Genomic DNA, 113102 nt, shown 5'->3' with positions numbered 1-113102 from the left:
GTGTTGAGCGTTGCCTGCTGCCAGCCGCTGGCGGTCTCGCCCGAGAACGTCACCGATGCGAGCAGCGTGCCGGTCGAGGTCCAGAGATAGCCGGTATGGGGGCCGGTATTGTCGGCGGCCTTGTAGAAGCGGATATCCGTGATCGAGCCGGAAACATCGGCCTGGAACTTCATGCCGAGATTGACCGAATTGGTATCGGCAGCCGAAATGATGGTCGGCGTGCTGTTCGCGGCGAAGACGCTTTGCGGGCTGCCCTGCCCCTGCGGCAGGACGGACAGGGAGACGTCTGCCGACGCTGTTCCGCTATGCCCATCGGAGATCGCATAGGAGAAGCTGGCGGCGCCGGTATAGCCGGCCGTGGGCGTGAAGGTGATGGTGTTCGACTGAGCGTTGAAAACCGCATTGCCATGGCTGGAATTGCTGACGCCTGTGATCGTCAGCGCGTCGCCATTGGCATCGCTGTCATTGGCAAGCAGCGCCGAGGCCTGGATCGTCAGCGCCGTATCGCTCGGCGTCGTGAGGCCGCTGTCATTGACCGCGACCGGCGCCAGATTGCCGACGGACGGCTGATAGATCACGTCGACCCAGTAGTTTGTCGAATTGTAGCTCTGGTTCGGGAACTCGTTGCCGGAGCCATAGGCGTAGACACCGTTGCCGCCGCTCGACGCACTGGACGGCGCCGTCAGTGGGCCGCTGGTATGGCTGCCGGAGAAGTAGTTTGCCGTCACAGCATAGCTGCCATTCGACTGATAACTGGCGACGTAGGTCGTTCCGGCCGCAATCGTGACCGGCTGCGAAAGCGTCGCTGTCTGCCAGCCACTCGCGGTCTCGTTCTGGAAGGTGACGGTGGCGAGCAGCGTGCCGGTGCTGGACCAGAGCGACCCGGTATGCGTGCCGGTATCCTGCGCGCTCTTGTAGTAGCGCAGGCCGGTGATCACGCCGGCGGCGGAGGCAACGAATTTGACACCGAGCTCGACCGGGCTGCCGTCATTGACGGACGTCACCGCCGGCGTATCACCGGCGCCATAGAGGCTCGACGTGGTGCTCGGCGCGGTGACCGTCATCGACGCACTGGCCGAGGCGCTGCCGCCCTGGCCGTCCGAGACCGTGTAGGTGAAGCTTGCCGCCCCGGCATAGCCCGTGGTCGGGGTGAAGGTGATCGTCGCGGCCTGCTGATCGATCGAGACCGTCCCGTTGCTCGGGCTGCTCACCGCCGTGATCGTGAGCGGGTCGCCGTTGGCGTCGGTGTCGTTGGCGAGCAATTCCGAGAATGCGAAGACACGGGGCGTGTTCTGCACGGCGCTGAGGCCGTTATCGTTGACCGCGACGGGCGCAATATTGGCCCCTGCATGGTTGAAGACGACATCGACCCAGTAATTGCTGGAATTAAAGCTGTTGGTCGGGAAGACGTTGGACGAGGAATAGGCATAAAGCCCGTTGCCGCCAGACGATGCCGAAGACGGTGCCGTCAGACCGCTGCCGCCATGGCTGGTGGAGAAGTAGTTGCCTGTCGCCACATAGGTGCCGGTCGTATGATACGAGGCGACATAGGTCGTGCCCGCGGTGATCTGCACCGGGTTCGACAACACAGCCGTCTGCCAGCCACTGGCGGTCTCGTTGACGAATGTCACAGTGGCGAGGAGCGTGCCCGTAGCGCTCCACAGCGAGCCGGTATGGCTGCCGGTATCGCCCGCGGCCTTGTAGAACCGGAGGCCGCTGATGGTGCCGTCTGCCGAGGAGACAAACTTCATGCCGAGCTCGACCGACTGGCCGCCGGCAACGCCGCCGCCGCTCGGACCCTCGCCCTGCTGAAACACCGAGACGCTGACGGCAGCACTGTCGATCGAAAGATTGACACTGGCCTGGTCGGTACCGCCACGCCCATCCGAGATCGTGTAGCTGAATCCGCCGGCGCCGGTATAGCCGGCCGTCGGCGTGAAGGTGATTGTGCCGGCGGCCTGGTTCAGGCTGACGATACCGTTCAGAGCCTGCCCGACCGACGTGATCTTCAGCGCGTCGTTGTTCGGGTCGTTGTCGTTGGCGAGAAGCGACGCAATCGCGAACGTTCGCGCGATGTCCTTTTCGACGACGAGGCCGCTGTCGTCCGTCGCCGTGGGGGCCGTGTTCGGGCCTGAATTGAGGATCACATCGACCCAGTAGTTGGCGCCGCTGGCAGTGCCGGTCGGAACATTGGTCGGGAAGGTGCCGGCTGCGCCATAGGCGAACACGCCGCCACCCGGCTGCACCGTCACCTGGCCATTCGAGTAGGTCGTATTGAAATAGCCATCGTCGACGGAATAGAAGCCGTCGCTGTGATAGGACGCGACATAGGTCGTCCCGGCCTGGATCGCGACGGGGCTCGAGAAAGTGACGGTCTGCCAGCCGGACAGCGATTCACCGGTCGCGACGCCGGTCGCCAGCAGCGTGCCGTCCGCCGTCCACAGGCTCACCTGATGGGCGCCGATATTGTAGAAGCCCTTGTAGAAGCGGATCCCCTCGACAAGCCCGCCATTCGTCGTCTGGAATCGGACGCCGAGTTCCACGCCGTCGCGATCACGCGCGGTCTCAACCGTAGGCGTCGATGCCGCCGTCCAGAGGCCGGACGTTGCTGGCAGGGTGACGGAAACCTGTCGACCCGCGGAAGGAATTTCGAGATTGAGGCTGTCGTCGACCGCGCGCGAGAGGATCGTATAATTGCCGCTCGCCTGGACGACCCAGTCGAAGCTCCAGGTCTCGCGGCCTGTCGCCTTGAACCAGTGTGCGCCGCCATCGGTCGAGATCTCGACGCCGGCGATGACGCCGCCACCATTGTCCTGCGCCGTGCCGGTGATGGTGACGTGCTGGCCTTCGAGGAACACGCTGCCGAGATTGGGTGAGGTGATCGCCGATGTCGGTTTTGTGAAGTCGGTCGAGGCCGAAGCGAGGATCAGGCTCGCATCGAGCGTCGACGGCTGGATGCCCATGTCGGCGAACATGTTGACCATGGCCTGCTGGACATTTGGATCGGTCTCAGTCGTCGGACCTTCATGGTCGGCGTTGAGGCCCCATGACCAGAACACGGTGCCGGCGCTGAACACGAGCGCGCCGCTTTCGGCATCGCGGTACATCGTCAGGCTGTGTGTCGCATCGGCCGGACCGATGGATGTTCCGTAGTCGCGCAGATAGGTGTCGACTGAAACCGTGGTCAGCGACAGGTTGATGAGGCCGGCGGGCCGAAAGCCGTTCTCGACATCGGAATTCCATTCATAGCCGAGGATATTCTTCGAAAGTTCGAGCGACTCGCCCGGCTGGAGGTCAGCGACATCCGTGTTGCGCCAGAAGCGAAGATTCGAGTAATCGGAGCCGACTGTGATCGCGTCCTGGCGGTAGGCGTCGACCTGGAACATCGTCCCGATCAACGCATTCTCCGGCTCCTGTCCCGGCGCCGCATTGTTCGGGTCGCGCCAGGTGCCCGTTGCCGTGCCGCTTGGATCAGTGCTTGTTCCCCACGTGTCCTTGTAGCTGACCATCGTGCGATACGGCGTTCCATTGCCGTCGATGCTGGTCTCCCACCGGACCTTCCAATACATGTCGTTGCCGCCCCAGAAGGCGAGATCGACACCGGCGTCACGCGCCGCCTCGACATTGTCCCGCTGGTCTGCAGACCAGTATTCGTCGTGGCCGACGGACAGAAACGCTTCGTGATTGAGCAGCGATGCGCCCGAGCGCGCTGTATCAACGCCGGAGATATAGGAGACGTCGTAGCCGTTCTGCTCCAGCCACTCGATGGCGGACTGCTCGACCCCGAAGACGTAGTCATGCGTGCCGCCGACCGGGCTGGTGTTCGTGACGATCGGGCGGTTGTAGCTGACCGCCGAAGCGCGTCCGATCGCGGTGATGCCGCAGGAACAGTTCGGCGGCAGATAACCGATCATGTCCGCCGGATCGACCGGCACTTCGCCGAAATAAAGGCTGGCGCCACCCCAGGCATTATAGGCCTGCCAGGTCGTGTCCGAAGTCTGGAACACGATGTCGCTGGTGGAGGCGTCGTCGCGGACGATGAAGGGCACGATACTGGCGCCCTCGGTGCCATCCTCGCGCACGAGCTTGGCGAAATAGACGCCGGAAACAGCGTCGTCCGGGATATCCCAGCTTGCCGATACCGACCAGTTGCCCGCGTCGATCAGGCCGAGGCTCATGTCGACGATCGGATGCGGCTGGATCTGCGCCGTGGTCAGCGACTGGTCGATCGTCGCGACCTTGCGCGCGCCGTCGCCATTGTAATAGCCCATGCGATAGATATCGAGCCGGTAATGCGTCGAGTCCGTCGCGATCTTGAAGTCGACGGTGCCGCCGATATTGGTGCTGATCTGGGTGGCGAAGCCCTGGATATTGGCGTCGCCGTCGCCGTCGATGCCCCATTCACTGCGCGGATTGCCCTGCTTGGCATTCTCGATCGTGATCTTGTTCGGCGCGCCGGTCTGGACCGTCGCGACCGGATCGGACTGAATGACCTCGTTGTCGACGCCGGGCGTCAGCGGCACCACGGGTCCCGAGGGTATCTCGCTCGAGATCGAATCGACATGCACCACCGGCGGCGGTCCGTCGACGAGCGCGGTCACGACGGCATCAGCGGCGACGAGCGTATTGGCGACGGGCTCAGCCATGAGCGCGGTGGGGACCATTGATGTATCGGCAGCGACGGCGGGCGCCGCCAGTGGCTCGGCCGCGGCCGCCGTCACCGGGGTGGCAAGGGCCAGCTTCTGCGAGACGGGATCGACCGTCGGCGCGGTCGGATCCGCTGTCGATGACGACTCGGCAGTGGCGTCGAGCGAGAACGTTGTCGACGCTGCAGGCGCAATCAGGCTGGCCGATGGCGCGCAGTCGGCGGGATCCGTGGACACCGCCGGGCTTGCCGCGGCAACGGCAGTTGGCGCCGCCGGGAAAAGGCCGCCTGGCGATGGGGTCAGTTCGCTCAGCCATGCAGGCCGCGACGGCTGCCCCTCGCCGCGCGACCAGTCCTTTGCGAACAGCGCATGCCCATCGGGCCCCCGCAGCCGATGCCTGAATCCTGGCGCGTGCTCGGCGCCATGATGGTCAGAGGCGGTGTCGGCGGCCGCTTCCTGTTCGGCCGGGACATGCCTCATCGGCCCGAAAGGCGGATCGAACGATGCACCCGGGCGGGCGGACGGGTGGGAGGACTGCGCCGAGCCACCCGCGTCATCCCCGGCAACCCAAGGGAACGCGTGCTCGTGGTGCCCGGACTCGCCGTCCTCAGCCGGGACGGAACCCATTCCGGGTGAACGGGCGCCTGCGCGGTAGCTCGCGACGAGATTGCTCCATCCGTCACCAGTGCTCGCGTGATCAGCGGCGTCCCCGACCGGCCGCTCCGGCCGGAAGCTGATGGCGGGCGCCGCGGCGATGGAACCCGGCCCGCATGGAAAGATCTGCGCCGGCGAACTCGACAGGCTCACAAAGTCATGTTTCGCGGGATTGAAGCGGATCATCTGGTGCGTTCCGAAATCGCCGATCCGAGGATTGGATCAGGCCTGGCTCGCCACAGACTTTGCCAGCCTTCGCGATCGGTTGAACGCTGCCAAACCGGATGCGGGCATCCCCTAAACGGCGGGTCGATCGCCGCCCGGCTCCTCCATTCAGATGAGGCCGGCGCAGACAGAACGCCGGACGGGCGCGCCACCCGCAATCAAAGGCACGCGGCCACGGCGATTATGGTGTCAGGCGGCTAGGAAGCTTGCGCTTGCGCGCGGCCATCCGCTTTGGCCGCATAGAGGCCGCGATCCGCGCGAGTCAACCAGGAGACGTGATCTTCGTCGCTGCGCAATGTCGCAAAACCGATGCTGGTCGTGACCACCTTGCGCACGGGATGCGGGAGCGCGATGGCATCCAGCGAGCGGATGATCGCATCCGCGACCTTGGCAGCACCAGGCTCATCGGACCCTGCCAGAATCAATGCGAATTCCTCGCCGCCGACGCGCGCCGCAAGATCGTCGGGCCGTCCGGCGAAGGACGACAGAAATCGCCCGAAGGTAGCAAGAACCTGGTCACCGGCCTGATGCCCCGCCGTATCGTTGACTTCCTTGAAATGGTCGAGGTCCAGCAACAGCAGCGATGTCGACACGCCGGTCCGGCGCGAGCGACGCCAGCTCCGATGAAACTCCTGATCGAACATCCGCCGATTGGGAAGGCCGGTCAGCGCATCGGTATTCGACAGCTGGTGCAGTTCGTTGTTCCGGCGCGCCAAGCTGAGTTCGTGACTGGATATTTCGGCAAGATCGCGCAGGACATCGATGTCGAACGCCGGCGGCATGCCCGGCGCCTCGCGCAGGATGCAAAGCGTTCCGATGACGCTGCCTTCTTCGCCGCGCAGGGGCACACCGGCGTAAAAGCGCCAGGGGATGTCGCGCGCCGTGGGGTGGCCCTCCAGTTCCGGGGCGTGGCGCATATCCTCGATAACGAGTTCGGAACCAGATGAGACGACCATCGTGCAGATGCTGCGGTCGCGATCGATATGGTCATGGAGAGCGTCTGATGTCTTGGACTTCATCCATTGCTGGTCGGCATCCATGAAGCTCAGGAAGGCGACATCGGCACCATAGACCCGCGCCGCAATGCGCGTGATGCGATCGAACCGCTCGTCCCGTGACGTATCGAGCATCTGATAACGAGAGAGATCGGCAAGACGAAGCGCTTCAGTCTCCGGCGGCGGTGGGGGTGTCCAGGCCAAACTTCTCATCCGGGATTGATGTAGGTCAGCCTTACGATGTCAGAGCATCGACGTCCTGTGAAGCAGCATCAACACAGACCCGGCCGAGCCCGGACTGACCAACCCAGCCCGACGCCGATACAGGCCGCCACGACGCACAATCTATGATTATTCTGAAGAATGGTGCTGCAAGAGAGGATTGAACTCTCGACCTCTCCCTTACCAAGGGAGTGCTCTACCACTGAGCTACTGCAGCGTCGCGGCGCTGGTGGCGCGGACGGCGGCCTTACTGCCACAGTGGGGCGGGCGGATCAAGCGGCGTCAGGCCGAGGCGTGCGCTTTCCTCGCGCCTGTGGATGGCCGGTGGTTTTCCGGCCGGCGATTCCGGGCTAGGCTCATCGACCATGACCGAGAAGATCGACCCGCCCGAGAAGGCGCGACCTGGCGACAACACACAGGGCCAGCGCGAGAAGGATGCCCGCGCCGCGCGGCTTGCGGCGGCATTGCGCGCCAATCTCGGCAAGCGCAAGGCTGCCGCACGCGCCGCCACCGCCGCAGCGCCGGCGAAGATAGAGCCGGACGCGGACGCCTCCTGACGCCGCCGCGTCTTGGGCGCGCGCTGGCGCAGGATCGCCGCGCCGAACGGCCGGCCAATCTTGAGTCGGCCCCAATCCTCCTGTAATCAGGCCCGCTTCAAGCTTCGGCGGCTTTCCGCCTTGCCGGTGATTCGAACACGGGGCCCCTTCATGGACAAGATTCGCATCGTCGGCGGCGCGCGCCTCAATGGCACGATCCCGATCTCCGGCGCCAAGAACGCCGCACTGCCGCTGATGATCGCGAGCCTCTTGACGGATGAGACGCTGACGCTGGCCAATCTGCCGCGCCTTGCCGATGTCGCGCTGTTGAAGCGCATTCTCGGCAATCACGGCGTCGACATGACGATCTCCGGCAAGCGCATTGGCGAGGCCGAGCTTTCCGGCGAGACCGCGCATTTCACGGCGCGCACCATCGTCGACACCACGGCGCCCTATGAGCTGGTCTCGAAGATGCGCGCCAGCTTCTGGGTCATCGGACCGCTGCTGGCCCGCGAGCGCTTCGCCAAGGTCTCGCTGCCCGGCGGCTGCGCCATCGGCACGCGGCCGGTCGATCTCTTCCTCGAGGCGCTGACGAGTCTTGGCGCCTCGATCGAGATCGAGGCGGGCTATGTCATCGCGCGCGCGCCGGACGGGCTGAAGGGCGGACGGGTCGTGTTCCCGAAAGTCACCGTCGGCGCGACGCATGTGACGATGATGGCGGCGACGCTCGCTGAGGGCGAGACGATCATCGAGAACGCCGCCCGCGAGCCGGAGATCGTCGATCTCGCCGATTGCCTGATCAAGATGGGCGCGAAGATCACCGGCGCGGGAACCGCGACGATCCGCATCGAGGGCGTCGATCGCCTGCATGGCGCCCGCCATGCCGTGATGCCGGACCGCATCGAGGCCGGCACCTATGCCATGGCCGTGGCGATGGCCGGCGGCGACGTGCTGCTCGAAGGCGCCCGTCACGACACGTTGGTGAAGCCGCTCGAGGTTTTGTCGGAGGTCGGCGCCGAGGTCACGGTCACCAATACCGGCATCCGCATCTATCGCAACGGCGCCGATCTGCAGCCGGTCGATGTCGTGACGGAGCCCTTCCCCGGCTTCCCGACCGATCTGCAGGCGCAGCTGATGGCGCTGGTCTGCCGCGCCAAGGGCACCTCGCATATCCGCGAGACGATCTTCGAAAACCGCTTCATGCATGTGCAGGAGCTCGCCCGCCTCGGCGCGGAGATTCATCTCGACGGTCAGAACGCGACCATTGTCGGCGTGCCTGTGCTGAAGGGCGCGCCTGTGATGGCGACCGATCTGCGCGCCTCGGTCTCGCTCGTCATTGCCGGGCTCGTCGCCGAGGGCGAGACGATGGTCAATCGCGTCTATCATCTCGATCGCGGCTTCGAGCGGCTCGAGGACAAGCTTTCGCGCTGCGGCGCCACGATCGAGCGCATCAGCGGTTAGCCCCTTTCACGGAAAAGCTTGCGCTTTTCGCAGGCCGTTCCCACCTTCTGGCCAGAACATTGGCTGTGCCAAGGGGTGCGTGATGATGGATAGACTGAAGCTCGTTGCTTTCGATCAGGACGATCTCGCCGTCGTTTCGGCGCATGTCCAGGATGCGGTGTTGAAGGTCAAGGACATGACCTTCCTGCCCAAGGAAGGCCGCTTCGCCGCCGTCATCAACCGCTTCGTCTGGGAAAAGCCGGCCGAAGGTACGGTTCGCAAGAGCTGGGAGCGCCGCCGCGCCGGTTTCCATTTCGACCGCGTCTCGGCCGTCCGCTCGATCGGCATCGACCGAAGCAACCCCGACGCCGTGCTCGATCTGCTCGCCATCGCCTTCGACGTCGCCGAGCAACCTGCAGGCACCGTGACGTTGATCTTCGCCGGTGGCGGCGCCATAGCGCTCGATGTCGAATGTATTGAAGCCTCGATCTCGGATTTCGGCCCCGCCTGGGCGACGGCCTGCTGCCCGCAGCATGATGTCGATGCAGCCGAGGCCAAGGCGCCGGCCACGATGAAGGCCTGAGCGGAAACTGCCTAGCCAATAGCCTTCCGCCCGCGGTCCAACCGCGCTAGACACGTCGCGCCATAAGAAGGAGCCGTGTCTTGGCCATTCGCCTTTCACAGTCCGAACCCGATTTCGAGCAGCGCTTCGTCGCGCTGCTCTCCGCCAAGCGCGAGGTTTCCGAGGATGTCGACGCGACCGTGCGCGCGATCCTCGCCGATGTGCGGGCGCGCGGCGACGCGGCGGTGCTGGATTACACGGCGCGCTTCGACCGCCTGCCGCTGACGGCCGAGCGGCTGCGGGTCAGCGAGGCCGAATTCGAGGATGCAGCGCTTGCCGTCGAGGACAAGACGCTCGCCGCGCTGACATTCGCTCGCGACCGCATTCGCGCCCACCACGCGCGGCAGAAGCCGGTGGACGATCGCTATGTCGATGCGCTCGGCGTAGAACTCGGCTCGCGCTGGACGGCCATCGAGGCGGTCGGGCTCTATGTGCCGGGCGGCACCGCTTCCTATCCAAGCTCCGTGCTGATGAACGCCGTTCCGGCCAAGGTGGCGGGCGTCGATCGCGTCGTCATGGTCGTCCCCTCGCCGGATGGGATCATCAATCCGCTGGTCCTGGTGGCCGCCAAGCTGGCCGGCGTCGACGAACTCTACCGGATTGGCGGCGCACAGGCGATCGGTGCGCTCGCCTATGGCACGCAGTCGATCCCGCCGGTCTACAAGATTGTGGGACCTGGCAACGCCTTCGTGGCCGCCGCCAAGCGGCAGGTTTTCGGAACGGTCGGCATCGACATGATCGCGGGCCCATCCGAAGTGCTGGTCATTGCCGATGGCGATAATGATCCCGACTGGATCGCCGCCGACCTTCTGGCACAGGCCGAGCATGACACGGCGGCACAGTCGATCCTTATCACCGACGACGCGGCCTTTGCCGCAGCGGTCGAGGCCGCCGTCGAACGGCAGCTCCGAACCCTGCCGCGCGGCGAGACGGCCGCCGCGAGCTGGCGCGATTATGGCGCGGTGATCCTCGTTGCCGCGCTCGCCGACGCGGTGCCGCTCGCCAACCGCATCGCGCCGGAGCATCTCGAGATCGCGGTCGCCGATGCCGAGCCTTATCTCGATGGCGTGCGCAATGCCGGCGCGATCTTCATCGGCCGTTCGACGCCTGAGGTGATCGGCGATTATGTCGGCGGCTCGAACCACGTCCTGCCGACCGCGCGCTCGGCCCGCTTCTCCTCGGGCCTGTCGGTGCTCGATTTCATGAAGCGAACCTCGCTGTTGAAGACAGGCCCCGAGCAGCTGCGGGCGCTCGGTCCGGCGGCGATCACGCTGGCTGAGGCGGAGGGGCTCGGCGCCCATGCCCGCTCGGTGGCCATCCGGCTCAATCTGTAGCAGGATCACCGGCGGAAACGCGCCAAAGCCGGACCGGAGAACAATGACGGACGGGAGCGAGGACGAGGCAGGACGGCTGGTCGCGGTCGAGCTGGACGGCGCCTCGATCGGGCGCTCGACGCCGGATGTCGAGCATGAGCGGCGGATCGCGATCTACGACCTGATCGAAGACAACCGCTTCGTGCTGCCCGGCCATCCGACCGGCGCCTACCGGCTGCATCTGGCCGTGCGCGACAGCCGCCTCATCTTCGATGTCCGCGATGCCGATGACGCGCCGCTGGTGCTGCATATCCTGTCGCTGACACCGCTCAGGAAAATCGTGCGCGATTATTTCACCATCTGCGACAGCTATTACGCGGCGATCCGCACCGCGACGCCGAGCCAGATCGAGACCATCGACATGGGACGGCGCGGTGTGCATGACGAGGGATCGCAATTGCTGATGCAGCGCCTCGCCGGCAAGATTATCGTCGATTTCGAGACGGCGCGGCGGCTGTTCACCCTCGTCTGCGCGCTGCACTGGAAAGGCTGAGCGCTTGGGCGCGGGGATCGATGGCGCCGTGGCTCCGCCGGATCAACCGGCGCCGGCCCGCCCGCCGCGTTCCGTTCTCTTCGTCTGCGGCATGAACAGCGTGCGCTCACCGATCGGCGCCGCCATCGCGCGGCGGCTGTTTCCGCGCGGGCTCTATGTCGCCTCGGCCGGCGTGCGCAAGGGCGAGCCGGACCCCTTCACCACCGCGGTCATGGAGGAGCAGGGCATCGATCTCGGGCGTCACCGCCCGCAAACGATCGAAGACCTCGAGGACACTAATTTCGACGTCGTCATCACGCTGGCGCCGGAAGCGCATCATCGCGCGCTCGAACTGACGCGCACCATGGCAGTCTCGGTCGAATATTGGCCGATCGCCGATCCGACGCTGACGAACGGCACGCGCGAACAGATCCTCGACGCCTATCGCGCGGTGCGCGACCAGCTCGCCGAGCGGATCAAGGCGCGCTTCGGCTGGATGCCGACGGGCAGTTGATACGTGCCGCAGGCGCTATGCCTTCCTGAGCGAAATGAACTAGTGTCCGCCGCGTGATTGCTCCTCATTCCGGATTGCCGATGACCGATACGCCGAAGCTCCTGCTCGCCTCCGCCAGTCCGCGGCGCCTGCAGCTCCTTGCCCAGGCGGGGATCGAGCCGGATGGGCTGATGCCGACCTCGCTCGACGAGACCCCGCTGAAGAACGAGCTGCCGCGCAGCCTCGCGAAGCGCCTCGCGCGAGCCAAGGCGGAGGCGGCGCTGGCGCTTTCGGCGCGCAATCCCGAGCAGGCCGGAGCCTATATCCTCGCCGCCGACACCGTGGTCGCCGTCGGACGACGCATCCTGCCGAAAGCCGACTTCCAGGAAGAAGCGTCGGAATGCCTGCTGCTGCTTTCGGGCCGGTCGCACCATGTCTACACGGCCATCGCGCTCGCGACGCCCAAAGGCACGATCCGCCAGAGGCTCGTGGAGACGAAAGTTCGCTTCAAGCGTCTTTCGCGGCTGGAGATGGAAACCTATCTTGCGTCGGGAGAGTGGCGCGGCAAGGCTGGCGGCTATGCGATCCAGGGCCTCGCCGGCAGCTTCGTCGTGAAGCTCGTCGGCTCCTACCCCTCTGTCGTCGGCCTGCCGCTCTATGAGACCATCACCATGCTGGAGGGCGAAGGCTATCCAGCCAAGAAAGGCTGGCTTGAGCCGGCCTGACGGACCAGAGACATGACCGACGACAAGACGATACCAGCCCGGGCGGCCGATATCCTGCCGCTGCGCCCGCGCCGACCCTGCCCGATCTGCGGCAAGGATTCGCAACGCGAGGCCTACCCCTTCTGTTCGAAGCGCTGCAAGGACATCGACCTCAATTCATGGCTATCCGGCCGCTACGCCATTCCCGCCGTCGAAAGCGAGGAGAGCGACCCTGTTGTCGACGACGACGGCGAGGATCGGTGAGCGGACGAACCATCCACAGCCTGCTTTTCGAGGCTCTGGACAGGTTCCGCGCGCTCCCCTATAAGGCCGCAGTCTTCGCAGCGCCAAGCGCGCCGCGCGTGGGCCTGGGTAGCTCAGTTGGTAGAGCAGCGGATTGAAAATCCGCGTGTCGGTGGTTCGATTCCGCCCCCAGGCACCATTTGCCCCCTGTCAGATCCTGTCAGCTCCGTTCCTGTTGTATCAAACAGGCTTGGGCTGACGCGGCTTTCTGCAGTTCTGGCCTCTCACGTTCTGTCAGAAGCTGTCGGCTCCCTTTTAGACATCGCACGAAAATCTTGGCCTTGCTGTTGGCTTCAGCGTGCCGTTTTGGCTTTGCGAGGCCGACAATCGGGCTCTGAAACGGGCACTTTCAGACACCGCCTGCCGCACTGCTAGAGGCAAGGGCCGTGACTACAAGTTCTCTGACGGTGGCGGCCGCTTCGACCGTGACGAAACGTCGTTGGATGCTCGTCGATCTCGCCGGCCCGACACTTGGATCGCGACCGAAGATCCGCCGGGTGCATGAAGTGCCTATGCCGCGTCAGGCGCTCGGTGTGCTCGGTGTGCTCGCCGAGACGCGCCATGTGGAGCGGCAGAGGCACCACCCACGGATTCGAGCACGATACCGAATGCGCGGTCCCCTTGCGTCGACACGACGTACTTGCTCGCCGTGTTGAGATTCACCTGGCCGCCATTGGCGCTCTTCCAAGGTTGCGCCAGGCTCGCCGTGCTGAAGCCGAAGGGGAGTGGTCCAGCCGAGGTGACGACGACGTCCGGCACGTTGTTGCCGGTCTGACCTCCCTCCGAACGCACCCAGAGGCCGGTAAAATTATCGCCCTGCGTCGCAATGCTTGCGTCCAGGACTGCCGATATCCCTCCGGCGGAGCCGCCACGGCCCAACCCTGCCTGCCCAACCCCGCCCCATCCGCCGATCGAATAGACGGAGACGAGCGATGTCGACCTCGCCTGTACGCCCGATCCTGAAGCGGGCGCAAGCTGCTGGAAGGATACCGTGCCGGCGTTGCCTCCGGCCTTGCCCACGCCGCCGGGCTCACCACGCTGGCCATTGCCCCCGCGCGAGCCCACTTCGACCGCCGTCGTGGAGGCCCCTTCGATAATTGTCGAGTTCACGAACGAGACGTCCCCGGCCGCCTGTCCCGCACTAGAGGGCGCTGCGATGCTGCCGAAGTACGACACCCACGCAATCAGCGCACAGCGCCACTAGCAGTCTGGCGGCTGACGGCCCCAAGCCGGCCGTACGTGATAACCGCATCGAATTTGCGCTTCTGGCGCGAAGACGACGACCTATCAGGCGAGTCCATCGAGATGGTTATAGCCAGAAAGCAGGCGAGCGATGCGGGCGCGCGCCGCTTCGCGCATCTCTGGCTGGGGGTGGTGTGCGTGAAGAGCGAGTTCACCGTACATGTCGTAGAAGTTCAAGCGCTCCCGCAGATGCTCGCGCGCGAACAGCTCCGGATACGCGCCGCGCAGCCATGCGGGGATTTCTGCGAGCGTGGTCTCGTCGAGGCCTTTTTCATCGGGTCGGGGCGGGAACTCGCTCGCTCTCGCGCACCAGCGCAGGATGGTATCGAGCTCCACATCCGCTGGCTGAGCGACCGCCTCGGCGAAGTCGACAAGACCGGTGACGTGTCCCTGGTCGACGATCACATTGGAGCCATGAAGATCGCCATGGACGAGGACGTGTTCGTCGTTGGCGAACAACGACAGCCGCTCCTCGATCCACTCGGCGGCCTCCGCGAGTAAGCCGGGGTCGTGACCGGGACGCAGCCGGGCGGCGCCAGCCTGCTGAAGCGCCGCACTCACGATCGGTGGGTGGTATGCCGGCCATGGCGCACCGTCGAGCGCGTCGGCCAGCCAGGGCGGCAGCAGACCAGTCGGAACAGGAACGCGATGCAGAGCCCGCAACGCAGCGCCAAGGCTTTCGATGATCGCTTGGCGCGTGGAAGAATCCGCTGCCGGCCATGCGTCACTGAGGCTGCGGCCCGGCAGGCGTTCTGAGACATACCACGGCCCGTCTGGGCCGTCGCCGTGGGCGACGTGCCGGGCGTGCGGGACCTCGCTGCCGATGAGCAGACTGACGACCGCGGCTTCGTGGCGATATGCGCCACTGAACCGCGGGTCCTTGTTCAATCGAACAACATATTCATCACCCACCCAGACACGGCTGACCCAACCGGATGTTTGAAGAAAGCGTCCGGTCGCAGGCAAACCGGCGGCCGTCAGCGTTCTTAGCAGCGCCGGATGGGTCGCCGGCTCGGCGATGAACGATGTGGATGGGTCGGTCACCTTTCGGGCCCCGCAGACATTCGGCCACCGTCTTGATCCACTACGACCGTCAGATCAAACACGTTTCGAGGCTGGCCGTGATCTCGTTGTCGGCACACAGGTTCAGGTGTTCTTAATTCCGCCAACAGATCGCTCTTGCGAAAGAAACCAGCGAAACGTCTGTTTCAAAAGTCGCACGTTAAGCTCGCCATGGCGACGGGCGAGAGCTGACGGTTGCCACTGTCTCCCCGATGCCTGCTGAGCTGCAGCTCAGGCGAGAGCTTTGCCGCGACTGGCCTTCACCAGCTCGGCGATGACGGTCTCAATGGTGATGGTCCCCTTCCGCGCCCCACGGCCGTGATCGGCAAAGTCGATCCAGCCTTCGTTGAAGCCGTCGATCATGCGGATCCGGGGCGTGGGGTTTTGCGTACCCTGCGCGCGGAAGATGCCCTCCCATGCCTCGCGCGGCACGATCTCGACCGACACCGGATGCCCCAGCGCGGCGGCGAAGGCGCGGGCCATGTCGTTCGGGGAGACGCGCGTGGGTCCTTCCAGCTCTACAAACCGCGTTCCGTCCCAGTCCTCGCGCAGCAGGCGGGCGGCGGTGTGGCCGACATCCTCAGTCGCGATCATCGGGAACGGCTTGTCGGCCGGCTGGAGGAAACTGCGCAGCACGCCTTCATCGCGCGCGGCAGGAATGTCCCACTGCGCATTCTCCATGAACCAGGCGGGCCGGAGGAATGTGACCGCAAGGCCGAGCCCGCCCAACGCTTCCTCCATCAGCGTGTGCTGATACAGCAGGTTCTCTTGTAGCGCGTCGGCACCGATGGTCGAGAGGGAGACGACCTTTGCCAGACGCGTTTCGCCGAGCGCTTCGGTCACGGCGTGGATGACGCGGCGAACTTCCGGAAAGCCTGGCTCCGGGTCGAACTGCGATGGCGGTAGAATGAAGACCCCGTCCGCATCCTTGAAGGCGGCGCCGAGGCTGACCGCATCATCCATCTCGGCGATGGCAATCTGGCAACCCCTGGCGCGCCACTCGGCCGCCTTGGTCTCGTCGCGCAGCACGGCCCGCACGGGCAGTTTCTCGGCCAGCAGGCTACGCGCCAGGGCGCCGCCGACCTTGCCGGTGATTCCGGTGATGGCATACATGGTGGTTCTCCTATGGATGTGGGAGTGCGCGGTCAGGTCAGACCGGCACAGAGTTCGCGCTCGACGGCGCCGTAGAGCGCGACCACGCGTTCGGCATGGAAGGGCACGCCCTGGACGTTCGTGGCCGACCCCCTTCCGCATCGAAGAAATTTCGATTGGGTCAGCACGCTTCACCGCGGTTCCGTGATGGAGATGTTGTACGGCGCGCCGGGGTGTGATTCACGCGCATTCGTATCAGTGCTATGTTGACTGAGATTCACTCTTGGTCAGAGCCGGAGCGCGAAGCATGGTGTTCGACACGCGATTGCTGACCGGAGTCGGCGTCATGGCTGCCGTCACCGAAGCGGGCAATTTTGCGCGCGCTGCCGAGATGCTTGGTCTGACGCCTTCGGGCGTGAGCCGAGCCGTCGCACGGCTGGAAGCGCGGGTCGGCGTTCGACTGTTCGACCGCGGCCCACGCGAGGTCAGCCTCACTGAAGAGGGACGCCGCTTCCACGCGCAGGTGATGCCGCTGCTCGCCGGCCTCGACGAGGCCGCGTCGGAGGCTGCCGGAGCGGCGGCGGTGGTGCGAGGCCGGCTGCGCGTGTCGGTGGACCCGTGGTTTGCGCGCATGGTGCTCGCTTCAAATCTGCAGCGGTTCCTGCAGCGCCACCCGTTGCTCTCAGTGGACGTCTTCACCAGCAATTACCGCGAGGAGATGATGTCCGGCGTCGACGTCGCGGTGCGGTTCGGTCCGCCGGATACGTCGTCCCTCATCGCCCGGAAACTGCTGGACACGCGCGTGGTGACGGTGGCCTCGCCCGGCTATCTGGATCGTCATGGGCAACCGCACTCGCCTCACGACCTCGTCCATCATGAGGCGCTGCTGTTCCGCGATCCGCAGACCGGATTGCCGTTTCCCTGGGAATTTCGACGCAACGGCGAGTCGATCGGAGTCAAGGTCTCGAGCCGCCTGATGCTGGACGATCCTTCCGTTGCGCTCTCCGCCTGCATAGCAGGCCAGGGGATCTTCCAGAGCCTCGCCGTGGGTCTTGCGCCCCTTCTGTCAGCGGGCGACCTCGTCCAGATCCTGCCGGAGTGGTCCGAGGAACTGTATCCGCTCTACGCCTATTATCCCTCGCGTCACCTGCCGCCGGCAAAGGTTCGGGCCTTTCTGGACTTCGTGCGGGAGATCGCAACGGACACAGGGGCGGCGTGAACCATGGGGTTACGAATGTCGGGGTTCCGGCGCGTGTCGAATGTCTGAAGTTGGCGCAGAGCCGGAGCACTTGCTAGGCTGAACGCCTTGTTGAGACGGGCATTGACGCTGCGACGCCGGCTCGGCAAGGCCGGTTGCCTTCACATCGTTCGTGCCAGTCGCCTCGAGGAGCGGACGCCGTTGTGCCGAATGCTTTGCAGCCTTATCTCACACTGTCCGTTAGTCGGGTTCGGATAGTCCCAGACAGGAGACCGGTCCATTGAGCGTGGCTTTTGTCAAAGAAGAAAGTGCCGAGGCCGCGTCCGAGACCATTCTGCCCGCTCGTCCGATCTCCGACCGCATCAACCTCGTCACGGAGGTTGGCCTCCATATGCTGCAAGATGAACTGGCCAAGGCGCGAGAGGCTTTTGAGGCCGCTGACGCGCTGGAGGATGTCAACGAAAGGCGGCGGCAGTCGGCGCTTCCCGTCCGGGATATGCGTTACTACGCCGAACGCGTTCGCACGGCCCAGGTGGTGCCGGCGCCAACCTCGAATGACGCGATTGCCTTCGGCCATACCGTCACCTTCGAGCGTGACGATGGTCGGCAGCAGACGTTCCGGATCGTCGGCGAGGACGAGGCCGACCCTTCCCGGGGTTCGATATCGCATGGTTCTCCGGTGGCGACGGCCTTGCTTGGGAAAAGCGTTGGCGACGTTGTCCAATTCGGGAACAGCGAACTCGAGATCCTCTCCGTTGGTTAAGAGGCCAGGACCTATCTCCGGCCATGTGACTTTCAACGATTTAAGCGCGTTCAGTTGAGGCCGGTCGCCGAACGGGACGTTCACAACGAACGATATGTTCCGCCTTTCCGTTGGCCTTCTCCCGAACCAAACTGGGGATTGCTGAGCATCTACAGTTTGATAACGCAACTCTGCGACGACGCCCGCAGCACCATTTGCCTTCTCTCCGTGCGGCCTCTCCTGTTCGACCCGTGCATGCCCTTGAGGCTTGCGCCCTTGGCTGATCCCTCGTAACCAACCGCCGTGACGCGGTGGCGGCGGCATGATGCGTGGTCAGCCCTGCCATGCCGGACGGAGCCTTGGATGACGCCTGAAACTTCTGCCTTTCCGCCGCATGCTCGTCCCGAGATCCGGGCGCTCGCCGCCTCGCGGATCCGCGTCATCGCCAATGCCGCCATGGGACGACGCGACATGGCGACGTTCTGGTTCGGCGAGAGCGACCAGCCGACGCCGGATTTCATTTCCGATGCCGCGATCGCCTCGCTGAAGCGGCAGGAAACCTTCTATTCGCAAAATCTCGGCCGTCCGGCGCTGCGCAGCGCCATCGCCCGCTACAGCAACGCCCTGCATGGCATCGCGCTCGACGAAGAGCGTATTGCCGTCGTCGGTTCGGGCGATTCCGGATTGATGCTGACGTCGCAGATGCTCGTCTCACCGGGAGACCGGGTCGTGGTCGTGACGCCGATCTGGCCGAACATTGCGGAAATGCCGCGGATCATGGGCGCTGACGTCGTCCGCCATGCACTGGTCATCGAGAACGGCCGCTGGCGTCTCGATGTCGAGCGGCTGATCGACGCGCTGACGCCGGAGACGCGCCTCCTCATCGTCAACTCGCCCAATAACCCGACGGGATGGACGATCGAGGCTGAGGACCAGGCGGCGCTCCTCGCGCATTGCCGGCACCATGGCATCTGGATTCTTTCCGACGATGTCTATGAGCGCCTCGTCTTCCGGCCTGGCGTCGAAACGGCGCCGTCGATGCTCGCCATCGCCGATGCCGAGGATCGGCTGATCGTCGTCAACAGCTTCTCCAAGGCGTGGCGCATGACCGGATGGCGCGCCGGCTGGATCACGGCGCCGCGTGCCATGATGAACGATCTCGCCAAGGTCATCGAGTTCAACACGTCCTGCCTGCCGGACTTCACCCAGCATGGCGCACTCGCCGCCGTTTCGGATGCGCGGAGCGAAGGCGAGGTCAGCCGGTTCCGCGCCGATCTCGCGCATTCGCGCTCGCTGCTCGTCGATGGGCTGAAATCGCTTGGCGGGGTCGAGATTCCGGAAGCGGACGGCGCGATGTATGCCTTCTTCCGCATCGAGGGCCGCCCCGACTGCATGGCCCTGGCCCGCGACCTCGTCGAGGAGGTTGGCCTTGGGCTCGCGCCCGGCAGCGCCTTCGGGCCGGAAGGCGAAGGCTGGCTGCGCTGGTGCTTCGCGGCCGCTCCCGAAAAGATCGAGGATGGGCTCGACCGGTTGCGCAGCTTCCTGCGCTGAGATCGATCAAACCAGCAGCGACTGGCCGCCATCGATCCAGATCGGGGTGCCTGTGATGTGGCGCGAGCGTTCGGACGCGAGAAAGAGTACGAGGTCGGCCACTTCGTCGCTGCTGCCGGGCGCGCCGTGCGTCAGCGGTACGGTCCCTTCAGGGAACTCCGCCGGGACAGGCGGCTCGGCCCCCTGTTTTTCGGTGTTGTCGTCGATCTCGGTCTCGATCGCGCCGGGGCAGATCACGTTGACGCGGATGCGGTAGCGCGCCAACTCCAGCGCCGCCATCTGGCCGAGCGCCAGTTGTCCAGCCTTGGTCGTGGCATAGGCCGATGCGCCTGGCGTGGTGAAGGTGCGTGTCCCGTTGATCGAGGAGGTGATGATGATCGAGCCGCCGGTCTCGAGCATCACCGGAACCGTGTAGCGCAGCGTCAGGAACGTGCCGCGCAGGTTGATGCGGCTGGTCGCGTCCCAATCCTCTGGCGAAAGCTCATGCAGCGGCGCCCAGACGCCATTGATGCCGGCATTCGCGAAGACGACATCGAGGCCGCCGAGTTCGGCAACGATACGTTCGACGGCCGCCTCCATCGCTTCGGCGTCGGCGATGTCGGCCGGAATCGCGATCGCGCGGCGGCCGCGTCGCTCGATCTCGGCGGCAACCTCGGCGATCTCGTCCGGCGAGCGGCTGATGACGGCGACGTCCGAGCCCGCATCGGCGAGCTTCAGCGCCGCGGCCCGGCCGATGCCGCTGCCCGCGCCCGTGACGAGCGAAACCTTGCCGTGAAGTTCCATGGGGTGCTCCTGAGCCGCCGATGGCCGCGCGGTCTGTGAAAGTCGCCGATTGAGGTTCGACGCGCATGATGCGCGCCGCGACATCGGCGACGGGCGGGGGCCAGGCCCCTCCCGCCCGTCGCCGGCGCCTAGCTCGATCAGGCAGCGGCCTTCTGGTTGAGCGCGGCCGTGCCGAGCTTCGAAAGGGCGGCATCGGTCGCCTTTTCCTCGCCCAGCGTCGCATCCAGGAGCGCAACCGCATCCTTCATGCCGAGCTGCTGGGCCCAGGCGCGCAACGTGCCATAGCGGGCCATCTCGTAATGCTCGACGGCCTGCGCGGCGGCGACGAGGCCGGGATCAAGCGCCGCCGTGCCGGCGAAATCCTCCATGATCTCCTTGCCTTCCTCGACGATGCCGAGGATGGCCTCGCAGGTCTTGCCACGCGCCGGCTTGCCAACCAGCTCGAAAACCTGCTCGAGGCGCTCGACATGGGTCTCGGTCTCGTCGCGGTGCTTCTCGAAAGCGGCGGTCAGCTCGGTCGACTGCGCGGCCTTGGCCATCTTCGGCAGGGCGCGGAGGATCTGCTTCTCGGCGAAATAGATATCCTTGAGCGTTTCAAGGAAAAGGTCGTTCAAGTCCTTGGGCTGCTTGGCCATGGGTGACTCTCCGTCAGTATGGGATGATGCCGGCACAGTCTTCGCAAGATGCGGTCGACGGCCGTCGAGTCTACAAGTCGCCGAAGCCGCCAGACGTTCCATCGCATCGTCATGATGAGCGCATCGACGGGTTTCGGAACATTCGGCGGCCGGTCGGATTGGACGGATAACGGCAGCTGCGCGACGCCCGCTTCATGCCGATCCATCATCGATCAGACGAGGAGACGAGAACCATGAACGCCTATCCGAGACCGCCTTTCCCGAAGCAGCCACAGCCGATGCCGGGCGCGACCGCGAGCATGGATCCCGTGCCTGATCATGGCGAAACGAGCTATAAGGGCTCCGGCCGCCTCAAGGGCATGAAGGCCGTCATCACCGGCGGCGACAGCGGCATCGGCCGTGCGGTTGCGATCGCCTATGCCCGCGAGGGCGCCGACGTGCTCATCGCCTATCTCAACGAGGACGCCGATGCCGAGGCGACCCGCAAGCTGATCGAAGCGGAAGGCCGCAAGGCCGTGCTGGTGGCAGGAGACATCCAGGATCCGGCGCATTGCCGGGCCATCATCGCCAAGGCCGTGGAGCAACTCGGCGGCATCGACATCCTCGTCAACAATGCCGCGCATCAGGCGAGCTTCAGTGCGATCGAGGATATCAGCGACGAGGAATGGGACCTGACCTTCCGGGTGAACATCCATGCGATGTTCTACCTGACCAAGGCAGCCGTCCCCCACATGAAGCCCGGGTCGTCGATCATCAACACGGCGTCGATCAATTCGGACAGTCCGAGCCCGCACCTCCTCGCCTATGCCACGACCAAGGGGGCGATCCAGAACTTCACGGCCGGACTGGCGCAGCTCCTCGCCGAGAAGGGGATTCGCGCCAACAGCGTCGCGCCGGGCCCGATCTGGACGCCGCTCATTCCCTCGACCATGCCTGAGGACAAGGTCACCAATTTCGGCAAGCAGGTTCCCATGCAGCGGCCGGGCCAGCCGGCCGAGCTCGCAACAGCTTATGTGATGCTGGCCGACCCGCTCTCGAGCTATGTTTCGGGCGCGACCATCGCTGTCACAGGCGGGAAGCCAATCCTCTAGGGTCGGCTGTCCGTCGGGGGAACCGGGCTCCCGGCCAGGCCGTTGTCAAGGTGACGCTGGGGAGCGCCTGCCGCCATGACGGCACCAGGGCTTTCCACCGCCGACCCGGTGCCCCAAACCATGAAGCTCGACAAGCTCTTCGCGACGTTCGCCAACCGGACCGCCCGGGCGACTGGCAGTCCTTTCGCCTTCCTCCTCTGCGTCGCGGGCGTCGTGATCTGGGCGGTCTCCGGACCGGTCTTCGGTTTCTCCGAGACGTGGCAGCTCGTCATCAACACCAGCACCACCATCATCACCTTCCTGATGGTTTTCCTGATCCAGAATACGCAGAACCGCGACGGCGCTGCCGTGCAGACCAAACTCGACGAGCTGATCCGCTCCTCCAATGCCGAGGATGAGTTCATGGGGATCGAGAAGCTCACGGATGAGGAGCTCGAGCGGCTGCATCTGCGCTGCGAGGATATGGCGCGCCGCACCAGTGTTGTGCTGGACCGTGCGAAACAAGAACGGCGCGCGCGGGGATACGCGGTCTAGCCCGCTACGTCAGGCCGACCTGCGACGCCGCCGCAGCCGGGCCATCACCGTCGCCGTCAGCTCGCCGAATTCATGCATGCCGAGCCGGCGCGCGAGGACGGCATAGATACCGACGCCGACACCGCAGAGGACGACCGCCCGCAGTATGGCGACGCCGACATGCAGGCCCGGCAGCCATTGCAGCAGAAAATGGCGGAGCAGCAGGCCGATGGCGATGGCGATCGCCGCGGCCAACCCCGAGCGCCATGCACCGTCGATCATGCCGGGAGCCGTGCTAAGCGTGAGCCCGCGCTCACGCGCCTCGCGCTCGAAGCGCCGCCGCTGCAGCCAGCCGAGCACGAGCACATAGACGATGATGGCGACCGAGCTGGCGATGGCGAGGCCGATCGCACCCCCCTGCTGGCGCAGCACGACATAGAGCGGGATCAGGAGGACGGTGACCGCCGTGCCGACAATGGTCGGCACCCAGGTGCTCCCGAGAGCGTAGAAGCCGCGGCTGATTAGCGTCTGGGCCGCCCAGCCGCAGAGGCCGAGGCTCATATAAGCCAGCACCGTGCCGGTCGCGACCGCATCTGCCGCGCTGAAGCGGCTCGCGAAGGCGCCCCAGACGAGATAGACGGCCTCGACGCCGGCAAGTGTCATGCACACCTCGGCCGCGAAGGTCGCGACCAGCATCAGCCGGACGGCATGGACGAGAACGCCATAAGCCTCGGGAATACTGCCGGCGGCGACCATGCGGCTCAGCGAGGGATAGGCCGCGACGCCGACGGCCATGCCGAAGACGCCGATCGGCACATTCATCAGCGTGCGCGCATATTGCAGATAGGAAAGCTCACCCGCCGCCAGATAGGAGGCCTGGTTCTTGATGATCCACTGGTCGACCAGCACGATCGAAAAGCCGATCATGATCGGCAGCGACAGGATGAGATAACGGCGCAGATCCGGATTGCGGAAGGACAGCATCGGATACCAGCGCATATGGCCCTTGAGGCAGCCATAGAGCGGCAAGCCGAACGGTCCGATGATCGAGCCGGCCAGAACGCCCCATGCAAAGCCGTCGGCACCCCAGCCGAGATAAGCGCCGACGAGACCGCCGGCGATGATCCCCACCGAATAGACGAGCGGCGCCATGGCGGGCAGGACATGGCGATCCTGCGCCTGCAGCGTCGCCGACAGCAGCCCGCCAATGACATGGAAGAACTGCGCCGGCAGGATGATCCGCATCAGGCGAACCAGCGTATCGACCTCGGCCGGATCGTTGAACCCCGGGGCGACGACGCCGGCCAGCGGGCGCGCGAACACCATCAGCAGCACGATACCGACCGTGCCCGCGAGAAGCATGAAATTCGCGATGACGCTGAACGCCTTCCAGCCGCCCTCCTCCTCGCCGCGCTGCACATGGGCGAGGAAGATCGGGATGAAGACGATCGAAAGCGCCCCGGCCGCGAGCAGGTAATTCAGGAAATCCGGCAGCGTGAAAGAAGCGAAATAGAGATCGGCCTGGCGGCTGGCGCCGAGCGTGCGCCCGACGATCTGCTCGCGCACGAGGCCGATGATGCGCGACAGGAAGATCGAACTCGCCCAGATCGCCGAGGCGATGCCGATGGTGCGAGCCCGGCTGGGCGCGGATTGTTCGGGCTGGATCTTGGCCACTCGAATGTTCCCGGCGCGCGATTCGGCGCCATCTGCCGGGACATTAGGTGAAAACAGCCGCGGGCGGCGAGCGTCATAAAGCCCCGCTCGCCGATGACCGGATTCAGCCCTTCATCAGGCGGCGGGAATTGGCGCGGACGCGGCGGCGATAGGATGCGACAACGTGATCGACCGCCTTGCCCGACATCAGGGCCATCGTGGCGTCCTCGGCCGCGGCCAGCTTTTCAGCCACCATCAGCCGCGCCTCCGCCTCGGCGCCTGGTCCGCCGGCCGCCATCTTCATGGTGCGCAGGAAGATGACCTGTTGCGATTCGAAGGCAAGGCTGGCGAGATTCTGAAAAAGCGAAAACATGCTGATACCCTTATGCAGCAGAACGCGCATCGATGGGTGCGGCGCTGCTGCCGGGCTCTCGATTGGTATCGTCGGCTTGAAGCCGTTCGTGTCGTTCAACGCGGCCCAAGCCAAAGCGTTGCCGCTGGTGGCGTGGACCTGATAAAAAACAGTATGGCACGTTTTCGGGCGCCGCCGAACCCTGTCAGCGGACGCCGGGTGGTTTGATCCTGGAAGGGACCCCGGCCGCACTCGGCCGGGGTCCTGCCATCAGTCGTTGGCCTTCATGAGACTGGCGTCGAGCTTCGCCTTCAGCCCCGCTTCCTGCTCGGGCGTGAGCTTCGGCGGGTCGAGCGTGATCCTGAGACTGTCGATCGTGCCTGTGAAATCGAACGGCACCTGATAATCGGCAGTAACGCCTGTCAACGTGTCGGCGCCGATGTCGAAGCTCTCGTCGAGGGGCAGCAGCAGCGGCACCGTGCGATCCATCTTCTGCTCGGCAACGACGGCACCATCGACCTTGAAGGTTCCCGTGCCGCCATGACCGATGCCCGAGGTGTCGTTGAAGGCGAGCGTGACGAAGCCGAGCCCGTCATAGGCGAAGTCGAATTCGAGGCTGTGCTTGCCCGCAGTGAGGGTAGCCGGCCCCTCCCAGCGCACCTCCTTGAGACCGAGCAGGTTCCAGACGAAGACCGGCTTGCCCTTGAGCAGATAGAGGCCATAGCCGCCGAAGCGGCCGCCGAGCGTGTTGATCATGCCTTCGGCACCGCCCTCCGGAACGGTAATGTCGGCCTTGATTGTATAGGACGTATTGAGAGGGTTCGGAGCCGCCGAGCGGGGAATGCCGGTCAAGCGACGGCCCGAATAATCGAATTCGGACCGGCCTGCCGTCACGCTTGGCCGCGGGCTGACGACGCGGGTTGCGAGCGACGAATCAAGCGGCAGCACCTGATGCGAGGCAAGCTCGGTCCAGAGCCTGTCCTGCATCTCGCGCAGCTTGGCCGGGTTGGCTGCGGCGACATCGTTCGCCTGCGTCCAGTCCTTGCTGGTGTCGTAGAGTTCCCATTTGAAGGCGCCGGCCGGGTCAGGAATGCCAGGGCCCGAAAGGTCCCAGGGCATGTTGAGCGGCGGCGTCGACAGCATCCAGCCGTCGTGCCAGAGCGCGCGCATGCCGAACATCTCGAAATACTGCGTGTGATGACGGGTCGGGACGCCGGCACTGGCCTTGTCGAAGGTATAGGCGAGGCTGGTGCCTTCGATCGGCTTTTGCGCCACGCCGTCGACGACGGCTGGCGCCGGAATGCCGGTCGCCTCGAGCAACGTCGGGACGATGTCGATCACATGGCTGAACTGGTTGCGGATGCCGCCCTTGTCGGTGATCACGGCCGGCCACGAGATCGCCATGCCCTGGCGGGTGCCGCCAAAATAGGACGCGATCTGCTTGGTCCATTTGAACGGCGTATCGAAGGCCCAGGCCCACGGAACTGCCATATGCGGATAGGTCTGGTCGCTGCCCCAGGCATCGTACCACTTCATCTGGACATCGACCGGCAGATCGACGCCGTTGAACGAAAGCCCCTCATTCGGCGTGCCGTTGAGCGTTCCCTCGGCCGAGGCGCCGTTATCGCCGCTGATATAGATGATCAGCGTGTTGTCGAGCTTGCCCATATCCTGGACCGCCTGGATCACGCGACCGATCTCATGATCGGTATAAGCGAGATAGGCGGCGTAGACCTCGGCCTGGCGGATGAAGAGCTTCCGGTCAGCGTCGTTCAGCTGGTCCCAGGACTTCAGCAGGCCGTCCGGCCAGGCCGTCAGCTGCGCCGACTGCGGGATGACGCCGAGCTTCTTCTGATTGGCGAAGATCGTGTCGCGCAGCTTGTTCCAGCCACCGTCGAAGAGATGCATGGCGTGGATCTTGTCGATCCATTCGGGCGTCGGATGATGCGGCGCATGCGTGCCGCCGGGGACGTAATAGAGGAAGAACGGCAGGCTGGGATCGATGGAATTCAGCTGATCCATCCAGTCGATGGCATCGTCAGCCATCGCCGTGATCAGGTTCCACTTCGGATTGCCCTGGAAGGGATAGATCTGCGTCGTGTTCAGGAAGAGGTTCGGCTGCCACTGGCTCGTGTCGCCGCCATTGAAGCCGTAATAATGCTCGAAACCCATGCCGTTCGGCCACTGGTCGAAGGGGCCGGCCTGTGTCTGGGCATAATCCGGCGTATTGTGGTTCTTGCCAATCCAGGCGGTGCGGTAGCCGTTCTCGATGAGGATGCGCCCGATCGTGGCGTTCTCAGGCCCGATCGTCGCGTTGTAGCCCGGAAAGCCGGTCGACTGCTCGGCAACGACGCCGAAGCCGACCGAATGATGGTTCTTGCCGGTGATCAGCGCGGCTCTTGTCGGCGAGCAGAGCGCGGTCGAGTGGAAATTGGTGTAGCGCAGGCCGGCATTGGCGATGCGATCGAGCGACGGCGTCGGGATCACGCCGCCAAAGGTCGACGGCGCGGCAAAGCCGACATCATCCGTCATGATCAGGAGGATGTTGGGCGCACCCTTCGGCGGCACGATGCGCGGCGCCCAGGCGGCGGCCGACTGCAGGGCATTGAGATCGATGCGCCCGGCAAATGGCGCCGGCGGATTGGGCAGCACGCGGCCATCCACCGTCGTGGTCGCATTCGGGGCGCCCGGCGTGCCGGTCGTCTGCAGGGCCTCAGGCCGCCCAGCCGGCAGGGTCGCCTGCTGCCCCCACGCCAGGGATATCGGCTCGAAGGCCAGCAGGGCCAAGGCGCCCGCCATCATCCGCAGTTTCAAAGCGCTCATGACATTCCCCCGAATCTCGAGACGCAGTCTGCAGTGTTGCGCCGCCCGGCCGGCCCCCGCCTTGACGAGAGTCAAAGGCGGCCGAGCCAAAGGCGCTGCATTCGAGGAGGTCTAGCAGTCGCGGAAGAATTGGGTTTGCCCTTTCCCGACACGGCAGACGCCGCAGGGCTACCGCTTTAGCGCAGCAGAAGCACCGAAAGGATGAGGAGGGACATCGCCGCCGACAGAACAAGCGCAATGGCAAATGCGGGGCTGGAGAAAGGGGAAGCGATGCGATCGAAGTCCCGCAGTCCGTCGCCAGCCGTTTCATCGAACCCGGCGGCGAGGCGAGGCTGGAAGCGGCGGGCCACAATGCGCTGAGCCTGCCCGGCATCCGCCGCGCAAAAGAGCGGCAAGAGCGCTGGACCTGCATCGATCGCTTTCGGCTCGCTCCAGGAACGGGCCGGGATCATCGACACCGCAAACTTCCCTGCTGCCAGCACAACCATCTCCTGCGCTCGCGGTGATCGGCCTGAGAGCGTGGCACCACATTCAATCGACACCCCTATAGTATGTGGGAAAATTTCCCACTTCAAGGGCTTTCATTCGATCGATGCGCACATCGTCCGTGTCGACGGGACGTCTGCCTTCGCCACCGGCGGTCGTATTGGCGGCTTTCGCTTCAAAAAGGGCCAAATCGGTACCGGTCGGCGCAAGAAAGTACAGGTCGAGGGAAGATTGATCGTGGCTTCCGCTGGAGGCCTTTCCTAGAGTCTGGTGATATCCCGGTTTGCCGCAGGGAGAGCGGTCCGGGAAGGGGTGGAGCCATGACGAGACTGGACAGAACGATGACCGCCGTGGTTTGCCACGGCCCCCGAGACTATCGCGTCGAGCGGGTCGGCAAACCGGAACCGGGACCGCGCGAGATCGTCGTGCGCATTGCCGCCTGCGGCATCTGCGCCGGCGACTGCAAATGCTGGGCCGGCGCGCCGATGTTCTGGGGCGGTGACAGCCCTTATGTGAAGCCGCCGGTCATCCCCGGCCATGAGTTCTTCGGCACGGTCGAAGCGCTCGGCGAGGGCGCTGGCGAGTATCACGGCATCAAGATCGGCGACATGGCGATCGCCGAGCAGATCGTGCCATGCGATCGCTGCCGTTTCTGCCGTTCAGGACAATACTGGATGTGCGAAGTGCACAACATCTTCGGCTTCCAGCGGCAGGTCGCCGATGGCGGCATCGCCGAATACATGCTTTATCCGGCGACATCGATCGTGCACAAGATTCCGGCCGACATGCCGCTCGAGGATGCTGCGATCATCGAGCCGCTTTCCTGTGCCATCCACACGGTCAATCGTGGCGATATCCAGCTCGACGATGTCGTGGTGATCGCGGGCGCCGGGCCGCTTGGCCTGCTCATGACGCAGGTCGCGCGGCTGAAGACGCCGAAGAAACTCATCGTCATCGACATGGTCGACGAACGCCTGGCGCTGGCGCGGCGCTATGGCGCCGATCTCGTCATCAATCCAGGCCGCGAGGATGCCGACGCGATCGTCCGCGGGCTGACAGGCGGTTACGGCTGCGACGTCTATATCGAAAACACTGGCCATCCGAGCGGCGTCACACAAGGCTTGAAGGTGATCCGCAAGCTCGGCCGGTTCGTCGAGTTCTCGGTGTTCGGCTCCGAGACGACTGCCGACTGGTCGATCATCGGCGACCGCAAGGAACTCGACATCCGCGGCGCGCATCTTGGTCCCTACTGCTATCCGATTGCCATCGACCTGCTGTCGCGCGGGCTCGTCACCTCGCAGGGCATCGTCACGCATTCCTATGCGCTCGAGGACTGGGACGAGGCGCTGAAGATGGCGGTTTCCCTCGATTCGATCAAAGTGCTGATGCGCCCCGGCTACCGGCCCAATACATGAGCGACAGCTACGACTACATCATCGCTGGCGGCGGTACGGCCGCCTGCGTGGCGGCGATGCGGCTGGTGCGCGATCATGGCTTTCGCGTGCTTCTGGTCGAGCGCGGGCCGGCGAAGACGGCCCGCGTGATGCGCATGCCGGCCGGCTACATGAAATATCTCGGCCGCGACGATTACCTCGAGATGCACAAAACCGTGGCGCAGCCCAGATTGGGCGGGCGCGCGCCGATCGTGCCGCAAGCGCGGGCACTCGGCGGCGGCAGCGCTGTCAACGCCATGGTCTATATGCGTGGCCAGCGCCAGGACTATGACGGCTGGGACGCCATGCTCGGCGGGGGCACCGGGTGGTCCTATGACGATCTCCTGCCGCATTTCCGAGCCCTTGAGCGCAATTCGAAATTCAACGACGCCTATCACGGCATCGATGGTGGTCTGCTCGTCTCCGATCCGGGGAGCCTCTGCGACACGACCCAGGACTATATCCTGACAGCCCAGGGCGCCGGCATTCCCTATAATCCCGATTTCAACGGCGCCCGGCAGGCCGGCGTCGGCGTGATGCAGCACACCATGGGCCTTCTGAACGGCCGCATGGAGCGCTGCGACGCCGTCACGGCGTTTCTTTCCGCCGTCAAGGGCGATCCGCGCCTCACTGTCATCACCGGCGCCCGCGTCGACAAGATTCTCTTCACAGGGAAACGGGCCACGGGCATCGCCTGGACTGGGGCGAGCGGCTCCGGTTCGGCCACGGCAACGCGCGAAGTGCTAGTCGCGGCCGGCACGTACAACACCGCCAAGCTGCTGATGCTCTCCGGCATCGGCCCCGCGGCGCATCTCAAGGAGCACGGCCTTGACGTCGTCGCCGATCTTCCGGTCGGCGCCATGCTGCAGGACCATCACGAGGTTCCCGTCATTGCCACCACCAAGGCGGCGAGCGGCTATTTCGGCCAGGACAAGGGCTGGAGCATGATCCGCAACGGCCTGCAATATCTTCTCTTCAACACCGGGCCCGTTACCACGACCGGCATCGAGTCCTGCCTGTTCTACGATCCCGACGGCGGCGAGCGGCCGACGATCCAGCTCTATTGCGCGCCGATCGTCTATCTCGATCGCGACGTGTCCTCGGCCGAGCCGACCCATGGCGTCACGCTCACATCATGCCTGCTGCGGCCGAAGGCGCGCGGCAGCGTCAAGCTGCGCTCCACCGATCCAGATGCGATGCCGCTGGTGGATGCGAACTTTTTCGGCGATGCGGACGACCTCCGCCTGACGATCGCTTCGCTGCGGTTCGCGCGAAAGCTGCTCGCGACCGCGCCGCTGGGCGAGAAGATCGGCACCGAATTGCTGCCGGGCGCGACGACCGTCGACGACGCGGCGCTCGCCGCCTATTGCGGCCAGACGGTCAAGACCAACTACCACCCCGTGGGCACGGCCCGAATGGGCCAAGACCGCGATCCGGACGCAGTGCTCGACACGCGGCTGCGCGTGCGCGGCGTCGAGGGCCTTCGGGTGATCGACTGCGCCGCGATGCCGGCGATTCCCTCCGGCAACACCAATGCGCCGGTCATGGCGCTGGCGAGCCGTGCTGTCGATTTCATAGCGGCAGACGCCGCCGCATCCGGACCGGCTGCCGCCATCGCATGACAAGCTGAGGGGCCCGGATTTTTTTCGGGTCCAGTAATGCGCAAATACCGCTAAAGTGTCTGTCCGCTGCAATGGCCTGCCAGAGCAACGGGCGAGGATTGGAGCACGCAGCTTGACAAGGCGCAAAGACAAGCGCTGCGGCCGCGGCTCGCCAGGGAGAGATGATCATGGGCTTCGAGCGTCGAATCGTGCCTGATTTCGAGGTGATCGTGTGCGCACCGGAAGAGTCTTTCCGGTGGAACGTGCACGAGTATCCGCACCATCTTGCCAAGTGGCACTACCACCCCGAATATGAATTGCACCTCATCCAGCATAGCGCCGGCGAGATGATGATCGGCGATTATGTCGGCGGATTCGAGGCCGGCAGCCTGGTGTTGACGGGTCCGGGCGTGCCGCACAACTGGGTCAGCCGCATCCAGCCCGGCGAGCGCGTCGTCAATCGCGACATGCTGATCCAGTTCAGCCAGAAATTCGCAGACAAGGTCGCGGGACTTTGTCCCGAATTCGATGCGGTGGGCGATCTCTTCGAGGACGCGGCCCGCGGCATCGAGTTTTCGGGCGCGACGGCGGACACCGGACGACGGCTGCTGCGATCGATCGGCAGCGCGCATGGTGCCGAGCGGCTGCTGCTGTTCCTTGAACTGATGACGATCCTTGCCCGCAATCCGCACGAGCGGCGCATCCTGTCACGCGCAGCGCCGGCCCCTGGCCAGCAGGTGCGCTCGTCCGAGAAGATCGAAACCGCCATCAACTTCATCCTGGAGCATTCGGCGCAGCCGATCCGCCTGACACAGCTCTCGGCGCTATGCGGCATGGAGGCGACTGCCTTTTCCCGCTTCTTCAAGAAGCAGACCGGCCATACCTTTGCCCGCTACGTCAATTGCATGCGCGTGCACGCCGCCTGCAATCTGCTTGCGAGTTCAGACATGCCGGTCACCGACATCTGCTTCGAGGTCGGCTTCAACAACATCGCCAATTTCAACCGACAGTTCGTCAAGATCTGCGGAAGGTCGCCCTCGGCCTATCGGCGCGATGCGCGCCGCATCGGACAGGCGCCACGGCCGGAGACCCTTGCCGAGGTCCGAGTCTAGTTTCTTGGCTCTCTTTGCTGCGTCTCGCAGCAAAATTGTATTGGTGCGGTTTCGAATGTGCGTAGCAAGGACACAGTCGCTCTCCTAGAGTCCAGGTCGAGCAGCCTCATCGGAACATGTCCGGGGCTTGGAGGAAGTCGGGCTGCTCGAATGCAAGGTTATTGGGGCGTTTTTCCCTGATCTCAGGGAATAGGGACAACAAGGGCAGGCTTTGCTTCGGACGGCGTGTTGATCGCCGCGTCCGTTGTCGCTGAACCTTTGCCAGTCGCGCTCGACATTCGAGGGAGGACAAGGGAATGTCAGGTTTGAAGCGTATGCTGCTCGGCGCGGCCGTAGCCGGGCTGATGGTCGGCGCCGGTCCGGCGCGGGCTGATTTCTGGTCGGATGCGGCCAAGGGCCTGGAAGGGACGACCATCCACGGCGTCTCCGAGAGCACGCCGCCTTCCAACTATGTCAAGGATGTGCTCGCGCCGGCCTTCACGAAGGCCACCGGCATCAAGGTCGAGTTCGAGGCGACGTCCTGGGACCAGATGTATGACAAGGCGATCAAGGACATGGAGGCCAATACCGGCATCTATGACTTCGTCTATATCGAGCAGGACATCGTCTATTCCTATCTGTCGCGCAACTTCCTGGTCGACATCACCCAGTCGCTCGCCGACAAGCCTAACCTGAAGGCTCCGGATTTCGATCCGGCGATGTTCACGACCTTCGTCAACTACTTCAAGGGCGACAAGGGCGACATCTTCGGCGTTCCGATGGAGGCCTTCATCAAGGTCTATCTCTACCGAAAAGACCTGTTCGACGATGCGAAGGCCAAGGACGCCTTCAAGGCGAAGTATGGCTATGACCTCGCCGTCGCGAAGACGCACCAGCAGTACAAGGACAATGCCGACTTCTTCACGGCCTGGGGCAAGGAAAACAATCTCGAGCTCTGGGGCTCGACCGTCCAGGCGCATACCGGCCATCCGGCCTCCTGGTATGAATTCTTCGAAAGCATCGCGCCGACCTTCGGCGTCTATAACTGGGGTATCGACGCTTCCAAGAACTATGCCGCGAGCGTCGCGAATGGCGGCACGATGAACAGTCCGGAATCCAAGAAGGCACTCGAATTCTGGTTGAGCCTTCTGCCGGATGCGCCGCCGGAATCCACCGCCAGCACCTGGGACGAAGTCGCGGCAACCTTCGCCGCCGGCCGCGCCGCGCAAGGCATGGTCTATGGCGAGAACGCCGCCTGGATTGCAACCAACGACACCAAGTCGAAGGTCGTCGGCAAGGTTGGCGTCGCTCTGCCGCCGCTTGAGCCGGGCGTGCTCGAAGCCGCCGAAAGCGGCAAGGGCTATATCGGCTACTATGATGGCGGCGCCTTCGGCATCCCGCACTCCTCGAAGAACAAGGACGCATCGCTGCTGTTCCTTGAATATATCGCCCAGCCTTCGGTCCAGGCTGATTGGGCGGTCGCCGGCTCGCGCATCACGCACCAGGCGACCTATGACGATCCGAAGGTCGTGGCTCAGGATGCCAAGACGGACGGCTACTACACGCTGATGAAGAATGACGGCCGCCTGTTCGCAGGCGCCCCGCCCTATCCGTTCCACGCTCAGGTTCGCGAGGCAACGGCGCCGATGTTCTATCAGGCGATCACCGGCGAACTCTCCGCTTCCGACGCCCTCGACCAGATGGCGGCAGCGGCCGAGAAGGAACTGACCAAGCTCGGCTATCGCAAGTAGGCCGGACTGTCCGGCGTGATCCCCAGGGATCGCGCCGGACCCCTCGCGCGGGCCGTCTCCCTGTCGGCTCGCGCCCTTTTCCGACCGGCCGTCTCAGGAGACCGTGCTCCATGCGCCCTCAATCCGTCGGTTGGCTGTTCCTGGCACCGACCCTGTTGATCCTCGCCGTGTTCGGCGTGCTGCCGTTCATCTATGTGCTGGTCGTCTCGTTCTTCGACTGGAATTCGTTCGCAGCCGATCCGACGATGCGCTTCAGCGGCGTGCAGAACTATCGCGACCTGGTGTTCGACACCGGCTTTCTGATGTCGCTCTGGAACACGCTGAAATTCGGCGTCTTCGCCGTGGCGAGCGAGATCGTGCTCGGCTATTTCCTGGCCCAGCTGTTCATGCGCAATTTCCCGCTGAAGGGCTTCTTCCGCACCATTCATACGCTGCCGCTGATGATCGCGCCCGTCGCGGTCGGCGCCACCTGGCGGCTGATGACGGTGCCCGGGCTCGGCCCGATCCCCTATTATCTCGACCGCTGGTTCGGCTACGACTACCTGATCAGCCGCTATGCCGGGCAAGCGTTCCTCACCACGGTGGTGATGGATGTCTGGCACTGGACGCCGCTCGTCACGCTGACGCTGCTCGCCGCGCTCTCCTCGATGCCGAAGGAGCCGTTCGAGCAGGCGCAGATCGACGGCGCCAACAAGCTGCAGACTTTCTGGTATGTGACGCTGCCGCTGCTGAAGCCCGCCATCCTTTCCGCGGTCTTCATCCGCCTGATGGACGCGATGCGGACCGTCGACGAAGTCTGGATGCTCACCGGCGGCGGACCTGCCGCGGCGACCCGCTATGTCGGCCTCTATATCTGGCGCGTCGTCTTCCCGAAGACCGATTATGGCTACGGGTCGGCGATGTCGCTGATCACCCTCTATCTCACCATCGTGCTGTGCTGGCTGCTCTATGCCGGTCTTGTCGCCCGCCGCGATCTGAGGAAACCCGAATGAAGCGCGACCGCAAAGGCCTCTCCCTTACATTCTGGCTCTTCTCGAGCCTGATCACGCTGTTCCCGATCTACTGGATGTTCTGCGTCTCGGCGAAGAGCCGCGTCGAGCTGTTCGGCGCGCCGACATTCCTGATCCGCAGCTTCTTCTCGGAGAACTACTGGGCGACGCTGACCAATACGAGTTTCCAGGGCTACATGTTCAATTCGATCGTCATCGCGACGTCGAATGCCCTCCTGGTGACGACGCTGTCGCTGTTCGCGACCTATGCCCTTTCCCGCTACAAGCTTTCGGGCAAGGAGAACATCTTCTTCTGGACGATCACCAATCGCATGGCGCCGCCGGCGGCCTTCCTGCTGCCGCTGTTCCTGCTCTACACGCAGGTCTTCGTGGTCGGCGACTGGAAGATGTTCGACACGCGCATCGGCCTGATCCTGCTCTATTGCGTCTTCAACCTGCCCTTCGCGATCTGGACCATGCGCGGCGTCGTCGACGCCATCCCGCAGGAGCTCGACGAGGCGGCCTTCGTCGATGGCGCCAGCACCTGGCAGGTGATCCTGCACGTCATCCTGCCGCTGGCGCGGCCGGGCCTTGCCGTCACGGCGATCCTCACCTGGGTGTTCGCCTGGAACGAATATCTCTTCGCCGCGACACTGACGAGCGTGCACGCCCGCACCATCACGACGGGCCTCGCCGAATTCGTCACGGTCACCGGCACGAACTGGGGCCAGATGGCGGCGACCGCCATGCTGACGCTGATCCCGGCGATCATTTTCCTGTCGCTGGTGCAGAAGCATATCGTCGCGGGCCTGACCTTCGGCGCCGTCAAGGGATGACCGCAATGAGTGACGACGTTCCCCTCCGCCGCGCAGCACCACACGGTTTTCTGCCGATCCACACCAATGCCTTCGACCGGGTCTTCATCTCGGTCGTGTGCTTCGTCGCCATCCATCTCTTCTGGATGCGCTTTCTCGAACAGGACATTTCGCTTTATGTGGCGACGGTGCTGTCCGTGATCGTCGGAGCCATCATCATCGCCCGCGGCTGACCGGCTCCCCCGGCGGCAGGCGCGGCGCGACAGAATCAACCGAAGCGGCTCGCGGGCGCTCCCGCGCCGCGCCAATTGGAGTGACGACCTTGCAGGCGCTCGTTCTCGAGGAAAAGAACCGCTTGTCGCTGCGCGACTTCCCGGTCGATGAAACGCTGGGTCCGCGCGATGTCCGCATCAAGCTGAAGACGGTCGGCATCTGCGGCAGCGACGTGCACTACTACACGCATGGCGCCATCGGCCCCTTCGTGGTGCGCGAGCCGATGATTCTCGGCCATGAGGCGTCCGGCATCATCGAGGAGGTCGGCGCCGACGTGACCGAACTCGCCGTCGGCGACCGCGTCTGCATGGAGCCCGGCATTCCGGACCCGGCGTCGCGCTCCACCCGGCTCGGCCTCTACAATCTCGATCCGGCGGTTCGTTTCTGGGCGACGCCGCCGATCCATGGGGTTCTCCGTCCCTCGGTGGTTCATCCGGCCGACTTCACCTTCAAGCTACCTGACAATGTCTCCTTCGCCGCTGGCGCGATGGTCGAGCCGCTCGCCGTTGGGGTGCACGGCGCAACCAAGGCGCAGGTGAAGCCGGGCGATATCGCCATCGTCATCGGCGCCGGCCCGATCGGCCTCGTCACCGTTCTGGCAGCGCTCGCCGCCGGCTGCGCCCGGGTCATCGTCAGCGATGTCGACGACACCAAGCTCGGCATCGCCGCGAAGCTCGGCGCCGTCACGCCCGTCAATGTGTCGCGAACCTCGCTGGTCGAGGCGACCAAGGCGGAGACCGCCGGCTGGGGCGCCGACATCGTGTTCGAGTGCTCCGGCAACGAGCGCGCCGCGGCAGCCGTGTTCGAGCCGCTCTGCCCCGGCGGCAAGGTGGTGTTCATCGGCATCCCGCTTGAGCCGATCCGCTACGATGTCTCCGGCGGGCAGATCAAGGAAGTCCGCGTCGAGCATGTGTTCCGCTATGCGCATGTCTATCCGCGCTGCGTTGCCATGCTCGCCTCCGGCGCGATCGACGTCTCACCGCTGATCACGCGCACATTCCCCTTCTCGGCGAGCGTCGCGGCATTCGAATATGCCGCGACTTCGCCTGCTGGCGAGGTCAAGATCCAGATCGAGATGCCGGACTGAACGGCACGGATCGCAGGGAGGAGGCGTTCATGTATCTCGAGAAGCTGCGGCTCGATGGCCGCGTCGCCGTCGTCACAGGCGGCGGCCGCGGCATCGGCCTTGCAATCAGCGAGGCGCTGGCGGAAGCCGGCGCCAGAGTGATCATCGCCGACAAGGATGCTGACGTCGCCGCCGCCGGACAGGCCAGCCTCCACGAAAAGGGCTTCTCGGCCGAAGTCGTCGAACTCGACGTCACCAGGCCGGCCGATGTCACCGCTGCCGCCGACGCGATCTTCGCCCGGCACGGCCGCATCGACATTCTCGTCGCCAATGCCGGCATCGCTCGCTCGGGTGTCGCCGCCGAGGATACGAGCGACGAGCACTGGCTCAACGTCATCGACGTCAATCTCAACGGCGTCTTCTGGTGCAACCGCGCCTTCGGCCGCCACATGCTGGCCGCCGGGCGCGGGTCGATCGTCAATATCGGCTCGATGTCGGGCTTCATCGTCAACCGGCCGCAGCAGCAATCCTATTACAATGCGTCGAAGGCGGCGGTGCATCACCTGACCAAGTCACTCGCGACCGAATGGGCCTCGCGCGGTGTCCGCGTCAACGCTGTCGCGCCGACCTATATCGAGACGCCGCTGATGACCTTCGCCTGGGAGGTACCCGGCATGGTCGAGGGGTGGCTCAAGGACACGCCGATGGGCCGGCTCGGGCAGCCGGACGAGATCGCGTCGGTCGTGCATTTCCTCGCCTCGGACGCGGCCAGCCTCATGACCGGGTCGATCGTTCAAGCCGATGCCGGCTTCACCTGCTGGTAGCTCCAGGGAGATTTCGAAGATGGAATTCAACGGCAAGAGCGTCATCGTGACAGGCGCCGGCAAGGGCATTGGCTACGCAACGGCGAAGATGTTGGCGGCGCGCGGCGCCGACGTCATTGCGCTGTCGCGCTCTGCGTCGGATCTCGAGAGTCTCGCCGGCGAGATCGGCTGCCGCACGGTCGCGGTCGACCTCGCCGATGCCGCGGCGACGCGTCGGGCCGCGCTCGAAGCGCTGCCGGCCGATCTTCTGGTCAACTGCGCCGGCACCACGGCTCTCGACCCGTTCCTCGACGTCACCGCCGAAACCTTCGACATGATCTATGCGGTCAACACTCGCGCACCGATGATCGTGGCGCAGGAATATGCCCGCGACCGGGTCGCCAAAGGCCTGCCGGGCGCCATCGTCAACGTCTCCTCGATGGCGTCGTTCTTCGGCATTCCCGACCACGCCGCCTATTGTGCTTCGAAGGGCGGGCTCGATGCCCTGACCCGCGTGATGGCCAACGAACTCGGCCGCCACGGCATCCGCGTCAACGCCGTCAACCCGACCGTGACGCTGACCCCGATGGCCGTCAAAGCCTGGAGCGATCCGGCCAAGGCCGGCGGCATGCTCGCCCGCATCCCGGTCGGCCATTTCGCCGATCCGGACGAAGTCGCCGAGGTCATACTCTTCCTTCTGACCGACCGCGCCTCGATGATGAACGGCGTGGCCATGCCGGTCGACGGCGGCTTCATGGTGACGTAGTCAGCCGAGGTTTTCGTCGGCCATCGATCCTCGACGCGCCAACGGACGGTTGGAACCGCTGCCGGGCTTGACCGTTCCTCCTCCAGACGGAGGCGCGTCAACCGGACGTGGCGGCAGGGGGAACAGGGTGATTTTTCCGGTTTCTTGCCCTGGCCAACGCATAGGCAGTCGAGCCCTTATCCCGCCCGCCTCCGTCAATTTTCCTTCTTGCACCCGGTTTGCAGGCTGGCCTCGCCCTTCAGGCGTGGTGGGTCGGCAGCGCCGTGTCGCTCTTCAGCGTCTCCATCGAAATATAGGCCGAGACGTCGTGCAGGCGGATGCGGTGGACGAGCTGCTTGTAGATGACGTCGTAATATTCGACGTTCGGCAGCACGATCTTCAATATGTAGTCGAAATTGCCGGTGAGCCGGTGAACCTCGACGATTTCGGGAATGTCGGCGGCGACCGCGCGGAGCCTTTCCAGCCAGTCTGCTGTGTGCTCGCTGGTGCGCAGGAGCACGAACATCGTCGTTGGGAGCCCCATGCGGCGCCGATCGACCTTGGCGGTGGTACGGACGATATACCCCTCATCGCGGAGGCGCATGATCCGACGCGAGCAGGCCGAGGCGGAGAGGTTGACCGAGTCGGCCAGTTTGGCGACGGGCGTTTCGGCATCCTGCTGCAGCAGGGACAGCAGCTTGCGATCGCGATCATCGAGCATCATCATCTCCCACGGAATTCAGATACGCAGCACGGTCATAGCGCAATGAGAATGCGTCAACGCGTCGATGGGCGCTTGTGGCGTGCGTGATTGGATTCGTCTGTTCGTCAAAACAGGCGCCAGTTGCGCGCGCGGCGCTCTAGTGTAGCCGTGGACAGGGAGATTTGACATGACGGTTATCGGCCTTATCGGCGGCCTGAGCTGGGAAAGCTCGCTCATCTATTACCGGCTGCTCAACGAGGGCGTGCGGACGCGTCATGGTGGGCAGCACTCGGCCGACATCCTGATGCGCTCGCTCGACTTCGAGAGCATCGTGGCCCTGCAGAAGGCCGATCGCTGGGACGAGGCCGGGGCCGTGCTGGCAAAGGAAGCGGCGGGCCTCGAGGCCGGCGGCGCCGGTTGCGTGCTGATCTGCAGCAACACGATGCATCTCGTCGCGCCAGCCGTGTCTGGGGCGGTGGCCGTGCCGCTGATAGATATCATCGCAGCGACCGGCGCCGCGGTGCGTGCCGCCGGCTTTGAGCGCCCTCTCCTTCTCTCGACGCGCTACACCGCCGAACACGGCTTCTATGCCGAGCGGATGCGGGCGACGACCGGGATCGAGGTCTTGACGCCTGCGACATCGGCGGCGCGCGGCCGTGTCCACGACATCATCTTTTCCGAGCTCTGCCTGGGCATCGTCAGCGACACATCGCGGGAGGAAATGCGCCGGATTGTCGCCGAAGGCGTCGCCGCCGGCGCTGACTGCGTCATCCTTGGCTGCACAGAACTCTGCCTGCTGATCGATGAACAGAGCCTCGGCTGCCCGGTCTTCGATTCAACCGCGATCCATGTCGAGGCCGCGCTGGCCTTCGCCGAAGGCGATCAGGCGGCATCGATCGCCAGCGCCGCCTGAACGACGCCTGTCCAGCGGAAGCCCGCGCCTGTTCGTCAGGTCCGGATCGTATAGTCCGCGGGCCGGCTCTGTGACAGCACCAGATCGACATTCGGCATGTCGTTGCCGTCGATCTTGGCGACCATCTCCTCGGGCGTCAGCTTGTAGTGGGTCCAGCGGTCGACGAGGCGTTGGCGCAGAATGTCGCGATCGGGAGCGATCATGACCGTGGCGTCGAAGGAGAGGCTTCGCCACGGCTCTCTGTCGAGCAGCAGGTAATTGCCCTCGGTGATGATGATCCTGGCGCTCTTCGGGACGATCCGCGCTCCGGCCCGGGCGATCTCGATGTCGCGATCGAAGACGGGAACGGCGATTTCGTCCTCGTCGTCGGACCGGAGACGAAGGAGCATATGGGCAAAGCCTGCGACGTCGAATGTCTCGGGTGCGCCCTTGCGCGGGCGCAGGCCGCGCGGAACCAGGACGAGGTCGTCATAATGGTAGCCGTCCATGGGCAGCGTGGCGGCGAGGCCCGGCGCGATCCCATTGATGCGATCCTCGAGCCTCGCGGCGGTGGTCGTCTTGCCCGCGCCGGGCGGGCCGGCCAAAGCCACGACCTGCCGCGCGCGGTGCGGGCCGGTCATCAGCCGTTCCACCAGTTCGTCGATCGTCACGGATTGCGTCATGAGGCCTCGCCGGTCGCCGCTCTTGCAGGTCCTTGATCGGGCGCGATCAGATCTCGCGCGCCAGCCACCGGACCATGTTGGTTATCAGGCGGTCATAACCCAGCCAGTCGAGAAATTCACGCGACAGCCAATGCGGCCCGATATCGGTCATCCAAGCCAGCGTCCGGCCGGCGCCATAGGTCCGCACCGAGAGCAGCGGCAGCGTGGCGCCGTGATGGCTGCCATGGATCAGCGTCTCAGCGATCGATGGCTCATGCGGGACGACGCGATTGAGGCCGAGAACATAGGGGATCGGACCGGTGATACCGTCCAGCACCGGATGATCGGGCGACGCCAGGACGGGATCGAAGCCTTCGGGCATTTCGAGCCCATCCGGGCCGGGAAGGCATTCGACAGGCAGGCAGGCCTCCACCGGCGTGCCATGGAACAGCGCCATGCCGTCCATGCCCTGGAAGCTCGTATAGCCGCCGGCCATCATCAGCGATCCGCCCGCCTCGACCCATTGGCGGAGCAACTCGAGCCGGTTGACGGAGCGGCGGCCGGCCCGTGTCTCGGGCGTATAGAGCAGCGACAGCGCGCCGACATCGGAGAGCACCACCACGGAATAAGCCGAAAGCGCGGCGAGGCTGGTCGGAAACTCGGCCTCGCAGCGCTCGCCACCGATCTGCGTCACCAGGATGCCGGCCCGGTCCATCGCCGCAAGATAGCGCTCGGCACCGTTGCTGTAGCGCGAGGATGCGCCGACCTCGTAGCCCTTGGCGGCTAAGGAGGTGATGTGAAAGGTCTCGCCGGCCAGCAGCACGGGTTTCATGAGATGATCCTTGGCGGGTTCGTCAGCATCCGACGACGGCGCCGCAGGAAGCGGCGCCGCCAGGGGTCAGCCTCTCAGCCGATCAGAACTTGAACTCTTCGACATTGGCCGGCGTCACGATGTCGGCCGGTCCGAGCAGGACTTCGCCGCCCTTGCCGACCTTGTAATCGCCGAGCCGGCCGGCCTTGAAGGTCTCGCCTTCCTTGCCCGTCAGTTTGCACTGCGCCACGGCCTGCGCCGCATAGTAGGTCAGGTAGCCGAGATCCTTGACGTTCCACCAGATGTCCTGGACCGAGCCATCCTGGATATATTTCTTGATCAGCGTCGCCGGGGCGAGACCAGTCAGCTTGATCTTGCCGAGCAGGCCGGCCTGCTCCATGGCGCGGGCGGCGGCGGGCAATCCAATGCCGGCCGGGATGATGATGCCCTTGAGATTCGGGAAGGCCTGCGCGAGACCCAGCGCCTGCTGCTGGTTGACCTGCTCGCTCTCCTGGCCATAGGCGACCTGGACGAGCTTCATCTTGGCGTATTTCGGCTCGGACGCCATCTTCGCCTTCATGAAGTCGATCCACGCGTTCTGGTTCGTCGCGGTCGGCGTCGAGGACAGAATGGCGAATTCACCGTCATAGTCGATGAGCTTGCCCATCGATTCCAGCATCATCTCGGCCAGGCTGTCGCCGGCAGCCTGGTTCAGGAAGACGGTGCGGGCGGCGGGCGCCACGTCGGAATCGTAGGAGACGATCTTGACGCCCTGCTGCATGGCGCGCTTCAGCGCCGGGGCAACGGCATTGGCATCGTTGGCCGAGATCGCGATGACGCCGACCTTCTGCGAGACGAGATTGTTGATGAACTCGATCTGCGCCTCAGCGGTCGCCTGCGACGGCGCCTGCTTGATGGCCTTGCCGCCGATCTCGCCGGCAGCTTCCTCGGCGCCGGTCTGGGCGACCTGGAAATAGGGATCGGTATCGAGCTTGGGCAGGAAGCCGACCGTCACAGGACCGGTCGCGCATTCCTCGGCATGGGCGACCGAAGCCACCGACGCGACGGCGATCAGGCTGCTGGCGAGCAGCAGGGATTTCAGCAGATGCGATGTCATGGGTGTCCTCCTCAAGACTTCCAATCCGGATGCATTTTCAAGCGGGCGAGGCTCCGGCAGCTACTCGCCGACCTTTCGTGAAGCGAGCCGGAACCGAACCCGGCCGAACAGACGCTCGGCCGCATTGCTGGCCAGAAGCGACAGGATGAGCAGCAAGCCGATGACGGTGCCCTGTGCGTCGCCACCGATCTGCATCAGGCCGAGCACATTGCGGATCGTGGCAACCAAGAGCAGCGCCCACAGCACGCCGGTGAGGCTGCCCTTGCCACCGAAGACGCTGATGCCGCCGAGCAAGGCGATGGTGATGACGTCGAGCTCGATGCCGAGCGCATTGTTGGCGCGGGCATTGGCGAGCCGGGCGGCATAGACCATGCCGGCAATGGCGCAGACCACGCCCGAGGTGACGAAGAGGCCGAATACCGTCCGCGCCAGTCGGATACCGGAATAGCGGGCGGCGTCTGGATTGCCGCCGATGGCATAGATGCGCCGGCCGAGCGGCATTTTCTGCTGCACGATGGCAAACAGCGGCGCCAGCACGAGAAACGGCACGATCGTCCATGGGATCGGGGTTGAGCCAACCATGTTGATGCCGAAGTCGAGGAAGCTGTCGGGAAAGCTGTTGACCGAGTCCGAGCCGAGCAGGATGTAGCCGATGCCTCGGAAGAGGGCCATCGTGCCGAGCGTGACGACCAGCGAGGGCAAGCCGAGCGCGGTCACAAGGATACCATTGAAGGCCCCGCACGCGGCGCCCGCGACGAGCGTCAACGGAATGGCGACAAGGAGCGGCGCGCCCGCCTGGATCATCAAGCCGAAGACCACGCTGGTGAGCGCCAGGATGCTGGCGACCGAGAGATCGATCTCGCGCGCGATGATCAAGAGCACCATCGGCAGCACGATCAGCGCCCGCTCGGAAACGCCGGCGATCGCTTGGGAGATATTGAACACCGAGGCGAAATTCGGCACGAAGACAAGCGCATAGGCGATGACCGCAATGGTCAGCGCGGCGAGGAAATTGTCCCAGTTGGCAAAGCGCGCGACGAAATCCGGCACCGGATCGGAACGCTCGGTCATGCGCGTGCTCCCTTGCGGCCGGCCGCACCCCGGCGCGCGACATAGGCGTCGATGCCGATGGCGGCGAGGATGACGAGGCCGTAGACGCCCTGCAGCCAGAGCGGATCGACGCGCACGAGCGTCAGGCCATTGTTGATGACGAGCAGCGTCAGGGCGCCGAGCGCGACGCCGAGCACCGTGCCCGAGCCGCCGCGCACCGCCACACCGCCGACGACGACCGCGGCGATCACGGTCAACTCGAAACCGTAGGCGACGCGTGCATCGACGGTCGCATAGCGCGACGCCCAGAGCGCGCCATCGAAGCCAGCGAGAAGCCCGCCGATGGCGAAGGCGAGCAGAATGCGGGCGCGGGCGGGAATGCCGATCAGGGCTGCGCCGGCCGGGTTGGAGCCGATGGCATAGAGTTCGCGGCCGATGACAGTCGAGCGCAGCGCGAAGGCGATGACGCCAAGCGTCGCCAGTGCGATCAGCAGCACGGCGGGAATGCCGAACAGATTGGCGCTGGTCATGTCGAGCCAGGCTTGCGGCACCTGATCGGCGCTGACTTGCTTGCCGCCGGCCCAGAGACTGTTGAGGCCACGGAAGATCGTCATCGTTCCGAGCGTGACGACGATGGCCGGCACCCTGCCCCAGGTGACCACGAAACCATTGACCAGCCCCGCGGCAAGGCCGATGCCGCAAGCGAGCAGAACCCCGCCGACGATGCCGATTTCGGGATGCACATGCAGCGTCGACGCGGCGCCATAGGCGGCGAGGCCGATCACTGCGGCGACAGAGAGATCAATGTTGCGCGTGATGAGGACCAGCATCTGGCCGACCGCGACTGTCATCAGAAGGCCGGCGTCCATGGCCAGCGCCGAGAGGTTGGCGCCGCTCAGCATGCGCGGATTGAGGATCGAGATCGGAATGACGACGGCGGCGATGGCCGCGACGAGGCCGAATTCGCGTCGGGCGAACAGACGGCGCCAGGATGGGCCGGGCGCTTCGGATGCGAGGGACAGCGGCTCGCCGTCAAGAGAGGGGCGCGTCCCGTCCCCCTCGACCTTGTCTGCGTCGGTCGCCGCGCTGATGACCTTTTCCTGCGTGGCGCTGTCGCGTTCGAATGTCGCGCTGATCTCGCCTTCGCGGAGCACGATCATGCGATCGCACATGCCGAGCAGTTCCGGCAGCTCCGACGAGATCAAGATGATCGCGAGACCCTGTGCCGCGAGATCGGCGATCATGGCATGGACATCGGCCTTGGCCTGCACGTCGATGCCTTGCGTCGGCTCGTCGAGGATCAGAACGCGTGGCCGGGTCGCCAGCCATTTGGACAGCACGACCTTCTGCTGGTTACCGCCCGAGAGCGTGCTGACCGGCTGATCATAAGAGCGGAACCGCAACCGAAGCCTGTCCAGGAAGGGCGTCGCGAGGGCGAGTTCCTTGGCGCGCGACACAAGGCCGGCGCGCGTCGTCTCGTCCAGCACGGTCAATGAGGCATTGGTCAGGATCGAGAAGTCCATCACCAGGCTTTGCCCGATGCGGTCTTCCGAGACATAGGCGATGCCGCGATCCATGGCGTCGCGCGCCGAGGCGAGATGGACCGGCGCGCCGTCGAGGCTGATCGTGCCGGCATCCGGCTGGTCGATGCCGAACAGCACGCGGGCGATCTCGGTGCGGCCCGACCCGACAAGGCCGCCGAAGCCGAGGATCTCGCCGGCGCGCAATTCGAACGACACGTCGTGAAACACACCGGCGCGCGACAGGCCGTCGGCGCGGAGAACGACATCGCCGGCGGGCGTTGCGTGATGCGGATAGAGGCCATCGAGAGAACGGCCGACCATCAGGCGGACCGCATGCTCGCGCGTCAGGTCGGCGGCGCGCTCTGTGCCGACGAGGCGGCCGTCCCGCAGCACAGCGATCCGGTCGGCGACGCGATAGATCTCATCCATGCGATGGCCGACGAACATCATGGCGACGCCATGACCGCGGAGATCATTGACCACAGAGAACAGTCGCTCGACCTCGCGCTGCGACAGCGCCGCCGTCGGCTCGTCCATGATCAGCACCCGGGCGTCGAGCGACAGGGCACGGGCGATCTCGACCAGTTGCTGCTCGGAGGTCCGAAGGCGCGATAGCGGCGCATCGATGTCGGCGTCAAGGCCGACCAGGCCGAGCAGCCGCCGCGCCTCGGTGCGGATGTGGCCGCGATCGATCAGCCACGATGCGCCTGCACCCGTCTGACCGATGAAAAGGTTCTCGCCGATGCTGAGATCCGGAAACAGGCCCGGATGCTGATGCATCACGGCGATGCCGGCGCGCTGCGCCTGAAGCGGCGAATGAAAGGTGACCGGATCGCCACCGATCAGCACATGGCCGGCGTCGGGCCGGTAGACACCGGCGAGCAGCTTGACGCAGGTGCTTTTGCCCGCGCCGTTCTCGCCGAGAAGCGCCAGCACCTCGCCGGCTCTGAGCGCGATCGACACATCGGCAATCGCGACGGTGCCACCAAAGACCTTGGTCGCGCCGTCGAGCGCCGCCACGATTGTGCCGTCGGACCCTGTCGCCGCCCCACCTGTCGAAGCCGTGCGCTCAAGCATGGCCGGTGCGTCCCCGTCGAAGCGCAACAATGCTCAGGGGGAGATGGAGCAGCAGCACGTGCATCGTTCCTCACCGCGTTCGAAGCGACCGGCGAAACCGCTCCATTCGTTGGTCCGGGCACCAGCACGAATGGTGGCCCATCCGGCGGTTCCCTCCTTCGAACAAGCGGCTCTTCTCCCACCGAAAAGCGCTTCCGTCATTACTTAAAGCAAATTACTATAAACAATGGTTCGGGCCGTCAAGATGGCTGTCGGCGTTGTTTTGGGGGAAACTCGGCGCGATGCTGCGCATCCGGCAGACCCGCAGCGGCGCTCGTCTCTTGATCGTCCAGGCTGGCAAGCGTCGGCATTTAGGGTACTAAAGCAATATGCTTGTACAAATCACGTCTGCATGGAGCGCCGATGGCCGGCAAAGGTAGCAATTCGGTACATTTGCGGCACTACAATGAGCGGGTGGTGCTCGACGCCATTCGCCGGTCCGGCCAGGCTTCAAAAGCCGAGGTGGCGCGGTTCGCCCACCTGACGCCACCGGCTGTCGCCGCCATCATCGACGCGCTTGTCGCCGGTGGCTACGTCATCGAGAACGGCAAGCGGTTCGGCGGCAAGGGTCAGCCCTCGGCCATGTACGGCCTCGATCCGCGAGGCGCCTATTCGATCGGCCTTCATATCGGGCGACGCGCCATGGACGCGATCCTGATCGATTTCGCCGGCCAGACCTCGGCCTTCGAGACGCACGATTACGACCATCCCGATCCCGAGACCATCAAGCGGATCGGAAGCGCCGCGATCGCCCGCTTTCGCGGCCAACTCGGTCCGGAAGCTGCGACGCGCCTCGTCGGGATGGGGATCTCGGCCCCTTATTTCATCGGCGGCTGGGACGAGGAACTCGGCTTTCCCGGACATGTCCAGGCGGCATGGCGCGCTATCGATCTCCGCTCGCATTTCGCTGGCACGGACGGCCTCCAGGTCATGATCGAGAACGACGCCTCGGCCGCGGCTGTGGCCGAGCTCGTCTATGGCGTCGGCAAGCAGTATTCCGACTTCCTGCACATCTCGCTGAGCACCTTTGTCGGCGGCGGGCTGGTGCTGAACGGGACCTTGCAGACCGGTCCGAACGGCAATACGGCGGCGCTCGGCCCGTTTCCGGTCACTTTTTCCTCTCTCGCCTCGGTGCCGAGGCCGGCCGGCAAGTTCGAGGTGCTGCTGCATCGGGCGTCGGTTTACACCCTGGTCGCCCATTTGAGGTTCAACGGCTTCAAGATCACGCGGGTGCGCGATCTCGAGCCGATGCCTGCGGGCGCCCGTGCGCTCGTCTCGGAATGGCAGCAGGACTGCGCCGACGCGCTGGCACAGGCGATCATCGGCAGCATCGCGCTGGTCGACCTCGAGGCGGTGGTCATCGACGGGTTGCTGCCGGCCTCCGTTCTCGTGGAGACCGTCACGCGCGTCCGGGCGTCCTTCGCCGAAATGCTGCCGCCAGGCTTGATCGCGCCGACGATCGTTGTCGGCTCAATCGGCGCCAGGGGATCGGCGCTCGGCGCCAGCCTGCTGCCGATCTACGCGATGTTCGGTCCCGACACCGACGTTCTGATGAAGAAAGGCAACGACAAGAAACCGCTGATGGTCGGATCGACTTGACGAGCCGTGACGCCCGCCGCGCAAAGCGCGGCCAGCAACGTCAATCAGGACGCATTGCTTGAGAAATTGGAGCGGGTGAAGGGAATCGAACCCTCGTCATCAGCTTGGGAAGCTGCTTCTCTACCATTGAGATACACCCGCATGCCAAGGCGTCGGAGCGAGTCCGAAACTCCCTGGGCGCCTCGATCATGCATGACGATCAAGGCAGATTCTCTTCTAGCCGCTTTGCCCCTGCCTGATCAAGCGTGCCAGTTGCGGGAAGGCGTCTGATGTGAGGTCGATCCGCAGCGTCCGCGCTTCGATCCACAGTCTAGACGAGCACCGGCTCAAGCGTCGGCAGCCATTCGGCTAATGCGATGACAAGGGCTGGCAGGCTCCAGGGCCGGCGTATGAAGCGGACGATCTTGGCGAGCCGCGGGTTCAGCGCGCGGCGACAGACCGCCATCTTCTGCACCGGCTGCCGCACGGTCCAGACCGATGTGCTGCCGGCCTGGAACAGCGCTACCGACCCTGCCTCGAGGACATCGGTTTGGCCATCCGCCGCGACGATCTCCACCACGCCACCGGTGATATAGACAGACTCCTCCCAGCCGAATGTCCAGCGGAAGCTGCCCTCGGTGCAGCGCCAGAGCGAGAGCGAGGAATAGCCGTCCTCGCCGACGCCGATCGGAATATAGTGGGCGACCGGATCGCCGGCGATGATCCAGGACGGATTGATCGGAGCCGGGCGCCAATCGGTGCGCGTCGCATGACCGACGGTGACAGTGCTCGAGGACCGGCCGGCATTACTGCCGAGAGCGCCAAACGCCGAGAAACTCACCTCCGACATCCCGCTTCTCCCATAGCCGGACTTCGCCGGCTTTCTGATCCCTCGTCCGGCGGCACGACTATCACGGTCGATGCGCCGCCGGCGACAACGGGACACAAACTTGCATAGATTTTTCTTTAATCGATCTCGGAAAATGCCGTCCGATCCATCGCGCGCTCGCCCGGCCTTCAGCGTGACGGCCAGCTCCAGTTGGCGATTTCGGGCATGTCCTCGCCATGCTCCCGAACATAGCGGCCATGTTCGATCAGCTTGTCGCGGAAGCGCTGGATGACCGGGGCCGCGCCGACCGCGAGGCCCGGAACACGCTCAATCGCCGATATGGAGAGATGAAAGCGGTCGAGTTCGTTCATCACCGTCATGTCGAAGGGCGTCGTCGTCGTGCCCTCCTCGATGAAGCCGCGCACATGCAGGCGGGCATGATTGGCACGGCGATAGGTCAGGCGGTGGATGAGCTGCGGATAGCCGTGATAGGCGAAGATCACCGGCTTGTCCTTGGTGAAGATCGTGTCGAACTGCCGGTCGGTGATGCCATGCGGATGCTGCTCGTTGGACTGCAGCGTCATCAGGTCGACGACATTGACGACGCGGATCCGCAATTCGGGCAGCGCCGTCCGCAGCAGGTCGACCGCTGCCAGCGTCTCCAGCGTTGGCACATCGCCGGCGCAGGCCATCACCACATCGGGCTCCTCGCCGCCGCGCTCCGTGCCGGCAAAGGTCCAGATGCCGATACCGGCCTCGCAATGCGGCACAGCCTCTTCCATCGTCAGCCATTGCGGCGCGGGCTGCTTGCCGGCGACGATGACGTTGATGCGGTCATACGTTCGGAGGCAATGGTCGGTCGTCCAGAGCAGCGTGTTGGCATCGGGCGGGAAATAGATGCGGACGATGTCGGCCTTCTTGTTGGCGACGAGATCGACGAAGCCTGGGTCCTGATGGCTGAAGCCGTTGTGATCCTGCCGCCAGACATGCGAAGTCAGCAGGTAGTTGAGCGAGGCGATCGGTCGCCGCCACGGCAGGCCGCGCGACACCTTCAGCCATTTCGCATGCTGGTTGAACATCGAATCGACGATGTGGATGAAGGCCTCGTAGCAGGAGAAGAAGCCGTGCCGGCCGGTGAGCAGATAACCCTCCAGCCAGCCCTGGCAGAGATGCTCCGATAGCACCTCCATGACGCGGCCATCCTCGGCCAAGTGATCGTCATAGCTCTCGATTTCCTCCATCCACACGCGATCGGTGGTGGCGAAGACGCCATCGAGACGGTTGGAAGCCGTCTCATCGGGGCCCATGAGACGGAAATTCTGCGTCTCCGCATTGAGCGCGAAGACCTCGCTCAGGAAATTGCCCATGACGCGGGTCGCTTCGGCGCTCACGGCGCCAGGCGCTGGAACGGCAACCGCGTATCTATGGAAATCCGGCAGCTTCAGTTCGCGCTTCAGCAAGCCGCCATTGGCATGCGGGTTGGCGCCCATGCGGCGTGCGCCGACCGGCACCAATGCCTGAAGCTCGGGCATGAGCCGACCCTGCGCGTCGAAGAGATCATCCGGCTCATAGGAGCGCATCCACGCATCGAGCAGCGCGAGATGACCGGCATTGTTGCGGACATTGGCGATCGGAACCTGATGGGCGCGCCAGAAACCCTCAACCTTCTTGCCGTCGACCTCCTTGGGACCGGTCCAGCCCTTCGGCGAGCGCAGGATGATCATCGGCCAGCGGGGCATCAGCGCCGGCCCGCCGCCCGACCGGGCCGCCGCCCGGATCGCGCCGATGCGTGCGATGATCGTGTCGAGCGTGCCGGCCATGGCCTGGTGCATGCGTTCCGGCTCGTGGCCTTCGACGAAGAAGGGCTCGTAGCCGAAGCCGGTGAAAAGATGGGTAAGGTCCTCGTCGCTCATCCGCCCGAGCACCGTCGGATTGGCGATCTTGTAGCCGTTCAGATGCAGGATCGGCAGCACCGCGCCGTCGCGCTTCGGATTGAGAAACTTGTTCGAGTGCCAGGACGCGGCGAGCGGCCCCGTCTCCGCCTCGCCGTCGCCGACGACGCAGGCGACGATGAGATCGGGATTGTCGAACGCCGCGCCGAAGGCATGCACCAGCGCATAGCCGAGTTCGCCGCCTTCATGGATCGAGCCGGGCGTATCGGCAGACGCGTGGCTGGGAATGCCGCCGGGGAACGAGAACTGGCGCACCAGCTTCCGAAGGCCGCCAAGATCGCGACTGATATCGGGATAGATCTCGCTGTAGGAACCCTCGAGATAGGTGTTGGCGACCATGCCCGGCCCGCCGTGCCCGGGGCCGCAGACATAGATCATGTCGAGGTCGCGGGCGCGAATGACGCGGTTCAGATGGGCATAGATGAAATTGAGGCCGGGCGTCGTGCCCCAATGGCCAAGCAGTCGCGGCTTGATATGCGCGTTGGTCAGGGGCTCGCGCAGCAGCGGATTGTCGAGCAGGTAGATCTGGCCGACGGAGAGAAAGTTAGCCGCCTTCCAATAGCGGTGGAGCAGGTCGAGCTCCTCGGCATTCAGCGGACCGTTTTCTGCCATGCTCGCCTCCTGTCACGTCGGCCGAAGCCGGCCGGCCTCTGTCGGCCGACGGCTCTTATGCAGGGCAAGGGTGCACCGGGCCTTGATCCCGATCAAGGGATAGCCGCGGCCGGGGGGGCTCAGTCGGCTTCGGCAGCCGCCTCGAATGCTTCCGCTGCTGCTTGCGTCAGCGGGTCCGCGAACAGCAGGCCCGCCACCTTGGGACTGATGGTGAACGTGTCGAGACCGCGCGCGGCGAGGCGTGCCAGATCATCGGCCGAGCGGAGGCTGGCGACGAGAATGCGCGTCGCGCTGCCGGACTTCGCCACCAAGTCGCGCATGGCGACGATCTCGCCCTCGCCGTCACGGTCTGCATCGTTCATCCGGCCGAAATAGGGAGCGACATAATCCGCGCCGAGCGCGGTGGCGGTCAGCGCCTGATGTGCTGCATAGACGGCTGTGACGGTGACCCGGATGCCGTCTGCCTTCAGCCGCATCGCCGCGACGGCGCCATCGAAGGTGACCGGCACCTTCACGACGATGCGCGGATCGAGGGCCGCAATGGCGCGGCCATTGCGCTCCAGAGCGTCGGCCGTGCGGCCGAATGTCTGGATCTGCATCTCGTTCGCGCCAAGGCTGAAGGCCGCGTCGACAAGCGCCGGGAACACCGCGAGGTTACAGGGAATACTGGCGGCGGCGAGGAGCGAGGGATTGGTGGTTACGCCGTAGAAAATGCCGGTCGGCAGCCATTCGCGCCACGCCGACTTCTCAGCCGTGTCGAGGAAGAGCCTCAGCCGTCCACGATTGTCGTCCGCCATCATCATTTTGATCCTGCAGCCCGTGCAGGAGCCATAGACGATCAGGCGAAAACTTGCACGCGGCGTGCTGTCTCAGGTGCGCCCGCTGGCTGTCAGATGGCGTCGCCGCCCTCGAAGCCGCCGAACAGCGCATCGAGCACACGCTTCTCGAGCGCCGCGAAAGCCGGCGTGCCGCGCCGGCGCGGCCGCGGCAGATCGACGTCGATATCGAGCGCGATGCGACCGCCATCGACGAGGATGACACGATCGGCGAGCGCAATCGCCTCCGAGACGTCATGAGTCACCAGGAGAGCGGTGAAGCGCTGATCGCGCCAGACCCGCTCGACAAGGCCCTGCATCGAAATGCGGGTCAGCGCATCGAGCGCCCCGAGGGGTTCATCGAGCGCGAGCAGGCGCGGCCGGCTGACGAGGGCACGCGCCAGTGCGACGCGCTGCTTCTGTCCGCCTGAGAGCACCGAGGGCCAGGCATCGCCACGCCCATCGAGGCCAACATCGGCAAGCGCCCTTGCCGCCTCTGCCCGCCGCGCCGCCCTCGAGCCGGTCCTGCCGAGCCCGACCGAGACATTGTCGACGACTTTCGCCCAGGGCAGCAGGCGTGGTTCCTGGAACACGAACCGTGCCGCCGCGCCCGCTGGCAGATCGATGCGGCCGGAGGTCGGCGTTTCCAGTCCGAGGATCAGCCGCAGCAGCGTGCTCTTGCCGCAGCCGCTCTTGCCGACGATGGCGACGAATGATCCCGGTGCGATATTGAGATCGATGCCGTCCAGCACCGGCGTCTCGCCAAAGCGCTTGGCGAGCTTCGAGACGGAAAGGCGCGCGCCACGGGACTGCGGGGCCAGATGATCGCCCAGAACCTCGAAAGGAACAGGTGGATCGCGCCTCAGATCATCCGGCGGAACGAAGCGCGCCGCCGTCTCGATCATCGCGAGGGCATCGGTGAACATCGGTCAAACTCCCTCGAAGGCGGGGTTCCAGGCGAGTGTCCGCCTTTCCAGTGCGCGCGCCACCGTATCGGCGAGCTTGCCGAGCAGCGCATAGATGAGGATCGACAGCACGACGACGTCTGTCATCATGAATTCGCGCGCCTGCATCGCCATGTAGCCGATGCCGGACGAGGCGGAGATTGTCTCGGCGACGATCAGCGTCAGCCACATGATGCCGAGGCCGAAGCGCAGCCCGACGAAGATTGACGGCAGCGCGCCCGGCAGGATGACCTGGCCGAAGAGTTCGAAGCCGTTCATGCCATAGGTCCTGCCCATCTCGACGAGCTGCGGATCGACGCTGCGGATGCCGTGCAGCGTGTTGATGTAGATCGGGAAGAACACGCCGAGCGCGACAAGGAACAGCTTCGCCTGTTCGCCGATGCCGAACCACAGGATGACCAGCGGGATCAGCGCGAGATGGGGCACGTTGCGCACCATCTGCAGCGTCGTGTCGGTGAACTCTTCGGAAAAGCGCGACAGGCCATTGGCGAGCCCGAAGGCAAAGCCGATCGCGCCGCCAATGAGAAACCCGATGCCGGCCCGCCAGGCGCTGACGCCCATATTGCGCGCCAGTTCCCCCGAAACGGCAACGCGCCACAGCGCGGCCGCAACCGCCGTCGGCGCCGGCAGGATATTCGCCGGGATCACGCCGAGCCGGGAGAGCGCCTCCCAGCCCAGCACGAGCGCGGCTGGCAGGATCCAGCCGATGAGGCCGCGAGCGCGCGTCATCGCGGGATCAGGACGCCGCAGCCACGAGACGCGGCGCGGCATTGCCGACCGAGAACTCGTTAGCGACGCTCGCGCGAAGCCGCCTGACGCCCGACCGGTCGATGCCGAGCACCGGGAACAGCAGTTCGGCGACACGATAGGCTTCTTCCAGATGCGGGTAGCCCGAGCCGATGACCGTATCGATGCCGAGCGCCTGATATTCGGCAAGCCGCTCGGCAATCTGCTCCGGCGTACCCACCAGTGCGGTGCCGGCGCCGCCCCGCACCAGGCCAACCCCCGCCCAGAGATTGGGCGACACGACCAGCCTGTCGCGGCGACCACCATGCAGGGCAGCCATGCGCCGCTGGCCGACGGAATCCATGTCCTTGGTGAAACGGACCTGCGCCGCCTCGATCTGCGCGTCGGAAATCCGGCTGATGAGTCGATCGGCGGCGCGCCAGGCCTCCTCCTCGGTTTCCCGCACGATGAAATGCAGGCGGATGCCGAACCGTAGCTTGCGGCCCCGCGCCTCAGCCCTTGCCCGCGCCCCCGCGATCTTCTCGGCAACGCCGGCCGGGGGCTCGCCCCAGGTCAGGTACAGCTCCGTCGAGGCCGCCGCGAGATCCTGGCCGGCATCCGACGACCCGCCGAAATACAGCGGCGGCCGTGGCGACTGCACCGGCGGGAAATCGAGCCGGGCCTTCTCGACGCGATAATGCTTGCCGGCAAAGTCGACCGTCTCGCCCGCCAAGAGCCGCGACCAGATCTCGAGGAATTCGCTCGCCTGCTCATAGCGCTCGTCATGCGGCAGGAAGACGCCGTCGCCGGCGAGCTCCGCCGGATTGCCGCCGACGACGACGTTGAGGAGCAATCGCCCGTTGGAAAGGCGATCGAGCGCCGCTGTCTGGCGCGCCGCAAAGCTCGGCGAGACCACGCCGGGCCGGAGGGCAACGAGGAACTTCAGCCGTTCGGTGACGGTGGCGAGCCCCGCCGCAGTGATCCAGCTGTCTTCGCAGGCCTGACCGGTGGGGAGCAGGACGCCGCCGAAGCCCAGGCGATCGACGGCTTGGGCGATTTCCTTGAAATAGGCGAATTCGGGCGGACGCTGCTGCGTCTCCGAGCCTAGATAGGCCCCATCGCCATGCGTCGGGATGAACCAGAAGAAGTTGAGCGGATCTGCGGCGGCCATGCATGTGTCTCCGGCGTTCAGGGGCGGTCAGGCCTTCGGGGCCGACCAGACGATGTCGCGGACCGTGATCGACTTCGGGATCAGGCCGAGCTTCTGGAAGCGGTCGGCCGTCACCTGCTGGCCGGCGATGATGTCGTCGCTGAGCGGCAGGATGTCGTAGACGGCGCGATCGACCGCAACGGTCTCGGGGCCGATCGGGACACCCGTGATTTCGGACAGGGCCTCGGCAACCTCGCCGCGATTGGCATTCGCCCACTCGGCTGTCTTGGCCAGCGCCGCGATGATGCCGCCGATCACCGCCGGATGCGCTTCGGCGAAGCTCTTGTTGGCGAGAAGGTATGTGTTGACCGCGAGCGTGTCCGCCGTCGTGGTCAATTGGCGCACGGGCGCGCGGCTCTCGGCCAGCGCCAGGAACGGGTCCCAGATCGCCCAGGCATCGACGCTGTCATTCGCGAAGGCCGCAGCGGCATCGGCGGGCGACAGATAGACCGGCGTGACATCAGCGAAGGCGATGCCGGCCTTCTCCAGCGCCGCGACCGTCAGATTATGCGCGCTGGAACCTTTGGTAACGGCGATCCTGCGGCCCTTCAACGCTGCGACGGAGGCGATCGGCGCGCCCTCCTTGACGATGATCGCCTCGCCTTTGCCATTGGATGGCGCCGCCGCGATATAGACCAGGTTAGCGCCGGCAGCCTGCGCGAAGATCGGCGGCGCGTCGCCCGTCCAGCCGATATCGACGGCGCCGGCATTCAGCGCCTCCAGCAATGGTGGACCGGACGCGAACTCGACCCAGGTGACAGATGTCCCCTCGGGAGCAAAGGCCTTCTCGAAGGCCTGCTGGCGCCGGGCGATCGCCAGGAGACCGGCCTTCTGGTAGCCGATCTTCAGCACGGACAGCGCCTCGGCGGCACCGGCCGGCGCACGGGCGGCAACTCCGAATGCGGCCCCGGCCAGCACCGTGCCGGCAAGGCGCCCGAAGGATCGACGGGTGATCGTCATGGCTGAGTCTCCGGCTTTGGCCGCTCGGGCGGCGTCGGTTGATGTGCCGGCTACCTCACCGGCCCGGCTCATGCCATTGAACGCATCACGACTAAATTGATCAAGAAAGACGTTATTGCCGGAGCGCTCTGTCGCGGAAACAAAATCCGCTTGAAGCGGCCGAGGCGCGCAGATCGGCCGCGGTCATGTGTCAGGCGTCACAGAAGCCGCGTGATGGCGGTCACATCGAAAGATCGCCATGCGTGATTGAAACCGCCGACGCGTTGCCGCGTTGAATGGTCACGAGAATGGCAGGGGGCCGCCGGTCGCAGGGCGGGTTGTACGATGATCAGCATCAATCGACGCAGTCTGGCAGGCGTGCTTGCAACAGCCACGCTGGTGGCCGTCGCAGTGACGGCATATGGCACGCAGGCGACCGGTCATGGCCGCGGCGTCAGTGATCCGACGTCCGTGATCAGCTATGAGCGGGCCGGCGTCGGCGGCCGCAAGGGCTGCGATGTCCAATCCTGGCCCTATATCGCGCCTGAATGCCTTGCCGCCTCGGATGGCGAGGCAGAGCAGGCCAAGGTGGTTCGCCGCCTTCTCTAGCCGCGTCAGTCGACAAAGCCAGCCGCCGCCTTGTGCAGCAGCGCGTGGCGGACCGCGATGGCGTCGATATCGGCGCCATAGCCGCCGCCGATGACGCCGGCAAGCGGTATGCCGCGGTCCCGCGCCGCCCCGATGACCATCCTGTCTCGTGAGAGAAGCCCTGCATCGCTGAGCGAGAGGCGGCCGAGCCTGTCGTCACGGTGCGGGTCGACTCCGGCATTATAGAAGATGATGTCGGGTGTCAGCCGGTCGATAAGGCCGGGCAACACACCGCTGAGCGCGGCGAGATAGTCCGCGTCGCCGAGGCCATCCGGCAAGCCGATATCGATCGATGACCTGCGCTTGCGCACCGGATAATTGCGCTCGGCGTGCAGCGACAGCGTCGTGACATTGGCCTCCCCATCGAAGATCTCAGCCGTTCCGTCGCCCTGATGCACGTCGCAGTCGACGACGAGCGCCGTCGCAATGCGACGCTCCGCAAGCAGGACACGGATCGCCACCGCGACATCGTTGAAGGTGCAGAAGCCCGCGCCCTGGTCACTGCGCGCATGATGGCTGCCACCGGCCGTATTGCAGGCCAGGCCGGTCTCGAGCGCCAGCCGGGCGGCAAGGATCGTACCGCCAGTCGCTGCCGCCGCGCGGCGGACGACGGTCTCGTTCATCGGCAGGCCGATCTCCCGCTCGATCGGCTTCGGCACCGTGAGGCCGAGGACGGCATCGACATAGGCGCGATCATGCGCGAGCGCGAGATCGTCGGCCGTGGCTGGTTCCGGCGTGACGAAGCCGCCCGGCACCAATCCCTCGGCTGAAAGGATTTCGGCCAGACGGCGATACTTCCCCATCGGAAACCGATGGTCGGCAGGAATCTCGGCGGTGAAGGCTGGGTGATGGACAATCGGCAAAGGCATGGGCGGAGAATAGCGCTCCAGCGAGACGAAGGAAGGCTGGGCATCGACGTTTCCCTGCTGGACGGCTAAGGCTGTCTCTCCCAGCGAATCTGTCATGTCCGACGCAGCCAGCGCCCAGCCCATCCGCCCCTTTCCCGTCACGCATCGCGGCATTCTCGCAATCGCCGTGCCGATGACTCTCGCCTATCTCTCGACCCCCATGCTCGGCATCGCCGACATGGCGGTGATCGGCCGACTCGGCGATGCGGCCCTGATCGGCGGCGTGGCGCTCGGCGCCGTCATCTTCGATTTCATCTTCGCGACCTTCAATTTCCTCAGAAGCGGAACGACGGGCCTGACGGCGCAAGCCTTCGGCGCGGGCAACAGGACCGAAACACAGGCAGTGCTCCTCCGCGCCCTTCTGCTGGCGGGGGTGATCGGCGTTGCGGTGATCGCGCTCGGCAGGCCGCTGCTCGCCTTGGCGCTTTTCGGGCTCGGTGGCAGTCCGGCCGTGCAGGCGGCAACGACCACCTATTACGATATCCGCATTCTCTCGACGCCGTTCGCGCTCGCCAATTACGTCTTGCTGGGTTGGCTGGTCGGACTTGGCCGGGCCGGCGCGGGCCTCATGCTGCAGACCGTCCTCAACGGTGCCAACATCGCCCTGACCGTCCTGTTCGTGCTCGGATTCGGCTGGGGCATGGCGGGCGCGGCCCTTGGCACTACGATCGGAGAGGCGATTACCGCCTGTCTTGGCCTCCTCATCGTGCTGCCCTCCCTCGATCGATCCGCGCGGCCTTCGCGGGCGACCATTCTCGATCGCGCGGCGCTGATCCGGATGGTCGCCGTCAACCGCGACATCATGATCCGCTCCTTCGCGCTGTTGTTCGCCTTCGGCTTCTTTGCCTCGCGAGGGGCGACGATGGGCGATGTCATCCTGGCGGCGAATGCGATCCTGATGAACTTCTTCCTGGTCGGCGGCTATTTCCTCGACGGCTTCGCAGCCGCGGCGGAGCAATATGCCGGCCGTGCCGTCGGAGCGCGCTATCGTCCGGCCTTCGTCCGCTCGGTAAAGCTGACGCTCGGCTGGGGCTATATGCTGGCGTTCCTCGCCGCCGCGGTCTTCGCGCTTGGCGGCCCGCTGGCGATCGACTTCATGACGGCGAATGCCGATGTGCGTGCCACGGCGCGGGAATTCCTCCCTTGGGCGGTACTGACACCGATCGCCGGCGTGCTCGCCTTCGAGATGGATGGCGTGTTCATCGGTGCCACCTGGTCGCGCGATATGCGCAACATGATGCTCGCCTCGCTCGGGCTCTATCTCGCCGTCTGGTGGTGGGCCGAGCCGGCACTCGGCGCGCACGGGCTCTGGCTGGCGCTGCTGGTGTTCCTGTCGGCGCGCGGCATCACGCTGGCCTGGCGCTGCCGCGCCCGCGTCAAGGCGACTTTCGGCTGAATCAGCCGCCCGCCGCCCAGCGTTCCCGCTCGATGCCAACCGCATCGGCAATCGAGGCGAGGCCGCGCCGGTCGAGAATGCGCTGAAGGCCCTCGATGATTTCCGCCGGCAGCGTCGGCCCACGATAGACGAGGCCCGTATAGAGCTGGACGAGATCGGCGCCCGCCGCGATCTTCGCGAAGGCGGTCTCCGCCGAATCGACGCCGCCGACGCCGATCAGCGGCAGGTCGGGCCCGACAAGGCCACGGAAGCGCGCCAGCATCATCGTGGACAGGTTGAAGAGCGGCTTGCCGGACAGGCCGCCTGTCTCGGTCGCCTGCGTCCGGTCGCGGAGGACCGGGCGGGAAATGGTCGTGTTGGAGATGATGACGCCGTCGAGACCGCGTGCCAGCACGACATCGGCGACGTCGGCAAGGCCCGCGTCATCCATGTCGGGCGCGATCTTCACCAGCATCGGCACGCGCCGCGGCTCGGCGTCGCGCGCCTCGACGACACGGGCCAGGAGCGTATCCAGCGCCGCCCGTCCCTGCAGATCGCGGAGGCCCGGCGTATTGGGCGACGACACATTCACCGTGAAATAGCTGGCAAGATCGGAAAAGGCGGAGATGCCGGCGACGTAATCCGCGATGCGGTCCGCCGCGTCCTTGTTGGCCCCGATGTTGACGCCGACGATGCCGCCCCGCTCCCGGCGCGCCAGAAGGTTCCGGCGCGCGGCCTCATAACCCTTGTTGTTGAAGCCGAGGCGGTTGATCACGGCGCCATCTTCAACGAGACGGAACATACGCGGGCGGGGATTGCCGTCCTGCGGCTTCGGGGTGACCGTGCCGACCTCGACGAAACCGAAGCCAAGCGCCAGCAGTCCGTCCGCAACTTCGGCATTCTTGTCGAGGCCGGCGGCGATGCCGAGAGGATTGCGAAAGTCGAGCCCGAGCAGACGGCGCGCCAGGCGAGGATCGTCAACGGCGCCCTGCGAACCGGACAATCCGGCGCCGATCACCTTCAGCGACAGGCCATGCGCGGTCTCCGGGTCGACGCGGAAGAGCGCGGGCCGAAGGAAGCTGTAGAGACTCACGGAATGTCGGCCGGGAACAAATGGAAACCGTGCGCACCGAGCAATAGCGGCCGCGCAAAGGCGATATCGGCGAGCGACAGCGGCGCATAAAGATGCGGAAACAGCGCGCCACCGCGCGACGGCTCCCATTTGAGGGCGTCGCCGAGGCGATCCGCGTCAATGCCGACCAGAACGAGATCATCCACGCCGCCGAAATAGCGGGCGGCGGTTTCGCGCACCTGATCGGCGCCGGATAGATGGATATAGCCGTCTTCAACGTCGATCAGCGCGCCTTCGAATGTGCCGCGCGCTTCCGCTTCACGCCAGAGTTCGCCCGGCGCGATCTTGTAGATCATGGTCATGGTCATTCCCGTTCGGTCACGAAAGCCTAGCCGGGCGGGCTTCCGGCGGCAAGCGGCGGAATTCCGGCGAAGAAAGCGCAGGCGGGCGCTGGACACGGTTCGTTCGCGGGGATAAATCCTGCGTTCAGGGGATTTTATTCCTTTTCGTGCGATCCGTTGTGCCGCGTTTCGAGGAGTCCACGCAGAACCGAGGTCATCGACGGCCCGGCTCATCTTCCGGAGGGTCCGGCCATGTTGTCACACGAGCGGATCTGGACCGCGATCGACGTCCTGGCGGAGCGCCATGATCTCAGCGTCTCCGGGCTTGCCCGGCGCGCCGGGCTCGACCCGACGACGTTCAACCGCTCCAAGCGGGTCGCCAATGACGGGCGGCCGCGCTGGCCTTCGACCGAGAGCATCTCGAAAATTCTGGAGGCGACCGGGGAGACGCTGGAGCGCTTTCTCGATTTGGGGGCGCCCGGCCCGGTGGGGCCCATCGGCGCGCCACCCGAGCTCGCCGAAATCGATCGGCCCTTCCGCCAGGTGCCGCTCATCGGCTTCGCCCAGGCCGGCGCCGGCGGCTTCTTCGATGATGGCGGCTTTCCGGCGGGTCAGGGCTGGGACGAGGTCGCCTTCCCGCAGACGCAGAAGGTGGAAGGCGTCTATGCGCTGGAGGTCTCTGGCGATTCGATGATGCCGCTCTATCGCGATGGCGACGTCATCATCGTCTCGCCGACATCGCCGAGCCGGGTCGGCGACCGTGTCGTCGTGCGCACGCGGCAGGGCGAGGTCATGGCCAAGGTGCTGGCGCGGCGCAATACACGGACGGTCGAACTTTCCTCGCTCAACCCCGATCACCCGAACCGCGTCCTCGCAGCCCGCGACATCGACTGGATCGCCAGGATCATCTGGGCAAGCCAATGAGACATGGCGTCATGGCCATTGCCGCCACTGCCGTGCTTGCGGTTGCGATCACCGCCGGATTGACGCTGCTGATGGATACCGGGCCATCGCCGCGCCCGGCAGTCGTCGTGGCGGATCAGCCTGTGCCAGGAACTCGCGCCGTAGCACCGCCCGCCCCGATCGCGCCGGCGCCGCTGGAGGCGCGTCGTCCGCTCGTCCCCCCCGATACGGTCACCAGTCCGCAGTCGGCGGAGGATTCCGTGGCTTCCGGGCCCGCGCCACGCATTGTCGGCGGGCCGGGCATCAGCCCCGGGCCGGTATCGCATGGACCGATGGAGCGCGAGGCGCCGCCGGCAACACGCGAAGTCGTCGACGACGGGCCCGCCTGGCAGGCCTTCACCCAGGTCGTGGTGATCGGTGCCGGGACGCTTAATCTTGGCGGACGCAAGGTGCAGCTCGCCGGCATCACGGTTCCGGAGAGCGGAACACGCTGCCGCACGACACCTGTTGCGGAGGCGTTCGACTGCGCCTTTCTCTCGATGCAGGCGCTGCGCCAGCGGCTGCGCGCACGCGGCGTCGAATGTCGCCTCTCGGCGCTCGAGACGATCGGCGTCGAGCCGGCGGCGTGCCGCATCGGCAGCACCGACCTCGGCGAATGGCTGGTCGAGCAGGGCTGGGCCGAACCGGCACCCGACGCGCCGGAAGACTATCGCACGGCTGAGGACACGGCACGCTGCGCGGCGGCCGGCATCTGGGCCGAGGCGCCGCGACCGGACAGTTGCCCGGTCCGGTAGATCAGGCGGTCGCCCGGCGAAGGCCGAGCGACAGAACGCCGGCGCCGATCAGCAACGAACCGCCGATCCGGTTGACAGCCAGCTGCACCCGCGGCTTGCGGATCGTCGTGCGCGCACCGGCAGCCAACAGCCCGTAGAGGGTAGCATTCAGCGTTGCGAGCACTAGGAACGTCGCCTCGAACACCACCATCTGCGGCAGCAGCGGCGCGCCCGCGACGAGGAACTGCGGCAGGAAGGCGACGAAAAAGACGATGCTCTTAGGGTTGAGTGCCGTCACGACATAGGCATGAGCGAAGATGCGCAGCGGCCGCGTCTCGGCCGCCTCGCCCGCGCCGGCGATGACCGGCTTCGCACGCCAGAGCTTGATGCCGAGATAGATGAGATAGGCAGCGCCGATCCATTTCAGCACGGTGAACAGCATCGCCGAGGCTGCGAGAAGCGCCCCGAGGCCAAGCATTGATGCTGTCATGGCCGTGAAATCACCAAGAGCGACGCCGGCGACGGTGGCGCGCGCCGCCTTGCGGCCATGGCCGAGCGCATAGCTGACGACCAGCAGTACGGTCGGGCCGGGGATTGCGAGCATCACGGCCGACGCCGCGGCAAAGGCAAGCCAGTGTTCGAAGGTCATCGGCGGCACTCCCTGTTGCCGCCGATCCATCCATAGCCGCCCGCAAGTTGCAAGAGGCTCGGTCGCGGGTGTCTCAGCGTCGCCTCACGCGTCGACAAGCGTCCCCGCCAGCGCGCGGGCGATGCGCTCGCGCGTCTCCGGAATGCCGTAGATCGCGACGAAGGACCCGAAGCGCGGCCCCTGGTCCTGGCCGAGGAGCACCTGATAGAGGCCCCGGAACCAGTCGAGCGAGACGCCCGGCGGATTGCCGTCCGGTCCCTTCTTGGCCGGGTCGGGAAAGAAGGTGCGGCCGACATCGAATACTACGGTCTGAATCTCGTCCGCCGTCGAGGCCGGCGGCAGCGCGGCGAGCGCGGCGTCGAGCGCGCCAAGCGCCTCGGCGATCGTCCCCTCCGGCCGGACATAGTGCTTCTTCGCCTTCAGGATGTCCGCATAGTAGCGGATCGCGAAGCCGGCGAGCTGGTCGAGCTTTTCGCGCGCGGCAACCGCCATTTCCGGCAGGTAGCGCGAGATATAGGCCCAGAGAACGGCCTTGTCGCTCGCATCCGAGACCGAAACGAGGTTCAGCAGCATCGCGAAGCTGATCGGCGCGACGTCCGCCGGCGGATGGCCCGAATGGATATGCCACGCCGGATTGCCGAGCTGCTGCTCGAGCGGCTGGCGCGGGAACGCCTCGATGAAGGACGAATATTCATCGACATGACGCGGGATGACCTCGAAGCCGAGCCGCTTGGCGGTCTTCGGCTTGGTGTACATCAGGAGCGACAGGCTTTCGGGCGAGGCATAGGTGAGCCACTGCTCGATCGTCAGGCCGTTGCCCTTCGACTTCGAGATCTTCTCACCGTTTTCGTCCAGAAAATGCTCATAGGTGAAGCATTCCGGCGGCTCGGTCCCAAGCACGCGGCAGATGCGGGTCGAGAGCTTGACGCTGTCGATCAGATCCTTGCCGCTCATCTCGTAGTCGACGCCGAGCGCGAACCAGCGCATCGCCCAATCGGCCTTCCACTGGCACTTGACCGCTCCGCCCGTGACCTCGGTGGTCACGCGCTCGCCATCCTCGGGATCGATATAGGTGATCGTACCGGCGGCGACGTCGCGATCGACCATCGGCACCTGCAGCACGACACCCGTCTTCCTGGAGATCGGCAGGAACGGCGAATAGGTGGCGCGCCGGTCCGGGCCGAGGGTCGGCAGGATGATCTCCATCACCTCGTCATAGACTTCGAGCATGCGCCGCAGGGCCGCGTCGAAACGACCCGAAGCATAGTAGTCGGTCGCGCTGGCGAACTCGTAGGCGAAGCCGAAGCCGTCGAGAAACGCGCGCAGGCGCGCATTATTGGCCGCGCCAAACGAGGGATACTCGTTCGAGAACGGATCGGGCACGCGCGTCAGCGCCATGCCGAGATGCGCCTGCATCATCTCCTGGTTCGGGACGTTGGACGGAACCTTGCGCAGCCCGTCCATATCGTCCGAGAACGACAGAAGACGGGTTTCGATCTTGTCTTCGGTCAGAAGGCGAAAGGCAGTCCGCACCATGGTCGTGCGCGCCACCTCGCCGAACGTGCCGATATGCGGCAGGCCCGAGGGACCGTAGCCGGTCTCGAACAGCACCGGCGACTTCGGCCCGCGCTTTTCCAGCCGCGTGATGATCCGCCGCGCCTCCTCGAACGGCCAGGCTTTCGACGCTTTCGCTGCCGCGACGATGGCAGGCGAGAGATCGAGAACTGGCGGCGTGGCGATGGACATGGAAACCTCGTGGAAATGCAGGCGCGGCCGAGCCGCGTCCGGAGCGCGAGAGCCATAGGGAGCGAGCGGCGCGGCGTCAATGGCGAAGCAGCTTAGCGCCGTGGGCGGCTCATGGCGGCGGGGACGTTGAATAGGAGCGCCCGACATCCTAGTTTCGGATCGCGCCGCGCCACGCGGGCCTTCGACGGGAGCTTCACTGCCATGGACAAAGCGATCGCAGCCAACGAGACCGCGGTCTCCCCGCAGGAGGCGCTGATCTATGTGATGGTGACATTGTCCGCCGTCGATCGCGAGATGACAGACCGCGAACTGCGCAAGATCGGCGATATCGTCAATACGCTGCCGATCTTCGGCGGCTTCGATACCGACCGCCTGATCCACGTGGCCGAAGCCTGCGGCGCGATCACTCGCGAGACCGACGGCCTGCACGAGGTGCTGACCGTCGTCGCCACGGCGCTGCCCAAGAAGCTGCACGAAACCGCCTATGCGTTGGCGGTCGAGGTCGCGGCGGCCGACCTGCATGTCGAGCAGGAAGAACTGCGCTTCCTCGAACTCCTGCGCGACGTGCTCGATGTCGACACGCTGACGGCGGCCGCGATCGAACGCGGCGCCCGCGCCCGCTATCGGACGCTCTGAGCGGCTAGAAATAGCCGATCGGAAAATAGCGCAGATAGAGTTCGGCGAAGACGCCTTTGTCATAGACCCGGTCCAGCGCCCAATCGATCGCGTGGCGAAGGTCCGGCTTGTCCGGCGGCAGCGCGATCGCGAATCCTTCGCCGAAGAAACGCGGCTCGATATAGGCGCCGCCGACAAAGCGGCAGCAGTCCTTTTCTGCCGCCGATTGCAGGAAGAAAGCCAGCGGCAGCCCATCGCCGAAGACGAGGTCGGCCTTGCCCGACGCCATCGCCTCGGTTGCGAGTGGCTGCGTCTCGACCGAGAGGCGTTTCGCCTTGGGAAAGAAGGCGGCGAGATAGGCCTCGTGTGCGCTGCCTGCGACGACCGCGACCGTCCGCCCGGCGAGAGCCGCCGGCGTGACGTCAGCCTCCGGCCATGATGCCGGACCGACGAAACGCCCGGCGGGTCGCAAATAGACATCCGAGAAGGCCAGGGTTTCGCGCGCCTTGGCCGTGATGGCGAGACCGGCGATCGCGGCATCGATCCGCCCCTCGCCGATCGACGCCGCGAGGCTGTCGAAAGGCCGCGCCTGCATCGTGCAGGTCACAGCGAGTTCGGTACAGATCGCGCGGGCCAGATCGACATTGAAGCCGGTCAGCGTGCCGTCGGGCCCGACGAAGCTGAAAGGCGGAAAATCGGCCGAGGTTGCAAAACGGATGCTGGTCACCGCGTCGGCCGGCGGACGGTCTAGCCTGCGGTTCGGGTCGAAGAAATCGGGGATAACGACGGCCGTTCCGGCATTCTCGGCGGCGCGCGCATGCATATCGCCCCATGACGGCAGGACGATCAACACGCCGAGCAGCGCGGCGCGAATTGCCAAGGACGCATACATCTGGAATAACTCTCGGTTGCAGGATCGACTGTCTGCAGGCGCTGTCTGTACGACTTCGATCGGAGTGAACGATATGGCGGTACGATAGTCGAGGGGCTGCTCTTTCGAGAGCACCAGCCGGGGGCGCCGTTGAATTTCCGCGAACAATGGCTGGCCCCCGGTAGCGGGACTTCTCTGGAACGGCGGAGACCCGAGACCGGCCAATCCCTGACGGCCCGTGCCGCCGCGCTCGGGCTTTCGTTCGATCCGCGACCCGAACGCAATGGTTTCCGCGCCGAGGCCAACAGCCATGGCGACATCGACGAGATTTCGGCGGCTATTCGTGCCGGTCGGGCGGTGACGGCCGTTCGCAACGGCGAAGCGCGGCTGTTCTTCGCTCCCGATGCCAGGGACTTCCAGCTGCTGGCGGCCCGCATCGCCGAGCAGCCCGGCCTTCGCGACCGTATCTCGATCACGACGCCGGCGGCGATCCGCCGCCTGCTGCTGGCCGCGAACCAAAAGCCACTCGTTGCCCATGCCATCAACGCGCTCCAGCGCCTGCGACCCGATCTCTCGGCGCGGCGCCTTCTTACGCGGCCGCAGATCGTCGTCCTTGCCGTCCTCCTCCTGGGCATTGCCGCCGCGATCTTCCTGACGGGATGGGTCGCGATCGCCGTGCTCGATATCCTGGCGGGCCTTCTGTTCCTCGGGGTCATCCTCATTCGCATGCAGGCGATCACCGGCGTTGCGCATCGCGCCCGGCAGCGCCCGGCCGAACTGCCCGACACCGATCCGGCGAAGCTGCCGATCTATTCGGTTCTGCTGCCGCTGCATCACGAGGCGCACATGGTTGCCGATCTCGTGGCGGCGATGGACCAGTTGGCGTGGCCGCGGGAGAAGCTCGACATCAAGCTCATCGTCGAGGCGGACGACCGGGCGACCATCGCCGCAATCATCGCGCTGCAGCTTGCCGCGCCGTTCGAATTGATCCGCGTGCCGCCGTCGGGACCGCGCACCAAGCCGAAGGCGCTCGCTTACGCCTTGCCGCTGGTACGTGGCGACTATGTCACCGTCTATGATGCGGAGGACCGGCCGGATCCGTTGCAGCTTGCCGAGGCGCACGCGGCCTTTGCCGCGGGCGGGCCCGATCTCGCTTGCCTGCAGGCGCCGCTTCTCATCGACAATGCCGATGCCAACGGGCTGACAGCCCTGTTTGCGCTCGAATATTCCGTGCAGTTCGATGGCGTGCTGCCGCTACTGGCGACGTTTGACCTGCCGCTGCCACTCGGCGGCACCTCAAATCATTTCCGCCGCGCCGCGCTCGAGTGGATTGGCGGCTGGGATCCCTACAACGTCACCGAGGATGCCGATCTCGGCGTCCGTCTCGTCCGGTTCGGTTATCGCGCGGCGATGCTGGAGCGCCCGACCTATGAGGAAGCGCCCGCGACGGTCAAATCGTGGCTGGCCCAGCGGACCCGCTGGCTCAAGGGATGGATGCAGACCGTCCTGGTCCATTTGCGCGCGCCGCAACGTCTCCTGCGCGAGATCGGGCCGAAGCGCTTCGCGGGTTTCATGCTGACCTCGCTCGGCTCGCTGGTCGCCGCGGCGGTGCATCCGCTCTATATCGCGACGGCGCTGATGATGCTGGTCGATCCGGCGCGCCTGTGGCGGGCCAACAGTCCGCTCCTGGCCGGCATGGCATTCCTCAACCTCTTCAATCTCGTCGCCGCCTATTTTGTCTTTGCGCTGCTGTCCCGCCAAACCTATCGGCTGCGACGCCAGAACCGCCCGGCAGGCGCCCTGATCTATCTGCCCGCCTATTGGGTGCTACTCTCGATCGCCTGCTATCGCGCGCTCTTCGAGCTCATCATCGCACCGCATCACTGGGCGAAGACGCGGCATGTCGGCAGGCGTCGCCGAGGACGCTCCCCGACGGCATGAACGCGGACGCAAAAAGATTGCGGCCTGTGTCGGATCATCCGCTTCCCGGCCGTCCTTGAAGGTACCCGACGATTGAGGAGGATCGAATGACCTATGTCGACGGCTTCATTATCGCCGTACCCAATGCTCATCTCGACGAATACAAGAAGATGGCAGCGACCGCCAATGAGGTCTGGAAGGATCACGGCGCGCTCAGCTATGTCGAATGCCTCGGCGACGATGTGCCCATGGGCGAACTGACTTCGTTTCCGCGTGCCGTTCAGGCGAAGGACGACGAGATCATCGTCTTCTCGTGGATCACCTATCGCGACCGTGCCCATCGCGACGCCGTCAATGCCAAGGTCATGGCCGACGAACGCCTGAAGGGCGTTATGGAAAACATGCCCTTCGATGGAAAGCGGATGATCTATGGCGGCTTCACCGTCATGATCGAGAGCTGATCGGCCGTCGACTGGACCATCCGTCGTGGATCATTTCATCGCGATGACGATGAGATGATCCCGGTCACCCTGTCCGCGCCTCGCCGACCAGCTTGCGGCCGGCGATGGGATGGACGTCTGTTCCGAGCATGAAGGCGTGAAAGGCGCGGCCCTCGAAGAGCGGATGGAAAGCCGCGTCGAGGACGTTGAGACCGCCGGCCAGCGCGCCGAAGGCCGGCATGACCAATCGCTCGCCATTCGCCGCGAAACAGCGCCGCCGCACCGAGCGACCGCGGCCGACGATGCGGGCGGACGGATGCAGGTGGCCGGCGATTTCACCGGTGGCCCGCCCCGGACGTGGCGCGTGGCGGAAGGTCAGCGGACCGATCGAAAGTTCGCTCGTCGCCCAGCCGCCGAGGCCGCGCGGGGGCTCCGGGTCGTGGTTGCCGGCAACCCAGATCCATTCGGTCGCTTCGGTCAAAGCCGTCAGCGCGGCGCGGTCGGCCTCGCCGAGGCGGCCGCCCGCGCCGCGATCATGAAAGCTGTCGCCGAGCGCAATCACCCGCGCCGGCTTCAAACGGCGGACCAGCGCAGCGAGCCGCTTCAACGTCGCGGCCGTGTCATAAGGCGGCAGCATCTGCCCGCGCGCCGCGAAGGCCGAGCCCTTCTCGAGATGCAGATCGGCGACGACCAGCGTCGATGCCTCGGCCAGATGCAACCCGCCTTCGACGGTCAGCGTCAGCCGCATGCCGGCGACAGCCCATTCGGCTGGCCGGGCTTCTGCCGCATGCATTTCAAGGGCGGTTTGGCGGAAGATCATGCGTCGATTCGCGTTTCGTTCTCGCGCCATCCTAAGAGCGCGGGATTCCCGCCGGCAAGCCCCCGCCGGCAAATGTGCCGAGATAGGCTTCGCCCATGGCCTCGCGGACGAGATCATCGGCGTTCTCGCGGATGATCTCGTCTGCGGCCGAACCGGCGACGCTTTCCTTGCCGATATCGAGCATGACCGGCACGGCCAGCGGCGAGATGTGATCGAGCGGCTGGTGCAGGATGGAGCCCTCGACGCGCATCAGCATGTCGGAGAGACGCGCGACGTCGAGCAGGCCGGTGGCCGCATCGGCCCAAGTGGCCCGCAGCAAAATGTGATCCGGCTCATGGCTCCGGAGGACATCATAGATGAGGTCGGTCGAGATCGTGACCTGGCGCCCGGATTTCTCCCTGCCCGGATGCCGGCGCTCGATCAGGCCTGAGATCAGGGCGCAGGAGCGGAAACTGCGCTTCAGCAGATAGCTTTCGGCGAGCCAGGCATCGAGGTCATCGCCGAGCATGTCCGGCGCGAACAGATCACCGAGCGCCGGGTTGCCCTTGGCAAAGGCGCCGCCCATATCGCCGAGCCCCCAGATGGCCAGCGCATAGTCGGACGCGACGAAGCCGAGCGGCCGCAGCTTTGCGCGCTCCAGCCGCCGCGTCAGCAGCATGCCGAGCGTCTGATGCGCCAGCCGCCCCTCGAAGGGGTAAGCGACCATGTAGAAGCGATTGCCGCGCGGGAAAGTCTCGACCAGCAATTGATCAGCACCCGGCAGGACCGAGGCTTCCTTCTGGATGCGCAGCCAGTCGGAGACCTGGTCCGGCAGGCGGCTCCAGCTGCTCTCGTCGGCCAGCAGACGGCGAACGCCATCGGCGAGATAGGTCGAGAGTGGAAACTTACCGCCATTATAGGAGGGTACTTTCGGCGCCTCGTCATGGGTGCGAGAGACGACAACGACATTGTCGCGGATGCCTTCGAGCTTCACGACGAGCCCGCCGAACAGGAAGGTATCGCCCGGGGCAAGCTGTTCGGCGAAATATTCCTCGACTTCGCCGAGCACGCGCCCGCCCATGCCGATCGGGCCGCCGTTCCGGCGCGAGGCAAGCCGCACCTTCAGCAAGGGCGCCTCGACGATCGTGCCGACATTCAGCCGATATTGCTGCGCGACGGCGGGATGGCTTATCCGCCAGAGCCCGTCCTTGCCGGCGCGGATCTTGGCGAACCGCTCATAGCTCTTCAGCGCATAACCTCCGGTCGCCACGAAATCGACGACCCGATCAAAGCTCTCGCGGTCGAGACCGGCATAAGGCGCCGCCGACGTCACCTCGGCATAGAGCGCATCGGCGGAGAACGGTGCGGAACACGCCATACCGAGCACATGCTGCGCCAGCACATCAAGCGCGCCGGTCCGGAGGCGGGGCGTGTCCTGCGCGCCGGTCAGGCTCGCCTCCAGCGCGACGGTGCATTCCATGACCTCGAAGCGGTTGGCCGGCACGAGAACGGCCCGCGAGGGCTCGTCCATCCGGTGATTGGCGCGGCCGATGCGCTGGGCAAGCCGGCTCGCGCCCTTCGGCGCGCCGACATTCACCACAAGATCGACATCGCCCCAGTCGATGCCGAGATCGAGTGTCGAGGTGCAGACGACGCAGCGGAGGCTGGACGCGGCCATCGCCGCCTCGACGCGCCGGCGCTGGCCGACATCGAGCGAGCCGTGATGCAGCGCGATCGGCAGCGCATCCTCGTTGATGCGCCAGAGTTCCTGGAAGATGCGCTCGGCCTGGCTGCGCGTATTGACGAAGACCAGCACCATGTGACTCGCCTTGATGGCCGCATAGATCGCATCCATCGAATGGACGGCGGAATGGCCGGCCCAGGGAATGCGGTTCTCGGTCGGCAGGATGGCGACGTCGGGCGTGGCGCCGCCCTTGACGATGACGAGATCGGCAAGGTTCGGCGGCGCATCGGCCTGTTGCGGCATCAGCCAGCGCCGGAGATCGTCCGGCTCGGCCACGGTCGCCGAAAGGCCGACGACACGCAGGCTCGGACGCAATTGCCTGAGCCGCGCAAGGTCGAGCGACAGGAGATCGCCGCGCTTGGCCGTCACCAGCGAATGCAGCTCATCGAGAACCACGGTCTCGAGCGTATCGAAGAACCTCGGGGCATCGGGATTCGAGAGCAGCAGCGCAAGTTGCTCGGGCGTCGTCAGCAGGATGTCGGGCGGGGCGAGCTTCTGGCGCTGGCGCTTGTGGGCCGGCGTATCGCCGGTGCGCGTTTCGACCGAAATATCGAGCTGGAGCCCCGCGACCGGCGTCTCGAGATTGCGGGCGATGTCGACCGCCAGCGCCTTCAGCGGCGAGATATAGAGCGTGTGGATGCCCGGGCGGCGGCTGCGCTTCGGACGCGCGGCAAGCTCGACCAGGCTGGGCAGGAAGCCGGCCAGCGTCTTGCCGGCGCCGGTCGGCGCGATCAAAAGTGCCGACCGTCCCTCGCTGGCCTTTTCGAGCAGCGCGATCTGATGCGGCCGCGGGGACCAGCCGCGCTGCGCAAACCACTCGGCGAACGGCTTTGGCAGAAGATCGGCGGCTGTGCTCACCGGCAAGAGGTAGGGCCGATGCCGGTGGAAGTCGAGCCGGCGGCTGACCGGAAAAGCGCAATCAGCGCGTGGCGAGCGTCTGGCAAAAGCGATAGGTGCGGCGCCCTGCCGATTTCGCCTCGTAGAGCGCCTTGTCCGCCGCGGCAAGAAGCTCGTCGGGATCGAGCCCGCAATCCGGAGCAAAGGCGATGCCGATGCTGAGCCCGACCTCGATGGTCTGGTCGCCGGCGGTGACGGGCGCCCGCATGGTCTCGATCAATCGTTCTGCAAGTGCTCCCGCTTCGGCATCGTCCGCCCCGACGGCACCGATCAGAGCAAATTCGTCGCCGCCGAGACGCGCCACGACATCGCCCTGCCGCGCCACGGCCTCAAACCGCAAGGCCGCCTCCCGCAGCACCGCGTCGCCCGCCTGGTGGCCGAGACTGTCATTGATGTCCTTGAACCGGTCGATATCCATCCACCAGAGCGCGAAGCGCCGTTCTCCCGAGCCTGCCTGTGAGAGACCGGCCAGCAGGCGTTCGCGGAAGAGCTTCCGGTTGGGCAGGCCGGTCAGTTCATCACGGTTCGCAAGCTGTTCGAGACGCGCCTCGATCGCCTTGCGCCCATCGATCCCGCGAACCGAGACGACATAGCCGTCCGGGTGACCGGTCTGCTTATCATGCGTCAGGCGGATATGGGCCTCGATCCAGGACCACGCGCCTTCCTTGTGCCGCATGCGCAGCTCGATGCGGCCGACATCGAGATCGCCTGCGCGCACCTTTCCCATCAAGCGACCGAATGTCGGGACATCGTCGGGATGGGCGATGTCGATCGCGCGCCTGCCGACCAGTTCCTCCGGCTCATAGCCCAGCAGTTCCCGGATGGCCGGCGATACATAGAGCCGGATGCCGTCGAGATTGCCGCGAATGATGGTGTCGGTCGATGTTTCTGCCAGAAGGCGGAAGTGCTCTTCCTGAAGGGCCGCCGCGCTTGCGCGCCTTTCAAGGCGCCACAGTCGATCGGCGAGCCGAGCGAGATCCTGCAGACGCCGCATCTCTTCGGCGTCGAGCGAGCGACGTCCGGCATCGAAGAGCGCCAGGCGTCCGCCGCCACTGAAGCTGCAGCTCGCGACAAGCGCGAGATCGTCGGCATTCCCGGAATTCAATGCTTCCGGCGCCGCGGCCGCTCCTGACGGAATGCCCATCGCCGACAGGATCGCAGATGTCGCGCCCGCTCCGACGTGCTCGGCGACGTCGATACGGCGTCCGTCCGACCCGAATGCGATAGCCGCAGCGCGAACGCCGAAGAGGCGCCGTGCCGTACGGCAGAGCGCGTCATAGGAGCTGTCCGTCTCGAAGGAATCCGTGTCCGCCTCGCCTCCGGGGTTCGGGGCACCGACTTGCCGCGTTGCCCACTCCGCTGTGTTCATCGACTGCGGCTGGCTCCTCGGCCATGGTTTGGAGGGGGCATCGCGACAGCAGCACTGACGGTTTGATCCAGATCAGATCTATCGCGTTTCCGCTTTACAGCAAGTTTCCAGATTTGCCACGATTTATGCGATTCCGCGACCAAGGAGAGCATTCCGCAGGTTCGCCCGCGCCCGCCCCTCCTTCCCGCCACCAGACGAGACCCTATCTACGCGTCATGATCCGCCCCGAGGACCTTCTCGCGCCCGGACCGGACGGGCTCTACTGCCCGCTCGGCGGGTTTCACGTCGACCCGATCCGGCCGGTCGAGCGGGCGCTGATCACCCATGGCCATGCCGACCATGCCCGTTCGGGCCATGGCGCCGTGCTCGCCACCCGCGAGACGCTCGCCATCATGGCGGTGCGCTATGGCGAGGATTTTGCCGGCCAGCAGCAGGTGGCGGTGCCGGGTGAGCGGATGACCATCGGCGACGTCACCGTCTCGTTTCATCCGGCAGGCCATGTGCTCGGCTCGGCGCAGATCGCCGTCGAAGGCAAAGGCTGCCGCATCGTGGTGTCGGGCGATTACAAGCGGCGGCGCGACCCGACCTGCGCACCGTTCGAGCCGGTCGCCTGCGATGTCTTCATCACCGAGGCGACGTTCGGACTGCCGGTGTTCCGTCACCCCGACGATGGCGAGGAGATCGGCAAGCTCCTCGCCTCGCTCGCCGCCTTTCCGGAGCGCGCGCATCTCGTGGGCGCCTATGCGCTCGGCAAGGCGCAGCGCGTGATCAAGCGGCTGCGCGAGGAAGGCTATGACGAGACGATCTATATCCACGGCGCGCTGGAACGGCTCTGCGCGCTCTACGAGGCCGAGGGAATCGATCTCGGGTCCCTGGCGCCGGCGACGCTTTCCAGCGGCAAGCGCGGCGAGAGCGCGGCCTTTGCCGGCGCTGTGGTGGTCGGGCCGCCCTCGGCCTTCGCCGATCGCTGGGCACGGCGGTTTCCCGATCCGGTGCCCTGCTTTGCCTCTGGCTGGATGATGATCCGCCAGCGCGCCAAGCAGCGCGGCGTCGAACTGCCACTGATCATCTCCGATCATTGCGACTGGGACGAACTGACCGCGACCATCGCCGAGATCGGGCCGGGCGAGGTCTGGGTGACGCATGGGCGCGAGGAAGCGCTGGTGCGCTGGTGCGAGCTGGCGGGCATCAGAGCCCGCCCGCTCCACCTTGTCGGCTATGAGGACGAGGGCGACTGACCGGCAGCAAGCGTCGGTTCGGATGCCCGGCTTTCGCGCCAGAGCAGGAACAGCGACGCCCCGATGATGAGCGCGGCGCCGATCCACAGCTGTGCCGTCGGCAACCAGCCGAACACCAGCCAGCCGGCAATGACATTCAGCGGCAGCTTCACATGGTCGAAAGGCTGCACATAGGCAGCGTCCGCGCGTGAATAGGCCAGAATCAGAAAGGCCTGCGCCGCCGCCGTCAGCACGCCGACGGCAAGGATTGCGATCCAGCCATCGGCCGAGGGCAGCGCGAGGCCGGCGGGCAGCGCCAGCACGAAGTTGACCGGCGCGAGCAACAGCAGCAGCCATGCAGCGACCGCCTCAGGGCTATCCTCCACCAGCAGCCGCTTCTGCACCAGCGAGACCCCGGCCCACAGCACGGCGGCAGCGAGCGGATAGAGGCTGGCCATCGTGAAGGTTTCCGCGAACGGATCGAGGATGATCAGTCCGCCGGCGAAGCCGATCGTCACCGCCAGCCAGCGCTCGATCGAGACGCGCTCGCCAAGCAGGAGCGCCGCGCCGAGCGTGACAACGAAGGGCGAGGTCATGACGAGCGCGACGGCCTGGCCGATCGGCACGCCATGGGCAAGGCCGGCCACCCAGGCCTGAACGCCCAGCGCGGCCAACAGCACGCGCAGGGCCTGAAGCCAGGGCCGGCGCGTCGCAAGCGACGGCAGGCCGCGCCGCAACGCCCAGGGCAGCACGGCGAGCAGCGCCACGGCATATTGCAGGAAAGCGGCCGTTGGCGCGGGAATGCCGAGCTGCGTGGTGGCGATCTGTTCCAGCGTGTTGACGCCGGCGAAGGCGACCCCGGCCGCGACCATGAAAAGAGCACCGGCAACCGGCGCGGGAAGAACGGGAGATGCTGTGAGTGTGGTCTGACTCATGTTGATCCTCGAAAGGTTGGACAACACGAAATCAGGGCAAAAGCGAACGCACGCGTCCCGGCCGCAAGGCCGGATCGCATGCATGGCGCTTGTTCTCTTCCATCCGGACTATACCGTCGGCTTCGGATTTCGACCGAATCTGCTGACCCCTTCCTGGGAAGGAAGGGCGCTCGCGGGCTTACAGGTGATGCCTGCCTACCGCCGGTGGGGAATTTCACCCCGCCCTGAGAACGAGGTTCGATCAACGACCGAACCGCCGAGATTTAAGGCCGCCGGACAAGGTTCGCAAGAACGTCGATGCTCAGCCTTTTCAGCGGCCCGGAAAACCATACCTAATGGGGCATGGAAGCCTTCGCCGCCCTGCTCGACCGTTTGATCCTGACGCCTTCGCGCAATGCGAAGCTGAAGCTCCTGACAGACTATTTCCGCGTGACGCCGGACCCCGACCGTGGTTTCGCGCTCGCCGCATTGACGGGCGAACTCGATCTTCCCGCGGTGAAGCCGGCCATGCTGCGCGCGCTGGTCGCCGAGCGGATCGATCCGGTGCTCTTCGCCTATTCCTATGACTATGTCGGGGATCTCGCCGAGACCATCGCGCTGGTCTGGGGCGTGACGGCATCCCCCGCCGAGCGCGCAGAGCCGGCTCCGCCCTCGCTCTCCGCGATCGTCGAAACGATCGCCGCTTCCTCGCGCAGCGAAGGTCCGAGGCGCGTCGCAGGTTTCCTCGATGCGCTCGATGCCACCGGGCGCTGGGCGCTGCTGAAGCTCGTCACGGGCGGATTGCGGATCGGCGTCTCGGCCCGCCTCACCAAGCAGGCGCTCGCCGATCTCGGCGGACATGAGGTCAACGCGATCGAGGAGCTCTGGCACGGGCTGCGTCCGCCCTATCTCGAATTGTTCGCCTGGCTCGATGGCAAGGCGGAAAAGCCCGTCTCCTCGGCGCGCGCGCCGTTCCGCCCGGTGATGCTGGCGCAGCCGCTCGACGAGGCCGACCTCGCGCGGATCACGCCGCAGACCTATGCGGCGGAGTGGAAATGGGACGGCATCCGCGTGCAGGCGGTCTCGGACCATGGCGTCAGGCGACTCTATACCCGTACCGGGGAGGATATCGGAGACGCCTTTCCCGATGTGCTCGACGGGCTGGACATCGATGGCGCGATCGACGGCGAATTGCTGGTCGGCCGGCTCGAGGGCGAGATCATCAATGCCGGCAGCTTCTCGGAGCTGCAGCAACGGCTGAACAGGAAGAGCGTCTCGGGCAAGCTCGTCATCAGCCATCCCGCCTTCATCCGCGCCTATGACTGCCTCGTCGACCAGGGCGAGGATATCCGGCCCCTGCCCTTCCGCACGCGCCGCGAACGGCTCGAGCGGCTGGTCGCGACCTCGCTCGCCAAGCGCATCGATCTCTCCCCGCTCATTCCCTATGACGGCGCCGAAGCGCTGATGGAAAAACGCTCGGCACCGCCGGCAGCGATCATCGAAGGGCTGATGCTGAAACGCTGGGATTCGGTTTATGAGCCGGGCCGGCCCAAGGGGCCGTGGTTCAAGTGGAAGCGCGATCCCTATACCGTGGACGCCGTGCTGATGTATGCGCAGCGCGGCCATGGCAAACGCTCGTCCTTCTATTCGGACTATACGTTCGGCGTCTGGAAGTCCGGAGCCGAGGGGACGGAACTGGTCCCGGTCGGCAAGGCGTATTTCGGTTTCACCGACGAGGAACTGGCCGAGATCGACCGCTTCGTGCGGCGCAACACCACCAACCGCTTCGGACCGGTGCGCGAAGTGGTGCACGAGGCCGATCGCGGGCTGGTGCTCGAAGTCGCCTTCGAGGGCCTCAACCGATCGACACGGCACAAATCGGGTGTCGCGATGCGTTTCCCCCGCATCGCGCGGCTTCGATGGGACAAGCCGCCACGCGAGGCGGACCGGATCGAGACGCTCGAAGCGCTGCTCGCGGAGGCCGATTGACAAGCGATGGACCGGCGGGCACCAAGTTTGCGATGAACGCATCCAGCGCCAACCCGACCGCGATCCGTCCCTTCATGCCCGGCGACGCAGAAAGTGTCGCGCGGCTCATCGTACCGATCCAGCGGGAGGAATTCGGCATCACGATCACCTATGAGGAACAGCCTGATCTCCGCGATATCCCTGCCTTCTATCAGCGCGGTGCCGGCGGCTTCTGGGTGGCGATCGGGCCTGGCGGCGTCGCCGGCACGATCGGGCTCTACGATATCGGCGAGGGCGACGCAGCCCTGCGCAAAATGTTCGTCGCCGCCGCCCATCGCGGTGACGGGACGGCGCGGCGACTGCTCGACCATCTGGTTGCGCATGCACGCCAGCAGGGCCTGCGCCGCATCGTCCTCGGCACGACGGATCGCTTTCTTGCCGCACACCGCTTCTACGAGAAGAACGGCTTCGCCGAGATCGCGCCCGAAGACCTGCCCGCGGCGTTTCCGCGCCTTGCCGTCGACAGCAAGTTTTATCGGCTCGCGCTATGATCGGGAGCGATTCGGGCGCGCGGAGACAGTGATGAACGGCCTACAACGCTTCATGGGCGGCTCGCCCGCACAGGTGCTGCTGCGCCTCATCGTCCTGTCGCTCGTCGTCGGCATCGTGCTGTCGGCGCTCGGCATCTCGCCCTATGACATCCTGGCCCGGCTCGAAGCCTTCGTGCGGCGCATCTGGAACATGGGCTTCGGCGCCATTGGCTGGATCTGGAACTATTTCCTGCTCGGCGCCGTGATCGTCATCCCGGTCTGGATCGTCATCCGCCTGCTCAATCTCGGCCGCGGCAAAGCCTGATCGATCAGTCGCGGCGGAAGAGTACGCCGGCGAGCCAGCCGGTCACGAGCGCCAGCGCGATGCAGATCAGGCCATAAAAATAGCCATTGCGGCGGGCGAGATCGAAGGTGAACTGCTCGAAGCCGGTCTTGGCGATGCCGAAGGCCGCGTTGCTGGCAGCCAGCATGGCATTGTCGCGGAACAGGAAGACCGAGACGCGATAGGTGCCGACCGGCACATTGGCCGGGATGTCGACCGTTGTCTGGAACACCGACGCGCCGGGGAATGTCACGCCGTAAGGCGCATCCCGGTAGAGCCCGGCCTCGCGCTTCAGCCGCACGAAGGCCTCGCTGAATACCTCGTCGCCGGGCTGAGGCCGTCCCTCCCGCGCGCGGAAGGTGAGGTTATCGAAGCCGATCTGGTAACGCATCAACGCTTCCTTCGGCGCGATCTCGTCGAGCGGCCGCGAGGAATGCACCGCATAGAAGGATGGCATGTCGAGATAGGTGCGGGCATCCCGGTTGAGCCAGATGCCGGCGACGCGCTCCTTGCGGCGCGTGACCAGCGTCTCGTCCGGGCCGCGCACCACCACCACGACATCATAGACGCCGCCACGCGAGATGGTCCCCGCATCGCGCTCGATCGCCCCGAACACCGTGACGCCGGTGCCGGTGAAGCTCGACGAGATCTTCACATTGTCGGTCGAGAGCGCGACGACCAGTTGCTCGGCGGCCGCGGGCCGGAGCGCCAGCAGCGTCATGCCCGCCAGCAGGGCGAAACGGCCGACCGCGTTCACCTGGCATCCCCGGCGAGCGTGGCCAGAGAAAAGAGTTCGTCCGGGGTCGATACGAGATTGACGAGGAAGCGGATGCCGACCGCGAGGACCAGCAGCGCCAGCATGGCGCGAAGCTGTTCGCCGCCGACGCGGGCGCCGAGCCGCGCGCCGAACTGCGCGCCGATGACGCCGCCGACCATCAGGATCAGCGCCAGAACGCCATCGACGGAGTGATTGTTGCCGGACTGCAGCAGCGTCGCCACCGCCATCGTGCCGATCATCTGGATCAGCGAGGTGCCGACGACGATGCTGGTCGGCACGCGCAGGATATAGATCAGCGCCGGCACCAGGATGAAGCCGCCGCCGATGCCGAGCATCGAGCCGAGAATGCCGATCCCGATCCCGATCGCCAAGATCGGGACGATGCTGACATAGAGCTTGGAGCGCTTGAAGCGCATCTTGAACGGCAGGCCGTGGATCCAGCCATGCTGGCCAGGCCGGCGCAGCGGCGCCGGGCGGCCACGGCGCGTGTTGATGATCGAGCGGATCGATTCCCAGAGCATCAGCCCGCCGACCAGGCCGAGAAACGTCACGTAGCAGACGGAGATGATGAGATCGAGCTGACCGGTGCGGCGCAGCAGCGTGAAGATGCCGACGCCGATCGTCGAGCCGACGATACCGGCGACGACGAGCACGCCGGCAAGCTTGAAGTCGATCAGCTTGCGGCGCCAATAAGTCAGCGAGGCCGAGAACGACGAGGCGACGACCTGCGCCGTGGTGCTGGCCACCGCGACCGCCGGCGAGATGCCCGAAAAGATCAGCAGCGGCGTCAGCAGGAAGCCGCCGCCGACCCCGAAAAGCCCCGACAGAAAGCCGACGGCCGCCCCCATCCCGAAGATGAGGAACATGTTGACCGGCAGTTCGGCGATGGGGAGATAGATCTGCACGACGCCTGACCGCTGGCGGTCCGGGAAGCCCGGGGGAGGCTTCTCAGGGCGGGACCGCCGCTCCGCCCGATAAACAAGCTGACCCGTCGCCTGTCAACGCGAACGGCCCATCGATGGCCGTCCGATTGGATGTCTCCGCAGGCGCCGCCGAAAGTGGCGTCGGTCAGCCCTTATCGTTCGTCAAGCTCGCCCCGGCCAGCGGCGCGACGGTCGACGCCGTCTGCATCCATTCCGCCTTTGGCACCGGCTCGCTATTGGCGCCCGCGTTCTGCGGCCGCGGGGCGAAGACCTGCACGGCGGCACGCGCACTGGCGAGCTCACCCGGCTTCAGCGCCTTCGCGACCTCGTCGCGACGCTTGCCGGCATCGGTATCGCCCTGCGCCGCCGCGAGGGCGAACCATTTGTAGGACTGGACCAGATCGACGCCGAGGCCGAGCCCGCGCGCATAGAGGACGCCGAGATTATACTGGCTGTCGGCGACGCCGAGATTGGCGGCTTCGATGAACAGCTGCGCCGCGGCCGTATAGTCGGGCGCGCCCGTCGCACCTTCGCTGATCATGACGCCGAGATTGTGCACGGCGCGCGCATTGCCCTGCGCGCTGGCCTTCCGATACCAGTTCTCGGCCTCGGCCGGATCGCGCTTCACGCCCTCGCCGCGCTCATAGAGGCTGCCAAGCCGATACTGCGCGATCGCCAGGCCGCCCTTCGCCGCGCGGCCGTACCACTGCGCGGCCAGCTGCACATCCTGGCGGACACCGAGGCCTTCCGCATATTGCTTGCCGAGCTCGAAGGCGGCGGCCACGTCGCCGGCATTCGCGTCGCGCTTCACCAAGGCGACATTGAGCGCTGGCGGCGGCTCGGCGGCCGGAACGACGGCAACGGCCGGCATCGCGCTCATCGGGCTCGCCATGGCGCTGGCCGGCTCGAAGGCGAGCGCCGCGTCCGCGGCAGGCGCCACCAGGTCCGGCTTGGCAGCGAGCGCCGACGAATCCGTCGCCGGGGCCGGCGCGGCAGCCGTGGCGGCGGGCGCCGCAGCGGGGACGGATGCGGCCGCCGGACGGGCGGGCTTTGCCGGAACCGATGCGGTCGGCATCAGGTCGAGGGAGCCCTCGTCCGTCAGCGTCGCGACGCGCTCTCCGATGGAGGGCCCATATTGGACGGCGCCGAGCGCGAGCACGACGGCGGCGATCGCCAACATGATCGGGCGGCGGCGCGAGCGGAAAACCTGGCCGATGCGGGCGAGCGGGCCGGGACGCGCCTCGGCCTCGTCCCTGGCGCCTTCCTCCAGCGCGGCAAGCGCAGCCTTGCGCTCGGCCTTGCCGGCCCTGGCGGTCTCCGCCTGTGCGGCCTGCGCGGCGCGACGGGCGGCGGCGATGAAGTCGGCCTTGCGATCGCCGGGACGGGCGGCGGCGTCCTCGCGGGGGTCTTCGGCGGGGAAGAACTCGGAGCGCAGCGTGAGATCGGGCTTGCCGGATCCCGGCGCGAGCGGGCGATGGTCCTCCGGCAGCTCGGCGTAGCGGCGGGGGGCCGGATCGAGCTGCAGGCCGCGCTCATCGGCCTCGAGCTGTGTGATGCGCTCGACGACCTTCGCGAGCGTATCGTGCACGGCTTCCAGCGTGTCGTGATTCTGCCGGTCGGAATGCAGCGCCGCCGTCTGGAGATTGCGGAGGTCTTCTCGCAGCGCCCGGATCAACGCCTCGTCGGGATAGCTCGGCAGCTGGCCGGCGAATTCGCTGAGCGTCGAGCGCGCAGCGTCGCGGGCGGCCTCGATGGTCTCGCGGCGCGTGTCGCCAAGCAGCGACTGCATCCGATCGAGATTTTCCTCGACCTTCGTGAGCGCATCGGCGCCCGGCGCCACGCCCGAGAACTTCTCGGCCAGCGAAGCAACCTGCGCCTCGAGCTGGGCGAGCGTCTGGTTGTCGTCACGCCGCGTGGCGGCGTCCAGCCGCTCCATCAGTGCGTGCATCTGCTGGTCGATCGCATCGAAGCGAACGGGCTCGCGCTCGACGATATGGTCGCGCAGGCCGGAGATTTCCCCGCGCAGGCTGTCGATAGCAGCAATGGCGGCCACTGACGTGTCAGCACCCGGATGGAGGCTCGGCAGTTCGACGATTGCGTCGAAGCGCCCGGACAGCGCGTCGATGCGCTCCTCCAGCCGGCTGAGCGCCGCCTCGCCGCCGATGCCGCCGCGCGAGGCCACAGCCTCGAGCATGCCATGAATGGCTGCGACCTGTTGTTCCAGGCGGATCATCAGGACCGGATCGGTGCCCTTGGCGAAGCCATCGACCTCGCGCCTGATGGCGGCGAGCTCGCGCTCGATCGGCGCCAGATCGACCTTGTCGCGCGGGATCGACGCAAGCCGCTCGATCGTCTGGCGCAGTTCCGTGATCTGGCGCTCGGCGCCGGTGTCGACGCGGGCGGCGGCCAGCGAAGCGATGCCGTTGCGGATATCTTCCAGTTCGCCTTCCATGGAACGGAACGGCTGGGCGCGATCGATGAGCCCGCCGAGACGACCGACCTCGTCGGCAAGCTGCTCGACACGGCCGCGCTCCGGCACCCGGCGGACGATGTCGTCGAGCCGCTCGATGACATGGCCATAGCCCGACTCGATCGACGCAAGCGTCGTCTCGCGCGCCGAAGCATCGATTGCCTGCCGGATATCGGCGAGATGCTGGCGCAATTCGTCAAAGAGCCCGGCGCCCTCGCGCGGCATCGTCTCAAGGCGCGCCGCGAAATCGGCGCGCAGCGCCTTGTCCATCTCTTCACTGCGCCGGGCCTCGGTGCCGATCCGGCGGCCGAGCGTCGCGATATCGTTCCGGAGCGCCGTGATCGCATCCTCGATGGCGATCGAATCGACGGGGGCAAGGCGGCCGGCCTCGCTATCGATCGCCTGCTGGCGCGCGGCGATTTCGGCAATGGCGGAGCGGAATACGGTGGGCGGCTCGACGCGTGGTGGTTCGGCCCGTGACGTCTCGGCCCTCGGCGGCTCCGAACGCGGCGCGGCGGCGGGGGCTGCCTGCGCGGCGGCCATCTGGCTGGCGATCGCGGCAAGGCGGGCTTCGATCTCGCCGAGGCGGTCGCCCTCGACACTTGGCGTTTCGACCGGCGGATATTCCTTTCGCGACGGCTCCGCGCGCGGCGGTTCCGGGCGAACCGCATCCTCGACCGGCTCCGGACGCGCGAAATTCGCGCGCTGCGGCTGCACCGGCGGGGCGGCGCGCTGACCGGCGCCCCGACGGGCGGCGCCTTCGATCGCGTCGATCTGCTCCGTGATGCTTTCGACCAGCGCCGACAGCGCCGCGATCCGTTCCGAACTCGGCCCGCGCCGGCCGCTGCCGGCATCGCCCGCCGAATAAACGGGCTGTGCCGTCGCCGATCGCGCCGGTCCGAAATCGGATCTCGTGCCTGTCATCATTGCCACCCGACCCCCGAGCCTGCCTCTGCGGCGACGCGCCTCGTCATCGGATCGGCACGCATCGGCCCAGGCGGCGATGCCGGGATCCGACGCGGCGACGACGCGGTTGATCGCCTTTGCCCGAGCATTGGCAAATCATGGTAAACAACGCGTTAATCATCCATTTCGAAGTTGAGAGACAGGTAAGGTCCCTTAACGACGCGGTCCGCTCTCGGCGCTGTTTTGGCGCCAATGGCAGGTCCCGGACATTGACTCCGGCGCGAAGACTTGCCACGGCGCCATGCGATGACGAAATTGGAGCAAGGGCGCCGATCCGGCGCACTCGCAGGAAAGAGACTCGATGAGCGTGACGCGGCTGGCGGACATGGCGCGCGACGACGTGGACGGTACGGGCATTCCCGACGGGAACCGCCAGACCAGCTTCACGATCGGCGATCTCGCGCGCGAGTTCGACGTCACGCTGCGGACGTTGCGTTTCTATGAGGACAAGGGCCTGCTGAGCCCGCGGCGCGAAGGTCCGAACCGCATCTATTCGCGTCGCGACCGCGGCCGCCTGAAGCTGGTATTGATGGGCAAGAAGGTCGGCTTCTCGCTGACCGAGATCAAGGCGATGCTTGATCTGTATGATCTCAAGGACGGCCAGGTTCCGCAGATGCGGCTGGCGCTCGGCAAGTTCAACGAGCAGATCGCCATTCTGGAGCGGCAGAAGATCGACATCGAACGGGCGATCGAGGAATTGCGGCGCACCGTCAGCGTCGTCAACGGCCTGATCCGGCAGAAAGAGACGAGCGGCAGCTGACGCGCCCGTCTCTTCAAGGAGGGTTCATGCAGCGATTGCCAATGCTCGCGCTCGCCGCGATGCTCGTCATTCCCGCCGTCGCGACCGCGCAGGACGCCGCGCCCGCGATGCCCGATGTCGCGGCCGACACGTCCCGGATCGGCCGCTACACGATGGTCCCGGCCGATGGCGGATTCGTGCGGCTCGATACCGAGACCGGGACCGTCTCGCATTGCCGGCGCGAATCGGAGGCGATCGACGCGCCCTGGCGCTGCGCCGCGATACCCGAGGCGGTGCTCGGCGAACCGGGACGGCTTGAGGCGCTTGCGACACGCGTCGACACGCTTTCGGCCGAGGTCGGGCGCCTCAGCGCCCGCCTTGAGACGATCGAGCACGACCGCATCGAACCGGTCACGAGCGGCGATCCGGATTTCGACCGCGCGCTCGGCTTCAGCAGCGAGCTGATGCGCCGCTTCTTCGGCCTCATGCACGAGATGAAGAGCGGCGACGCTCCGGAGCCCGCGAAGCCGTGATGCCTGTCAGTCCTTGAAGCGCTCGGTGGCGGCGACGAGCGCGGCGAGAATGCCCGGCTCCGACATCGCATGACCGCCATCGGGCACGATCACCAATTCCGCTTCCGGCCAGGCTCGGTGCAGATCGATCGCGTTGGCGACCGGCGTGCAGAGATCGTAGCGGCCGTGCACGATCACGCCGGGGATGCCCTGGAGGCGATCGGCATTCGCAAGCAACTGGTCATCGCGATCGAAGAAGCCGCGATTGACGAAATAGTGCGCTTCGATGCGCGCGAAGGCGACGGCATAGTGAGGATCGCCGAAGGCAGCGACGCGGCCGGGATCCGGCAGCAGCGACAGCGCGCCACCCTCCCACATGCTCCATTGCCGTGCCGCCGAAAGCCGCGCGGCCTCGTCGCTGCTGGTCAGCCGGCGGTAATAGGCGGCGATGAGGTCGTGGCGCTCGGCCTCGGCGATCTCGTTGCGGAAGGGCTCGAACGCCTCCGGCAGCAGCCAGGATGCACCTTCCTGATAGAACCAGAGCAGTTCGCTACGGCGGAGCATGAAGATGCCGCGCAGGAGCAGTTCGGTGACGCGCGCCGGATGAGTCTCGGCATAGGCGAGCGCCAGGGTCGAACCCCATGAGCCACCGAAGAGCTGCCAGCTGTTGATGCCGAGATGCTTGCGGATGCGCTCCATGTCGGCGACGAGATCCCAGGTCGTGTTTTCGCGCAATTCGGCATGTGGGGTGGATCGCCCGCAGCCGCGCTGGTCGAACAGGATGATCCGGTAACCCTCGGGATCATGGCAGCGCCGCATCATCGGACTGCAGCCGGCGCCCGGACCGCCATGGATCATGATCACCGGCTTGCCGAGCGGATTGCCGCATTCCTCGACATAGACCTCGTGCAGTTCGGAAACCTTCAGGCGATGGATGGCATAGGGCTCGATCGCGGGAAAGAGCGGCGGGTTGCGGTCAGGGGCATCGGCAGTCACGGGTGGAAGGCTCCAGGGTTCGAAGATGGATCGGGCATCGGGGTGGGATCGACAGCGGCCGCACCCTGCCGACGACGGGCAAAAGTCACGGCGAGGACAACGGCAAGGCCAAGGATAGCGCCGGCAGCGCCCGAGGCCCCGATCGGAAGTCCGAACCAGCCCGTCGGGCCGAGCACCGTCGGGACGATGCGCCCCATGCCGACAACCGCGCCCACGCCGGGCGCGAACGCCGCCACCGCGCCATTCAGGCCCGTGAAAGCCAGGCCCGCAGCGATCGCGGCAGTCGCTGCGGGCCCTCGTACGGCCGGAATATTCCAACCGGCGATCAACACCGGGCCGAGCCCAGCGGCGGCGAAGGAAAGCCCGACACCGGCGAGGGTCGCGATGCCGGCGCCGCCGCTGCCGATCCATGACGCCGCCATGGCAGCAGCGAGCATGGCCAGCCGGGCGACGAAGGCGCGCCGACCGGCCGGCGCGTCGCGCTCCCCATGACGGGCATAGAGATCTTCGGCAACGATCGCGCCGAATGCCGCAAGGCCGAGCGCCAGCGTAGCTGCCGCGGCCGCGAGGAGACCGCCGGCCAGAAGCAGAGCGGGCGCCGCGCCGAGCTCTGCATAGGCGGCAAGGTTCAGCACCAGCCCGGCCGGATTGACAGCCGGATCGATGCCGGCGAGGCGGCCATAGAGCGCATAAGCCGGGGCGGCGAGCAGCACAATGACTGCGAGGGTGAAGGGGCCGCGACGCCGGGGCTGGCGCGCTTCCGTCGGGGTCGCAAGGGTCGGCAACACGGCAACGCCGACGATCAGAAGCAATGCCAGCACGACCGCGGCCGAAGGCGGCATCGCTGTCGGCGCCGCAAAGACGCGGCCGTCGAAGAGCGCCAGCCAGGGCAGGATCGATCCCCCCGCCTCATGTCCCGCAGCCGCGACCGGCGCAACGAAGGCAAGCGCCAGCACCGGTAGCAGCCCGGCCGCCATTGCGATCGCCGAGCGCCGTCCTCCGGCGAGGGCTGCCAGCGCCGCCGCGCCAATGACGACATGGCGCGCCACGGGCATGTCGAGGCCGAGCATCTCCCTGAGGATGACCCCAGCGAGCCCGGCCTCGCCCGCAAGCAGCGGCAGCAGGGCGGCAAGGCAGGCGAGCGCTGCGAGAAGGCCGGCAGCAGGGCCGAACCGCGCACGTACGGCGCCGGCGATCGTCACGGCGCCGGTACGGCCAAGGGCGGGCGCTACTCCGAACAGCGCGATGGCGCCGCCGGCCAGAAAGCTCGCGATCAGCACCAGCCCCGCGAGACCGCCGAGCCCGATGGCCATCGGCGCCGCGACGAGCGCAAGCGCCGAAACGAGGACTGCGCCCGACGCGCCACTGGCGGCGAGCGCCTGCGTGCCGATGACGTCGCTAAAGGTGAGGCTTCGCGCCCGCAACGCCAAAGCGAGGCCGGCGGCGAGCGGCACGGCGGCGAGGACATCCGGCAGCGGCAGCGGCGTGCCGAAGCGATCGATCGCCGCGGTGATGCCGACAGCGACGAGGACGAGCGCGAAGACCGCGCCGCTCAAACTGCCTCGTCCCGCTGCCACATCCGCCTCGTGGTCCCGATCGTCACGGGGATCGGACAGGACGCCGCCCGCCTTGTCAACGACGCGCGCAATGCTTCAGGCGCTGGTGGGCTCGATCAGCCGCGCGCGCGGTCGATCGAATGTCTTCACGCCGCGCTTGAACCCCATCAGAACAGGCGCGATGCGGGCGACGGCGTCCGCCTCGCCCTTGGCGTCGATCACCACCATGTCGGCCGGGTTGCCGACGGCGATGCCATAGCCCTCGCAGCGCATCAGCCGTGCGGGCTGGTGGGTCACCATATCGAGGCAGAGCGCCATGTCGGCCTTGCGGCTGAGCTGGGCGATATTGGCATAGAGATTGGCCATCCGGTTCAGTGAGCAATCGCCGAACGGCGTGAACGGGTTCATGACATTGTTGGTCGCGAGCGAGCAGGTGACGCCAGCGCCGGCGAGAAGATGAGCCGGGGCGACGCCGCGCGGCACGCTGTGATCCCGTCCACGGCCCATCAGGAACAGATCGGTGGCCGGCAGCACGGTCACCGCGACGCCGGCGCGCGCGAGGCGGGCGGCATAGAAGGCGACCCGCTCAGGCGGCATGGCGGAGAGCTTGGTGACATGGCCGACCGCGACCCGGCCCTCCCAGCCGTTCAGCTCGGTCGTAGCGATGACGGCGTCGAGATGGGTCCAGCTCGGGTCGAGATCGAAATCGATGTGGAAATCGACATCGAGGTCGAAGCGGCGGGCGATGGCGAAGATGCGGGCGATCTGTTCCTCGGGATCGCTGTCGGTATAGGGACAGCCGCCGACGAGATCGGCACCCTCGCTGCAGGCCTTGATCAGGAGGTCTTCGGCGCCGGGATCGTTGGTCAGGCCCTCCTGCGGGAAGACGCAGATCTCGAGATCGACGGCAAAGGCATAGTCGCGCTTCAGCCGCTGCAGCGCATGAAAACCGCGAAGGCCGATGCGCGTATCGATCTCGGCATGGGTGCGGATGCGCATGGTGCCCTGCAGGATCGCCATCCTCAGCGTCGCTTCTGCGCGGGCATGGATGTCCGCCTCGCTGAAATCGGCCTTGAGCCGCGCCACCTCGCCGATCGCCTCGGCCAGCGAGCCCTCAGCGCGGCAGCGATCGAGGATGCAGGCCTTGTCGAGATGGATATGGCTGTCGACGAAGCCGGGCACGACGAGGGAGAAGCCGGCATCCTCATGCACGCGCCCCGGCCCGACATCGGCACCGATCGCCGCGATCAGCCCCTCCTCGACCGCGATCGAAACGGGCCCATCCGAAAGCGCTGGCACGAGAGCATGGTCGAGGACGAGATCGAAGGGCATCGGAACTCCGCGATAAGGGACGTCACGAGCCTAGCCGATTTCCCGCTATCCCTTCCTGCTGCAAATATTCGCGGCCTGCTTCAAATGGGCGCCCCGGGTTTCGGTTTCTGCCACCAGAGGCGGCAGGCCCCGCACAAGCAAATGACGAAATGGACGGACGGCGCGCTTCGTGCTCTCCTCCCCGCCCGACACAAGGAGACCCTCCATGACGACCGACAAGAGCGAGATCGCGGCCCTCGAGCAGGAGATCGCGGATATCCGCGCCAACCTGATCGAACTCACCGAACAGGCGGCGGCGCTTTCGGGCGCGGGCGACGAAGATCTCGGCGCGCGGCGGATCGCGCAGCAGCAGGCCGAGCTCGACCGCCTGACGGCCAAGCGCGACGCGCTTCAGAAGGGCTGATCAATAGGCGGCGGCGCGCTCGATCATCGGCACCAGTTCGAGATCATAGAACTGGCGATCGGCATCGGAGAGCGCCGCCGCACCGTCATTGATCACCAAGCGCAGGACCGAATGGGCACGCGAGGGGCGATGGATGCGGCCCTGCGCCATGAGCTGTTCGAGCGCCGAGGTCAAATAGATCTTTCTGAGCATCTGCCGCTCCCGGTCCGAGGCGTTTCCCCGAGAGATTGCGGCCAGGATGGTTAGCGATACGTTAAGGTCACGCTTCGTTTACCAAGCTGCGGGGGGACGCCGTGCGCCCGCCGCCTCGTCTCGCCGGCCATGCCAGGAAGCGCGAGAGGGGCTACGGCTGCACCGTGATTTAATGTTGGGGTTCGATCAGATCGCCCTCGGCCGACGGGTGCCGCGCCTCATGAGAGGCCGTCCGATTTCGCCCCGCCCTTTTTGCGCGGTAGAGTTCGGCGTCGACGCGCTTGTATAGACTGGACCAGTCATCGTCCGGCTTGATCGCGCTGACGCCAAAGCTGGCGGTAAGCCTGCCCCCAACGCCCAATGCCGGAAAGTCGCGCGCTTCTATGGCAATTCGCAGCCGTTCCGCGCATTCAAACGCTTCCTGTGCGTTGGTATCGGGCAGGAAGACAGCAAACTCCTCCCCGCCGAACCGGCTGACGATGTCACGCTCGCGCGCTAAAGCGGCCAGCATCTGCCCGACATCCCTCAGGATTTCGTCACCCACATCATGGCCGTGGATGTCGTTGATCGCCTTGAACTGATCGATGTCGCAGAAAATGAGCGCGGCGACCCGGCGTCGGCCCGCGCGCATATACACCGCCACGCGCTCCTCGAAGCCGCGCCGATTCAGGATACCCGTCAGAGCGTCGATGTCGCGCTCGCGCCGCAAGTCCTCTATCACATCGGTCACCGCGGCAGCGAGAATGGCCATGACGAGGCCACAGGCGAGCACGGCGAGCGAAAGACGGAGCGCCTGCCAGAACATCGAATGAGCAAGGGCGTCGCGGCCGAAATCGGCCGGAAATCCGATGGTCAGCACGGTTCTCGGGAAAAAATGCAGCGCGAACGCCAGAAGAACCCAGAACAGCACCCGATCAACCCGGCCGCCACGTGCGAGTGAGGTCAGCTTGAAGGCCGCCGCGAGAAAAATGAATCCGTAGCCAAAATTCTGGATGTAGATACGCGTCAGGAGGCTTCGGTAGCCATAGTAGAAGAAGGCCAGCGAAATGACGAACGCGAGCAGGATCAAGATGTCTGTTCGCAGCCCGAAACTCTTCCCTGAGCGCCACAGAATTCCCTCGGCAATCGACAGCACAGCTGCCGTATAGAGGGCACCGGACACGACCGCATTGGCACCATCCCCCGGCGGAATACCCAATGCCTGGGAAAGAGCGCCGAGTGCAAATAACGGACAGGCGACGCCAAGCAGAACAAGATAGACGCGTCGTCGGTCGACATGCCATGCGCAGATGAACGCAACGGAAAAGACCAGAGATAAGCCAGTGATGATCAATTCGATTGAACCGATATTCTGGCCACAGGCATTCGGAACAACCTTGTCTTAAACTGAAACTGCCTGTAGCGCCGGCTTGCCGCAATTCATCGTGACAGATCCACCAAAGAAGCTGCGCGCCATTCACCAAAGGCGCGCCACACTTGGCGACGATATACGATGTTTGCTATTCAGACGCGTTGTTTATCACTGCTTTGTCAGAAGTCAATTAATACAGTATTGATTCAGGCTCGCCAGCTGCCAGGTGCAGCATGGCTAGACGAGACTGACGATCGCATCCTGGATCGGAGTCGTGACGGTCGGACCGGCCTTTGGATCCAGGAAGACGTTGATCTCGAGGCGGACGCCGAATTCGGGTAGGTAGATCGCCGGCTCGATGGAGAAGCCCGTACGCGGCAGGATCGCGCGCGTGTCATGCGTCTCGAGATTGTCGAGATTGACGCCGAGGGCGTGCAGCCGCTTGCCAGGCCCCATGCTGTGGCCGGTGCGATGATGGAAATTATCGCCGAAGCCGGCCGCCGCGATGATGCCGCGCGCAATATCGTCCACCTCGAAGCCCTTCAGCGTCCGGCCCTCGCGCCAGGCCGTCTCGATCGCGGCGAGCGCGCCATCGCGGGCCCGGCGGACGATATCGAACACGTGCTGCAGCTTCGGGGGAACTACCGTGCCGGCGAAAGCGCCCCAGGCGATGTCGGAATAGACATTGCGTTCGCCCGGCGTGCGCGCCCAGAAATCGATCAACAGCCAGTCGCCGGCACCGATCGGCGCCGAGCCTTCCGGTTTCGGCTCATAGCTGACGATGCCGGAGTGACTGTTGGCCTGAACCACCGGTTGACCCTCGGTTTCCAGCCCAAGCCGTCCAAATTCCGAGACGATGAACTGCTGCAGCTCGTATTCCGTGACGCTGCGGCCGGCGCGAACCGCCGTCCTCACACGATCAAAGGCAGCGTCCTTGATATCAGCGACGACGACGCAGGCGCGCTTGTGGCTCTCGATCGCAAAGTCGTCCCAGGCAGCGGCAGAGACCTGAAAGAGGTCGGCCGAGGAGACGATCTCGAAACCCCAGCTGCGGAGAAGCTCCACCGTGCCGGCATCGACAAAAGAGACCGTCGGGACGCCGCCCTCATGCGAATATTCGATCGCAAGGCGGCGCGCGCCCGAGAGCCGCTCGCGCAGGATGATGTGCATTTCCTCCCAGCCGCGATAGATCCGCTTCGGCAGGTCGATATCGTGGAAAAAGAACTGATCAACGGTGTGAATGAGGAGCGTCGGCGGACCTTCGCGCGGCACGATCAGCATCGCCCGCCGGGTCGGTGCCCGTTGCACGCCGAGCACTTGCCAGAACAGAAGGTTGGACCCTCGATAATCGTGCAGCAGCCAGGCGTCGATGCCGTCCACGGCCATGAAGGCCTGCGCGTCGGGGAGAGAAAACATGCCGTCTAGCCTCGCCAGATACGCTTGTCAGGATGATCGTCACCCGGGCATTTCTGCCCGGTAGCATTCAGATGGATCAGGCGTCCGGCCACGCGGTCACGCCTCGCTATAGACAGCGGTGACCGCCGCCGCGGCGGCAGCGATATCGGCCGGGTGGCCGAGCGCCTGCAGCGCAGCACCATAGGCGGTGACATTGGCCAGCACTGGGCCGAAGGCGGCGCGGCTGCCGGTATGATCGAGACGGACGAGGCGATGCTCGATATCGCCGAAACCGCGGCCGAGCGCGACGCCGAAGGTTGCGGCGGCCTCGATCAGCGCCGAGGCGTCGATGCCTTCAGGCACTGGCGCGGCGGTCACCAGCGCCGAGGCGCGCGCATCATCGGCGATCCACGGCTCGACACCGAGCGCGCGCAGGCCGGCACGGCTGGCCTTCGCGGCGCGCTGATGGCGGGCGATGCGGGCATCGAGCCCTTCGGCTTCGAGCCGATCGACGGCCGCAGCAAGCGCGTGGAATTCAAGCGGCGGCGGGGTGCCCGGAAGGGCGCCGCGGCCTCGGTCGAGCCATGCCTCCTTGATATCGAGCAAAGAGAGCAGCGAGGGCGAGAAGCGCGGCACGGCCTGCATCGCGGCCCAGGCCCGCGCGCTCACCGTCACGAGCGAGAGGCCGACCGGTCCGCCCAGCGCCTTCTGCGGGCCGAGCACGGCGATATCGATGCCGAGCCCCTCGATATCGACGACGTGGCCGCCGGCCGAGGCGACGGCATCGACCACGAGCAATGCCCCCGCAGTCTTTGCGAGCCCCGCGACCTCTTCCAGCGGATTGAGCAAGCCATTTGCGGCCTCGCCATGCACGATGGCGACGAGATCAACCCGGCCGAGCGCCTTGATTGCGCCTGCGACAGCCTCGGCAGAGACCGGCTGGCCCGAAGGGGCGACGACATCGGCGACCTCAGCCCCGCAACGACGCAGCCAGGCGCCGAAATAGGTGCCGTAGGGGCTGGTGACGACATTGACCGCGACGAGACCGGGGCGGCCAAGGCTGGTGGCCGCAGCTTCAAGCGCGAGCAGGGCCTCAGCCTGAACGAAGAGGAGATCGTTCCCGGTGGCGAAGATCCGCTTCAGCCGATCGGCGAGCGGCGCGAAACCGGACGTTGGAAAGGCGGGCACGTCGAGCAGCGGATTGAAGTCGGAAGCAGACACGGGCGATCCTCAGGCGTCGGCGGCGGCGGGGGGACGCCGGCTGGAACGATAGATGAGCCCGGCAATGCCGAGCATGACGAGCGTGAAGACGAACACGGCCGAAGCCGCGGCATAGACCGCCGGCGAGGGACCATATTGCAGGCTGCCATAGAGATAGACCGGCAGCGTATTGACCTGCGGCGTCGTCAGGAAGGCCGAGACGACGAGATTGTCGAAGGCAAAGGTATAAGCCATCACGGCGCCGGCGAGCAAAGCGGGCGCCACCTGCGGCAGGATGATCAGGCGGATCGTCGTCAGCCGCGACGAACCGAGATCGGCGGCGGCTTCCTCGATGCGGCGGTCGAGCGTCAGCACGCGAGCGCGCATGATGAGGGCGACCACGGCGATGGTAAGCGGCGTGATACCGGCGACCAGGGTCGCCGTCGAGAGCGGGATCCGCGTCACGGCATAGAAGAGCAGCAACGATACGCCGATGACCGATTCCGGCACGATCAGCAGCACATAAGTGAGCCCGGCAAGCAGGCGGCGAACGCTAGCCACGGGATGGCGGACCATCGCATAGCCGAGTGCGGCGCCGACGATGACCGAGACCAGCGCGGTCCAGAAGGCAACGATGAAGCTCTGCTCCACCGAACGGCGCAGCGAGAGATCGTACCAGGCTGCCGGATACCAATGCAGCGTCCAGCCGGTCCAGGTCGCGGTCTGCTTGTTCACGACACCCGTATTGAACGAATAGACGATTGCAGCAACGATCGGCGCGAACAGGAAGAAGACGGCGACGCCATACCAGATGAGCAGCGCTGCATCCGGAATGCGGCTGCGCCAATCCCCGATGCGTGCCCCCTCCGCGCTCACGCCGCCACCTCGTCGAAGCCCTTGGTAAGGCGGGCGAGCGCAAGCACGATGACAGCGACCGCGATCAGAACCAGGACCGCCATGGCCGAGCCAAGGGGATAGTTCTGCGACTGGAGATATTGGGAGGCGATCGCCTGCCCCATCAGCACGCCGCGGCTGCCGCCGAGGAGCTTCGGGATCACCATTTCGCCCAGCATCGGCACAGCGGTCAGCAGGACGGCCGTCGCAATGCCAGGGCGAGAGAGCGGCAAGGTCACGAACAGAAACGTCTTCAAACGCGAGGCGCCGAGATCGCGGCTTGCCTCGATCAGCGGGCGCGGAATCCGGTCGAGCACGACGAAGAGCGGGACGATGGCGATCGGCAGATAGGCATAGACCATGCCGATGAAGACGGCGGTCTGCGTATCGAGGATGTCGAGCGGACCATCATGGAGATGCAGCGCGTTCAGCACGATCTCGCTGGCCCCGCCGCGTGACATCAGCATGTGCAGCGCCATCACGCGGATGAGGAAGCTCGAGAAATAGGGAATGAGGATCAGCAGGATCGCCAGAGTGCGCCGCCGGCTGGTGTGCCGCGCGATAAAATAGGCGACGGGATAGGCTGCGGCGAGGCAAAGCGCCGAGGCCGATGCGGCGAAGATGACTGTGCGCAGGAAGGTCGCGCCATAGAAGCCCGAGAGGGCGGTGGCGTAATTGTCGAGCGTGAAGCCGAGTTCGACGCCGCCGAAGGTCGAGCGGCCAAATGAGAAGACGACCGTGAAGGCAAGCGGCGCCAGAAAGAACACCGCCAGCCACAGCGTCGGTATGGCCGCGAGCATGTGGTCCGTGGCGCGCGGCGCCAGAGCCCCGGCGGAGGCGCCGCCGGGGTTCCTTGGATGGCCTGTGATTTCGACCGCAGTCACGCTCAGCCGCCGGCCGCCGCCTGGATCTCGGTCTGCACCTGAAGATAGGTGCCGATCGTCTCCGGATTGACGACGAAGGAGGTCAGCTTCTTGAAGTCGAGGTCCTTGCCGCCGAAAATGATGTCGACATTCTTTGTGTCGGCCGGGAGCTTTTCCTTGAGCCCGGCGAGTGCCGCCGGGAAGCCGATATATTGTGTCTCCTCGAGCTGCACGTCCGGCTGGAGCTGGTAGGCAAGGAAGTCATAGGCCTGATCGATATTCGGCGCGTTCTTGACGATCGCGTAGTTGTCGACCCAGAGCTCGCTGAACGGGCCGGGCACGACCCATTTCAGCTTGGGATTGAGGCCGATCGCCGCGCGCGCGGTGCCGTTATTGGTCTGGGCCAGCACGATCGAGCCATTGGCAACCTGGTTCGGATCGAGGCCGGAGAACGACTTCACATGCTTGGCGAAGCCCTTCAATCGCTCGCCGGCCGCCTTGATCTCGTCCGGCGTTGCCGTGTTCCAGTCCTTGCCCTGCAACCAGAGCTCCGGCCCGATCGTCTCCCAGCCCGAATCCGACAGGCGAACCTTGCCCGAGACGCCCGGCTTTTCGCCGGCCTTGAAGAAATCTTCCCAGGTCTCGATCTCGCCGCCGACGGCTTCGGGATCGTAGACAACGCCGAGCAGGCCCCAGTCCTTCGGGATCGAATATTTGTTGCTCGGGTCGTAGTCGCGGTTCAGCAGGTCCTGGTCGAGCGAGGCAAGGTTCAGCTTGCTGTGGTCGATCTCTTCCAGAAGTCCCTTGTCAGCGAGTTGCTTGATCCAGCTCGACGAGGGAATGACGATGTCGAAGCCGGCGCCGGCCGGGCTGTTCAACTTGGCAAACAGCGTTTCGTTGGAATCATAGGTCGTGATGTTGGGCGTGACGCCGGACTTCTTGGCATAGGCCTCGAGATTGCCGGTCGAGAAATAATCCGGCCACGAATAGACATTGAGCTGGCCGCTTCCCGCGGCCTCCGCGCGGAAGGCGCCGGGGAACGCGGCCGAAAGGGCAGCCGTCGCGGGGGCGGCGCCGAGCAGGCCAAGAACGGAGCGGCGGCTCAGAAAGCCGCGGCGGCGAAAGTCCACTGTCATTGCTTGGTTCCTTTCGAGGTGAGGTCAGCCGGTTCGATCGTCGCGATAGGCGCGAGCGGCGTCGGCTTCGAACGTGACGAGGACGGCATCACCCGGCGCCAGCGCCGCGCCATGGGCGAGGCCGAGCGGCCGAGATTCGATCGATTCGAACGCGAGGCCGCCGGCGGTGATGGCGCGAAGGCGCAGCGCCGGGCCGATGGCGACGCTGTCGACAAGACGCGCCGCGATGCGGTTCGGCCCCGTCGACCCGCCAGCTGGGACGAAATGCGTCGCCTCGGGCCTGACCAGCACCACCGCGGTATCGCCGGGCGCGAGGCCTTCTGCGAGAAACCCGGTTTCAAGCGGCCCGAGATCGGAGCGCAGCGCCGGCCGGTCGCCCTGGTGCTCGACCCGCGCCGGCAGCGCATTGGCGCTTCCGACGAAGCGCGAGACCCAGGCATTCGCGGGCCGGTCATAGACTTCGGCCGGCGGGCCGATCTGCACGAAAGACCCATCGCGCATGACCGCGAGCCGGTCGGCCATGCCGAAAGCCTCGTCCTGGTCATGCGTCACATAGATGAAGGTGGCGCCGAGTTCGGCCTGGACGCGGCGCAGTTCGCGCTGCATCTCGTCGCGCAGCTTGCGATCGAGCGCGCCGAGGGGCTCGTCGAGCAGCAGCACGGCCGGATCATTGGCAAGGGCCCGGGCAAGCGCGACCCGCTGCTGCATGCCGCCCGAAAGCTGGTGCGGCTTGCGGCCCGCGACATCGGCGAGGCGGACGAGCGCCAGCATCTCCATCGCCTTGTCCCGCCGCGCCGAGCGGCCGAGGCCCTGCATGCGCGGTCCGTAGGCGACATTGTCGAGCACGGAGAGATGCGGAAAGAGGGCGTAACTCTGGAAGACGGTGTTGACGCGCCGCCGCTCGGCCGGAACGTTGGTCACGTCCTCGCCAGCGATGAGGATGCGGCCGCGATCGGGCGCCTCGAAGCCGCCGATGAGCCGCATGATTGTCGTCTTGCCGCTGCCGGAGGGGCCGAGAATGGCCAGAAATTCGCCCTTGCGAACATCCAGCGTCACATCCGAGACCACGATACGGCCGCCATAGCTCTTGCTGACATCGGCAAGCGCGACAGCCAGGGGCGTGGGAACGACTGACATCAGGCTCATCTCGCAAGTCGACCGTCGCGGACGGCGATTGTCGGTGGTCACATGTTCTTGAATAGGCCACCCCGACGTCAACAGCGAGGTCGATTATTTCGCATCCGCGAGCTTCATGAGCATCCGTTTTCCGGCTCGCCGGAACGGCCGGGTCATGAAAGACTGGCGCGGAACGACCGTCGGAGGAGCGCGTGAAAGGACTGGCCTCGATGAGCAGCGCCGAAGCATCACGGCCCCGGATCGTCGTCATCGGAGGCGGCTTCGGCGGGATCGAGCTGGTCCGCGGCCTTCGAGGCGCGGCGGTCGACATCACGGTCATCGACAGCCGCAACCATCACCTGTTCCAGCCCCTGCTCTACCAGATCGCCACCGCCTCGCTGACACCGTCCGACATTGCCTGGCCGATCCGCTTCCTTTTCCGCGACCGGCCGGAAGTCTCCGTGCTGATGGCGACCGCGACAGGCATCGACACCCAGCGCCGCCTCGTGATGCTCAAGGATCTCGATCCTGTCCCCTATGACATGCTGGTCATCGCGACCGGCGCGCGTCATTCCTATTTCGGCCATGACGACTGGGAGCGGTTCGCGCCAGCGCTCAAGACGCTGGAGGACGCGACGACGATCCGTCGCCGTATTCTGACGGCGTTCGAACGCGCCGAGGCTGAGCACGATCCCGTCCGCCAGCAGGCGTTGCTCACCTTCGCGATCGTCGGCGGCGGACCGACAGGCGTCGAGATTGCCGGGGCGATCGCCGAATTGGCGCGCGACACGCTGAAGCGCGATTTCCGCCATATCGACACGCTGGAGACGCGGATCGTCCTCGTCGAAGCGGGGCCGCGACTGTTACCGGCCTTCGTGGAGGCGCAGTCGGAATTCGCCAAGGCGGCCCTGGAGCGGCTCGGCGTCGAGGTGGCGCTCGGCGTCGCCGTGACGCTCTGCGATGCCGACGGCATCGTCATGGGCGAGGAACGGATCCACGCCGCGACGGTAATCTGGGCGGCCGGCGTGCAGGCATCCCCCGCTGCCGAGTGGCTCGGTGCCGCCCATGATCGCGCCGGCCGGATCGAGGTGTTGCCCGATCTCTCGGTGCCCGGTCATCCCGAAATCTTCGCGATCGGCGACACGGTTGCCATCGCGGCGCCGAACGGCAAGCCGGTGCCGGGCATCGCGCCAGCCGCCAAGCAGGCCGGACGGCACGCCGCCAAGGCGATCCGCGCACGGCTCGCCGGCGAGCCTGTCAGCCCCTTCCGCTATCGCCACGACGGCAGCCTCGCGACGATCGGCAAACGACGCGCCGTCATCGATTTCGGCTGGATCCGTCTTTCCGGTGCGCTCGCCTGGTGGATCTGGGGCATCGCGCATGTCTTCTTCCTGATCGGCGTCCGTCACCGCATCGCCGTCGCTCTGAGCTGGCTCTGGGTGTATCTGCGCAATCAGCGCGGCTCGCGGCTGATCACGCAGACGGAACCGGGCGAAGCCGGCGAGCCGCCGCCCGGTTGATGGACCTGTCGGGCCGGGCCTTCGCCAAACGTCCTTGGCAAGGACGGGACATTTGCGGAAGGAGATCCAGCATGCTCGGCACTTACGATCCCATTGCCACGATCGCAGTCGGCGATCTCGGCGTCGCCCGCGCCTTCTATGAAGGCGTGCTCGGGCTGCAACCTTACGGCAAGAGCCGGCCGGGAACGGCCGTCTACCGGGCCGGTTCGACCTCGCTCCTCGTCTATGTGTCGGATTTTGCCGGTACGAACCGGGCGACAGCCGTCACCTGGACCATCCCGAACGGGATCGAGGCGCTGGTCGAGCGGCTCGCCGCCGCAGGGGTCACCTTCGAGCACTATCCAGGGGGCGGGATGACCATCAAGGGCGACCTCCATGTCGGGCACGGCATGAAGATCGCCTGGTTCAAGGACCCGGATGGCAATTTTCACGCACTCGCGGAGGGATGAGCGGGCGGGCGACCGTCGGGAGGCGGGCGGACAGCAGACCAGAGGTCGGCGATCCGTCCCGTCATTCCCGAAGCATCCGGCGGCCTCATTGGACCGGCAGCGGCAGCTTATCCCATTCGAGCGCATCAGCCCCGCGGACGAGGCCGCCGTTGTCGTCGAGCATGATCGCGAGGCGGCGCCCGTCGGTGACATAGGGATCGCCTGTCAGGTTGACATGCGGATCGGGAAGGCGCGAAACGCCGACACCGGCGGCATAGCCGAAATGCGAGATCGAGCCGCTCTTCAGCATGTCCTGCAACAGGTAGTCGCGGTCGAAATCGACCTCCGGGCCGATCTTGTGGGTCGTCAGATACCAGGACTTGTCGGTGAGCTCGACGCCGATGTCGCGACTGATCTGTCCGATCCAGACATTCTGGCCCTCATAGCGCAGCGGCGTCAGCCAGAAGCGCATATGGTTGCGCTCGTTGATGGAGCCACGCGCCTTCTCGAGCGCGATGTCCTGGTGCCGCCCGAAGGCGTAGAGCGGGCTGACCGGCGACGTCGCGTATTCCGTCCCGATCAGGAAGGATTTCGCCGTATCGATCGCGCTGTGCAGGTCGAGCGGCTCGGTCAGGTGCCAGCCGCGCCCGACAAAGGGAAACAGCGTGTCGATGCCATCGCCGATGACGACGAGGTTGAGCGGGTCGCCATTGCGATCACCCGCGGCGTTCGTCGTGCAGCAGGGCATCGCCTCGATGCGCGCCTTTAGCGTCGGCAGGTCGACATCCTCGATCGTGGCTGTCACCGGCATATGGTCCGGCCCGAGTTGCGGCGTCGCATAGGCCGGGCCGGCAACGGGAATGATGAAGCGGACATCGATCTCGTTGCCGTCCTTGAGCATGCCGACCGTCACGAATTTGAGGCCGGTTTCGAGATGCGTGTAGACGAAGCCGGATGCTGTCGCGCCGGCCGCGATCACCATCGGCATGGCCAGTTGTTCCGCCCGCTTGGCATTGTCGATGCTGCGCTCTAGGTGCAGGGAATCATGGAAGCGATAGGCGAGCTCCGAAGGCGAGAAATAAGCCTCGTCCATGGTGATCGGCATGTACCAGAGCGGGTCGTCGCTGCCGTTTTCGATCTCGACATAAACGGGCTGGATGCCCTTCTCGATCGCCGGCATGCCGAGGATCGTATCGACCGCCTTCGCGCTCGGCACCGCGACGCGCACCGTGATCCCATCGCGGCTATCGCTCAGAAGCGGGCCGAGAAGCGTATGGTCGAAGCCTGCCGCATCGTCGGCGCGGGCTGAGCCCGCCATGGAGAGGACGATCGCAGCTGCACAGATCAGGAATATCGGTCGTCTCAACATATCCCCCGGGTTGGCCGGCCGGCTGCAGCGCTCGGCCGCAAATTTGGCGCGCCACGGAACGAGCGCCGGCCCGGCTCGTTTTCATAGTCGACCAAGGAGGTTTTCATGCCCAAAGACGAAGTCAAGAGCGCCGTGAATGACGCGCCGATCAAGGGTCCGCTGATGAACGCGGCGGTCTACGACGTCAAGTCCGCGCCCAGTGCCGAGCCGCCCGCCTATCCGACAGTCCCGCCGGTTGACGAACGGGCCAACGCAGCCTTCCTCGACACGATCTTTGATACCGATGGACGGCCCAATTCAGAGGCCGAGGCGGTGGTCGAGACCGAAGGCCTCGACGAAGACGAGGACGATCGCTAGGCGCGGCTGCGTCGTTGCCGACGCCGCAGGCGGCGTCGGTGACGCAAGATTTCGCCCCATGACGGGGCGACCAGAGCCGCAAGCACCAGCGCCAGCAAGGTCGCGACTGCCGGGCCGATGCGGCTGAAGCCGAGCGCGCCGACGATGCCGCCGCAGATAAAAGCGCCGAGTAGCGAGGACAGCAGAGCCAGCTTCGGGCGATCGGCAGCGACCGGGGGCCGATGATCATCCGGTCGGAAGCGGCCAACCAACTCATAGCCGAACTTGCCGATTTCGATGCCGAGATCGGTTACCATGCCGGTGACATGGGTCGTGCGGATGCGCGCGCCCGAAATCTTGGTCACCGTGGCGTTCTGCAATCCCATGATGAAGCAGAGCAGCGGAATGCCGAGCGGCTGCACGAGGGAAGCCGGCAGCGTCGGTCCGACCAGCGCGCCGAAGACCAGCAGCAGCACGCATTCTAGCGAGATCGGCAGCACATATTGCGTGCTGACATAGTGGCGCCGGCCCCAGTTGATCAGGATGGCCGAGGTTGCGGCGCCCAGCGTGAAGGCGCCGAATGCGATCAGCCCTGCGAGAACAAGATCGCCAAGCCCCAGCACGACATGATCGGCGATCGCCGCGACGATGCCCGACATATGCGACGTATACTGCCCGACATAGAAGAAGCCGCCCGCATTGACGGCGCCTGCAACGAAGGTCAGCACCAGGCCAAGCTGGTTATCGGCCATGCCGTCGCGACGCGAGGCGACGATACGGCGCGCGACATGCTTGTAGCTCCGGCCGAAGCCGCTCGGTTGGGTCACCTGGTCCGTCATCGTTCCGCGTCCCGGCGCGATCTGATCCTCTTAAGACCCACGGCACGCTTCGCCAAGGGCAGACCCCGCGGTCGCAGTCAGCGTATCAGAATGGCGCGGAAATCATTGACATTCGTCAACGTCGGTCCGGTGACGACCAGGCGGTCCAGCGTGGCGAAAAATCCATAGCCGTCATTGTTGGCGAGAAAGGCGGCGGCGTCGAGGCCGATGGACCGCGCGGCCGCGAGCAATCCGGCCTCGAACCAGGCGCCGGCATTGTCCTCCGAGCCGTCGATGCCGTCCGTGTCGCAGGCGATGGCCGCGATGCCCTCTTGGTCGCCAAGCGCCAAAGCGAGGGCCAGCAGGAACTCGGCATTGCGGCCGCCGCGCCCTGTTCCGCGCACGGTGACGGTCGTCTCGCCGCCCGAGAGGATCACACCTGGAGGAGCCAGAGGCTCGCCATGTGCCTTGGCGAAGGTTGCGATGGCAGCAAGGACACGGGCAACGTCGCGCGCCTCGCCCTCCAGCGCGTCGCCGAGCACAAGCGTGGCGAGCCCCATTTCGCGCGCCTTCACCGCCGCCGCGTCGAGCGCCATCTTGGGCGTCGCCAGCATCACGACCTCGCCGCCTGCACCGGCGGAGACGATATTGGCCCGCATGGCCGCGGCGATCCGGTCATCGACCGCGATGCCATGCTCGGCGAGGATCGCGAGCGCATCCTCCGCATCGGAGGCTTCGGGGATGGTCGGACCCGAGCCGATCGCGCCGGGATCATCGCCCGGCACGTCCGAAATCAGATAGGTGATCATCCGGGCCGGGGCCGCCGCCGCGGCAAGACGGCCGCCCTTGATCGCCGACAGCGACTTCCGCACGCGATTCATGGCGCCGATCGGCGCTCCACTCTTCAACAGCGCCCTGTTGATGCGCTGCTTGTCTTCCAGCGTCAGCCCGGCCGCCGGCAGCGCCATCAAGGCCGAAGCCCCGCCCGACATCAGGAAAACGACGAGATCATCGGGTCCGGCCTCCTTGGCGCGGGCCAGGATGCGCTCTGAGGCCATCAATCCGGCGGCGTCGGGGACAGGATGCGCCGCTTCGACAACTTCGATGAACTGCGTCGGCTCTCGATGGCCGTAGCGGGTAACGACGAGCCCCTCCGGCGGCGCGTGACCGGCTCCGATCCACGCCGCCTCGAATGCCGCCGCCATCCGCGCAGCGCCCTTGCCGGCGCCGAGCACGATCACGCGCCCCTTCGGCGGATCCGGCAAATGTCCCTCGAAACGCCCGTCCGGCAATGCGGCGGCGAGCGCCGCCTCGAAAAGAGCAAGCAGGATCGCCTGGTCGGTCAGGTCACTATGGTGTGGCATGGCAGGTCCGGTCGGGAAATGGCGGAGACGGCTCAGTCCCTGACGCCGAGAACGTAGCTCTGCTCTTGGTCAACAAGCGAACCCGTCATCGGGATCGACGTATCCGACAACAGGAACATCGCGAGGCGGGCAACGTCTTCCGGTTTGATCAGCCGCCCCCAGGGCTGCGTGGCCTCGGCCTGAGCCAGCCAGCATTCGCCCTTGCCGAGCCGCGACGACTGCATTTCGCGTTCGCCCGGCGTATCGGCCCAGCCGAGCAGGATGCCATTGATGCGGACGCGATCGAAGCGATGCGAATAGGCCGCATTCTTGGTGAGCGTCGCCAGCGCAGCCTTGCTGCCGGCATAGATGCCAAGGTCGGCCGTGCCGCCATGGGCGTTGACCGAGAGGATGTTGACGATCGATCCATGCGCGCGCCGCTCGCGCAGATGCCGGATCAGCTCCTGCATCAGGAAGAGCGGAGCGCGGGTGTTCACGGCGAACATCCGGTCGAAGAAATCGATATCCGCATCGGCGACCGAGCCACGCTCCGTGAGCGCAGCGGCATTGGCCAGCGCGTCGATGCGGCCGAAACGGTCGAGCGTGGCCTGAAAGATCGCCGCCGGCGCATCGGGATCATCGAGCGCTGCATCGACGAAGCCGGCCTCGACGCCGAGCGCCTCCAGCTCCTCGGCCACGGCTGCGCCGCGGCGCAGGTTGCGACCGGTGATCATGACGCCCTCGGCGCCCGACCGTCCGGCTTCCATGGCGATCGCCCTTCCGACGCCCTGCGTGCCGCCCGTCACCAGCAGCACCTTTCCCTCGACGCCGACATACATGAAGATCGCCTCCCGAATGCTCTTCCCGCCCCCTTCTCAACATGGACCACGGCATCCGGCAAGAGCAAGCCAAAGCGACCGCAAGAGAAGGCCGCCATAGTATCTTTGGAGACACGACCATGCCGATCGAGGCCGCAGCATCGATCCTTGCCGGACATCGGCTGGACGGCACCGCCGTCGTGCCGCTGCACGAGGCAGACCGGCCCGCGGACATGACCGCTGCCTACCAGGTCCAGGACCGGGTGCATGAACGGCTCGCTTCAACACGCTTCGGGCGCCGGATCGGCTGGAAGATCGGCTGCACGACCCAGGTGATGCAGACCTATCTCGGCATTGATGCGCCCTGCGCAGCCGGCCTCTTCGCGGGGACCCGCAGCGACACACCGGCACAAGCGAGTGCGCGCGACTATCGCCGCATCGGCATCGAGTGCGAGATCGCCGTGCGCCTTGCGCAGCCGCTCGACGGCCGCGGCGGCACGCCAGATCTCGAAACCGTGGCCGCATCGATCGACTCTGCGATGGCCGCGATCGAGATCGTCGACGATCGCTATGCGGACTGGCGAACGCTTGGCGCACCGACGCTCGTCGCCGACGACTTCTTCGCCGCCGGCTGCGTCCTCGGCCGGCCGGTCGCGAGGGATGCGCTGCCTGACCTCGCAGCGGTTCGCGGCACGACGATGATCAATGGCGAAGCGCGCGGCCGCGGCATCGGCGCGGATGTGCTCGGCCATCCCTTTGCAGCCGTGGCATGGCTCGCTGCCAGCCTCGCTACACGCGGGCGGCGGCTCGAAGCCGGCGAGATCGTGCTGACCGGCAGCCTGGTCGAGACGCGCTGGCTCGATGCGGGCGACACGGCGCGGATCGAGATCGACGGCCTTGGAACGGTCGCGCTGACGGTGGACTAGGCCCCGGACCCTAGCCCAGGCGGAAATGCTTCGAAAGCTTCAGGCCCTGCGCCTGATAGTTCGAGCCGGCACCGGCGCCATAGAGGACGGCCGGGCGTTCCGACATCGTCTCATAGACGAGGCGGCCGACGGTCTGGCCGTGTTCGAGGATGAACGGCACCTCGTGGCTGCGCACTTCTAGCACGGCGCGGCTGCCGGCGCCGCCGGCGGCGCTGTTGCCGAAGCCCGGATCGAAGAAGCCGGCATAGTGGACGCGGAACTCTCCGACCAGCGGGTCGAAGGCGACCATCTCGGCGGCATGTTCGGGCGGCACATGCACCGCCTCGCGCGAGACGAGGATATAGAACTGGTCGGGGTCCAGGATGAGCTCGGCGCGGCCGCGGCGGCTGATCGGCTCCCAGAAATCCAGCATGTCGAGCGCCGCGCGCTGGTCGACATCGACGACGTCGGTGTGACGCTTGGCACGGTAGCCGACGATCGCGCCGCTGCCTTCGAGATCGATCGAGAGGCAGAGTCCGTTGGCGATCATCGGCTTCCGATCCGTGATCGGCGCGGCGTCATGCAGCGCCGTCAGCGCTGCATCGGAAAGGCGCGTGTCGCCCCGGCGGAAGCGGATCTGCGACAAACGCGAGCCTGTCCGCGCGAGGATCGGGAAGGTGCGCGGGCTGACCTCGAGATAGAGCGGGCCGTTGTAGCCGGGAGGGATCGTGTCGAAAGCCTGCGCGCGGTCGGTGATCACGCGCGTGAAGATATCGAGCCGGCCGGTCGAGGATTTCGGATTGGCCGAAGCCTCGATTTCGCCCGGAAGCGCCAGGCTCTCGAGCAACGGCACGATATAGACGCAGCCGGTTTCGAGCACGGCGCCGCGCGTCAGATCGATTTCGTGCAGCCGCAATTGCTGAATGCGATCGGCGACGGTGACGGTCGGACCCGGCAGGAACGACGCCCGGACGCGATAGGCGACAGCGCCGAGGCGAAGATCGAGGCTCGCGGGCTGGATCTGGTCGCCGTCCAGCGGCTTTTCCGAGGCGATCCAGCCCTCCAGGAACGCAGTCCGGATCTGCCGGTCCGAAAGGATGCCCATATTGATCGTGCCGGCCATGCGCGCCCGTCCCCGCAGTCCTCTGCCCTTTGACGGGCGCGCCCTTGCTTAAAGGAAGTCCTGCGGCCCGCCAAGCCGGCGAAGCCGGGCCCGATCAGCCAATTGACGGCGCCGCGCAAGCGGCCTATCAGAAATGTCAGTTCGTGGTCCTTTGAGCCGACCGGCTTGCCGCCACGTTAAACAAGGTCGCTAAAAGGTCGGTTGCGGCGAACCCGTATCCCGATCTTTTGCTCCCGGCCGCTGGTCGGGATTTTTGTATCGGGAAACTTGCAATGGCCGACACGCCCTCTCCTCGCCGCCGCCGCCCCGCCACCGAACTCGTCCATGGCGGCACGCTCCGCTCGCAGTTCGGCGAGATGTCCGAGGCGCTGTTCCTGACGCAGGGCTTTGCCTATGACGACGCGGAAGCGGCCGAGGCCCGCTTCAAGGGCGAGAGCCCGGGCTTCATCTATTCGCGCTTTTCCAACCCGACCGTCTTCATGTTCGAGGAGCGGATGCGCCTTCTCGAAGGCGCGGCCGCCGCGCGGGCGACGGCGAGCGGCATGGCCGCCGTCACCGCCTCGCTGGTTTCGATGCTGAAGGCCGGTGACCATGTCGTCGCCGCCAAGGCGCTGTTCTCGTCGTGTCTCTATGTCGTGGAGGACCTGCTGCCGCGCTTCGGCGTCGCCTCGACGCTGGTCGACGGTACCGATCTCGACCAGTGGCGCGACGCCGTGCGCCCGAACACCAAGGCCTTCTTCCTCGAGAGCCCAACCAATCCGACGCTCGAAGTCATCGACATCGCCGCCGTCGCCGACATCGCGCATGCCGCCGGCGCGCGCCTCGTCGTCGACAACGTCTTCGCCACGGCCATCCTGCAGTCGCCGATCGAACTCGGCGCCGATGTCGTGGTCTATTCCGCCACCAAGCATATCGACGGCCAGGGCCGCGTTCTCGGCGGCATCATCCTTTCGGCCGACGAGGCCTATGTCACCGACCACCTGCACAATTTCCTGCGTCAGACCGGCCCGAGCCTCTCGCCGTTCAATGCCTGGGTTCTGTTGAAGGGCCTTGAGACGCTGGAAATCCGCGTCCAGCGACAAACCGCCACGGCGGCCCGCGTGGCCGATGTCATCGCGGCGCATCCCAAGGTCACGAAGCTCATCTATCCCGGCCGCGCCGACCATCCGCAGGCCGCGATCATCGCGCGGCAGATGAAGGGGGGATCGACGCTGATCGCTTTCGAGGTCGATGGCGACAAGGAGGCAGCCTTCCGCGTTGCCAGCGCACTGGAAATCATCAAGATTTCCAACAATCTCGGCGATGCGAAGAGCCTCATCACCCATCCTTCGACCACGACGCATCAGCGGCTCAGCGAGGAGGCAAGGCTTGGCTTTGGTATCACGCAGGGCATGCTGCGCCTGTCGATCGGGCTGGAGGATCCTGACGACCTGATCGAGGATATCAGCGCCGCCCTCGACAGGGCCTGAGCACTATCCGTCAAGGGCGCGGCAGAAGGCCGTGACGGAATGTGACCAATGATGACTAGTTTATGACGGTGGGGTGTGGCGGCGCGATCATAACCCGTTGTTAACCAGCGGGATTAGGGTCCGGGCGGGGTGGGATCCGAGGCGGGGCATCGCGACGATGCGGCCGCCGAAACAGGAAATGCCTATGCGCACACTTGCCACATTGATGCTTACGTCCACGCTGGCGCTCAGCGCCGCGCCGGCGTTCGCAGCCGACCTTGCCCCGGCCGATCTCGGCCCCGTCAAGGCGCCTAACGCGATGCTCAACTGGTCGGTCGGCCTCGAGGTCAGCCCGGAATTCTATGCCGTTACCAAGGGCAAGAACACCGCCGGCAACTACGCCGATACCGCGATCAAGGCGAGCCTCGGCTATACCTTCGACCAGAACTGGGTGCTCAACGGGTCTTTCCAGGCGACGTTGAAGAATGACAGCACCCAGCAATATTATGCTGAAGGCGGTGTCGGCTATAAGTTCAAGTTCGGTGACTTCACGCTGACGCCGCAGGCCGCCCTCGGCGAGACGTGGGATGCCACCGGCCTCGGCGATGACGGCGACTCGAGCGCGCTCTACTACGCTCTCTATCTCGCCGGCGACCTGAAGCTCAACAAGCAGTGGTCGTGGAACGTGTTCAACCTGCGTTGGCGCGATGCGTTCGACTATCAGTGGCAGACGCCGAAGGTCGCCACCGGCCTGACCTATGCGTTCAGCGACGCCGCGAAACTCAACGTCAATCTCGGCTATTCCTGGAAGAACACCGGCGACGGCTACTACGGCGACAAGATCAACCTCGCCCTCGCGATGAAGTACGCGTTCTAGTCCAAGACGCCCCGCCTAATCGACAATGCCGGCCTCAGGCCGGCATTGTTGTTTTCGAGCGGCAGTCAGCCTGGGCCGACGTCTGCCGATCTCGATTCCGAGCCGGGCTGTGACCTGGATCAAAGCCCGCCAAACGGCGTGCGCTAAATTGCGTCATGGCGGTACGGGCCGTAGAGGCCTAGGTGAAGGACCAGTTACAGGAAAGTGAATGCCGACGCTGGCCGGCTTCATTGGACAGATTCGACGCCCTCCGCTAGTTTGCAACTCTTCTAGGCAGCAGGCCGAGTTCATGGATTATCAGTCGTTCTTCGTGGACGCGATCGAGGCTCTCCACAGCGAGAAGCGCTATCGCGTCTTCGCCGATCTCGAGCGGATCGTGGGCCGCTTCCCGCATGCGATCTGGCGCTCCGAGCGCGGCCAGCGTGAAATCACCGTCTGGTGCTCGAACGACTATCTCGGCATGGGCCAGCATCCGGACGTCGTCGGCGCGATGGTCGCCGCGGCGCAGGGCATGGGTGCTGGGGCTGGCGGCACGCGCAACATCTCCGGCACGACCCATCCGCTCGTCGAACTGGAGCAGGAACTCGCGGACCTGCATGGCAAGGAAGCCGGCCTTGTCTTCACATCCGGCTTCGTCTCGAACGAAGCGGCCATTTCAACGCTGGCCCGTCTGCTGCCCGATTGCGTCATCTTCTCGGATGAGCTCAACCACGCCTCGATGATCGAGGGCGTGCGTCGCTCGGGTGCGCAAAAGAAGATCTTCCGCCATAACGATCTCGATCATCTCGAGGAACTACTGGCTGAGACGGCGCCGGGCCGCGCCAAGCTGATCGTCTTCGAAAGCGTCTATTCAATGGACGGCGACGTCGCGCCGATCGCCGGCATCTGCGACCTCGCCGAAAAATACGGCGCGATGACCTATATCGACGAAGTGCATGCGGTTGGCATGTACGGGCCACGCGGCGGCGGCATTGCCGAGCGCGACGGCGTCATGCACCGGATCGACGTGATCGAGGGAACGCTTGCCAAGGCGTTCGGGGCGCTGGGCGGCTATATCACCGCGAGCCGGGCGATTGTCGACGCGGTGCGATCCTATGCGCCGGGCTTCATTTTCACGACCGCGCTGCCGCCGGCGATCGCCGCTGCCGCGACCGCCTCGATCCGCCATCTCAAGATGTCGCAGACCGAACGTGCGCTCCAGCAGCATTACGCACAGCGCACGAAGTCGGTGTTGATCCATGCCGGCTTGCCGGTCATGCCATCGGAAACGCATATCGTGCCGTTGTTCGTCGGCAATCCGGACCTTTGCAAGAAGGCTTCGGACATGCTGCTCGAGGAGCATGGCATCTATATCCAGCCGATCAACTACCCGACCGTGCCGCGCGGCACCGAGCGGCTACGCATCACGCCGACGCCCTGCCATGACGAGGCGCTGATCCTCGGCCTCCGCGATGCGCTGGTCGATGTCTGGCGCCGCCTCTGGCTGCCGCTTGGCCGCACGCCGGCGATCCCGCAGCGCGCGATGGAAGGCGTCGAGCGTCTCGCGGTCTCGACCTCCGGCGGCTGATCGTCTCGCGACGGCGATGGCCCAAGCGGGCGATCGTCGCCGCCTTGGTCTTTCTAGACCAGCCAGTCGGCCAGGCGATCCGTCGCCTCGGCGACCTGATCGGGATTGCGCAGGAAGCACATGCGCATGAAGCCCGCCCCGGCTGGCCCGAACGCGTCTCCCGGCGCTAGGCCGACATTCGCCTCGTCGACGAGGCGAAGGCCAAGCTTGCGGCTGTCCGTCTCGCCGTCCACCGAAAAGAACAGGTAGAAGGCGCCCTTCGGCCAGGTGAACCGCACGCGGCCGGTTGCCTCGAGCCCCTGACAGACGATCTCGCGCGCCGCCATGGCACGATCACGCTGGAACTCGATGAAATGATCGCCCCGGTCGAGCGCGGCCACAGCGCCGCGCTGCAGGAATTTCGGCGTTCCCGAGCTTGAATACTGGATGAGATTCTCGATCGTCTGGCCGAAACGCGGCGGCGCCCCAAGCCAACCGACGCGCCAGCCGGTCATCGCCCAGTTCTTCGAAAGCGTGTTCACGTAAAGCACGGGCTCGTCCGGCTCGGTGATGTCGTAAAAGGACGGCGCTCGTTCGCCCTGATAGACGAAGCGCGTATAGACTTCGTCGGCGATGATCCAGAGCCCGCGCGCCCGCGCGAAATCGCGGATCGCCACGAGTTCCTCGCGCGTCGCCGTCCAGCCGGTCGGATTGCAGGGCGAATTCAGGAATAGCGCCGTGGTGCTCTCGGTCACGGCATCGAAGTAGCGATCAAGGTCGAGCGTCCAGCCGGCATTGCCGAACTGCATCGGCACCGCGACGGCGCGCGCGCCGCCGACCTCGGTCGCAGCGCCGAAATTGGGCCAGGCCGGGGTCGGGATGACCACCTCATCGCCCTGCCCGGCAACCATGCGAAGGGCAATCTGGATCGCCGGCATGCCGCCCGATGTGACGAAAAACCGCTCGGGATCGAACGGGCGTTCATAGAGGCGCTCGTGATAGCGGGCGATGGCCGCACGCAACTCCGGAATGCCGCGCTGATGTGTGTAGAAGGTCTCGCCATCGTCGAGTCCCACCCGGGCGGCGTCGACGATGAAGTCCGGCGTCGGCAGATCGCCCTCCCCAACCCAGAGCGGAATCAGGCCATCACGGTCGCGGCCATAATTGAAGATCTCGACGATCCCGCTCTCCGGGGCGCTGTGAGCCTCCGGCCTGAGCCGGTCCTTGGCGGGCAAACTGGTCAAGAAAGTTCCGATCAAGAGGAGACGACGGAGCGGCCGCAGGCGCGGCCAAAATCCGCCCAGCTAAACAAGATTGATCGGCTGGAGCTGTAACTCGCGTCACAGCCGCCAGCCCTGGCCAGGGCCGAATTTGAAGCTAGCAGAACCGCCAAAGGCGGCTATTTACGGGTGGCGAGGAGGTCGCGGATCTCGCGCAGCAATGCGACATCTTCCGGAGTGGCGGCCGGAGCGGGGTCGGCCTTCTGCTGGCGCTTCAGCGTATTCATGCCCTTGACGATCATGAACAAGATCCAGGCGACGATGATGAAATTGATCAGGAGCGTCAGGAAGTTGCCATAGGCAATCGTCGCGCCGGCCTTGCGGGCAGCGTCGAGCGTCGGCTGGGGATCGCCGGCGAGTTGGACATATTTGTTGGTGAAGTCGATGCCGCCGGTGATCCGACCGATGATCGGCATGATGATGTCATTGACGATCGACTGGACTAGCCCGCTGAAGGCGGCACCGATGATGATACCGATCGCGAGATCGACCATGTTGCCGCGCAAGGCGAACTCTCGAAATTCCTTCAGCATATCCGATACCCTTCCTTTTTTGGCGAATCCGGTTTCGCGGCGCTTGATCCATAAGTCTAGCGGAGCGCGCCGCGCTGACAAGCAAGCAGCCTCGCGTCCCGCTTGCGCAATATTGACGACGCGATCCGATTTCGACTATGAGCCGCTCTCCAGCAGGAGCGCCGCCGATGTACCGTGCCGTCACGCGATCGATCCAGGTCACGGTCGAGCCGAGCTTCATTGAAGACGAGTCCTCGCCCGGCGATGGCCGCTATGTCTGGGCCTATCACATCGAGATCGTCAATCTGGGGCTCGAAAACGTGCAGCTCCGCTCGCGCTTCTGGCGCATCACCGATGCCAGCGGCCGCACCGAAGAGGTCCGCGGGCGCGGCGTGGTCGGCAAGGAGCCGACGCTGAAGCCCGGCGAGAGCTTCGAATATACGAGCGGCTGTCCACTGACGACGCCATCCGGGATCATGGTCGGCACCTATCAGATGCAGACCGACAGCGGCGAAATGTTCGTGGTCGAGATCCCGGCCTTCTCCCTCGATCTCCCCAACCAGATCCGCGTCGTGCACTGACGCGAGGCTGGCTCAGGACAGGAATTCGGCCGGGTCGAAGGTGTATTTGAGGCCGCAGAATTCGCAGGTCACGGTGATCGCGCCGTCCTCGATCGATTCCGTGATCTCCTCGGCGGAGAACGAGCGAAGCACACCGACGATGCGTTCGCGTGAGCAGGAACACTGGTCGCGTACCGATGTCGGGTCGAAGACGCGCACGCCGCGTTCATGGAAGAGGCGGTAGAGCAGCCGCTCGGCGGGCACTTCGGGATCGATCAGCTCGTGATCTTCGGTCGTGCTGACCAGCGACTTGGCCTCGACCCAGGCATCATCATCGTCGTCGTCCTCGTCGAGCCCGCCGGGCGCGTCGCCGCCGGGCAGGTCGCGCTGCCGCATCCGGTCTTCCGATTGCGGCAGGAACTGGACCAGAAGTCCGCCGGCGCGCCAGCTATGCGCCACCTTGCCGTCCTCGCGCGTCATCATCTCGGCAACTGCGAGGCGGACCGCCGTCGGGATCTGCTCCGACTGCGCGAAATAGGTGTGCGCTACCTCCTCAAGGCTTGAGCCATCGAGCGGCACGATGCCCTGGTAGCGGCTGGTATGGGCGCCTTGGTCGATGGTCATCGCAAGGACGCCATTGCCAAGCAGTTCCGCTGGCTCCAGCGTGCCCTCGGCCTCCATCTCCGCCACGCGCTCTGCGTCGAAACGGGCATAGGCGCGGAGATTGCCGGGCGTGCGGAAATCGACGACGAGCATGTCGACCGGGCCGTCGGTCTGCGTCTGCAGCAGGAACTGCCCTTCGAATTTCAGCGACGAGCCGAGCAAGACGCCGAGCACGATCGCCTCGCCGAGCAGCTTGGAGACCGGTAGCGGGTAATCATGCCGGGCCAGCATCGATGAAAGGGCCGGCCCCATCTGGATGACGCGGCCGCGCACATCGAGACCCTCGACCTCGAAAGGCAGCACGGCATCATCACCCGCCGGCTGGACCGAGCGGGGTCCGAGATTTCCGATTTCCGACATCAGGCTACTCCGTCTCCCCGCTCATCGCCCAGGCAAGAATGCCCTTCTGCGCATGAAGGCGGTTTTCGGCTTCGTCGAACACGACCGACTGCGGCCCGTCCATGACCTCCGCTGTCACTTCCTCGCCGCGATGGGCGGGCAGGCAGTGCATGAAGATCGCGTCCTTGTGGGCGCGGGCCATGAGCCGCGCGTTGACCTGGTACGGCTTCAACAGGTTGTGCCGGCGCTCCGCCTCGCTGTCGCCCATCGAGACCCAGGTGTCCGTGACGATGCAATCCGCATCGGCGGCCGCCCACTCGGCTTCTTCCCCAGCGACGACAGCCGCATTGGCCGTACGCGCCCAATCGAGCAGCCGGC

The 113102-nt window shown here is 65.7% G+C and carries 103 protein-coding genes, 3 tRNA genes, 2 pseudogenes and 2 riboswitches (2 of these 110 only partly in view); of the genes and pseudogenes, 49 read left to right on the top strand and 59 right to left on the bottom strand.

Annotated elements, in window-relative coordinates; genetic code table 11:
* The 3 genes from LB518_RS06975 to LB518_RS06965 all read right to left on the bottom strand — a co-directional run.
* Window positions 1-4883: the 5' portion of a DUF4082 domain-containing protein gene (locus tag LB518_RS06975; RefSeq protein ID WP_353619938.1), read on the bottom strand. It extends 244 nt beyond the left edge of the window; the window shows 4883 of its 5127 coding nt (coding positions 1-4883); it begins with the start codon at window positions 4881-4883; its stop codon lies beyond the left edge, outside the window.
* Window positions 4884-5722: 839 nt separating this feature from the next.
* The gene (locus LB518_RS06970; protein WP_224575731.1) at window positions 5723-6655 is read right to left on the bottom strand and encodes a sensor domain-containing diguanylate cyclase; all 933 of its coding nucleotides are present in this window, start codon (window positions 6653-6655) and stop codon (window positions 5723-5725) included.
* A 229-nt stretch (window positions 6656-6884) separates the two neighbouring features.
* Window positions 6885-6959: transfer RNA gene (locus LB518_RS06965), tRNA-Thr, on the bottom strand.
* A gap of 148 nt (window positions 6960-7107) precedes the next feature.
* Between LB518_RS06965 and LB518_RS06960 the strand changes: the two genes are divergently transcribed.
* From LB518_RS06960 to LB518_RS06920, 9 genes are all read left to right on the top strand, one after another.
* Window positions 7108-7299 (top strand): hypothetical protein, encoded by a 192-nt coding sequence (locus LB518_RS06960; RefSeq protein ID WP_224574846.1) that lies wholly within the window; start codon window positions 7108-7110, stop codon window positions 7297-7299.
* A 150-nt stretch (window positions 7300-7449) separates the two neighbouring features.
* The gene (gene murA, locus LB518_RS06955; RefSeq protein WP_224574844.1) at window positions 7450-8739 is read left to right on the top strand and encodes a UDP-N-acetylglucosamine 1-carboxyvinyltransferase; all 1290 of its coding nucleotides are present in this window, start codon (window positions 7450-7452) and stop codon (window positions 8737-8739) included.
* 85 nt (window positions 8740-8824) lie between these two features.
* Window positions 8825-9301: a DUF2948 family protein gene (locus LB518_RS06950; RefSeq protein WP_224574833.1), complete on the top strand. Its 477-nt coding sequence runs from the start codon at window positions 8825-8827 to the stop codon at window positions 9299-9301.
* An 80-nt stretch (window positions 9302-9381) separates the two neighbouring features.
* A complete protein-coding gene (gene hisD / locus LB518_RS06945) occupies window positions 9382-10674 on the top strand; it encodes a histidinol dehydrogenase (protein WP_224574831.1) in 1293 nt (430 codons plus the stop codon).
* 43 nt (window positions 10675-10717) lie between these two features.
* Window positions 10718-11206, top strand: coding sequence for a UPF0262 family protein (locus tag LB518_RS06940; RefSeq protein ID WP_224574829.1), 489 nt, complete (start codon window positions 10718-10720; stop codon window positions 11204-11206).
* Between the two features lie 4 nt (window positions 11207-11210).
* Window positions 11211-11699: an arsenate-mycothiol transferase ArsC gene (locus LB518_RS06935; protein ID WP_224574827.1), complete on the top strand. Its 489-nt coding sequence runs from the start codon at window positions 11211-11213 to the stop codon at window positions 11697-11699.
* 80 nt (window positions 11700-11779) lie between these two features.
* On the top strand, window positions 11780-12403 hold the full coding sequence (locus LB518_RS06930; protein WP_224574824.1) for a Maf-like protein: 624 nt from the start codon (window positions 11780-11782) through the stop codon (window positions 12401-12403).
* 12 nt (window positions 12404-12415) lie between these two features.
* Window positions 12416-12646, top strand: a complete 231-nt coding sequence (yacG, locus tag LB518_RS06925) for a DNA gyrase inhibitor YacG (protein ID WP_224574822.1) — start codon at window positions 12416-12418, stop codon at window positions 12644-12646.
* A 102-nt stretch (window positions 12647-12748) separates the two neighbouring features.
* A tRNA-Phe gene (locus LB518_RS06920) sits at window positions 12749-12824 on the top strand.
* A 371-nt stretch (window positions 12825-13195) separates the two neighbouring features.
* On the opposite strand, the gene LB518_RS06915 is transcribed toward LB518_RS06920, so the two are convergent.
* The 3 genes from LB518_RS06915 to LB518_RS06905 all read right to left on the bottom strand — a co-directional run bounded on the left by LB518_RS06915 (window position 13196) and on the right by LB518_RS06905 (window position 16102).
* Window positions 13196-13795, bottom strand: coding sequence for a hypothetical protein (locus LB518_RS06915; RefSeq protein WP_224574820.1), 600 nt, complete (start codon window positions 13793-13795; stop codon window positions 13196-13198).
* Between the two features lie 177 nt (window positions 13796-13972).
* Window positions 13973-14971, bottom strand: a complete 999-nt coding sequence (locus LB518_RS06910) for a phosphotransferase (protein WP_224574817.1) — start codon at window positions 14969-14971, stop codon at window positions 13973-13975.
* A gap of 249 nt (window positions 14972-15220) precedes the next feature.
* The gene (locus tag LB518_RS06905; RefSeq protein WP_224574815.1) at window positions 15221-16102 is read right to left on the bottom strand and encodes an NmrA family NAD(P)-binding protein; all 882 of its coding nucleotides are present in this window, start codon (window positions 16100-16102) and stop codon (window positions 15221-15223) included.
* A gap of 286 nt (window positions 16103-16388) precedes the next feature.
* On the opposite strand from LB518_RS06905, the gene LB518_RS06900 reads away from it, so the two are divergent.
* The 3 genes from LB518_RS06900 (at window position 16389) to LB518_RS06890 (ending at window position 19572) form a co-directional block, all read left to right on the top strand.
* Window positions 16389-17300: a LysR family transcriptional regulator gene (locus tag LB518_RS06900; protein WP_224574813.1), complete on the top strand. Its 912-nt coding sequence runs from the start codon at window positions 16389-16391 to the stop codon at window positions 17298-17300.
* A gap of 259 nt (window positions 17301-17559) precedes the next feature.
* Window positions 17560-18042 carry a transcription elongation factor GreA gene (greA, locus tag LB518_RS06895; protein ID WP_224574811.1) on the top strand — a complete coding sequence of 161 codons (483 nt, stop codon included), beginning with the start codon at window positions 17560-17562 and terminating at the stop codon, window positions 18040-18042.
* A gap of 342 nt (window positions 18043-18384) precedes the next feature.
* On the top strand, window positions 18385-19572 hold the full coding sequence (locus tag LB518_RS06890; RefSeq protein ID WP_224574809.1) for a pyridoxal phosphate-dependent aminotransferase: 1188 nt from the start codon (window positions 18385-18387) through the stop codon (window positions 19570-19572).
* Window positions 19573-19578: 6 nt separating this feature from the next.
* On the opposite strand, the gene LB518_RS06885 is transcribed toward LB518_RS06890, so the two are convergent.
* Window positions 19579-20355 carry an SDR family oxidoreductase gene (locus tag LB518_RS06885; protein WP_224574807.1) on the bottom strand — a complete coding sequence of 259 codons (777 nt, stop codon included), beginning with the start codon at window positions 20353-20355 and terminating at the stop codon, window positions 19579-19581.
* A 137-nt stretch (window positions 20356-20492) separates the two neighbouring features.
* Window positions 20493-20990, bottom strand: a complete 498-nt coding sequence (locus LB518_RS06880; protein WP_224574805.1) for a YciE/YciF ferroxidase family protein — start codon at window positions 20988-20990, stop codon at window positions 20493-20495.
* A gap of 233 nt (window positions 20991-21223) precedes the next feature.
* Between LB518_RS06880 and LB518_RS06875 the strand changes: the two genes are divergently transcribed.
* Together LB518_RS06875 and LB518_RS06870 are read left to right on the top strand one after the other, a co-directional pair.
* Window positions 21224-22081, top strand: coding sequence for an SDR family oxidoreductase (locus tag LB518_RS06875; protein WP_224574804.1), 858 nt, complete (start codon window positions 21224-21226; stop codon window positions 22079-22081).
* A gap of 75 nt (window positions 22082-22156) precedes the next feature.
* Entirely contained in the window at window positions 22157-22615 is a 459-nt protein-coding gene (locus tag LB518_RS06870) for a low affinity iron permease family protein (protein WP_224574802.1), read from the top strand.
* Between the two features lie 9 nt (window positions 22616-22624).
* Here the strand turns inward: LB518_RS06870 and murJ are convergent, their stop codons facing one another.
* From murJ to LB518_RS06850, 4 genes are all read right to left on the bottom strand, one after another.
* Complete coding sequence (gene murJ, locus LB518_RS06865; protein WP_224574801.1) at window positions 22625-24268, bottom strand: murein biosynthesis integral membrane protein MurJ; 1644 nt, start codon at window positions 24266-24268, stop codon at window positions 22625-22627.
* 103 nt (window positions 24269-24371) lie between these two features.
* Window positions 24372-24620, bottom strand: a complete 249-nt coding sequence (locus tag LB518_RS06860) for a hypothetical protein (RefSeq protein ID WP_224574799.1) — start codon at window positions 24618-24620, stop codon at window positions 24372-24374.
* Between the two features lie 249 nt (window positions 24621-24869).
* The gene (locus LB518_RS06855) at window positions 24870-27422 is read right to left on the bottom strand and encodes an arylsulfatase (RefSeq protein ID WP_224574797.1); all 2553 of its coding nucleotides are present in this window, start codon (window positions 27420-27422) and stop codon (window positions 24870-24872) included.
* A gap of 176 nt (window positions 27423-27598) precedes the next feature.
* Window positions 27599-27997 (bottom strand): hypothetical protein, encoded by a 399-nt coding sequence (locus tag LB518_RS06850; RefSeq protein WP_224574795.1) that lies wholly within the window; start codon window positions 27995-27997, stop codon window positions 27599-27601.
* Window positions 27998-28249: 252 nt separating this feature from the next.
* On the opposite strand from LB518_RS06850, the gene LB518_RS06845 reads away from it, so the two are divergent.
* From LB518_RS06845 to LB518_RS06800, 10 genes are all read left to right on the top strand, one after another.
* A complete protein-coding gene (locus LB518_RS06845) occupies window positions 28250-29323 on the top strand; it encodes an alcohol dehydrogenase catalytic domain-containing protein (RefSeq protein ID WP_224574793.1) in 1074 nt (357 codons plus the stop codon).
* Window positions 29320-30963, top strand: a complete 1644-nt coding sequence (locus LB518_RS06840; RefSeq protein ID WP_224574791.1) for a GMC family oxidoreductase — start codon at window positions 29320-29322, stop codon at window positions 30961-30963. The genes LB518_RS06845 and LB518_RS06840 overlap by 4 nt, the downstream gene beginning before the upstream one ends.
* Window positions 30964-31130: 167 nt before the next feature.
* Window positions 31131-32054: a helix-turn-helix domain-containing protein gene (locus LB518_RS06835; protein ID WP_224574789.1), complete on the top strand. Its 924-nt coding sequence runs from the start codon at window positions 31131-31133 to the stop codon at window positions 32052-32054.
* Between the two features lie 296 nt (window positions 32055-32350).
* Entirely contained in the window at window positions 32351-33784 is a 1434-nt protein-coding gene (locus LB518_RS06830; protein WP_224574787.1) for an ABC transporter substrate-binding protein, read from the top strand.
* A gap of 110 nt (window positions 33785-33894) precedes the next feature.
* On the top strand, window positions 33895-34776 hold the full coding sequence (locus LB518_RS06825; protein ID WP_224574785.1) for a carbohydrate ABC transporter permease: 882 nt from the start codon (window positions 33895-33897) through the stop codon (window positions 34774-34776).
* A complete protein-coding gene (locus LB518_RS06820) occupies window positions 34773-35609 on the top strand; it encodes a carbohydrate ABC transporter permease (RefSeq protein ID WP_224574783.1) in 837 nt (278 codons plus the stop codon). Before LB518_RS06825 ends, LB518_RS06820 begins: the two co-directional genes overlap by 4 nt.
* Before the next feature lie 5 nt (window positions 35610-35614).
* Entirely contained in the window at window positions 35615-35821 is a 207-nt protein-coding gene (locus LB518_RS06815; protein WP_224574781.1) for a DUF2160 family membrane protein, read from the top strand.
* A gap of 89 nt (window positions 35822-35910) precedes the next feature.
* A complete protein-coding gene (locus tag LB518_RS06810; protein WP_224574779.1) occupies window positions 35911-36948 on the top strand; it encodes an NAD(P)-dependent alcohol dehydrogenase in 1038 nt (345 codons plus the stop codon).
* A 29-nt stretch (window positions 36949-36977) separates the two neighbouring features.
* Window positions 36978-37751, top strand: a complete 774-nt coding sequence (locus LB518_RS06805; RefSeq protein WP_224574776.1) for an SDR family NAD(P)-dependent oxidoreductase — start codon at window positions 36978-36980, stop codon at window positions 37749-37751.
* 19 nt (window positions 37752-37770) lie between these two features.
* Window positions 37771-38496 (top strand): SDR family oxidoreductase, encoded by a 726-nt coding sequence (locus tag LB518_RS06800; protein ID WP_224574774.1) that lies wholly within the window; start codon window positions 37771-37773, stop codon window positions 38494-38496.
* Window positions 38497-38734: 238 nt separating this feature from the next.
* Here LB518_RS06800 and LB518_RS06795 read toward each other — a convergent pair whose 3' ends face one another.
* Window positions 38735-39196, bottom strand: a complete 462-nt coding sequence (locus tag LB518_RS06795) for an Lrp/AsnC family transcriptional regulator (RefSeq protein WP_224574772.1) — start codon at window positions 39194-39196, stop codon at window positions 38735-38737.
* A gap of 169 nt (window positions 39197-39365) precedes the next feature.
* Between LB518_RS06795 and LB518_RS06790 the strand changes: the two genes are divergently transcribed.
* Window positions 39366-40091, top strand: coding sequence for an aspartate/glutamate racemase family protein (locus LB518_RS06790; protein WP_224574770.1), 726 nt, complete (start codon window positions 39366-39368; stop codon window positions 40089-40091).
* Between the two features lie 35 nt (window positions 40092-40126).
* Here the strand turns inward: LB518_RS06790 and LB518_RS06785 are convergent, their stop codons facing one another.
* The 5 genes from LB518_RS06785 to LB518_RS06765 all read right to left on the bottom strand — a co-directional run bounded on the left by LB518_RS06785 (window position 40127) and on the right by LB518_RS06765 (window position 46310).
* A complete protein-coding gene (locus tag LB518_RS06785) occupies window positions 40127-40753 on the bottom strand; it encodes a nucleoside triphosphate hydrolase (RefSeq protein ID WP_224574768.1) in 627 nt (208 codons plus the stop codon).
* A gap of 46 nt (window positions 40754-40799) precedes the next feature.
* A complete protein-coding gene (locus tag LB518_RS06780) occupies window positions 40800-41564 on the bottom strand; it encodes a glutamine amidotransferase (RefSeq protein WP_224574765.1) in 765 nt (254 codons plus the stop codon).
* An 82-nt stretch (window positions 41565-41646) separates the two neighbouring features.
* Window positions 41647-42660, bottom strand: coding sequence for a rhamnose ABC transporter substrate-binding protein (locus LB518_RS06775; RefSeq protein ID WP_224574763.1), 1014 nt, complete (start codon window positions 42658-42660; stop codon window positions 41647-41649).
* Between the two features lie 60 nt (window positions 42661-42720).
* Window positions 42721-43731: an ABC transporter permease gene (locus tag LB518_RS06770; protein ID WP_224574762.1), complete on the bottom strand. Its 1011-nt coding sequence runs from the start codon at window positions 43729-43731 to the stop codon at window positions 42721-42723.
* Window positions 43728-46310 carry an ATP-binding cassette domain-containing protein gene (locus LB518_RS06765; protein WP_224574760.1) on the bottom strand — a complete coding sequence of 861 codons (2583 nt, stop codon included), beginning with the start codon at window positions 46308-46310 and terminating at the stop codon, window positions 43728-43730. The genes LB518_RS06770 and LB518_RS06765 overlap by 4 nt, the downstream gene beginning before the upstream one ends.
* 402 nt (window positions 46311-46712) lie before the next feature.
* Here LB518_RS06765 and LB518_RS06760 point away from each other — a divergent pair, with 402 nt between their 5' ends.
* Window positions 46713-47948: an ROK family transcriptional regulator gene (locus LB518_RS06760; protein WP_224574749.1), complete on the top strand. Its 1236-nt coding sequence runs from the start codon at window positions 46713-46715 to the stop codon at window positions 47946-47948.
* A gap of 67 nt (window positions 47949-48015) precedes the next feature.
* Here the strand turns inward: LB518_RS06760 and LB518_RS06755 are convergent.
* The 8 genes from LB518_RS06755 to LB518_RS06720 all read right to left on the bottom strand — a co-directional run bounded on the left by LB518_RS06755 (window position 48016) and on the right by LB518_RS06720 (window position 55996).
* Window positions 48016-48089, bottom strand: a tRNA-Gly gene (locus LB518_RS06755).
* A 169-nt stretch (window positions 48090-48258) separates the two neighbouring features.
* The gene (locus LB518_RS06750; protein ID WP_224574747.1) at window positions 48259-48777 is read right to left on the bottom strand and encodes a cupin domain-containing protein; all 519 of its coding nucleotides are present in this window, start codon (window positions 48775-48777) and stop codon (window positions 48259-48261) included.
* Window positions 48778-48944: 167 nt separating this feature from the next.
* A complete protein-coding gene (locus LB518_RS06745) occupies window positions 48945-51320 on the bottom strand; it encodes a phosphoketolase family protein (protein ID WP_224574728.1) in 2376 nt (791 codons plus the stop codon).
* 119 nt (window positions 51321-51439) lie between these two features.
* On the bottom strand, window positions 51440-52117 hold the full coding sequence (locus LB518_RS06740) for a transaldolase family protein (protein WP_224574726.1): 678 nt from the start codon (window positions 52115-52117) through the stop codon (window positions 51440-51442).
* A 92-nt stretch (window positions 52118-52209) separates the two neighbouring features.
* Entirely contained in the window at window positions 52210-53061 is an 852-nt protein-coding gene (locus LB518_RS06735; RefSeq protein WP_224574723.1) for an ABC transporter ATP-binding protein, read from the bottom strand.
* A gap of 3 nt (window positions 53062-53064) precedes the next feature.
* Complete coding sequence (gene ssuC, locus LB518_RS06730; RefSeq protein ID WP_224574710.1) at window positions 53065-53829, bottom strand: aliphatic sulfonate ABC transporter permease SsuC; 765 nt, start codon at window positions 53827-53829, stop codon at window positions 53065-53067.
* Window positions 53830-53836: 7 nt separating this feature from the next.
* Complete coding sequence (gene ssuD, locus LB518_RS06725) at window positions 53837-54997, bottom strand: FMNH2-dependent alkanesulfonate monooxygenase (protein ID WP_224574707.1); 1161 nt, start codon at window positions 54995-54997, stop codon at window positions 53837-53839.
* A gap of 27 nt (window positions 54998-55024) precedes the next feature.
* Window positions 55025-55996: an aliphatic sulfonate ABC transporter substrate-binding protein gene (locus tag LB518_RS06720; protein WP_224574705.1), complete on the bottom strand. Its 972-nt coding sequence runs from the start codon at window positions 55994-55996 to the stop codon at window positions 55025-55027.
* A 324-nt stretch (window positions 55997-56320) separates the two neighbouring features.
* Here LB518_RS06720 and LB518_RS06715 point away from each other — a divergent pair, with 324 nt between their 5' ends.
* Window positions 56321-56584 (top strand): hypothetical protein, encoded by a 264-nt coding sequence (locus tag LB518_RS06715; RefSeq protein ID WP_224574702.1) that lies wholly within the window; start codon window positions 56321-56323, stop codon window positions 56582-56584.
* 5 nt (window positions 56585-56589) lie between these two features.
* Here the strand turns inward: LB518_RS06715 and LB518_RS06710 are convergent, their stop codons facing one another.
* Entirely contained in the window at window positions 56590-57492 is a 903-nt protein-coding gene (locus tag LB518_RS06710) for a histone deacetylase family protein (RefSeq protein ID WP_224575729.1), read from the bottom strand.
* Between the two features lie 94 nt (window positions 57493-57586).
* Between LB518_RS06710 and LB518_RS06705 the strand changes: the two genes are divergently transcribed.
* On the top strand, window positions 57587-58927 hold the full coding sequence (locus LB518_RS06705; protein ID WP_224574700.1) for an MATE family efflux transporter: 1341 nt from the start codon (window positions 57587-57589) through the stop codon (window positions 58925-58927).
* Between the two features lies 1 nt (window position 58928).
* Here the strand turns inward: LB518_RS06705 and LB518_RS06700 are convergent, their stop codons facing one another.
* The gene (locus LB518_RS06700) at window positions 58929-59999 is read right to left on the bottom strand and encodes a quinone-dependent dihydroorotate dehydrogenase (RefSeq protein ID WP_224574698.1); all 1071 of its coding nucleotides are present in this window, start codon (window positions 59997-59999) and stop codon (window positions 58929-58931) included.
* Window positions 59996-60553 (bottom strand): DUF952 domain-containing protein, encoded by a 558-nt coding sequence (locus LB518_RS24820; RefSeq protein ID WP_353619937.1) that lies wholly within the window; start codon window positions 60551-60553, stop codon window positions 59996-59998. The genes LB518_RS06700 and LB518_RS24820 overlap by 4 nt, the downstream gene beginning before the upstream one ends.
* Window positions 60554-60571: 18 nt before the next feature.
* On the opposite strand from LB518_RS24820, the pseudogene LB518_RS24885 reads away from it, so the two are divergent.
* The 3 genes and pseudogenes from LB518_RS24885 to LB518_RS06685 form a co-directional block, all read left to right on the top strand.
* Window positions 60572-60773, top strand: a pseudogene (locus LB518_RS24885) (helix-turn-helix domain-containing protein); the annotation flags it as partial.
* Between the two features lie 92 nt (window positions 60774-60865).
* A pseudogene (locus LB518_RS24880) lies at window positions 60866-61243 on the top strand (S24 family peptidase); the annotation flags it as partial.
* An 11-nt stretch (window positions 61244-61254) separates the two neighbouring features.
* Entirely contained in the window at window positions 61255-62016 is a 762-nt protein-coding gene (locus LB518_RS06685; RefSeq protein ID WP_224574694.1) for a thermonuclease family protein, read from the top strand.
* A gap of 1 nt (window position 62017) precedes the next feature.
* Here the strand turns inward: LB518_RS06685 and LB518_RS06680 are convergent, their stop codons facing one another.
* Both LB518_RS06680 and LB518_RS06675 read right to left on the bottom strand, forming a co-directional pair.
* Entirely contained in the window at window positions 62018-62644 is a 627-nt protein-coding gene (locus LB518_RS06680; protein WP_224574692.1) for a LysE family translocator, read from the bottom strand.
* A gap of 84 nt (window positions 62645-62728) precedes the next feature.
* Complete coding sequence (locus tag LB518_RS06675; protein ID WP_224574690.1) at window positions 62729-64390, bottom strand: lysine--tRNA ligase; 1662 nt, start codon at window positions 64388-64390, stop codon at window positions 62729-62731.
* A 201-nt stretch (window positions 64391-64591) separates the two neighbouring features.
* On the opposite strand from LB518_RS06675, the gene LB518_RS06670 reads away from it, so the two are divergent.
* Window positions 64592-65026, top strand: a complete 435-nt coding sequence (locus LB518_RS06670) for a tellurite resistance TerB family protein (protein WP_224574688.1) — start codon at window positions 64592-64594, stop codon at window positions 65024-65026.
* A 4-nt stretch (window positions 65027-65030) separates the two neighbouring features.
* Here LB518_RS06670 and LB518_RS06665 read toward each other — a convergent pair whose 3' ends face one another.
* Window positions 65031-65897 carry a transporter substrate-binding domain-containing protein gene (locus LB518_RS06665; protein WP_224574686.1) on the bottom strand — a complete coding sequence of 289 codons (867 nt, stop codon included), beginning with the start codon at window positions 65895-65897 and terminating at the stop codon, window positions 65031-65033.
* Window positions 65898-66026: 129 nt separating this feature from the next.
* Here LB518_RS06665 and LB518_RS06660 point away from each other — a divergent pair, with 129 nt between their 5' ends.
* Window positions 66027-67817 carry a glycosyltransferase family 2 protein gene (locus LB518_RS06660; protein WP_224574684.1) on the top strand — a complete coding sequence of 597 codons (1791 nt, stop codon included), beginning with the start codon at window positions 66027-66029 and terminating at the stop codon, window positions 67815-67817.
* Window positions 67818-67903: 86 nt separating this feature from the next.
* A complete protein-coding gene (locus LB518_RS06655) occupies window positions 67904-68257 on the top strand; it encodes a DUF1428 domain-containing protein (protein ID WP_224574682.1) in 354 nt (117 codons plus the stop codon).
* Between the two features lie 64 nt (window positions 68258-68321).
* On the opposite strand, the gene pdeM is transcribed toward LB518_RS06655, so the two are convergent.
* From pdeM to LB518_RS06640, 3 genes are read right to left on the bottom strand one after another with little or no spacing between them, the layout of a single operon-like run.
* The gene (gene pdeM, locus LB518_RS06650) at window positions 68322-69056 is read right to left on the bottom strand and encodes a ligase-associated DNA damage response endonuclease PdeM (protein WP_224574680.1); all 735 of its coding nucleotides are present in this window, start codon (window positions 69054-69056) and stop codon (window positions 68322-68324) included.
* A 31-nt stretch (window positions 69057-69087) separates the two neighbouring features.
* Entirely contained in the window at window positions 69088-71643 is a 2556-nt protein-coding gene (locus tag LB518_RS06645; protein WP_224574678.1) for a ligase-associated DNA damage response DEXH box helicase, read from the bottom strand.
* A 55-nt stretch (window positions 71644-71698) separates the two neighbouring features.
* On the bottom strand, window positions 71699-73045 hold the full coding sequence (locus LB518_RS06640; protein ID WP_224574676.1) for a sensor domain-containing diguanylate cyclase: 1347 nt from the start codon (window positions 73043-73045) through the stop codon (window positions 71699-71701).
* A 218-nt stretch (window positions 73046-73263) separates the two neighbouring features.
* On the opposite strand from LB518_RS06640, the gene LB518_RS06635 reads away from it, so the two are divergent.
* Window positions 73264-74283 carry a ligase-associated DNA damage response exonuclease gene (locus tag LB518_RS06635; protein ID WP_224575724.1) on the top strand — a complete coding sequence of 340 codons (1020 nt, stop codon included), beginning with the start codon at window positions 73264-73266 and terminating at the stop codon, window positions 74281-74283.
* On the opposite strand, the gene LB518_RS06630 is transcribed toward LB518_RS06635, so the two are convergent.
* Window positions 74262-75197, bottom strand: a complete 936-nt coding sequence (locus LB518_RS06630) for a DMT family transporter (RefSeq protein ID WP_224574674.1) — start codon at window positions 75195-75197, stop codon at window positions 74262-74264. The two genes, LB518_RS06635 and LB518_RS06630, sit on opposite strands and share 22 nt — an antisense overlap.
* Window positions 75198-75284: 87 nt before the next feature.
* Window positions 75285-75433, bottom strand: a riboswitch (FMN riboswitch).
* Window positions 75434-75539: 106 nt separating this feature from the next.
* Here LB518_RS06630 and LB518_RS06625 point away from each other — a divergent pair.
* Genes LB518_RS06625 through LB518_RS06615 form a run of 3 tightly spaced genes read left to right on the top strand, consistent with a single transcriptional unit; the run spans window position 75540 to window position 77999 of the window.
* Window positions 75540-77165: a cisplatin damage response ATP-dependent DNA ligase gene (locus LB518_RS06625; RefSeq protein WP_224574673.1), complete on the top strand. Its 1626-nt coding sequence runs from the start codon at window positions 75540-75542 to the stop codon at window positions 77163-77165.
* 32 nt (window positions 77166-77197) lie between these two features.
* A complete protein-coding gene (locus LB518_RS06620) occupies window positions 77198-77695 on the top strand; it encodes a GNAT family N-acetyltransferase (protein ID WP_224574671.1) in 498 nt (165 codons plus the stop codon).
* 31 nt (window positions 77696-77726) lie between these two features.
* Window positions 77727-77999: a DUF6460 domain-containing protein gene (locus tag LB518_RS06615; RefSeq protein ID WP_224574669.1), complete on the top strand. Its 273-nt coding sequence runs from the start codon at window positions 77727-77729 to the stop codon at window positions 77997-77999.
* 4 nt (window positions 78000-78003) lie between these two features.
* On the opposite strand, the gene LB518_RS06610 is transcribed toward LB518_RS06615, so the two are convergent.
* The 3 genes from LB518_RS06610 to LB518_RS06600 all read right to left on the bottom strand — a co-directional run bounded on the left by LB518_RS06610 (window position 78004) and on the right by LB518_RS06600 (window position 83112).
* Window positions 78004-78774 (bottom strand): TIGR02186 family protein, encoded by a 771-nt coding sequence (locus LB518_RS06610; RefSeq protein ID WP_224574667.1) that lies wholly within the window; start codon window positions 78772-78774, stop codon window positions 78004-78006.
* Complete coding sequence (locus LB518_RS06605; protein ID WP_224574664.1) at window positions 78771-79700, bottom strand: sulfite exporter TauE/SafE family protein; 930 nt, start codon at window positions 79698-79700, stop codon at window positions 78771-78773. The genes LB518_RS06610 and LB518_RS06605 overlap by 4 nt, the downstream gene beginning before the upstream one ends.
* A gap of 163 nt (window positions 79701-79863) precedes the next feature.
* Entirely contained in the window at window positions 79864-83112 is a 3249-nt protein-coding gene (locus LB518_RS06600) for a hypothetical protein (protein WP_224574662.1), read from the bottom strand.
* A 343-nt stretch (window positions 83113-83455) separates the two neighbouring features.
* Here LB518_RS06600 and LB518_RS06595 point away from each other — a divergent pair, with 343 nt between their 5' ends.
* Together LB518_RS06595 and LB518_RS06590 are read left to right on the top strand one after the other, a co-directional pair.
* Window positions 83456-83914, top strand: a complete 459-nt coding sequence (locus tag LB518_RS06595; protein ID WP_502845795.1) for a MerR family transcriptional regulator — start codon at window positions 83456-83458, stop codon at window positions 83912-83914.
* 26 nt (window positions 83915-83940) lie between these two features.
* Window positions 83941-84426, top strand: a complete 486-nt coding sequence (locus LB518_RS06590) for a hypothetical protein (RefSeq protein WP_224574659.1) — start codon at window positions 83941-83943, stop codon at window positions 84424-84426.
* A gap of 6 nt (window positions 84427-84432) precedes the next feature.
* Here the strand turns inward: LB518_RS06590 and pip are convergent, their stop codons facing one another.
* The 3 genes from pip to LB518_RS06575 all read right to left on the bottom strand — a co-directional run bounded on the left by pip (window position 84433) and on the right by LB518_RS06575 (window position 88289).
* The gene (gene pip, locus LB518_RS06585; protein ID WP_224574658.1) at window positions 84433-85401 is read right to left on the bottom strand and encodes a prolyl aminopeptidase; all 969 of its coding nucleotides are present in this window, start codon (window positions 85399-85401) and stop codon (window positions 84433-84435) included.
* Window positions 85398-86957: a hypothetical protein gene (locus LB518_RS06580; RefSeq protein ID WP_224574657.1), complete on the bottom strand. Its 1560-nt coding sequence runs from the start codon at window positions 86955-86957 to the stop codon at window positions 85398-85400. Before LB518_RS06580 ends, pip begins: the two co-directional genes overlap by 4 nt.
* A 96-nt stretch (window positions 86958-87053) precedes the next feature.
* Window positions 87054-88289 carry an amidohydrolase family protein gene (locus tag LB518_RS06575; RefSeq protein ID WP_224574654.1) on the bottom strand — a complete coding sequence of 412 codons (1236 nt, stop codon included), beginning with the start codon at window positions 88287-88289 and terminating at the stop codon, window positions 87054-87056.
* A 205-nt stretch (window positions 88290-88494) separates the two neighbouring features.
* On the opposite strand from LB518_RS06575, the gene LB518_RS06570 reads away from it, so the two are divergent.
* Window positions 88495-88692 (top strand): hypothetical protein, encoded by a 198-nt coding sequence (locus LB518_RS06570; RefSeq protein ID WP_224574652.1) that lies wholly within the window; start codon window positions 88495-88497, stop codon window positions 88690-88692.
* Here LB518_RS06570 and LB518_RS06565 read toward each other — a convergent pair whose 3' ends face one another.
* The 8 genes from LB518_RS06565 to LB518_RS06530 all read right to left on the bottom strand — a co-directional run bounded on the left by LB518_RS06565 (window position 88693) and on the right by LB518_RS06530 (window position 96860).
* On the bottom strand, window positions 88693-88884 hold the full coding sequence (locus LB518_RS06565; RefSeq protein WP_224574650.1) for a hypothetical protein: 192 nt from the start codon (window positions 88882-88884) through the stop codon (window positions 88693-88695).
* Between the two features lie 169 nt (window positions 88885-89053).
* Window positions 89054-90217 carry a GGDEF domain-containing protein gene (locus LB518_RS06560; protein ID WP_224574648.1) on the bottom strand — a complete coding sequence of 388 codons (1164 nt, stop codon included), beginning with the start codon at window positions 90215-90217 and terminating at the stop codon, window positions 89054-89056.
* Between the two features lie 255 nt (window positions 90218-90472).
* Entirely contained in the window at window positions 90473-91651 is a 1179-nt protein-coding gene (locus tag LB518_RS06555; protein ID WP_224574646.1) for a M24 family metallopeptidase, read from the bottom strand.
* A gap of 96 nt (window positions 91652-91747) precedes the next feature.
* Window positions 91748-92851, bottom strand: coding sequence for a pyridoxal-phosphate-dependent aminotransferase family protein (locus tag LB518_RS06550; RefSeq protein WP_224574635.1), 1104 nt, complete (start codon window positions 92849-92851; stop codon window positions 91748-91750).
* Between the two features lie 9 nt (window positions 92852-92860).
* Window positions 92861-93706, bottom strand: a complete 846-nt coding sequence (locus LB518_RS06545) for an ABC transporter permease (RefSeq protein WP_224574633.1) — start codon at window positions 93704-93706, stop codon at window positions 92861-92863.
* Window positions 93703-94608, bottom strand: a complete 906-nt coding sequence (locus tag LB518_RS06540) for an ABC transporter permease (RefSeq protein WP_224574631.1) — start codon at window positions 94606-94608, stop codon at window positions 93703-93705. Before LB518_RS06540 ends, LB518_RS06545 begins: the two co-directional genes overlap by 4 nt.
* Before the next feature lie 2 nt (window positions 94609-94610).
* Window positions 94611-95723 (bottom strand): ABC transporter substrate-binding protein, encoded by a 1113-nt coding sequence (locus LB518_RS06535; protein WP_224574629.1) that lies wholly within the window; start codon window positions 95721-95723, stop codon window positions 94611-94613.
* A 24-nt stretch (window positions 95724-95747) separates the two neighbouring features.
* Entirely contained in the window at window positions 95748-96860 is a 1113-nt protein-coding gene (locus LB518_RS06530; RefSeq protein ID WP_224574627.1) for an ABC transporter ATP-binding protein, read from the bottom strand.
* A gap of 209 nt (window positions 96861-97069) precedes the next feature.
* Here LB518_RS06530 and LB518_RS06525 point away from each other — a divergent pair, with 209 nt between their 5' ends.
* Together LB518_RS06525 and LB518_RS06520 are read left to right on the top strand one after the other, a co-directional pair.
* Window positions 97070-98359 (top strand): NAD(P)/FAD-dependent oxidoreductase, encoded by a 1290-nt coding sequence (locus LB518_RS06525; protein WP_224574626.1) that lies wholly within the window; start codon window positions 97070-97072, stop codon window positions 98357-98359.
* Between the two features lie 71 nt (window positions 98360-98430).
* Window positions 98431-98808 carry a VOC family protein gene (locus LB518_RS06520; RefSeq protein WP_224574624.1) on the top strand — a complete coding sequence of 126 codons (378 nt, stop codon included), beginning with the start codon at window positions 98431-98433 and terminating at the stop codon, window positions 98806-98808.
* A gap of 85 nt (window positions 98809-98893) precedes the next feature.
* Here the strand turns inward: LB518_RS06520 and LB518_RS06515 are convergent, their stop codons facing one another.
* Entirely contained in the window at window positions 98894-100105 is a 1212-nt protein-coding gene (locus tag LB518_RS06515; RefSeq protein WP_224574622.1) for an LssY C-terminal domain-containing protein, read from the bottom strand.
* 156 nt (window positions 100106-100261) lie between these two features.
* Between LB518_RS06515 and LB518_RS06510 the strand changes: the two genes are divergently transcribed.
* The gene (locus tag LB518_RS06510) at window positions 100262-100513 is read left to right on the top strand and encodes a hypothetical protein (RefSeq protein WP_224574620.1); all 252 of its coding nucleotides are present in this window, start codon (window positions 100262-100264) and stop codon (window positions 100511-100513) included.
* Here LB518_RS06510 and LB518_RS06505 read toward each other — a convergent pair.
* From LB518_RS06505 to LB518_RS06495, 3 genes are all read right to left on the bottom strand, one after another.
* Window positions 100510-101331 carry a YoaK family protein gene (locus LB518_RS06505; protein WP_224574619.1) on the bottom strand — a complete coding sequence of 274 codons (822 nt, stop codon included), beginning with the start codon at window positions 101329-101331 and terminating at the stop codon, window positions 100510-100512. The genes LB518_RS06510 and LB518_RS06505 overlap by 4 nt on opposite strands.
* A gap of 77 nt (window positions 101332-101408) precedes the next feature.
* Window positions 101409-102674 carry a glycerate kinase type-2 family protein gene (locus tag LB518_RS06500; protein WP_224574618.1) on the bottom strand — a complete coding sequence of 422 codons (1266 nt, stop codon included), beginning with the start codon at window positions 102672-102674 and terminating at the stop codon, window positions 101409-101411.
* Window positions 102675-102706: 32 nt separating this feature from the next.
* Window positions 102707-103492 carry an SDR family oxidoreductase gene (locus tag LB518_RS06495; RefSeq protein ID WP_224574617.1) on the bottom strand — a complete coding sequence of 262 codons (786 nt, stop codon included), beginning with the start codon at window positions 103490-103492 and terminating at the stop codon, window positions 102707-102709.
* Window positions 103493-103611: 119 nt separating this feature from the next.
* Here LB518_RS06495 and LB518_RS06490 point away from each other — a divergent pair, with 119 nt between their 5' ends.
* Entirely contained in the window at window positions 103612-104397 is a 786-nt protein-coding gene (locus tag LB518_RS06490; RefSeq protein WP_224574616.1) for a 2-keto-4-pentenoate hydratase, read from the top strand.
* Between the two features lie 10 nt (window positions 104398-104407).
* Here the strand turns inward: LB518_RS06490 and LB518_RS06485 are convergent, their stop codons facing one another.
* Complete coding sequence (locus tag LB518_RS06485; RefSeq protein WP_224574615.1) at window positions 104408-105499, bottom strand: 2'-deoxycytidine 5'-triphosphate deaminase; 1092 nt, start codon at window positions 105497-105499, stop codon at window positions 104408-104410.
* A 133-nt stretch (window positions 105500-105632) separates the two neighbouring features.
* A riboswitch (SAM riboswitch) is annotated at window positions 105633-105712 on the top strand.
* A 59-nt stretch (window positions 105713-105771) separates the two neighbouring features.
* On the opposite strand from LB518_RS06485, the gene LB518_RS06480 reads away from it, so the two are divergent.
* From LB518_RS06480 to hemA, 3 genes are all read left to right on the top strand, one after another.
* Complete coding sequence (locus LB518_RS06480) at window positions 105772-106968, top strand: O-succinylhomoserine sulfhydrylase (protein WP_224574614.1); 1197 nt, start codon at window positions 105772-105774, stop codon at window positions 106966-106968.
* 184 nt (window positions 106969-107152) lie between these two features.
* Entirely contained in the window at window positions 107153-107824 is a 672-nt protein-coding gene (locus LB518_RS06475) for a porin family protein (protein WP_224574613.1), read from the top strand.
* Between the two features lie 289 nt (window positions 107825-108113).
* Window positions 108114-109391 (top strand): 5-aminolevulinate synthase, encoded by a 1278-nt coding sequence (gene hemA, locus LB518_RS06470; RefSeq protein WP_224574612.1) that lies wholly within the window; start codon window positions 108114-108116, stop codon window positions 109389-109391.
* Between the two features lie 53 nt (window positions 109392-109444).
* Here hemA and LB518_RS06465 read toward each other — a convergent pair whose 3' ends face one another.
* Together LB518_RS06465 and mscL are read right to left on the bottom strand one after the other, a co-directional pair.
* The gene (locus LB518_RS06465) at window positions 109445-110614 is read right to left on the bottom strand and encodes a pyridoxal phosphate-dependent aminotransferase (protein ID WP_224574611.1); all 1170 of its coding nucleotides are present in this window, start codon (window positions 110612-110614) and stop codon (window positions 109445-109447) included.
* Window positions 110615-110769: 155 nt separating this feature from the next.
* Window positions 110770-111183, bottom strand: coding sequence for a large conductance mechanosensitive channel protein MscL (gene mscL, locus LB518_RS06460; protein WP_224574610.1), 414 nt, complete (start codon window positions 111181-111183; stop codon window positions 110770-110772).
* Window positions 111184-111350: 167 nt separating this feature from the next.
* Between mscL and apaG the strand changes: the two genes are divergently transcribed.
* Window positions 111351-111743, top strand: coding sequence for a Co2+/Mg2+ efflux facilitator ApaG/CorD (apaG, locus tag LB518_RS06455; protein ID WP_224574609.1), 393 nt, complete (start codon window positions 111351-111353; stop codon window positions 111741-111743).
* Window positions 111744-111755: 12 nt separating this feature from the next.
* On the opposite strand, the gene LB518_RS06450 is transcribed toward apaG, so the two are convergent.
* Window positions 111756-112745, bottom strand: a complete 990-nt coding sequence (locus LB518_RS06450; protein ID WP_224574608.1) for an Hsp33 family molecular chaperone — start codon at window positions 112743-112745, stop codon at window positions 111756-111758.
* A 4-nt stretch (window positions 112746-112749) separates the two neighbouring features.
* On the bottom strand, window positions 112750-113102 hold the final stretch of the coding sequence (argF, locus tag LB518_RS06445) for an ornithine carbamoyltransferase (protein WP_224574607.1). 568 nt of this gene lie beyond the right edge of the window; 353 of the gene's 921 nt are visible here — the last part of the coding sequence; its start codon lies off the right edge, out of view — the gene reads right to left on this strand; the stop codon is at window positions 112750-112752.

The sequence above is a fragment of the Mesorhizobium sp. BR1-1-16 genome, from assembly GCF_020165495.1.
In the GTDB taxonomy this organism is placed as follows: Bacteria; Pseudomonadota; Alphaproteobacteria; order Rhizobiales; family Kaistiaceae; genus Kaistia.
This window is presented reverse-complemented; position numbering and strand designations above follow the sequence as displayed.

Excerpts from the sequence above, each read along its gene's own strand:
- LB518_RS06890 (WP_224574809.1), top strand. The coding sequence starts at position 18,385 with ATGACGCCTGAAACTTCTGCCTTTCCGCCGCATGCTCGTCCCGAGATC.
- LB518_RS06785 (WP_224574768.1), bottom strand. The coding sequence starts at position 40,753 with ATGACGCAATCCGTGACGATCGACGAACTGGTGGAACGGCTGATGACC.
- LB518_RS06570 (WP_224574652.1), top strand. The coding sequence starts at position 88,495 with ATGACGACCGACAAGAGCGAGATCGCGGCCCTCGAGCAGGAGATCGCG.
- LB518_RS06630 (WP_224574674.1), bottom strand. The coding sequence starts at position 75,197 with ATGAGTCAGACCACACTCACAGCATCTCCCGTTCTTCCCGCGCCGGTT.
- LB518_RS06780 (WP_224574765.1), bottom strand. The coding sequence starts at position 41,564 with ATGAAACCCGTGCTGCTGGCCGGCGAGACCTTTCACATCACCTCCTTA.
- LB518_RS06530 (WP_224574627.1), bottom strand. The coding sequence starts at position 96,860 with ATGTCAGTCGTTCCCACGCCCCTGGCTGTCGCGCTTGCCGATGTCAGC.
- LB518_RS06880 (WP_224574805.1), bottom strand. The coding sequence starts at position 20,990 with ATGGCCAAGCAGCCCAAGGACTTGAACGACCTTTTCCTTGAAACGCTC.
- LB518_RS06710 (WP_224575729.1), bottom strand. The coding sequence starts at position 57,492 with ATGCCTTTGCCGATTGTCCATCACCCAGCCTTCACCGCCGAGATTCCT.
- LB518_RS06620 (WP_224574671.1), top strand. The coding sequence starts at position 77,198 with ATGAACGCATCCAGCGCCAACCCGACCGCGATCCGTCCCTTCATGCCC.
- LB518_RS06875 (WP_224574804.1), top strand. The coding sequence starts at position 21,224 with ATGAACGCCTATCCGAGACCGCCTTTCCCGAAGCAGCCACAGCCGATG.
- LB518_RS06970 (WP_224575731.1), bottom strand. The coding sequence starts at position 6,655 with ATGCTCGATACGTCACGGGACGAGCGGTTCGATCGCATCACGCGCATT.
- LB518_RS06750 (WP_224574747.1), bottom strand. The coding sequence starts at position 48,777 with ATGTCGGAGGTGAGTTTCTCGGCGTTTGGCGCTCTCGGCAGTAATGCC.
- LB518_RS06760 (WP_224574749.1), top strand. The coding sequence starts at position 46,713 with ATGGCCGGCAAAGGTAGCAATTCGGTACATTTGCGGCACTACAATGAG.
- LB518_RS06535 (WP_224574629.1), bottom strand. The coding sequence starts at position 95,723 with ATGACAGTGGACTTTCGCCGCCGCGGCTTTCTGAGCCGCCGCTCCGTT.
- LB518_RS06565 (WP_224574650.1), bottom strand. The coding sequence starts at position 88,884 with ATGCTCAGAAAGATCTATTTGACCTCGGCGCTCGAACAGCTCATGGCG.
- LB518_RS24820 (WP_353619937.1), bottom strand. The coding sequence starts at position 60,553 with ATGAGCCGGGCCGTCGATGACCTCGGTTCTGCGTGGACTCCTCGAAAC.
- LB518_RS06960 (WP_224574846.1), top strand. The coding sequence starts at position 7,108 with ATGACCGAGAAGATCGACCCGCCCGAGAAGGCGCGACCTGGCGACAAC.
- LB518_RS06485 (WP_224574615.1), bottom strand. The coding sequence starts at position 105,499 with ATGGCCGGCACGATCAATATGGGCATCCTTTCGGACCGGCAGATCCGG.
- apaG (WP_224574609.1), top strand. The coding sequence starts at position 111,351 with ATGTACCGTGCCGTCACGCGATCGATCCAGGTCACGGTCGAGCCGAGC.
- LB518_RS06735 (WP_224574723.1), bottom strand. The coding sequence starts at position 53,061 with ATGTTCACCGATGCCCTCGCGATGATCGAGACGGCGGCGCGCTTCGTT.
- LB518_RS06940 (WP_224574829.1), top strand. The coding sequence starts at position 10,718 with ATGACGGACGGGAGCGAGGACGAGGCAGGACGGCTGGTCGCGGTCGAG.
- LB518_RS06820 (WP_224574783.1), top strand. The coding sequence starts at position 34,773 with ATGAAGCGCGACCGCAAAGGCCTCTCCCTTACATTCTGGCTCTTCTCG.
- LB518_RS06495 (WP_224574617.1), bottom strand. The coding sequence starts at position 103,492 with ATGTATGTCGGCGTCGAGGGAAAGGTGCTGCTGGTGACGGGCGGCACG.
- LB518_RS06480 (WP_224574614.1), top strand. The coding sequence starts at position 105,772 with ATGGCCGACACGCCCTCTCCTCGCCGCCGCCGCCCCGCCACCGAACTC.
- LB518_RS06475 (WP_224574613.1), top strand. The coding sequence starts at position 107,153 with ATGCGCACACTTGCCACATTGATGCTTACGTCCACGCTGGCGCTCAGC.
- LB518_RS06720 (WP_224574705.1), bottom strand. The coding sequence starts at position 55,996 with ATGACGATCACCCGTCGATCCTTCGGGCGCCTTGCCGGCACGGTGCTG.
- LB518_RS06640 (WP_224574676.1), bottom strand. The coding sequence starts at position 73,045 with ATGAACACAGCGGAGTGGGCAACGCGGCAAGTCGGTGCCCCGAACCCC.
- ssuC (WP_224574710.1), bottom strand. The coding sequence starts at position 53,829 with ATGACGCGCGCTCGCGGCCTCATCGGCTGGATCCTGCCAGCCGCGCTC.
- LB518_RS06590 (WP_224574659.1), top strand. The coding sequence starts at position 83,941 with ATGCAGCGATTGCCAATGCTCGCGCTCGCCGCGATGCTCGTCATTCCC.
- LB518_RS06790 (WP_224574770.1), top strand. The coding sequence starts at position 39,366 with ATGACGGTTATCGGCCTTATCGGCGGCCTGAGCTGGGAAAGCTCGCTC.
- LB518_RS06600 (WP_224574662.1), bottom strand. The coding sequence starts at position 83,112 with ATGACAGGCACGAGATCCGATTTCGGACCGGCGCGATCGGCGACGGCA.
- ssuD (WP_224574707.1), bottom strand. The coding sequence starts at position 54,997 with ATGGCCGCCGCAGATCCGCTCAACTTCTTCTGGTTCATCCCGACGCAT.
- LB518_RS06855 (WP_224574797.1), bottom strand. The coding sequence starts at position 27,422 with ATGAGCGCTTTGAAACTGCGGATGATGGCGGGCGCCTTGGCCCTGCTG.
- LB518_RS06595 (WP_502845795.1), top strand. The coding sequence starts at position 83,456 with ATGAGCGTGACGCGGCTGGCGGACATGGCGCGCGACGACGTGGACGGT.
- LB518_RS06885 (WP_224574807.1), bottom strand. The coding sequence starts at position 20,355 with ATGGAACTTCACGGCAAGGTTTCGCTCGTCACGGGCGCGGGCAGCGGC.
- LB518_RS06680 (WP_224574692.1), bottom strand. The coding sequence starts at position 62,644 with ATGACCTTCGAACACTGGCTTGCCTTTGCCGCGGCGTCGGCCGTGATG.
- LB518_RS06615 (WP_224574669.1), top strand. The coding sequence starts at position 77,727 with ATGAACGGCCTACAACGCTTCATGGGCGGCTCGCCCGCACAGGTGCTG.
- LB518_RS06670 (WP_224574688.1), top strand. The coding sequence starts at position 64,592 with ATGGACAAAGCGATCGCAGCCAACGAGACCGCGGTCTCCCCGCAGGAG.
- LB518_RS06500 (WP_224574618.1), bottom strand. The coding sequence starts at position 102,674 with ATGCCACACCATAGTGACCTGACCGACCAGGCGATCCTGCTTGCTCTT.
- LB518_RS06555 (WP_224574646.1), bottom strand. The coding sequence starts at position 91,651 with ATGTTTTCTCTCCCCGACGCGCAGGCCTTCATGGCCGTGGACGGCATC.
- pdeM (WP_224574680.1), bottom strand. The coding sequence starts at position 69,056 with ATGATCTTCCGCCAAACCGCCCTTGAAATGCATGCGGCAGAAGCCCGG.
- LB518_RS06930 (WP_224574824.1), top strand. The coding sequence starts at position 11,780 with ATGACCGATACGCCGAAGCTCCTGCTCGCCTCCGCCAGTCCGCGGCGC.
- LB518_RS06665 (WP_224574686.1), bottom strand. The coding sequence starts at position 65,897 with ATGTATGCGTCCTTGGCAATTCGCGCCGCGCTGCTCGGCGTGTTGATC.
- LB518_RS06685 (WP_224574694.1), top strand. The coding sequence starts at position 61,255 with ATGGCCATTGCCGCCACTGCCGTGCTTGCGGTTGCGATCACCGCCGGA.
- LB518_RS06515 (WP_224574622.1), bottom strand. The coding sequence starts at position 100,105 with ATGGCGGGCTCAGCCCGCGCCGACGATGCGGCAGGCTTCGACCATACG.
- LB518_RS06625 (WP_224574673.1), top strand. The coding sequence starts at position 75,540 with ATGGAAGCCTTCGCCGCCCTGCTCGACCGTTTGATCCTGACGCCTTCG.
- LB518_RS06770 (WP_224574762.1), bottom strand. The coding sequence starts at position 43,731 with ATGACCGAGCGTTCCGATCCGGTGCCGGATTTCGTCGCGCGCTTTGCC.
- LB518_RS06830 (WP_224574787.1), top strand. The coding sequence starts at position 32,351 with ATGTCAGGTTTGAAGCGTATGCTGCTCGGCGCGGCCGTAGCCGGGCTG.
- murA (WP_224574844.1), top strand. The coding sequence starts at position 7,450 with ATGGACAAGATTCGCATCGTCGGCGGCGCGCGCCTCAATGGCACGATC.
- LB518_RS06450 (WP_224574608.1), bottom strand. The coding sequence starts at position 112,745 with ATGTCGGAAATCGGAAATCTCGGACCCCGCTCGGTCCAGCCGGCGGGT.
- LB518_RS06575 (WP_224574654.1), bottom strand. The coding sequence starts at position 88,289 with ATGCCCTTCGATCTCGTCCTCGACCATGCTCTCGTGCCAGCGCTTTCG.
- LB518_RS06510 (WP_224574620.1), top strand. The coding sequence starts at position 100,262 with ATGCCCAAAGACGAAGTCAAGAGCGCCGTGAATGACGCGCCGATCAAG.
- LB518_RS06905 (WP_224574815.1), bottom strand. The coding sequence starts at position 16,102 with ATGTATGCCATCACCGGAATCACCGGCAAGGTCGGCGGCGCCCTGGCG.
- LB518_RS06840 (WP_224574791.1), top strand. The coding sequence starts at position 29,320 with ATGAGCGACAGCTACGACTACATCATCGCTGGCGGCGGTACGGCCGCC.
- LB518_RS06705 (WP_224574700.1), top strand. The coding sequence starts at position 57,587 with ATGTCCGACGCAGCCAGCGCCCAGCCCATCCGCCCCTTTCCCGTCACG.
- LB518_RS06815 (WP_224574781.1), top strand. The coding sequence starts at position 35,615 with ATGAGTGACGACGTTCCCCTCCGCCGCGCAGCACCACACGGTTTTCTG.
- LB518_RS06745 (WP_224574728.1), bottom strand. The coding sequence starts at position 51,320 with ATGGCAGAAAACGGTCCGCTGAATGCCGAGGAGCTCGACCTGCTCCAC.
- LB518_RS06825 (WP_224574785.1), top strand. The coding sequence starts at position 33,895 with ATGCGCCCTCAATCCGTCGGTTGGCTGTTCCTGGCACCGACCCTGTTG.
- LB518_RS06525 (WP_224574626.1), top strand. The coding sequence starts at position 97,070 with ATGAGCAGCGCCGAAGCATCACGGCCCCGGATCGTCGTCATCGGAGGC.
- LB518_RS06490 (WP_224574616.1), top strand. The coding sequence starts at position 103,612 with ATGCCGATCGAGGCCGCAGCATCGATCCTTGCCGGACATCGGCTGGAC.
- LB518_RS06950 (WP_224574833.1), top strand. The coding sequence starts at position 8,825 with ATGGATAGACTGAAGCTCGTTGCTTTCGATCAGGACGATCTCGCCGTC.
- LB518_RS06860 (WP_224574799.1), bottom strand. The coding sequence starts at position 24,620 with ATGTTTTCGCTTTTTCAGAATCTCGCCAGCCTTGCCTTCGAATCGCAA.
- LB518_RS06900 (WP_224574813.1), top strand. The coding sequence starts at position 16,389 with ATGGTGTTCGACACGCGATTGCTGACCGGAGTCGGCGTCATGGCTGCC.
- yacG (WP_224574822.1), top strand. The coding sequence starts at position 12,416 with ATGACCGACGACAAGACGATACCAGCCCGGGCGGCCGATATCCTGCCG.
- hemA (WP_224574612.1), top strand. The coding sequence starts at position 108,114 with ATGGATTATCAGTCGTTCTTCGTGGACGCGATCGAGGCTCTCCACAGC.
- mscL (WP_224574610.1), bottom strand. The coding sequence starts at position 111,183 with ATGCTGAAGGAATTTCGAGAGTTCGCCTTGCGCGGCAACATGGTCGAT.
- LB518_RS06845 (WP_224574793.1), top strand. The coding sequence starts at position 28,250 with ATGACCGCCGTGGTTTGCCACGGCCCCCGAGACTATCGCGTCGAGCGG.
- LB518_RS06795 (WP_224574772.1), bottom strand. The coding sequence starts at position 39,196 with ATGCTCGATGATCGCGATCGCAAGCTGCTGTCCCTGCTGCAGCAGGAT.
- LB518_RS06655 (WP_224574682.1), top strand. The coding sequence starts at position 67,904 with ATGACCTATGTCGACGGCTTCATTATCGCCGTACCCAATGCTCATCTC.
- LB518_RS06870 (WP_224574802.1), top strand. The coding sequence starts at position 22,157 with ATGACGGCACCAGGGCTTTCCACCGCCGACCCGGTGCCCCAAACCATG.
- LB518_RS06740 (WP_224574726.1), bottom strand. The coding sequence starts at position 52,117 with ATGGCGGACGACAATCGTGGACGGCTGAGGCTCTTCCTCGACACGGCT.
- LB518_RS06675 (WP_224574690.1), bottom strand. The coding sequence starts at position 64,390 with ATGTCCATCGCCACGCCGCCAGTTCTCGATCTCTCGCCTGCCATCGTC.
- LB518_RS06775 (WP_224574763.1), bottom strand. The coding sequence starts at position 42,660 with ATGACATCGCATCTGCTGAAATCCCTGCTGCTCGCCAGCAGCCTGATC.
- LB518_RS06520 (WP_224574624.1), top strand. The coding sequence starts at position 98,431 with ATGCTCGGCACTTACGATCCCATTGCCACGATCGCAGTCGGCGATCTC.
- LB518_RS06835 (WP_224574789.1), top strand. The coding sequence starts at position 31,131 with ATGGGCTTCGAGCGTCGAATCGTGCCTGATTTCGAGGTGATCGTGTGC.
- LB518_RS06765 (WP_224574760.1), bottom strand. The coding sequence starts at position 46,310 with ATGCTTGAGCGCACGGCTTCGACAGGTGGGGCGGCGACAGGGTCCGAC.
- LB518_RS06805 (WP_224574776.1), top strand. The coding sequence starts at position 36,978 with ATGTATCTCGAGAAGCTGCGGCTCGATGGCCGCGTCGCCGTCGTCACA.
- LB518_RS06800 (WP_224574774.1), top strand. The coding sequence starts at position 37,771 with ATGGAATTCAACGGCAAGAGCGTCATCGTGACAGGCGCCGGCAAGGGC.
- LB518_RS06505 (WP_224574619.1), bottom strand. The coding sequence starts at position 101,331 with ATGACGGACCAGGTGACCCAACCGAGCGGCTTCGGCCGGAGCTACAAG.
- LB518_RS06715 (WP_224574702.1), top strand. The coding sequence starts at position 56,321 with ATGATCAGCATCAATCGACGCAGTCTGGCAGGCGTGCTTGCAACAGCC.